The organism is Sivoneniella epilithica UHCC 1019 (assembly GCF_040830845.1).
Taxonomy (GTDB): Bacteria; Cyanobacteriota; Cyanobacteriia; order Leptolyngbyales; family Leptolyngbyaceae; genus ULC077BIN1.
The window spans coordinates 57672-173014 of record NZ_JBFPDP010000003.1; the positions used below are offsets into that span (position 1 = coordinate 57672).

Below are 115343 nucleotides of genomic sequence, written 5' to 3' on the forward strand. Positions count from 1 at the left end.
GGGCTGCCAAAAACCTGGGAGTTCCGACACGCCATAGAGCGAGAAAAATTCAGGAATCTGCCCATCTTGTAGCTGGAGATGCATGGCTAAGGCATACCCGCCTAAAGCAAAAAAGATGCCATGTCCTAAGCTGAGTAATCCGGTAAATCCCCAAATTAGGTCAATACCGAGAGCCGCGATCGCCAGTGCCAAAAACCGCCCCAGTTGGTTCACCCGAATCCCTTGACCTAGACCGGTCAGAATTGCGGGAATAATGAACATCAGCACAAGCGCAATTCCTAGGGCGATCGCCATCTCGCGGACTAATGCTTTTTTTCGATGTCGCGTATTCAGCCCAGGTAAAGCCTCTACAACGCCATTCACCGTTTCTACCGTCATGTCAGCCTCCTAAGCATCTACCGTACGTCCTTTCGGCGGGAACAATCCAGCAGGTTTGAACTGGAGGAAAATCACAATTAACGCAAATACAAATACTTTTGCCATGCTGGCAGTCGCAAAAAATTCAAATATTGCGGTTAATCCGGGGCTAAAGCTGACCAGCGGACCCAGCGCGTTGGAACCCACCATATAGCTAATGGTGCCGATCGCACTGGCTGCAATAATGGTGCCGGCAAGCTTACCAACCCCGCCAACGACGACCACCATAAACGCATCTACAATGTAGGACTGCCCGGTATTAGAACTGACCGAGCCTAGCAAGCTCACCGCAACTCCGGCAATTCCTGCCAAGCCAGAACCTAGGGCAAACGTCAGGGCATCCACAGTTTTGGTGGGAATCCCCAAACAGGCGCTCATATTACGGTTTTGGGTAACTGAGCGAATCCGCAAACCCCAAGGGGTTTTGTTCAAAAACCAATAAATGGCTAATACACACGCTGCTGTCAGAACAATGATAAATAGCCGGGTATAGGGCAACTGATAGGCACCCATGGCAAACCCGCCGCGTAACCATTTAGGAGCCGTCACATCCACACCTTGGGTGCCAAACCAGGGTTTAGTTACTGCCAGCTTAAACATGCCACCTAAAAGGTTGGCAAACAACAGCGCGATCGCCCCTGACAAAGGCAACATCAGCGCAATCACCCAGCCGCGCATTCGCTCAAAATCGGGGCGACGTGCGGCTGCCCAAAGCGCTCCCACAAACAGCGCCGTAAAAACAGTCAGTCCTGCAATAAATTGCCAACTAACGCTCCGGACAAACTGCTGCAAGATGAGACTTACGCCCCAAGTTGCCAGCAAAGTTTCCAGAGGTCTGCCATAGAGATATCGAACCACCGTCCGCTCTAACACCAACCCCAGTAACGCCGTCACAGCGAAAGCCGCAATCAGCGCGAAAAAGATATATGCCTCAGAGAGCGGAGTTTTTTTAAAGACATTTTGAACCACAAACGTTGTGTATGCGCCAATCATCATGAATTCCCCATGAGCCATATTGATTACGCCCATGAGACCGAACACGATCGCCAGTCCCAACGCCGCTAGCAGCAAAACTGAGCCAATACTCAGCCCACCAAAAATAGATTCAAGCAACTGTGTCAATTTTGTCTCCAACAGAGATTGCTAAGGTGGATTATCGGTTTGAATGTTGAGAAAGTCTGTAACCTACACGTTCAAAAAAGCGCAAGGTTAGGATACTTGAGATCTGAATAGGTTAGGTGCCCTCACCCTAAATCCCTCTCCCTAAGAAGAGGGACTTTGAGTTTAGTTGCATACCTTGTTTGTGTGCGATCGCTGCACTTGAGACTAGAAGGGATTAAGTAATCTTGAACTTGCCACCCTTCGCCGGATCAGACCAGTCGCAGGAATAGCCTTTGGTATCTTTAACAAACTGATTCCAGGGAACGGGTTTAACCACCGTTTTTGTGTCATACACGATGTCAAAAAGTCCATCTTCGCGAACTTCACCAATCCGAACGACTTTTGCCAAATGATGGTTGTTTTCCAAAGTGTACTTGCCGCCCGGTGCATCAAAGGTTTGCCCTAGTGCTGCTGCCCGAACTTTGTCTAGATCGTCGGCTGTCTTCGCCTGCTCAACGGCTTGTTTCCACAGATATACCATGGTGTAAGCTGCTTCCATGGGATCGTTGACGACGCGATCGTCCCCATATTTTTTCTTAAAGGCTTCCACAAATTTCTTGCTTTCTGGAGAGTCTACGGTTTGGAAGTAGTTCCAAGACGCATAGTGACCTTTAAGATACTCTACGCCGATCGCTTTCACTTCTTCTTCTGCGATCGATACCGACATAGAGGGATATTTATCGGGTCCCATTCCAGCACCTTGCATCTGCTTGAAGAACGCTACATTGCTATCTCCATTCAAACTGTTATAAATCACACCGCCATTGGGGAGCGCTGCTTTAATTTTGGAAATGATTGGAGTCACTTCTGTGCCGCCGAGGGGAATATAGTCTTCGCCCACCACCTTGCCACCCTTGGCTTCCAGTTGCGCTTTGATGATGGTGTTCGCTGTTCTTGGAAAAACGTAGTCGGAGCCCACTAGAAAGAACGGCTGCCCTTTATATTTGTCTAGAAGCCAAGTCACGGATGGCTCAATCTGCTGGTTTGGAGCCGCTCCCGTATAGAAAACGTTTTTGGAACATTCTTGCCCCTCATATTGCACGGGATACCACAACATGTGATTTTTAGACTCAAACGTCGGCAGAACCGCTTTACGGCTAGAAGAAGTCCAGCACCCAAAAACCGTGACCACTTTATCTTGATCGATCAGTTTCTTTGCTTTTTCGTTGAATGTTGGCCAATCAGAAGCACCGTCTTCCACGATCGCTTCAATCTTTCTGCCCAGTACGCCGCCAGCGTTGTTGATTTCTTCAATCGCTAATTGCTCAGCATCCACGACACTTTTTTCACTGATTGCCATTGTGCCGCTCAGCGAGTGGAGAATCCCCACTTTAATGGTGTCGCCCGACATGGCGGTTGATGCAGCCGGAGATGCCTCTGGAGACATTGACGTACTGGCTGTAGGCGTACCGCCGCTACCACAAGCCTTCAGCAAAACGCTACCCGCAACCGTAGACCCTAAAATAATAAACTCACGCCGACCAAATTGTCCCGTCATGAAGCCTAACCCCCCCAAGCGATATGAAACTGAGCTACGTTAACCCAGTAATAACCCTGAGATACTAAAGGCTAGACCTTGGGGAATATTGTATTCCAATATACGAAATTACTTTATAGCTATTTTCGTTAAACCTGGATAATAAAATTTCCTTGAAACTGCACAAATTCCAAGATCGCCGATAGTCCAGCCAGTGTTTTGAGATTTGTAAAAACAAACGGCTTATCCCCCCGCATTTTCTTTGCGTCCTGCTCCATTACCGCTAAATCTGCCCCAACATATGGGGCTAGATCGATTTTATTGATCACCAACAAATCTGATTTAGTGATGCCGGGTCCTCCTTTGCGCGGAATCTTGTCACCCCCCGCCACATCAATCACATAAAGAGTCAGGTCTACTAGCTCTGGGCTGAAAGTCGCCGCCAAGTTATCGCCCCCACTTTCCACAAACACTAGATCTAAATCTAGAAAGCGCTGTTCTAAGTCTTCGATCGCGGCAAGATTCATTGAGGCATCTTCTCGAATTGCCGTATGGGGACAGCCGCCTGTTTCCACCCCAATAATGCGATCGCGGCTCAATGCCTGACTTCGCACTAAATATTGAGCATCTTCTTGGGTATAAATATCATTGGTGACCACCGCAAGATTATAGCGATCGCGCAATGCCTTACATAAGGCATCCACTAACGCTGTCTTGCCTGACCCAACTGGACCCGCAACACCAACCCGAAAAGCACTCATATCGTTATTAAGCCATGAAGTTGCAAAAAAACTCTAGCGCTAAAAAGCATACCTGTTTGCAAAAGTGAAAGCAGTAGTCTCTGAAATCCGTTGAACTAAACTCAGTCCCATGGTAATAAACGATGGTCATCAACGATTAAACAAATAGGCAAATTCCCTGAAGAAGCCCCTTGAACCCTGTTGGCTGAGAGCGAAATAGCTGAAAATGATAAATAGACATAAAAATTAAACTGAATCTCATTTTTATTCATTAATGATCCCTAGCCCGCCCCCAAAACCGCCGATTTCTGATCCCCTGCCTTCCCCTGCCCTGCCCAATCGCTTGCAAGCCTCTCCTGAAACGGTTGTGCTATTGCTAGCATTGGCAATTGGCAGCAGCACAGGGATTGCAGTAGTCATTTTTCACTATTTAATTGGGCACATTCACTCTCTTCTGTTGGAAGATTTCATGGGAGTAGTGTTTGATTGGGGCGCTTGGACTTTGGCACTCGTGCCGATGGTGGGTGGATTAGTGGTTGGGGTGCTGCGGTGGCAATGGCAAGATTTTGGTCCAACGCTGTCTTCCCTGGTTTCATCGCCCCAAAGTGCTGCCAATGCTTCTGCTGCAAAGGGAACGATTAAGGCGATCGCAGCAGCAGTATCTTTAGGGACAGGAGCTTCTTTGGGACCAGAAGGACCAAGTGTCGAAATTGGCAGCAATGTCGGCGTGTTCCTTGGCAAAATTTTAAAGGTTTCGCAAGATCGCCAGCGGTTGTTACTAGGTGCCGGAGCCGCTGCTGGGTTTGCTGCTGGATTTAATGCCCCGATCGCCGGAGTCTTTTTTGCATTAGAGGTCGTTTTAGGCACCACCTTCGCCACCTCATCCGTTAGTGTCGTCCTACTTTCTGCCGTAGTCGCCGCCTTAATTTCACAAATTGGTTTAGGAGGGCAACCTGCCTTTACCCTACCCAGCTACGAAGTTCGTAGCCCTTTAGAACTGCCGCTTTATTTAGGATTAGGACTTCTTGCCAGTTTGGTTTCGATCGCCTACACCCAAGCAATCCAGCTTTCTCAGCGGTTTTTTCAGGGAAAAATCCCAGGATTCAGCACCATGGAAAAAATTCCGTTGGGGGTGCGCCCGGTGATTGGGGGTGCCTGCATTGGTGCTGTAGCACTCACGTTTCCCCAAGTTTTGGGCATTGGTTATGAAACCGTTGAAGCAATGCTGCGAGATGTTGAGTTTTCCTTGCCATTGCTGATGTCCTTACTCATCATCAAGTTGCTCATGACGGCACTGAGCTTGGGCAGCGGGTTTGTTGGCGGCTTGTTCGCGCCTGCCATGTTTCTAGGAGCTTCCTTAGGAGCGGCTTATGGTACAACATTAGGATTGTTTCCCCTGATGATTTCAGCCAACATCGCGGCTCCTCCTGCCTATGCAATGGTCGGCATGGCAGCCGTTTTAGCAGCAAGTGTGCGGGCACCTCTTACGGCAATTTTACTGCTGTTTGAACTCACTCGCGACTATCGGATTATTTTGCCGTTAATGGCAGCAGTGGGCTTAAGCGTTTGGTTGGTTGAGTGGCTCAGACCGCTAACTAGCCGACTGCCCACTGTTGAACCCGTTGAGCTAGAAAAAGAGTCAGATCAGCGCTTAGAAGTGATGCAGCATTTGCAAGTCGGACAAGCGATGCGGCAAGACTATTTGCGGCTTTCTAAGACGTTATCGATTGTGGAGGGGGGCTTGGCACTGGTGCAACATCAGGCTCACAGCGCGCTGATTGTGGATGAGCAGCAGCAATTAGTGGGAATTTTAACGCTTCAAGATATTGATCGGGCGATCGCCCAGTGGGAACCGATAAGCCCTGTCATTGCAGGAAATCAAAAGCAATTTATCACTCATGTCGATCCCCTGTGGAATATTTGCACAAAAGAAGTTTTGTGTGCCTATGAGGATGAACCGATCGCTGATGTGCTATCCCGCATGGCAACACGAGGATTACGACAATTGCCAGTCGTGAGCCGAGATAATCCGTGCCAAGTTATTGGCTTGTTGGAGCAGGATCGGATTCGCTTAGCTTACAGTCTAGAAATCACTCAAAATAAGTTGAAGCCTTACTTGATGGAAGAGAATTCAACTCAGGAAGGTTCAGCCATAACTCAATCTGAAACCAGTCCTTTACCTATTTTGAAGCAGTCTGTTTAATCTGATTTAGCGATTTTGGGCTTTAGCGATTTCGACCCGTCCAGATGCCTGTAAACATCATTGACATGCCGCCGATAAAAATTGCGATCGCCAACCCAGCAGGAAGAACTATCGTCCAGTCAATTGATTCCATCGTCATAACACCTTTAATCTTCTGACTCAGAGGGGTCAATTTGTTTTAACTGGATATGTTTACGCCCCAATGAAATTTCAAATTCATCTCCTGGCTTGAGATCCATTTGTTTAGTGTAAGCAGCACCAATCAACAGGTTGAGATTGGACTGTACTCTAATTCGATAGCTAGCGCTTCTGCCACCCTGTCCATTTGAACCCATTTTCCCATCTAACTCAATCCCTTCCGCATCAATTAAAGCATTGAGGAATTTCATCATATTGACTCGCTCTACACCATTTTTTGTGACGGTGTAATATCCACATTCCCTTGCTTTTGCTTCTTTGCTCAAGGTTTCTAGTTCCCTAACCTTTTTGAGCAGGGAGTCCCCTGTTAGTGGCTCAACTTTCTTCTTCTTAATCATTAAAATACTGCAAAAGAGTCTTAATTATTTAGACAACTATGATAGCAATAGTTACTCAAAACGTTTGCTTTGAATTTAATTGCATTTGCTTCAAGCAGCTTGCGCCATCATACTATATTGATACCATATTTTTTGCTGATAGAAACCTTGCCGATTCTTCAAATCTATCATTTAGAAACAAGATTTATGGGTTGAAATAGAACCCGGATGCCCAAGCGAGAATTATCAAAAAAGAGATTTCGACAATTGCATACTCAAAACTATTTAGTTTTTCTACAGGGTGAATCTAGTAGAGCGGCAAGGGCTTATAAGCATGGTAGAGTTTTTTCCTAGCGCGATCGCAACCCTAGTAAAGTATTAACAGATTGCATAAGACATAACTAGGTAAAATCAAATAGAAATCTCTCCTCTCTAATAATTAGACTAGTCTGTTGCCTTGATCATTCCTAGTTTTATTGGTAAATCATTGGGTTTAACAATGGTGCTATTTTTCCCTAAAGTTAAGATGAAAGGCTTTGATGAGTCCGTAAAGCCTTCAACCTTTTTCCTTTGCTGAGTCATCTAAATCCTTTTTGCAGAAGGCAAAAGAAGCCTCTGATCGAAATTTTTTCTTTTTTCAATCTTTGTAAGCGTTTGGTTCTGTTTCCTAAATAATTTATGGTGCCTCCTCCTGCTTTCAACTCCTTGCGTCAATTGTTGAAACCAAAGCGGCTAGCAATTTTTGAAGCGGTTTTCATTGGTTTAGTTGCAGCATCGGCAGCTGTGCTGCTTAAGCAAGGAGTCTACTGGTTTGGTAATTGGCGGGTACGAGAATCATTGTTATTGCCTGCCTGGTTGTTGCTGCCAACAGTGGGGTTGATTGGAGGAATGTTATCGGGTTTATTGATTGAGCGCTTAGCTCCAGAAGCGTCTGGCAGTGGCATTCCGCAGGTGAAAGCAGCACTGGCTTATGTGCCGATCGCGCTAAATTTGCGAGTGGCGATCGTGAAGCTACTCAGCACCATGCTGGCTTTAAGCTCTGGTTTGGTGCTGGGGCGGCAGGGTCCAACAGTGCAGATTGGAGCGGCATTGGCTGCTCAGTTAAGCCGTTGGGCACCGCGATCGCCCGATCATCAACGTCAATTGATTGCGGCAGGTGCAGCGGCTGGCTTAGCAGCGGGTTTTGATGCCCCGATCGCAGGAGTCCTGTTTGTGATCGAAGAACTGCTGCACGATGTGTCCAGTTTGACCTTGGGAACGGCAATTTTAGCTTCGTTTACAGGCGGCGTAGTTTCTAGAGTATTGTCAGGACCAAGCCTCAACTTAGTGGGTCAATCCACGCTCAATCAAACCAGTTTTTTGCCTCAAGATATTCCATTTTTCCTGCTACTAGGCGTATTGACAGGCGTTTTTGCAGCAGCATTTAACCGCAGTATTCTAGAAAGCTTAAAGTTTAGTCGCCGCTATTTGCGGTTCAGTTTGCACTGGAAGATTGGATTGGCAGGATTGATCTCTGGTGGCGCGATCGCCCTATTGCCTCCCGTTTTTCGCGATACTACTACCCTTCAGGGTTTTCTAACCATGGGCACTGCCGATTGGCGGATTACTGCCAGTGCGTTTGTGGTGCAGTTTGTCTTGTCGGTGTTGGCGTGCAGTGCCGAAACGCCCGGAGGCTTATTTATTCCCAGCTTAGTGTTAGGAGCAGCGTTGGGGCAGTTGGTGGGGTTAGCTGCCGGAACAGTGCTAGGCGGTGATCCGATTATTTACGCTTTAACGGGCATGGGCGGTTTTTTTGGAGCAGTGGCGAAAGTGCCAATTACGGCGATCGTCATTGTGTTTGAAACCACTCTCAACTACAACTTGATCTTGCCGCTGATGATTTGCTCAGTCACAGCTTATTTAGTAGCTGAATGGCTGGCTCCAGGGTCACTCTACACCCATTTATTAGAGCTAAAAGGGATTTATCTTGCGCCTCCAGAAACCATTAGTGATGGGTTATGGGCAACTCTGACGGCGGCTGAGGTGATGCAAACAAAAGTAGAAACTCTGCCTAGCCAAATGACCTTAGTGGAAGTGATTGAAGCTTTTGCCAAGTCTCACCATCGCGGGTTTCCGGTAGTTAATCAGGGGCGGCTAGTCGGCATTGTGACGCAAACCGATTTAGATAAAATCACAAAGTTGCAATTGCCCGATCGCGCAGTTCTCAAAGATATCATGACTCCGCAACCCATCACGGTCAACCCGGAGGATGCTCTCAGCCAAGTGCTGCATCTCCTGTCAAGCTACAAGTTGTCTCGGCTGCCTGTCATTTCGCACCGCAAACTGGTAGGCATTATTACCCGGAGCGATATTTTGCGAGTCGAATCGGAAAAGCTACGGGGAGGCTCAGAACGAGTCGGTCCGCAGCCAGAGCCGTCTTATGTGGTTTATCAAACCCAATCGCCAGCTTTGGGGCAAGGACGGTTACTCGTGCCGCTGAGCAATCCTCAAACCATGAACGGGCTGATGAAGTTGGCGCTGGTGATTGCCCGCGATCGCGACTACGAGATTGAGTGCCTACAAGTGATCCCTGTGCCGCGCCATAGTTCTCCCTCTGAAACAGCCGTCAACACCACCCTCAGCCGCCGCATCCTCAAACGGGCGATTCATCAAGGCAATGCTTGGAACATTCCAGTCCATACTCAGATTCGCGCCGCCCATAGCACTGCCGAAGCAGTTTTAGAAACCGTTAAGGAACGCCATATCGATCTGTTGCTGATGGGCTGGAAAGGAAGCACCTCCACGCCCGGGCGGATTTTTGGCGATACCGTGGATACTGCAATTCGACAGGCAAATTGTGATGTGGTGCTAGTCAAAATGGGAGAGGCATTAATTGGCGCTCATTTACACTCAATTGACTTGGAACAGGCTGCTGAATCGACTGAATCGGAGCAATCCTCAGTGCAAATGTTGCTGCGATTAACGCGGCTAAAACGCTGGCTAGTTCCCATTGGTGGAGGACCGAATGCAGACTATGCCGTGACCCTGCTCCCTGCCTTAGTCTCGCTCAGCCAAGATCCAGAAATTCGACTGTGCCATGTTTCTGCTCCCAACGACCAAAGCTACGACATTAGCCCACTAGAAAAAAGCGCGGAATTTCTCCAGCAGCAAGTTCAAGCATCGGTGATGATTACATCAGTTTGCGCCCGTTCGGTGGTAGAAGCGGTAGTTGATATGGCGCAAAATAACCAGTGCGATGTGATTGTTTTGGGCGCAAGTCGAGAAGGGTTATTACAGCAAGCCATTCAAGGAAATATTCCCGAAGCGATCGCCCGAAATTGTGATTGCACTGTGATCTTAGTTAGGAAGGCAACTGCATAAACTGATGGCGGGATGCAAAATCGAGCGATCGCCCAAGTTGCTGCCACTCTTCAAAGGTTAAATATTCTGCTTCATAAAACTCTCGCAATACCTGGCGCAACGATTGACAAGCAAAAAGTTGATCAATCAACTGAATTGCCGCAGTCATGGCAAGTTGATAGTTTTGATAGGCGATCGGATCAACTAATTTTTCTCTAAGCGGCGATCGACAACATAACCGTAAGCCATCCTCTATCACAGACACTTCAATCATCCATCCCCGATGAAATTCTATTAGTTCATTCATTAGTACACATCGTTTAGTTGATTTAATCTGCGCGGTTGCAAAGTATCAAACCCTCTCTGGATACAATGGGATGCTTAACAACGCTTGTTTTCAACTATAGAAAAATATATTCACTTCCTCATTGCGTCTTAGCGCAAACCTATCCGCCATTTGTCTGATTTTGGTTCACCCAGGTTCGTCGCCGATTCAGGACTGCTGTTCCAGTTGTCGCAATCTATCAAATTAAAGAGTAGTGGATAGGTTTGCCGACCCTAACAGCGAAAATCAAACCACTCGATTGAGCAAGGCTACTCCGCAATCATCCAACCCGTGCCCTATGAATTTCAGAAAAATGGCAATCAGCTTTTGAAAATTCAATCAAACTCTTAAAAGCAATTCTCTTTCCCCTTTCTAGTCAACTCATTTCAAATTGAGACAAGCGTTGAATGTTAACCTTAGTGTTTATGCCGCGATCGCGAATCGTTGACCGTTCGCATCTTTCTACCTTCCATTGTTCATTTCTCCGCCTGCTTTATGGAAAATTTTTTACCCATCGCCTACCTGAAAAACCGATTTTTGCCCTTTCAAGATGCGACCATTTCGATCGCCACCCATGCTTTGCACTATGGCACCGGAGCCTTTGGTGGGATGCGCGGCATTCCCGATCCTCAAAACCCCAATCAAATTTTGCTGTTTCGGCTCGATCGCCATTGCCAAAGATTAAGCGCCAGTGCCAAAATGCTGCACTTTGATCTGCCTGCCGACAAAATTCAGCAAACTATCATTGATTTTGTCCAGAAAAATAAGCCCACTGTCTCTTTTTATATTCGACCTTTTGTCTACACCTCTGGCTTAGGCATTGCGCCCCGGCTCCACAATATTGAAAAAGACTTCTTGATGTATGGGCTAGAACTCGCAGACTATCTCTCACCCGAAGGCGTGTCCTGTCGCATTAGCTCTTGGTGTCGGCAAGAAGACCGCAGCCTACCTCTCCGGGGCAAAATTAGCGCCGCCTATATCACCTCCTCGCTTGCCAAAACAGAGGCGATCGAATCGGGGTTTGATGAAGCGATTTTGATGAACACTCAGGGAAAAGTGTGTGAAGCCTCTGGCATGAATATTTTTTTGATGCGGAACGGCACTTTGATCACACCAGGTTTTGAGCAAGATATTTTGGAAGGCATCACCCGCGACAGCGTGTTGACGATTGCCAGAGATTTAGGGATTCCCATTCAAGAGCGCCCCGTAGATCGCTCTGAGTTGTTGATTGCTGATGAAGTATTTCTCTGCGGCACGGCGGCTAAGGTTGCCCCGGTTAAACGGATTGAAAATTATCAGTTGCCCAGCGATCGCCCCATCACCCTCCAACTACGGGAAATCCTCACCGCTGTCACCGAAAACCGCAGTGAAAAATATCGCGATTGGATCTTCCCGGTTCCGGTGTAGTTCTCTAGCGATCGTTTGAACTGAGCATTCATCAGCGAAAGATCCAGTAGTGAAAGATCCAGTCAATCAATTGGGGCGTAAATAATGACATAGGGTCTTGGAGATACTCCTTATGCAATCCAATCGCTTACTTCGACGTTTCTTTTTAGGATTTACAGCTTGTTTGTTTATGGTGTGCACCTCGTTACCCGCCCTCAGTCAAGCGGTTTTCAGTTCCCTCCATTCAACAAATGGAGTAGAACAGCGCATTGCCAATCATTTGCTGGAGGCGGAAATCGCGCTTGCGGCAGAATCGGGAGCCATGACCAAAGCTCCAGCCATGAAGTATTCAATCATGCTATCGGGGATGAAGGTTGCGCCCAAGATGGTCGTGACTGGGGCTTTGGGAACGGCGGGCGCGATGGCGATGGGCGATCGCTTAGTCGTTCGGGGTGACTTTCAACGGCTGACCAGTCCTCTACGCGACTATGCCACCGATCCACTCAATCCACCCAATCCCAAAATCACCTCTGGTGTTCATATCCATCAGGGCGAGTCTACTAAAAATGGACCGTTTCAATATGCACTGACGGTTGAGCCAATGGTAGACGGTTTATCGGGCAAGTTTGGCGGAAACTATACCCTCACTCCAGAACAGTTAAAAGCGTTGTCATCGGGCATGTTATATGTTGATTTGCATACTCAGAAGAATCGGGCAGGGGAACTGCGCGGCATTTTTAAGCCAGTCTAGCGATCGCGTCTCCTCCTAGTTCTGAATGTAAAGTCTAAGTTAAGCAATGGGCAAATTTGGCAACGCGATAGTTTACTTTGCTATGTCGCTCTGAAATGCAGCCACTGAACCCGCCCCCTCGCTGGCAAATTGGTTTAATTTTAATGATTGGCGTGATGGCGGTTTCCACCTCAGCCGTGTTGGTGCGCTTGACGATCGCGGCTGCCAATTTGCGCGGGTTTGGCTTCAGCTTGGTCATGGCAGCATCACGGTTGGCGATCGCGTCTGTGATGCTGCTTCCCACTTGGCGGAGCATCAGGGCAACGAAACCAACGAGAGCCGCAGTTTCCTATGCGATCGCGGCTGGAATCGCCCTCGCTCTTCACTTCGCCACTTGGATCACCTCGTTATCCTATACATCCATTGCGGCATCTACGGCGATCGTCACCACAAATCCAATTTGGGTCGCCCTCCTATCTTGGTTCTGGTTCAACGAAAAGCCCAGCCGCCAAATCCTTTTAGGCATTGGGGTTGCTCTAATCGGCGGATTGCTGATTTGCTTCGGTGATACAACGGGCAGTTTCGCGCCCCAGCCTTTGCTAGGAAATGGTTTAGCGCTAGTTGGAGCGTGGACAGTGAGCGGCTATATCTTGCTAGGGCGAGAGGCACAGCGCCACGGATTGGGAATTGGCGGCTATGTTGCGGTGGCTTACACAACTGCCGCGATCGCCCTTTTGCCCTTGCCGTTGATGCTGGGCTATGGATACACCCACTATTCGCCAGTTGTTTATGGGTATCTGATTTTAATGGCACTTTTGCCACAGGTAATCGGGCACACCAGCTTTAATTGGTCTGTGCGCTGGGTATCACCCACTTTACTTACGCTGATCATTCTGCTAGAGCCTGTTTTCGCTAGCATTTTAGGCTATTTGCTGTTTGCGGAAATCCCCAGTACTATCATGTTATTTGGGGCACTCGTATTACTAGCAGGAGTGGCGATCGCGGTAGCTGATTAGGGCTAAAGTCCAAGCTTGATTCAGTGGAACACTAGAAATTTGGCGTTGCTGAATAGAACTATGATTTTGTGCTTAAGCCTTTTGCAGCCCTCACCCTAGCCCTCTCCCACAGGAGAGGGAACAAGAGTTCTAGCACCCTTCTCCCTGGGGAGAAGGGTTGGGGATGAGGGCAATTCATATCTGCATTCAGCAACGCCAGAAATTTTGAATATCCATCAGCCCTTAGCTAGATTTAAGTTGTGATAATGATCACACAGGTAGATGATCGCGATCGCTTCTCCTACCTCAGTCCACAGACATACTAATGAGGACTCAACTTTTAAAGCCGAGTCATCAACAGGGAACACACGACTAGCCGGCAGGTTTTTTACAAAACTGTCGGTTTTTTGTTGGAATTTAGTCAGCCAACCCAGTCGCGATCCGAGTGGCATTGGGGCGATCGCATAGTCATACTGGCAATTTATACCACTTCAAATAAAGGATGCAACAGATCTGAGGTTGAGACCGTGACTGAGTAAAGCTTCTACAATTCAAAATATCTCCTGCGGAGACGCTTCGCGAACAAAACTCAAAACTCAAAACTCAAAACTCAAAACGGTATTAGTCCTGAGCAAAAGCTACTCCGATCCCAAGTAACTTCTGATAGATTGCTAGTAACTACGAAGGTATAGCGGCAATTCGGCAAGACTTTGAAGCCACATTGTTAGTCCCTCAAAAGGAACTGGAACGGGAATGGCAAGGAGACTAAATTGATAGATCACTCATTTGGGTTTTATGGCATCGCTTTTTTTGGAATTATTCTAGCGCGATATTTTCTAGTAGCAGGAGGATTGTATTGGTGCTTCTATGCCTCATCTAGCCAGTCACTTGTGAATCCGATTGTGAAACTTGCAGGACGACATCAGGTTCCCTCGTGGCGATCAATTCAATCAGATATTCAACTCTCAGTATTTTCGGCGGGTGTGTTTGCACTGGCGGCAGCATTCATTATGTCAGCCTATGGCGGAGGCATGACCCGATTGTATAGCCACGCTCAAGAGTATGAACTGTGGTATTTAGGAGTGAGCTATGGTGTAGTATTGATTCTTCAAGATGCCTACTTCTATTTCACCCATCGCTTATTCCACCATCCATCACTCTTTATCTGGTTGCATCAGGGACATCATCGATCGCGCCATCCGACCCCATGGACTTCGTTTGCCTTTGATCCCTTGGAGGCGATCGTTCAGTCGCTCTTTTTGGTCGGCATTGTGTTTGTCCTGCCACTGCATTTCATCACGTTGCTTGCAGTATTGACCACTATGACGGTTTGGGCAGTGTTAAATCATCTCGGCATCGATCGCCTGCCTCCTTGGTTTCCGCATCATTGGTTGGGGAGATGGTTCATTGGTCCTGCCCATCATTCCATTCATCACCTCAAATACACCGTTCATTACGGGCTGTATTTCACGTTTTGGGATAAGCTCCTCGGCACCCAAGATCCAAACTATGAAACGAAATTTGATGAACAGTAGGTCAGTTTTTCTCTTTTCTCTACAGCTTTAATTAGCGCGTCAAGCTGACAATCAAAGCGACTAAATAATCTGGCTCTACAGGTTTAGAAATGTGTAATTGAAATCCCGCAGCCAGCGCTTTATCCCGATCTTCGTCAAGCGAATTGGCGGTGAGCGCGATCGCTGGAATTGCGCCACCTTGATCCGCCGGGAGTAATCGAACTCGCCTTAACAAGGTATAGCCATCTTCGGCTGGCATGGAAATATCGCTCACTAGGATATCAACTTTATGAGTATTCAAAGCTTGGAGAGCGCGTTGGCTAGATGAAACCGCCGCGACATCGGCACCCGCTTGTTCGAGGGCAATCATGGCAAACTCACAGGCATCCGCTTGATCATCCACAATTAACACTGAGATTCCTGCTAAAGGCAGATTCGATGTTGATGGAGGATTTAAAGTAGGGAAGGCATAGTTTTTATTGGATTGTCCTTCGATATCGACATCATCATTTTCTAGCAATGGTAAGACTATAGTGAACGCGGCTCCTTGCCCTTCTCCATTGCTTGCAGCCGTAATCGAGCCGCCATGGAGTTCCAGCAAATGTTGAACAATCGCTAAGCCCAAACCCAAACCTTCATAGGATTTAGTAGTGCCCGTGTTTGCCTGACGAAAGCGATCGAAGACATAGGGGATAAATTCGGGATTGATTCCCTTGCCAGTATCCGTAACAGTAAGTTGAGCGTAAGCGGGACAAGAGATTGCGTGAGGCTCAGAAGAAGGATTTTTCCCGACTGCTTTGAGATTGACATTTACATGACCTGCATGAGGAGTAAATTTAATGGCGTTGGATAGCAAATTCAAAACAATCTGTTGCAGGCGATTAAAGTCTCCTAGAACCTGTAGCAGTGGATAATTTTTGCCTTCCCCGCTTTGATCAGTGGTTTGGGTGCAGGTAATCTGAATCGATTTTGCTTCTGCCATCGGGCGCACAACTTCAAGAGCAGCTTGGATCACAGAAGCTAATTGCACGGGTGCAACGGTTATCTGCAACTTTCCATACACAATTCGGGAAACATCGAGTAAATCTTCAATCAATTGAGATTGAGAACGGGCATTGCGTTCAATCACTTCTAGGGCACGGGGAAGAATAGTGGGATCTAAAGACCGAGTGCGGAGTAGGTTTGCCCAACCAAGAATCGAGTTGATTGGCGATCGCAATTCATGGGAGACGATCGCCAAAAATTCATCCTTAGCGCGGTTCGCATCTTCCGCCACAACCCGAGCCGTCTGTTCTAGTTCTAGCAAGTGTGCCCGTTCATCAGCGAGTTGCTTTTGATCATGAATATCGGTGCAAGTGCCAAACCATTTAATGACGTGACCCTGAGCATTTTTTAAGGGCAACCCTTGCGCTGTGTGCCAGCGATATATGCCATCCGCTTGCTGCTTGAGTCGATATTCATGGGTGTAAGGCTGACCTTGATCAACGGCTGCTGTCCACACTTCATAAGTGTATTGCATATCATCAGGATGCACCGCAGTTAACCAGCCTAAACCCAATGCCTGCTTTTGAGTTAACCCGGTATAATCACAAAATTGTTGATTGACGTAAGTCCATAATCCTGCCGGGTTACAAGTCCACACGAGATGAGGAATTACTTCTGCTAGATATCGATAATGTTCTTCACTTTGGCGCAGAGCTAGATCAGTTTGCTTGGATTGAGTAATGTCTAAAATAAATGCGATCGAGTCTTGGCGAGATTCACCCAGCAGACTATAGCCAACTAAGACTGAAATCCGACTACCATCTTTACGGATATATTCTTTTTCATAAGGTGTGCAAGCTCCCCTAGATTGAGCTTCAGCAATACCCAATTCATCTAATGGCAAGTACTCCGGTGGGGTAATATCACTCCAGCGTAATTTGCCCGTTACCAAGTCGTCTCGGCTATAGCCAACGATGCGAAGAAATTCATCATTGGCTTGTTGAATGCCTCCCTCAACATCACCAAACAGGATGCCGACCACGTTCGCATCCATGAAACTCTTCAATCGGGTTTCGCTGGCTAAAAGCGATTCTTCTGCACGTTTGCGATCGCTAATATCGGTAGTGCTGCCAACAGCTTTAATGGGCTGACCTGCTTCGTTTTTAACGATAATCCCTTGATCATGTACCCAGCAATAGTGACCTTGTTTATGTCGCACTCGATATTCGATACTGTAGCGATCAATGCTCGATAGATCAGAAGGCTGCTCTTGCATCCGAGCAACGTCATCAGGATGGGCTAATCTTCCCCACCATTCTTTGGTTGGCTCAGCGTCTTCTAAGTCATATCCCAGCAGTTCTGTCAGTCCTCTCGTGCGATCAACTGCATCGGTCAGAAAATCCCATTCATAGATCAAACAATTCACTGCATAGGCAGCCTGTTCAAATCGCGCGATCGCGCGGGTTAGCTCTAACTCAGTTTGTTTTCGGCTGGTAATGTCTTGAGTAATGCCCAGAATCTGATGAATTTGTCCATCTGGTAACCGATCAAATAATACTTCACGACCCAAAAACCAACGCCACTCGCCATTCGCGTGCTGCATCCGATATTCTAATTCCAACACTGTGCCGTCAGGAGCTTGTTGCAGGCGATCGAAATGAAGCGGAATGCTTGCCCAATCATCGGAATGAATTAGGGTTGACAGCAGATTAGAACCCATCGCCTGGATTTGCTCGGTGCTATAGCCCAACAGTTCACCCGTTTGGCGATTGGCATAGATGTTGCGCTGTTCACTCAAGTCGTAGAGATACAAAATTCCGGGAGTCGTTTCAGCAATCTGCTGAAGCAATCGCAGGCTGTCTTGGAGCGGATCACCTGTTTGGGCTGCAATATCTGAAGGCAAAGAGATTGGGCTGACCTTTTTTGACATCGCGCTTTGCAGGGATATCCGCAGTTGGTCGGCGCTTGTCTCTTGCTTAATTAGATAATCAGTAGCGCCCTGTTTCATTGCTTGCACCGCGATCGCCACCGAGCGATCGTCTGCCATGATTACAACAGGCGGCGGGTTATGTATCTCTGCTTTTATCTTTGTTAGAAACCCTAGCCCATTCAAGTCGGGCAATTGAAAGTTTAGGATAATTCCATCAACTGTATGAGTCCGCAGCACCTCTAATCCCTGCGAACCAGAAACTGCCTCTAAAAATTCGTATGAAGCGACTGTTCCTGCTAGTAATGCTAGACGATACTGTTCTCGCGTTTCAGAACAATCGTCAACAATTAGCACTCTATATGGTGCAGCATTGTGCTTCATCCTTACCCCGTAACCATCAAAATAATTATTACTCTAGCAGAAGCGTTTACTGGTGTTCACTGTGCCCAAGACAGTGAGTGGCTGAAACAGGTAGCAATAGCGCGATCGCGTCTTACCTTTCTTATCTTGGGGCTTCTTTAGAGCATAAATAATCTGTCTAGAGGGGGAAGTTATTGTTTAGAAAGTATTTACCTACCACCCAAAGATTATTGTCGTCCAATTTTTTCTCCTACCAACAGGGGGCTAGGGTAAAGGCATCTTTGCGTTGTTTCAGGAAAGTTGCACATCACGTTAAAACTATAAAAAACGATGGAGTTAGCTAAATAGTGCAGCAACTCTATCGTTTTGGGAAAAGGGGGTAGCAACAAACCAAATTCTAACCGCCAATTTTTACCATCCAAAAAGCGTCAGTAAAAAATAAGCAAAGACAGTACTTCCAACTCCACCTATTAAAAAGCCAGTGCTATACCGAGTCCATCCGGCTGATGTTTTAAATTCCTCGGGAGGCTGTGGAGCCGTCAATGTCAATGTAGGTGCAGGCGGATTGCTTGCTCCATATAAAAGGATGAGAATCGTTGAAATAATCAACAAGCCAATTCCAGAAGCCAGTCCAGCCAGATTGGCACTGGGGGTATCCCGTAGAGGTCCAAGCTTTGCAAAAGGCACGATAATCCATAGCCCGTGGGCAATCCCAGCCTCTACGCCGCACCGCGAAACACTAATACCTTTCCGATAAGCAGGCAAGCTGTTCAGAAATGTTTTGGTGAAGTTGGATGAATTAATCGGTGTTTCTAGATTTGCACTGGATATATCATTTACTGGATGAATAACAGTCCGGTTTCTAGGATCGGTCGGGTTACTATTCGAGCGGGTAACAGCATCACTAATCATCGGTTGCTTGCCTCAATCTTTAATATTTAGTCCACTAGCTATCTGATGTTTGATGTCCAGCAAGATATATGAATCAAGGTAAACAAGGTTTTTGGATAGAACATCATTCTTACGGTACAAGGTGAGTCGCAGGCGGCGTTTTGACCAGAAAATTACAAAAAAAATCTTCCCTATAGATCCATCCAGTGACGAATGACGTATATCCGTGCAGACTGTTCAGAAAAGCATATTTCAGCAGTCGATCGCTCATCTTTTGCCTATCCTGTGTTGATTTAGCACGGGATCTGCATAAACCACTTAGAGGCGAAGAGGTTGCTAGTTTGAATCAGCAATACTCCGGCTCACATGCATCTTTGTCTTTTTTTAAGTTGAGAGGAAAACCAGTTATGGAACGTGAAAATCTAAGTTTGCCGCCTGCCCCAACTCGGCGGACTCAACGAGTAGCAAAGTCTCGCCGCGATTTATTGGTGAATGGCGCGATCGCAAGTTTGGGGGTTGCTGGAGCCGTTGGACTACAAGCGCTGTTACCTGATCGCAGTGAGGCTGCCGCGCCTATGGACAAACAGAACGACGTTAAAGTGCTGAATGGGGCGCTGTTTTATGAACATCAGGCGATTTGGGCGTATAGTTTTGCGGCTGGAAAGTTAACGACTACTGATGTAGGTAAAGCGGTTTTGGCGATCGCCTTGGCGAATCAGGCAGATCATAAACAACATCGAGATGTATTGTCATCGGCAATCCGTAGTTTGGGCGGCACTCCGGTAATTGCCCAAACCAGCTATGACCTATCGGGCTACCTAAAAAAGGGAGAAGGTAATGTCGATTCGGATGTAAACATTGCAAAATTGGCACTAGCACTAGAAACCGATGCCGCGATCGCCTATACCCAAGAAATTTCGAGACTCAAAACCCCGGCTCTGATTACCGCCGGCGCTAGCATTGGCTCAACTGAAGCTTCTCATGCCACCGTGATTCGAGCCGCATTTAAATCATTGGGTATGAACCTGGAAGTGGTGCCTGCTGCATTCGTGAGCGCTCAAAACCGCGATCGCTGGATCTTAACCGTATAGTTCTACTCCAGTCGGGATAGGTCTACCCCAGTCGGGACGCAACCTGAAACTTACGGTTCGTCCCGATTCTCTCTTACGCCTAAATCAAGCTTTTAGACTATTTGAGCAACTATTCGCGTATGGTTAAATGACATCAATGCTGATTTCAAAGAAACGCACTGTTTAAAAGTAGCTGTTTTTTGATTCCCATTAATTTGTCAACCTGAGAGTTTGGAGAAGGACTTTTTCTCAATGGCAACCCAGCCAGTTTTTGATGAATCCTTCATCCTTGCCCGAATTGCTCAACAGGATGAAACGGCGCTTGCTCAATTGTACGATCGCTATGCTCGTGTGCTTTATTCGGTTGCCTTCAAAAGCCTAGGCTCCGTTGAAGAATCCGAAGAAGTCGTATTAGATGTGTTTTCCCAAGTGTGGCGAATCGCCAAGCGCTACGATACTCAAAAAGGTCGGGTAGATACGTGGCTATTTATGTTGACTCGCAGCCGTATTTTAGATCGCCTCCGGGCAATTCAGCGATCGGCAAAACTGCCTACCACTTCTGTAGATGCGGTAGAGATCCAAATTGCCGGATCGAGCGTAGATCCGATTGAAGATGCCCTAATCTCTGAACGCCAAACTCAAGTGTTAGCCGCCCTTAAAACCCTACCTCCAGAGCAACGTCTGGTTTTAGAGTTAGCCTATTACAAAGGCATGACTCAGAGTGAGATTGCGGCTCAAACTGGGTTTTCCTTGGGGACAGTCAAAACCCGCGTTCGTTTAGGATTAAATAAACTGCGAATCGCCCTTGGCAGTTGGGAACTCTAGCCCCGCAATGTATATACCTACTGTTTAGTAGTCATGTGTGATGGACGAACACCGCTGTTTTTGTGAATTGGCTCCGCTGTATGCCCTTGGCTTGCTGAATGAGGGCGATCGCGCTTGGGTGGAATCGCAAATTGTTGTAGAGCCAGATTTGGCAACCGAACTGGCAGAAATTGAAGCGATCGTGGCAGCGATGCCCTATGGCAATTCGCAGGTGCCAATGTCTGCCAATCTGAAAGATCGACTTTTTCAGCGAATCGGACGCACTGTGCCGATGACCCAACCCACACAAGAACCTGCGTCCGCGTTTCCGGCTCTCGTTGCTCGCCTGCTCGAACGTAGCGCAACCTCGCTGATTAACCGCAGTGAAGTTCGCCACCAAGCGATTAAATGGGAACGCTATAAAGTTCCTGGTGTTACCATTGCACGGCTGCATATTGATCTAGTCAAACGTGAGGCAGTTGGGCTGTTTCGGGCGGAACCCGGAGTGCGATATCCCTTGCATCATCACGCCGATGTGGAAGAAATCTTTATGCTGCAAGGTGATTTGATCATGGGAAACAAAGTCTATGGCAGTGGAGATTACATTCGCTCTGTTCCGAGCAGCACTCATGCTCCTGAAACTCACGGAGGCTGTATGTTCTTCTTCCGTACTTCGCTACACGACGAAATTTTAGAAGAAGTTCAAGCCTAAGAAGAATACGGCATTGCTGAATCTGGGGATGAAATTGATAGGGGCAATCCCTTGTGGTTGCCCTCGATCTGAGGCAGGGTAGGCACAAGACCTACCCCTACAGTTAAAAATCATACTTACATTCAGCAACGCCGAAAATACAGACTTGCGAATGCCGAGTGCAGAATGTTGAGGTAAAAGATTGACAGCTTAAAATCTTGTTCTCCTTCTTCGTTACTCGTCAAATATTTCCGTAGAAGATTCGTCATTCGTCATTTTTTCATCGTCCATGCTAAAAAACGTTCGGTGTAGTAGAGCGCGAGTTGGTTGCTGATGCCACTGGGCAAGGCATCAAAGGCATGTTCTGCCCAAGGAATTTCGAGGAAGGTGGCGGTGTTGCCGGATGCCTGCAATTGCTCGGATAGATAGCGCCCAAACTTCGCTTGGACAATGTGATCGCGTCCGCCATAAATCAGCAGGGTAGGCGGGAGGTTGGGGCGCACAAAGGTAATGGGGGAAGCCGCTTGGTATAAGGTAGGAAACTGGTCAGGAGTGCCGCCTAAAAAAGCATTCAACGTTTTTTTGGAATCGATCGGGTCAGGATTGGGGGGATCATAGTAGCCTTGAGTTAAATCCACAGGACCGTAGTAGTTAACCACAGCCCGAAATGAGGACGCATTGGTTGAATATGCTGCCAGCATTGCTAAATGTGCCCCTGCAGATCGCCCCATAATTGCCATCCGATTCAGATCAATCTCATAGGCGGCGGCATTTTGGCGAATAAATTCCAGCGCCGATCGCACATCTTCGATTTGGGCAGGAAACCGATAGCGAGGTGCCAACCGATAGGCGATCGCCACCACAGTGTAGCCTTGACCCGCTAAATAGCGATTCAAAACCGCATTGTCGCGGGGGCTGCCATGCTGCCATGCTCCTCCATGAATCATCACTACCGTGGGGTGTTGACCATTTTCAACAGGACGATAGAGATCGAGCTTTAAGGGCACCCCATCAGGTGCGGCAAATTGAATGTTGGCATCGTAACGTACTGGAGAAAGCGGAATTCCTGTAAAAAAGGTGTGCCACGAAAAAGGATGAGCTTGCCCGTTAGTCAGCTTAATAGCTTCAGGCTGCACGCCCAGCGATCGCTCCATTTCTGCGGCAAACCGCTGATGGGTAGCAGGTAATTGCCATAACGGTAGGATGCTAAGCGATAACGCCACCAAACTAATGATGAGACTGACTAAAACCAGCCGTTTTTGCTGAGATTGCCAAATGAGTATTGCCAACAGAGCGATCGCCCCATTGCCTAACAGCAGCCCTGGACTCAGTTCTGGCGCACCCACCGATAACGGATAGAACGTAAAGGTGGAGGCGGTAATGACAATCCAAGCGCTTAAAAACAGTCCAGTAATGCTACAAAAAAGGAGTAGAAACGGCGATATGGCTCGAAACACTATGATCAATTCTTTATAGAAACAATGGCTACGTTGTGAGAGCCGACGGCGAACTGTAAGTATTTCAAGGGAAAAAACTACTGCTTCTAGAACAAGGCACTTGGAACCATTAGGGTGCTTCTTTTGCCCGTTGCCGCAGGATGAATTCGGCGATCGCCAAATCCATAATGGTCGTCACTTTTAAGTTGGTTTCCTCACCGGGCACAATTTTGACCGGAAAACCGCATTGCTCAAACAGCATGGCATCATCCGTCACCTGCCAGCCTTTATCCTCGCCCTCTTGGTGACAACGAGTGAGCGCTTCAACTTGAAAGCCTTGAGGCGTTTGGGCTGCCCATAGGTTGCCGCGATCAGGCGTGCCCGTAATCATTTGGCTGGTCGGCTGCACAATTTTGATCGTGTCTTTGACGGGAACTGCTGCAATTAACCCCGGACAGGTGAGCAACTCCTCAGCACAGCGATCGAATAAAGCAGGCGTAACCAAACAGCGCGCCCCATCGTGAATTAGCACCCGTTCCGCCACCGCAGGCAACCCTTGCAATCCACAAAATACGGATGCTTGCCGAGTGTCGCCGCCCGGAATGAGATGCACCATTTTACTCATGCCGATCCCGTTGATGATGTCCTTAAAGTCTGGAAAATCGTCGGGTTGCCCCACGACCCCAATCCACCGAATCGAGCGAGACAATTTGGCGGCAAGCAGCGTCCAGGCAATTAACGGCTTGCCAAAAACGGGTAACAGGAGCTTATTGCGATCGCTCCCTATGCGGCGACCCGATCCTGCGGCTGGAATAAGTAGGTACATGTTGCACCTCCGCGAGACAAATTCTCTCCATTATCGCCAATCAGTCCACTTTGGCGCAGAGGGGTGACAAAGTAGATGAAAAAGTAAAAGGCAAATCTAGAGAACAAATGGTTTATTCTTTAAGCGGTTACCTTCTAAAATTAAGAGCGAATTTAGCGTAAAGAAATATTATGCGAATCCTAGCCTTGGTTCCTGGTGGAATTGGCGATCAAATCCTATTTTTTCCAACCCTGGATGACTTAAAGCAAACCTATCCTGAAGCGGAAATTGATGTCGTAGTTGAACCACGAGCCGCTGCGGCGTATCGGGTTAGCAAGTCTATCCATTCTGTGATCCCGTTTGATTTCAAAGGACGAAATAGTCTGGCAGACTATGGTAATTTGCTGGGCACTTTGCGCGATCGCGAATATAAAATTGCGTTAGCGTTGGGTCAAAAATGGACAGTCGGTTTCTTGCTGTGGTTGACGGGCACTCCTGTTCGCGTGGGATATTCTGGGGGGGGCGATCGGTTTTTGACCCATCCATCCCCGTTGAATAAAAACCAATATGCCGCTGTCATGTATCACGATCTCCTGAAGGGGTTGAACATCACCACTCCCTGCCCTGATTTGGCGGTGAGTGTGCCAGCGAGCGATTTAGATTGGGCGGATGCAGAACGGCAGCGTTTAGGCATTGGCAACGGGGGCTATGTTTTGATTCACGGCGGCTCTAGCCAACTTGCCAAAGAAAAAGGGATTGATAAGATCTATCCAGTGGAAAATTGGCAGGGCATTATTCAGGAGTTTGTCCGGCGATCGCCCGATTTACCGATGGTCGTGGTGCAGGGTCCAGATGACGAAGAGTTTGTCCAAACATTGGTACGGGCAAACCTCAACTTAAAAGTCACGACACCGGGCGATATTGGTAAACTGACCGCGATGATTGCGGGAGCTAGCTTGATGCTTTGTACCGACAGTGCCCCGATGCATTTAGCCGTTGCGGTGAAAACCTATATGCTGGCGCTGTTTGGACCGACGGAACCAAAATTGTTGCTGCCCCAAAGCGATCGCTTTATGGGAATTAAATCTCTCAATGGCAAAATGGCAGATATTGACCCTACAACTGTTGTAGAGAAAATCTGGGCAGGACAACCCGCCTAAGCAACGATCGCGTTGCAAAGGTTTACCGAAATCAACATGCGATCGCACGTATCCTATTTCTAGAATCATCTCTTCAGAGAATGAACTGAAATTGGAGGCTTTTCTCACATGCAAACAGACTATGTGCTATTTATTCATGGAGTGAATACCCGCAGCGAACCAAGCTTTCGCCAAGATGCCCAACGTCTATTCGAGCGTATTCAATCATCCGTTAACAATTCATCCAGAACATTGAAGCCAATCTATCTGTTCTGGGGAAATGTTAGCGAGGAGGCGACGAGTTTATTGCTAGAAGGGCTGCAAGCGTCGCCTAAATGGTCTGATTTTTGGTTTCAAAAACTGCGTACTGAACAGATTTTGCCCTTTGTTGGCGATGCAGCTCTCTACCTCAGCCGCCACATTAGCGCAAACCTAGTTCGGCAAATTAGCGATCAAGCACTGGATCAAATTGGGCTGACTTTAGACGAGCTAAAATCGCCTCCAAATAGGGGGCAACTGAAAGGCGATCGCCTGCATTTAGTCACCCATAGCTGGGGCACTGTGATCTTGTTTGATATTTTGTTTGCGCCTCGTTGGGAAGCGACTGAGGTAGAACCTGAAACTCGACAAAATATTGAGAATATTCGCACGGGCTTTTTTGGATTGGGCTTTCAAGAAAACCAAGACTTTGGCATTCCAGTTGCCAGCATCCACACCATGGGTTCGCCGATTTCCCTGTTTAGCTTAATTAACGCCGCTGGCGGTCGTAGTTTTAACCTTACGCCTAAATTAAAAGAACTGCTGGAATCAATTTATGCCCAAAGACGCAACAAACCCTTACCTTGGCGTAACTATGCTCATCCCGGTGATCCGATCGCCTATCCTTTAGCAGGACTCTTACCCATTTTGCTAGAAAGCGCACAAAACACGGTGCAAATTGAGGATATTGTGATTCCCACCAATTTTTTAATGAAACCTTTTAATCAAACCATGCTGCCGCTGATTAATGGCGGAGATGCCCATGGGAGCTATTGGAAGAGTAAAGAGGTGGCAACCGCGATCGCCCAAGCGATTCAAACTGCCTAGCTAAGCATCACAGGGCTGGCGCGTTATTTCAACCGTCACCTGACCGCTAAAGTGTGGGATGGGCGGAGTCAGCTTGGTTAGCGCAATGGTGACCTGGTGAATGGGAGTTTCCGCAGAATGAGTCTGCAATAGGGCATCTGCGATCGCGCTTGCCAGTTTTTCTAGCAAAGCGAATTTGGACGTTTGAATCAAGTGCTGCACTGTTTCAACCACCGAGCAATAGTTAAGCGTGTCTTCTAAGCGATCGCTCTGCCCTGCGGCTGCCAAATCGAGCATCAGCGTCACATTCACCGCAAACCACTGCCCTAGAACCTGTTCTTCTGGCAACGCGCCAACATAACCATAGCCCCGAATATCAGCAAGACGAATAATATCCATGAGAGAAATTAGAAGTTGTTAGAGTGGGGTTGACAAAGCGTAGTACAAAATGCGAATGTAATGATCGTCTGAATTATGCGGGTGTGGCTCAGTGGTAGAGCGCAACCTTGCCAAGGTTGATGTCGCGCGTTCGAATCGCGTCACCCGCTTTTAGCCGCATAAGCCGTTCACTAAGGATTTACCAGAGATCTTAGTCAGTTACTTATAAAAAGCCAAACGCGATCGCGGGTTTATCGAAGTCCTGCCGACTTCAAAGTTAGAGTGGTAAGATTCCAATAATTACTCACTATTGCGTTGACAAGTACTCTACAGCAAATTCTAATTTTTGCTAAGTAAACAGAAAGACTTGATCACGAAAGCTTGCCTAAATGGGTAAGTCGTTATTCTTAGTCAAAAAACTAGCAACTTCAGTCCTGGTGCTGCCTGTGCAACCGCAAAAATCCCAGAAGATTGATTTAAACCAAGAGTATCCCTGTCCTTGTCGTCGTAAAGGGCAACTGACTCCGATCGCGCTCACTGAGGCTTTTGGGTGTAATCGGTGTCAGCAGATTTTTGTGGTGGATGAAAGTGGGCAAGTGTTAGAGCATTTAGCCAGTAGTTATCCTTACAAAAAAGCATGGCGATGGAATGGGCATCAGTGGAATATTGCCAACCCCAATTTTAGAGATAATTACTTGCAGATCGCGTTGGGCATTGTCTTTATCATGCTGGTGATCTGGCTACCCTTGGCACTCAACGCCAAGCCAACCTCGCATAGTGCTGTTTTGGTGATTGGTATTATGCTGCTAGCACTGCTTCCAGCCTTAATGGTCTTACTGGCATATAGACGATAACCCAATGACGACGGATTTTCTTGGTCTCACTTCTGATCCCATTGCGGCTGTCCAAGCTGCCCATCGGGCTTCAATTCATTTATCTACTACAAGGGGAGTACTGCGGAGTCAGGCAGTTTATGCCATGGCAGAAGCCCTAAAACAGGCTCAAAATGACATTCTTGAAGCCAATACTTTAGACCTAGAAGCCAGCCGAGAAATGGCGGTGCCCGACCTAATTTTAGAATGGCTGAAACTTACTCCTGAACGCTTGCAAACGGCTGTTCAACTCCTTAAGCGTCTGAGTGAGCTACCCGACCCAATTGGGCGCGTTATGGATGCGGCATACCAAATTGATCACTGCCAAATCTATTCGCAATTGATGCCCTTAGGTGTAATTGCCATGATTTACGAAGCATTTCCAGAGTTGGCAGCAGTAGCGGCTGGGTTATGCATCAAAACGGGCAATAGTTTAGTGTTGAAAGGCAGTGGCGAAGCGAGTCATTCTAATGCTGCGATCGCCCAAGCGCTTTGGTCAGCGATTGAGAAAGTCGGCTTACCGGACGGATGCCTTCAAGCCATCGCATCCGACCACAGCACTCTAGTACGGGATCTGATTGTTCAAGATCAATATCTAAATCTAATTATTCCCTATGGTCGTCCTAGCTTAGTGCAGCAAATTGTCCGGCAAGCAACGGCTCCCGTTCTGAAATCTGCCATGGGCAACTGTTACCTATATTGGTCGCCTTCCGGCGGTTTAGAAGCAGTGCGCTGGATGATTTTGGACAGTCACCAAAGTGAACCTGACCCGGTGAATGCGATCGAAAAAGTCCTCATTCATCCCAGCCAAAATCCTTCTTCCCTCTTGATGTTATGGGATAGCCTGCGGGAAAAAGGGTTCGAGTTGCGGGGGGATGCCGTCTTATCAGCCGAATTCCCCGATTTGCGGTTGGCAGAAGAGGGAGAATGGCGACAGGCATATCTGGCAAAGATAATAGCTTTTAAGCTGGTTGCTAGTTTGGAAGACGCGATCGCCTGGATTAACTTAAACAGCAGCGGACACGCCGATTGTTTAGTCACCGAATCCTATCAAGAAAGCCGCCAATTCGCTCTAGGTATTAACAGCGCTTCTACCTACATCAATGCATCTCCCCGCTTTTCTCGTAATCCTAAACGAGGAGACTCGATCTTTCTGGGCATGTCTAATCAAAAAGGACACCGCCGCGGTCCTATTAGCTTAGAGACACTCACGACGGTGAAGCACATTATTCAAGGGACAGGACAGTTTTGAATTGGGGACTATTTAACGCCCCTCTTTTGAATTCAAAGTCCCTCTCCCTAGGGAGAGGGATTTAGGGTGAGGGCATTTCATCACCCAAGGTTAATCTTTGCTTGCCAATTTAACCTTACTCGCTAAACCTAGTGCCTGCAAAAATTGAATGGTCATCCAAGTCATATCAATTTCCCACCACTGCAACCCATGACGAGCCGAATGCTGATAAGCATGGTGGTTGTTGTGCCAGCCTTCACCGTAAGTTAAGAGGGCAACCCACCAGCAGTTGCGGGAGTTGTCATTAGATTCATGGCTTTGATACCCAAACATATGAGTCGCGCTGTTGACTAACCAAGTGCAATGAAACACCGCAATCAGACGCACAAAAACGCCCCACACCACGAAGGGCCACCCCCCGATCGCATAAAGCACTCCTGCCAACGCAATCTGAAGCGGAATAAAGTACTTATTAAAAAATTGATAAACCGGATCATCGTTGATATCTTTCGTAAACCGAGGCACTTGATCCCGCATTGGAATATCAAATAGCATCCAGCCCATATGACTCCACCAAAAGCCGCGCTTTGAGTCATGGGGATCTTGGTCTTGATCAGAATGCAAATGGTGAAAGCGGTGCATTCCTACCCATTCAGTTACACCGCCCTGGCAGGATAAAGTGCCACACAAAACCAGAAAATATTCAATCAATTTAGGCGTTTGGAAGCTACGGTGGGTAATGAGGCGATGAAAGCCCAAGGTAATTCCTAAGCCGCCTGTGACCCAATGGAGGAACACTGCGATTCCTACGGCTGCCCAGCTAAAATTGCTCGGTAATAAGGCAAAAAGCGCACCACCATGCACAATCACCATGAATAAAACTACCGGCAAATCTAATTTGAGTGGTTTGTTTGAAGTTGCAACAGTCATGCATTCGTCCCAATGAGAAGTACAATGCCAAATTGGCGCAGAACTAGACGCTCGTTCTAGAGATTTCGTCGTGGAGATGGGTAGATTAGCTACCACAACACAAGGCGTTGAGAATTATGTTGGAGAAGCAAGCGGAAAATGAACAGCCCAATTCTTTTGAAAGAGGCAGAACAAGCACTATCCCTGATTTTTTCTGGTATTGATACACAGGTCAAGGAAAACCTGAAACGCTTGCTAGCAGCCTTTCGCCAGCACCGAATTGGCACGCACCACTTTTCTGGGGTAACAGGGTATGGGCATAGCGATTTAGGCAGGGAAGCGTTAGATCGAGTGTTTGCTCAAGTTATGGGGGCAGAAGCGGCTGCGGTACGGGTTCAATTTGTGTCTGGGACGCACGCGATCGCCTGTGCGCTGTATGGCGTTCTTCGTCCAGGAGACGAAATGCTTGCCGTGGCGGGTGCCCCTTATGACACGTTGGAAGAAGTGATTGGTCTACGGGGGCATCAGCAGGGTTCCTTAGCAGAGTTTGGGATTCACTATCGCCAGTTAGATCTCACACAAACAGGCGAGATTGATTGGCAAACATTAGCTCATGCTATCAAATCAGAGACGCGCCTGGTATTGATTCAGCGATCCTGTGGATATTCTTGGCGATCGAGTTTGGCGATCGCGGATATTGAAAAAATTGTTCAAATCGTTAAGCAGCAGAACCCAAACACGATTTGCTTTGTAGATAACTGCTATGGCGAGTTTGTTGAGTCGTGCGAACCTACGACCGTCGGTGCAGATTTGATGGCAGGTTCATTGATTAAAAACCCAGGCGGCACGATTGTCACCGCAGGCGGTTATGTTGCCGGACGAACAGACTTAGTAGAAATGGCAACCTGCCGACTGACGGCTCCAGGGATTGGCAGTTTCGGCGGTGCCACTTTCGACCAAAATCGACTGTTGTTTCAAGGGCTTTTTCTTGCCCCGCAAATGGTGGGAGAAGCCATGAAGGGCAATCATTTAACTGCTTATGTGTTCGACCAATTGGGGTATCCAGTCAACCCGTTGCCAATAGCTCCCCGCCGGGATGTGATCCAAGCTGTCCAATTGGGTTCAAAAGATAAACTGGTTGCTTTTTGCCGTGCCGTCCAGCAACAGTCGCCGATCGGTTCCTATCTTGACCCAGTGCCCGCAGCCATGCCAGGTTACGAAAGTGAGTTAGTCATGGCAGGCGGCACTTTTATTGATGGCAGCACTTCTGAGCTTTCAGCCGATGGACCTTTGCGAGAACCCTACACAGTTTTTTGCCAGGGAGGAACTCACTGGACTCATGTTTCGATCGCGTTAGAAGCTGCCATAGACGCGATCTCTGCTATTTAATTAGCCCTAGCTTTCCGTTGGTGCAGATTCGGATGTCTTGATCTTTTTGATAGGTGCAGCAGGACGTTTCACCCCAGAATCGCCTCCTAGCTCTGGAACTTCTGCGATCGGTTCGGAGATAACTTCAGCAATGGGTTCAGCCGATGCTGCTTCAGCCGGGGCTTCTTCAACCGATATTTCTTCAGCCGGGGCGATCGCCTCACCAACCACAGGCTCAGCCGAAACAGCAGCGACTTCCGCCACAGGAGGCATAACGTCTGGGACTGATTCCATCGGTTCAGGAATAGCATCGGTCGCTTCAGCCGATTCTTCGGGTGTCGTTGTAGGCTCAGCCACTTCTAATTCAGCAGCAGCTTTTGCAGCTTCCTGCTCAGCTTCAGCAATTTCTAGGGCTTCTGCCTCAGCCTTTGCAGCGGCTTCCTCGGCGGCAGCTTTTGCCTCAGCTTCAGCAGCTTCTGCCTCTGCTCTTGCGACGGCTTCTGCTTCCGCTTTTGCGGCGGCTTCCGCAGCGGCGGCTTCTTCCGCTTCAATCTCTGCTTTAGATTTGACTCTCGGTGGTTTGGGTCCTCTCATCAAAGCCACATTCGCAGGAGGTTTAAACTCTTCCCGGCGATCGCCCCCTTTACCGCCCTTCCCTTTGCGATCGCGATCTTTATCGCGGCTCGAACGGTCTTCACCGGAACGATCTTTGTCGCGACTCGGACGGTCTATGCTTGGACGATCCTCACTCGGATGATCTCCAGCCGGACGATCTTGACTCCGAACTGGACGTGGACGATCTTCCCGCTGTCCAGACGGCTGGACAGGTAAACTCTCGCCTTCTGATGCCGCCTTTTCCAAGCGCTCAGATTTTTTGATCGGACGTTCTACCATTGTTAAATTCTGTTAATGCATCTGTATCCTACCGTGATAGTGAGCGAATAGCACACCGATCACCCCTGTTCCAAGCGGCGTTGCCATTCAGCATCAATCTTGTCGGTCTGCTCAACTTCTTGCTCAATCAAATCTTGTTCAGTGGTATACGCCAAGTTATCCGCATCAACAATGGTTTCCCCTGCAAACTGCTGAGCATAAAGCATCTTTTTCTGCAAATCTTGATCGGCTTCATTCAGAAAAACCGCCCGATCTTGCCGCGCTTGATTTCGACGTTCTACTTTTCGGTTGCGCCACTGAATCCAAAAATAGCGCAAAAGCGGAATTGCCAAAAACGCTGATCCATAGCCCAACAAAACCCAGAAAATCGTCTGCACAAAAGCAACTAAACCGCCCATTTGAGCCGCGACAACCCCGCCTGCCAAAAGGTTTCCTAAAGCAATGGCACCGATTAAATTTAGCGTCCCTAACCCGATCGCTAGTGTAATCTGCCCACCGCTTGCCTGACTAAATCGCCAGGGTAGCTCTCTTAAGTAAGCAGAGAGCGGCTGTAAACGTTGTTCGATCGCACTCGTTTGTAATTCAGGAAAATGGTAAACCAATCCTCCTTCTGGGCTAACTTCAGGTCGTCCATTAAAGCGCGTCAGCACCGGCAGCATATACTCTTCATACTCGCGCGCATAGCCTTGACCCACATCATCCAAGTAGGGTGCTAATTGTTCAGCAACCACTGCGCCCTTTTGGTTACGAATGGTCGTCGCGATCGCTCTCCAGCGGCGGTCTTCCAAATCTGCATTCGGGTTGCCATCTCCAAACAAAAACGAAAATATTGCTTCTAAAAAATTGAGGGAAGACCTCTCTCCACCCGAATCAGGGCGATAAGCCGCACGACGGCTAGAGTAGTCAGGATAAAAAATCCACCAAATATCAGGACCAAACCCAACTGATGGCATACTGATTCCGCTATCAGAATCGTTATCGCTGTTTGTTGCCGCACTCAACGATAGAGTAATCAGCAAAATGGTTAGAAAAACCAGCACGATAGAGGCAATCAGCAAAATGCCAAAGGAAATCCGAATCAGGTAGAAGAGAACGCGCCAAATCTTCTCCCACCATTCTTTAAGCTGAAGCCGAAAATATTTATTTCGCAAAATTGAGCGAAACTCTGGAGGAAAGAGATACACCACATCACCAGATTCAGCCACCTGAAGATGTCCGCTCACCTGGGATGCCAACGCCAACAAGCCCTGCTCTGCCACGGCGACTTCCAACCCGGCTTGAGCCGCCACATCACCCACAGTGACGCGGTAGTCCAATCGCTCTACGGCTTGCATAATATCTGGGTTAGGAGTCATGGACATCTTTCCACTGCTTTGCTTGAGACTGTGATCTACAGTATAGAAAGTCTGTATATCGCTTGGCAGGGGAAGAAAACCGTCTTAGCGCTTTGGGCGTTAAAAGCTGGATTATCAATTCTTGTGTGGGTTGATCGATCGCTTTCCGCGCAGCTATCCACATTTTTATCTATAACAGTGATCAGCAAATGATCAGCATCACTGGAACACTTCTTGCCTGTGAGCCGATCGCGAGCTTCGCCTTACAAGAACAGGCAAATATTTACGACCCAAACCAAGACGTTATGATTCTGTTAATCGCCAACGGTCGTATTAAGGCAACCTTGTTACATAATTTAGCGATCGCCCCGCTCGACTGCCACCAACAAGTGCGATCGCTGGGCAGAATTTCCACCCTGTTTGATGTCATCCCAGGAACCATGAGTATATTTTCATAATGTCACCACTACCCCTTCGCATTTCTAACCCAACACGGTATCAAAATGCCGCGCTCAACTATTATCTCAACATTACTGATTCACCCTACTTGCACTATGGCTACTGGGAGCCACAGCCACAGTCACCCGAAGATTTAACGATTGCCAAACTTCGCAGTGCCCAAGCCGCCTATACTCAAAAATTAATGGCATTTATTCCAGAAGGCACCCAAGCAATCTTGGACGTGGGCTGTGGAACTGGCGGAAATGCGACCTATTTGCTCGATCGCGGCTTTACGGTTGAAGGACTCGCACCCGATCCTTTTCAACAAGAGCGGTTTCTGGCTGCTACCTCAGGCAGGGCACTATTTCACCTGACTCGATTTGAAGATTTCAAAACGGTGCAGTCCTATGATCTGGTGTTGCTGAGCGAAAGTAGCCAATACATGAGCGCTCAAGATATTGCTCAAGGGGCAATCCGAGTCTTGAGACAGGGCGGCTACTTGTTACTTGCCGACATGCTCCGCTCCGATGCGACCTATACCGAAGGCATTTTCTCCAATTGCCATGTGGTGGAAGATTTGCACCAAGCGCTGATTCAGAATGGGTTTACTTTAGTAAAAATGGAAGATATTTCCACCCAAGCCGCTCCCACAATTGATATTGGTGTGGATGCGTTTCGCCGATTTGGGTTAAGCACACTGAAATATATTGCGGATGTGGTTCAAATCGCGGTTCCACCCATTTATCAACTGTTACGGTGGGTTTATAAGCGCTGGATGCAAAAACCTGTTGAGGAAGGATTGCAAGCAGGTGAAATTTTTAATCGACATTTGTGCTATCAAATTCAACTGTGGCAATTATCGGCAAAAGACAGCTAATATGTTGCACTCAATTGGCTGTAGTGCAGGTTGTCTTGCAGAAATAGCGATCGCGTCACCTCAAGCAGCATACAAACCAGTTTTCCTCAGCCGCATTCGTTGTCGATAAGTAGAGTGAGTCGATGAAGCTGAAATTTTTAGAGGGGGAAATTTAAGCGGTAAGGATTGGGCTGAATGCTGGCGAACATGGTGAAGCATTATGGGCAGATCCGCACGAACTTGCTGCCAGTAAACTTGAGAAAACTGAGTGTAATCAAACTGGCAATCGCGGAAGACGCGATCAATGCGCTGATAGCGATAGTTCGACCAGTGATAAAGAATCTGCCAAGAGGGATGCAGATTTTCAACAGTTAGCAGTTGATGCGCTCTGCGGCGGAGCGTGGGTAGATACTGTTCTAGCCAAAACTGCATCATTTTGGGATAGCCAGGATTGTTAATCGCTTGCTGTTGCAAGATTTCATCGCGGCTCACCCCAAACTGCTCTAAAAGTTCATTGGGCAAGTTGCAGACTCCTTGTTCGGCATCTTCACGCAGATCACGCAGATGATTATAAAACTGATCCACCCTGCCAAAATAGTGAGCGGCTTGATGCTGGGTTTCAGAGAGGAAAGGTAAAACCTGAAAAAATGACCCACCTAAGTTGGTCAGCATTTGCTCATATTCTGCCATCGTGTGGATGACTAAATCATGGGTATGATACTGGGCGATCGCTTGTACATAGCGTTTCCACGCAGCTAGAGACAATTCGATTGAGGCGCGATCAGTCGGTGAATTAAACCAGCACGATCGCATCTTGCTGAACAGTTCAGCATCGGCAGATTTTGGCTGAACTTCTCCAGTCAACTCTAAATGCTGCCAATCTGCTAAAAAACGCTGGAACGCTGGTTGTTCTGGATACAAAAGCTCATGTTCTGCTAAGCGATCGATCAACCGAATCCAGTGAATTCGTTCAATCCACTGGGCGCGAACTGGAAGATCCAATTCCATCACCCATCCCGCATTGTCCTCATCTTTTAACGTATCGTCCGAAATCGCATGATAGTTAGATGAGCCGACCAAATCAGCAATTATCCCTGCTTGTAGGCTAATCGAACTCGCCCAGGGAGTGTGTAACGCTGTAATATGTTTCATCGTCCAATCTCAGTGGTAGATGTGCCCAAAGATGCTTATTTTGCCTCAAGTACCCGCTAGAGTTCCCAATTTTTGAGCAAACTAACGATCTGCCTAGGCTCAGCGGTAGCCCTCCGCGCTGTCTAAAAACTGGGACTTTCTTGAATAAGCCCCAGATAGGGGGGAGTGAATTGGTATAATCAGTCCGCAACTAAACGATCGAGTGTGCCGTCTTAGGCATAGGGCTTAAGACATTAATCGTGAGTCGGCTTAGGCTGATCGCAATAGGGCACATCACCACAATTGCAGCCTAATCGCTCTTCGTGAGGAATACCCAAATTCATGTCTTTATTTGATTGGTTCGCAAATCGACAAAAATCTGGTCCCATCAGTAAGGATCGCCAAGAGCGAGAAATTGCAGATGGGCTTTGGTCAAAATGTGAAGCATGCAGCGTCCTAACCTACACCAAGGATTTGCAGGCAAATCAAATGGTATGTCCGGATTGTGGACACCATAATCGTGTTTTCAGTGATGAGCGCATTCGTCAACTGATTGATGCCAATACTTGGCTCCCGATCGATGCTGAGTTGGTCGCTACCGATCCGCTACAGTTTCGAGATCGCAAACCCTACAGCGATCGCCTGCGGGATATGCAAGAAAAAACCAAGCTAAATGATGCAGTTCAAACGGGCGTAGGACGGCTTGATGGCTTACCTGTTGCCCTAGGAGTCATGGATTTTCGCTTCATGGGCGGCAGCATGGGGTCAGTGGTGGGAGAAAAGTTGACACGTTTGATTGAACGGGCGACTCGTGAGCGACTGCCGACGATCATTGTGTGTGCATCTGGGGGAGCCAGAATGCAAGAAGGAATGCTCAGCCTGATGCAAATGGCGAAAATTTCGGGCGCTCTTCACCGCTTGCAGGCTGCACGATTGCTCTATGTTCCGGTGCTAACTCATCCCACTACCGGTGGAGTGACTGCTAGCTTTGCCATGTTAGGCGACATCATTTTGGCAGAACCTAAAGCCACTATTGGGTTTGCCGGACGGCGAGTGGTGGAACAAACGTTGCGTGAAAAACTTCCTGAAGATTTTCAAACAGCAGAGTATTTGCTCCAGCATGGGTTTGTCGATGCGATCGTGCTGCGGACTCAGCTTAAGCCAACCTTGGCTCGGTTGATTCGGTTACACCAGCCCAGCGCTTCTACTCATCTGCCAATTCATTTAACAGAGGCGAGATCGCTTAGCATGACAATTCCCGATTAGAAAACCCTATTTCTGAATATCTGTTTCAGTCTTTGGGAAAGGGATCACTCAGTGGGATGATAGGTATATCAAAACAACTTAGTCTGCTTGCATAAAAAACACACGGCAAGTTATGCAGACCATTTAATGACCTATCTAACAGAAAAAGTTTGCCTTTTGGCGATCGCTTTCTCTTGGGCATTTAGTAAGAAGCTTCCTATCCGAAATTCCCCAACCTTTTTGGTTTTTTTCGATAAGCCTGCCTAGCGTTGGGATTTGCCCGGAAGACTGTTGCAAAAGTCAGTTTTTGTAATTTCAAACACTTCTTATTAAGTTTCATAGATAGTCATAAAACTCGTACACCTCAGCCACTCTAAGGAGAACCATGCTTAAAAGATACATTTGGCTTACCGTAGCCACTGTACTCTTTGCCTTTCAGGTCTTTGTTGGTAATGCGACCGCTGCCGAACTGGATGCAGCCATTCGTACCATTCCACTGAATGGAAACGGCGATAGTGTTACCCTCACCCTGAAGCAAGTCAAAGAAGGAAAGCGTTTATTTCAATATGCGTGCGCTCAGTGCCATGCAGGTGGAGTCACGAAGACTGACCCCAACGTTGGGCTAGATCCAGAAGCCTTATCATTAGCGACCCCTCCCCGCAATAGCATTGATGCTCTGGTGGAGTACATGAAAGATCCGACTAGCTATGACGGAGAGCAATCTATCGCTGAAACTCATCCTAGTTTAAAGAGTAAAGATAACTTTCCAACGATGCGGAACCTCACGCAGGACGATTTAGTGGCGATCGCGGGTCACGTTTTGCTTCAGCCCAAAGTGGTTGGAGACAAATGGGGCGGCGGCAAAATCTACTACTAAATCACGATTAGCTTATTAGGGGGTCTCATGCCGCATAAAAAGTTTTGGCTTCATCTGTTGGTTTGCCTCTTATCCCTTTGCTTGCCAATAGTCACCATTAGCCTACCTGCCTATGCAGCAGTTGACCCCTACGTTACTCGCTTTTTGAAAGTCACTGAACCGATTCCGCTAACAGTAGACACCACAGAAAATACCCGCCTCTTCTCTGCGGAAGACTTATCTGCTGGAAAAGCTCTGTTTGGAAAAAATTGTTTGAATTGTCATGTGGGCGGAAATACCCTACCCGATCCAACCGTGCCGCTTTCCCTCGCTGCCCTACAAGGTGCCACCCCTAAACGTGATAACATCAACGCGCTGGTGACATATCTCCGGCAACCAATGACTTATGACGGCACAGAAGAAACATTCGTCTGTCGGCAGGTCTCTGAATCTTGGTTGCCAACGCCAATGGTTGAAAATATTGCAGGCTTTATTTTAAGGGCGGCTCAAAATGCGCCGGGTTGGGGTACGGAAACCTTTCAAGATTAGTCGGGATTCTCTTCTGCTCTAAATGCGCTTTAGCTTCCCAGTTGTTTTAGAATTTAGTGTGTACGTACGCTGTAGATTGTTGAATACGTTATGAAACCTATCACTTCATTTGTAAAAAGCCTTTGTTTAGTTTGTGCTGCTTTTCTACTGCTTGTAGGAAGCCTCTGTGTATCCGTGTCTCCTGCTGCGGCTGAAACTTTTACCGTTAAGATGGGTGCTGATAATGGCATGTTGGCATTTGAGCCAGCAAAAATTGCTGTGAAGCCTGGTGATACTGTGAAGTGGGTGATTAATAAGGTGCCCCCTCACAACGTTGTGTTTGATGGCGCTAGCATTCCTGGTGGTGATAAAGCGGTTGCCACTGCTCTATCTCACAAAAAGCTGGAAATGAGTCCTGGCACCAGCTTTGAAATCACTATTCCTACAGACGCTCAACCGGGTGAGTATAGCTACTATTGCGAACCGCATCGGGGGGCTGGAATGGCTGGTAAGGTCGTAGTGGGTGGTTAGTTCAGATTTTCTGTAACTTTAAGATCGCTATTTTGCTACGGTTGTTTATTGACCTCTTTAAACAGGGGTGTTTTTCTTCTCCTAGCCGCGATCGCGTTTCTATCAATTCTGCGATAGTTCGTTCATCGCTTGAATGTCGATCTTTTATCTAGTAGAGGAAACCCCCTGTGAAAGCCTTATTACTGAGTATCTATCTGACAGTTTGGTTTGTCATTGCTAACCCTTTTCCTGCATCAGCCGCAAATCTTGCAAATGGGGCTAAGTTATTTAACGCCAATTGCTCAGCTTGTCATATGGGCGGAAATAACGTCATCATCTCAAGCAAAACATTGAAAAAAGAAGCTTTAGATAAATATGGCATGGCTTCTTTGGAGGCGATCAGAACCCAAGTTACGAATGGCAAAAACGCAATGCCTTCTTTTAGAAGTCGGTTAAACGATAATCAGATCGAAGATATTGCCGATTACGTGATCACTCAATCACAAAAAGGCTGGTAGGTTGAGTTGACCGCACGCTCTGATCGAACCGCTTTGACAGAATAAACCCTTGAGAAAAAATTCTATTCTCAGGGGTTTTTAGTATGCTGCGCCAATTAATGGGACGATCGCTTTTTCAGATTTTTTAGTTGATCGCGTAGTTCTTGCAAGTTTTCAGGCAGTTGCCCTCCATAGCGCCAGCGCACATACGCTTGAGAAATTGCCTCAATGGTTGCTGCATGATGAGTCGATTGGGTTTGCACGGTAGCCTGCATAAATTCAAATGGAGTTTGTGCCGTGCGCTTCACCACATGCCGAACCTTCAGCCAATCCAGCATTTCTTGGTAAAGGCGTTCTATGGGAGTGAGTTTATGCAAAAAACGCTGATATCGCCAGCGTCTCCAGCTTTGCCATAGCAACCAACTGGCAAAACCAGCCCCAATAGTGAAGAGTAATAAGGTAAATAATCCTATCCACCCTTGATTCAATTGTGTAACTAGCCAAGCGATCGCGCCCACCAAACTCCCGACAATAGCGCTAAATATGCCGCCCAAAAAATTGGACACTGGAGACGGCAGCCATCCAGCAATCCATTTCCAAAACTGTTGCAGCACCGTAAAGGTTTGATCTTCCTCAATCGACGGTGGAATCAGTTCATGTCCTGGAATGGGGTCAAACGCAAACCAGCCATGCTTGGGAAAATATACCTCAGTCATAGCATAGGCATCCGTATTACGGACTTCATACAGTCCTGTAAATGAATTAAATTCACCCGCTCCGTAGCCTGCCACCAATCGGGATGGAATGCCAATCGATCGCAGCATAATCGTCAGCGCGGTGGAAAAATGGTCAGGATAGCCGCCCTGATATTTGAATAGAAAGGCTTCCACCAAATCTTCGTTAGGATTGAGGTAAGGTAATTCTGGCTGTACGGAGTAGCGCATTTTTAGAACCTGCGCCAAAAATAAAGCTTTTTCGTAGGGGTTCAGAAGCGGCTGAGGAGAGGTTGCTAAAAGCGCTTCTGTCTGTTTTCGTACTTTATCTTGGATACGACTGGGTACTGCAAGATAGTAGTCTTGAATTTCGGGTCGATATCTTGTAGGGGCTTTTCCTAAGCGAGTGCGATCGCGATAGGGCACCTCTGAAATTACGGTATAGGTTAAGCCCTCTGGCAAGATTAGCGGAGAACGTATCCCGCCTTCAGCATCGATCGCAATTTGCGTGGTTGGAAAGAAAAGCTCTTTGGGTTGAGTCAATGCCGGGATCAGGTTGGGGACTTCTGAAACGACTGTGTAAGTCTGAATGACCTCCTGCACCTTATTGATAGTAATCGGTCGTGGCAAAAAGAACTGATAAGACCAAGCAGGGCGTGTCAGAGTTTTGGTTTCGCTATTGCGGGAGACTTCCCACCCTTGTCCTAAATATTGATCAAACGCCAACACGCGCCAAAAACCTTCTGCTTGCGATCGCACCCGCATAACAATTTGCGGCTTCATCTCCCCCCGGAGATTTTGATTCATGCGCGTGTTGAATCCATAGTAAAAAGTGTCATCCACTTCGCCCGGACTCAATCCCTTACCCGATTGAAGATTGTTGCCCCCTGCCTTACCATTCCGCACGTATCCTGGATTAATCACCTGCTGGTTATCGTCAAACTGCTGATTTAGAGGCGCACTGACGGGAAAAGTACGAAGCTGATATCCGGGCAGCCGAGGCATAAACACAAAAATAGTTAGCCCTAACGCCAAAATCGCGCCTAAAAATAGCCCTAAACGGCGAACCGATAGCCCTGGTTGCTTAAAGGGCGATCGCCGTACTTTACTCCCCACTAAATCGAGCCGTGAGCGGTAGTCGAGGACTAGAACAGGCAGCGCGATCGCCAAAAAAACCAGCAAAATCGCGCCAAACAGCATCGTTTGACTGAGCGTACTTGCCACTCCAATCAAAATTAGCCCAATCACCATGGAATAGCCCAAATCTTGGCGACGGGGCATATGAAAGCTGTGAAGCACCTGAAGCTGAATCAGTAACTCAGCCAAAATCAGCCGCGTATCATTCAACTGCTGGCGCAATGCCATAAAAAACAATGCTAGTGCGCCCAACATGCCGATCGCAATACAAAACTTGATCGCCACATTTGCCTTACGTCGATGCAGCCAACTCCAATAAGCGCCCACAATGCTCAGCGGAATCGCCCATAGACTGGTTTGAGTATCTGCCGCAACATCGGTTGCAATGATCCCGGCAACCACCATTGCCTGACTTAAAATTCGCAGCGAAATTGACTCTTCCGTCGTCGGTAAAGGCTGTGTTTTAATGCGGTGCAAGAGCGCACCTACTATAGGGAGCGATCGCGATCGGCTAACCCAAAAACCAGTAGACATAGAAAACCTGCTCTAGAATATCGTTCCCGTCACCCGCTACAGATTCCTCAAATGCTCCAACACCTTTTGGCACTTTGTGTGTATTGAGGTTGTTATACGACAACTTACAGCGAGACTATAACTGATCTTCATCCAGTTCCTCCCTAGCTAGAGCCTCTATCAGCGGCTTCAAATCAAGATACATCGTGCGATAAGGATTGACGGGTGGTAAATGCTCAATCGGATTAGCGAACTCAAACCCTAGCTTTTCGTAGAAGCCAGATGCATCATAAGGTGGTTCAACGTCAGGATCATAGAGCGCATCGACAGTAATAAATCTTACTCCAATGATAGGAGTTACCTTAGTAATCACATAATCGATCGCCCACTCCGTCAACCGCACTCCAAGACCTTTAGTACGACGATCAACAGCAAGTAGTCCAATTTTAACGGCTGGAAAGGTACGGTATTTCACCCTTTCTTGAGCCAGTAGTGTATCTTCAACCTCTAACTTATCAGCTAGAAGCGTAATGTATCCAACCAGAGCATCCTCAACCCTGATAATCCAGCATTGGCAAAGGTAGGCATCGGCTTCTCGCTGAATTCGTCCCTGTTTCCAATAGGTTACAAATTCTCCCCTAACACAGCGAAACCCCTGACCAAGTTGCTGAATTTCAGGGGTTAGCGACTCAATATCAATTTGGGAAAAATCAACTCCGTCAAACTTACCAGAACTAGCCATGTTTCTGTGCTTGGCGACGACGGGCAGAAAGCCGCTTTGCTAAGGCAAGCATTTGATCGTTAACCATCGCCCCGCCAGTGTCGATCACTTCAAGCAGCTTTTTTGCCGCATCGCCTGAAACAGGATTGGATTGAGTGTGGAGAGGATACTTCATAGGAAAACTGGGATGAGATTTCACATCGGACATGGCACAAAATTGGGATTTGGCGATTGAATCTTAAACGGCTGCCAGTTTGGATTGGACGTGATCTTGGAAGGCAGAAAGCCCACCTTGAGAGTCCCAAGCCTCTTTGAACGTAGGCAATTCTTCTAGCTGCATGACACTGCCACCCATGTAATCAAGAACTGCTGAGTAACCAAAGATCACATCTGCTTTGGCTGAGATGGGTGGATTAGTGCCGTCAATCGACCATTCTACTTCAACAATACGGTAAAGATTGAAATCACCTTGCCGTTCTTCACGCTCAACCTGACGATTCAGAACTTTGACTAAATGCGTGACGTACCCGTGTTGCCGTAGCAGAATTAAGTCATTCCGTTTGGGTCTATTGGCATTGGCTTCATCATCTTTCCAAGCCAGTTTAAATAGCTCGGAGGATTTAAACTCACAATAAGCCCACCCGTCGGTAGGTTTCACATTTTTTGTCCACTGGAGATGTTGCAGATTCATCAATTCCTTACCGGGTTAACTGTTAATAGTTAGCAGGCGGCTTTGCACCCATAGCGGTCGAATTTATCTCTCAAACCCCTACCCTTCAACAACTCGCACCACAAAAACGAGCGGTGTTTCTTCATCATCTAAAGACGCTTCCAGCAGGTAGACTTGTCCCACTTCGGGATCACAAAGTTCTACACTTACTGAGCCAGACGATCGCCGCTCGGACACAGATTGCAGCCCTGCCCCATTGATTGTTAAACGTCCACCTGTAGGCAGTTCTGCCCGAACGACTATACTTGAATCTGTGGGATCGGGGTTGTAAGTTGCTTTTAGTTGCAACGTTCCCTGCTCAGTTTTCCACTGGCGCTCAGCGATCGCTTGGCTAGCAGACACCGCCAAGGTCAGCGTCACAATCATTTGCTGGGCTGCCAACAGCGACAACACCATTTGCTGGGCTGGAGCCGCTGCCTCATAGCTTTGAGGGAAATTAGCACCTGCGGTGGAAGTTGGAGCAGCAACACCTGAGCGGACGGGTGAGGCAACGACTAAACCTGCCAAATAATTAAGTGCCTGCCCTTCACCAGGAAATAGGTCTTCTACCGCCTGAACCAATTGCACTCCCTCACGGAGAGACGATTGCACCACTTGTTGGCACTGTTTGAGCAGGCGACCCAAAACTAAACCGGGAACTGATACAGGCAAGTTGAGAGTGCTTAACTGTCGATTCCAGATGCTAGCACTAGAATTTTTCTCAACAGGAGCAGATGTCTCTGAGCCAAAATTAGCTTCTACTGCATCATAAGCGGTATCAGTTTCGTAGTCTTGAACCACAGACTCCCAGGGAAAAAGGGGAGGTTTTTTTTGAATTTCGCTTTGCAGTCGATGTTTTAATAAGGCATGAAAACGGTCTTGCACAGCAGGTATATCTCCAAGTTCAAATAGTGACTCTCTTTGGGGAGAGCGTTTTGAATCGGTATAGCCAGAGACAGAAGAGGGATTATCTTGGGGCATAAGTAGACTAGATTGATCTAGCGGTGGTGTTCCTGTTGTCTCGCACCCTAGTGCCTGATTTGCTGCCTCAGCATCTACCAAAGTGGCTGTGGGGAGAAGATCCTGCAACAGCATTAGTATATGCCTCTGAATTTTTTCTGGGTCACGATTCATAGTACAAATTCCTATACAGGGGTTGAAAGGCGCTCTCCGGATATTCAGCGGTTTTGCATTTCCCAGAAATCATTCCGAATTTCCCAGGCTTGCTCCAACAGTTTGAACCATTGTTTCTGAATTTGAGTGGTCGTAAAGCCCATTGCTTGAGCGATCGCGGCATCGGTTAACTTTTGCTGCTTTAAAGCTAATAATACTTTTTGGGTTTCATCTAGCTGAGCTTGAAAAGCCTGCCATTGCTGAGGAGTTAATCCTAAATTGCGATCGAGGTCTGCTTCTAACCATTGGTGGACTAATTCCCATCGATGAGAAAGCGCAAAGCGAATTAGATGATATTTGAATCGCTGCTGCAAATAATCTCGTTGACGAGGCGTGAGCCTTAAAATATTTTCGATTTCACTTGTCGGCAAGTCTTGGAGCCGCAATACGAAATAATCAGCGCAATCGTTTTGCTTACGCTCATCCAAATAACTAATTAGTTCAGCAATAACGGTGTAACGTAAGGTATCCTCCACGGGTTCTGGTTCTTGAGCCACCATCTGCTCTCGCACCTGCTGCATAGATGCGGCATTCCAAGCGCCATCTGCTTCACCAGACATGCCCTCAGCGGCTTGCTCAATGTCCACAGGCGTTTCAGAAGGCTGCTGCTGCGAAAAAGTTTGCGCTCGAAGAATGATGAGTTGCTGACTACGATTACCAGGAAGCGGAATACGGCGTTTCGCATACCTTTCTGTAAAAGCCATATATTCGGCTAGATGGAGCGGTGCGTTCGGAGTGTAGCTTGGGAGCAGTTGGGCTTCTCGCCGGAACGCATTGAGCGCCTCCATATAAAAGCTCTGGAGAAAATCTTCAATCAGCGGCAGACGGGCTTGATAGCTAAACTGAGTTTGAAGCGGAGTGATATAGCGGTACACCACTGCACTCAAGGTACTATGAAGCTCAACTCTTCCTCGCCGAGATCCTAATTTAGAATAGTGCAAACATTGCTGAAGCCGATGCTTTGCCAAGGTTAGCGCCCAAGATTCAGGGTCCCCAGAAGCTTGTATGCGCTTACTTTCAGTGCAAATCCGGGTCACTTCCTTCAAAAGACGATCTGCCACATCCCGGCAATGCTGCTCAGAAGCGGTTGTTGATACTTTAAGTTCACTTAGTAGCAGTTGAAAGATTGACTCCACGCTTTGGCAAGTTTCTATCACTATGTGTTCCAACGCCTAACGATAACAAACATCGGGATATCTTGATCAATTTTGACAACAATCACCAGTCAGCGTCTAGAGTGAATTTTGATAAGCCTGTTAGAAACGAACAAGGGTGACGAATTGTTGAGAGAATTGGGCTAGATTTGCTTTCTCACAATTTTCTCTGACCCACAGAGTGTTCAGGATTTTTGCGAAATTTAGTTTATGCATGGTGGATTAATTCAAATGCCTTTAGATTTAGATGCACAACTTCAAGAACTTATCAATGATGCGCCACAGGATGGAGTTACGCCTGCTTTAATTGAGGCGATCGCGCCTGTTCTAAAGCAATTAGCGTTTCAACTGCGGCACCTAGAATATTACATTGCCCAAACTCTAGAACAAAATTGGGCAGTTACCATGCTCAATCATGAAACTCAAAGTGGCTTACAGAAGCAGATTATTTATGCCTTTCCAAATTTAAAGGATGTGTCTGCTGGACCCTATCCCATGAAAGATCCACAAATGATCGCGTTGCCTATTCCTGTTATCCATATCCTGTTTCAAATTGTGGCAATGGATACAGTGGATAGTGTCGTCTTCTTTGAGGTGCCCGGTAATACGATGGTGGGCACTGAAGTGAAGAGAGAGGATTTGCAAGCCTTGATTCAGACTCAGTTAATGCAACAAATACCTCCTTCAAACACTGTACCGTCGGATATTGCTTAGATGAAAACTCAAACCCAAGTAATTAGATTTAATACCTAAAAGCGATTGGGTAAAGTACTTTGGGGCGGCAAGTAAGTGAGTCTTATTAGTTTCATCAACAACAGATTTGTAAATAAAAGTAACAAAACTGCCGTCATGCCATCATGCCGTCTTGACAGCAGCCGATAGGATAGCTATGCTTTCTTTCATAACCCGGGTTACCAAGACTGAGAGTGATATGCAGGACAAGCTAAAAGAGGATAAGCAAAAAGTTACGTTGTATTTACCCCCAGAGCTACACAGGCAGCTAAAGGTAAAAGCAGCAGTTGATGTAGGAACAATGACTGATATTGCTCAACGAGCGATCGCGTTTTACTTATTAAACCCAGATATTGTTGAACATCACGAAAGTAGTCATGGTCAGTCCCATCGAGTTTACGGTTGTCCAGACTGTTCTAGTCATTTAGTTTTACGCAATGGCGAGATGGTTTCCCTAAATACTCAGGTTGCTCAACAAGTCGTACAGGTTGGTCTTTCTCCAGAAAGTTCGCAGGTTTTGACTTCATCGAGCGATGCTGAACTAGTTTCTTTACTTTCTAAGTAAGCCCTTGTTTCTAAAGACTCCGTAATTTTACGTCAAGTAGTTTGAACGGTTTTCCAGTCTGAGTTGTCTCTATTTGAGTTGATGATATGCAGGAAGAACTCAGCATCCTAATCCAAGCTCAGTATCCTTTGATTTACTTGGTTACTTCTGAGGAAGAACGAGCCGAGCAAGCAATCGCAGCGATCGCTCAAGCGGGCAAGCCTCAGCGCCGTTTATTCCTTTGGACTGTGACTCACGGAATCGTTGAATACGGTCAACCCAGAAACGTTACCCAGCACAATACGGTTTCTCCAGAAGCGGCAGTGGAGTGGGCAACTCGGCAACGAGATCCAGCAATCTTTGTCTTTAAGGATCTTCACCCTTTTGTAGATTCTCCAGCCGTAACTCGCTGGTTGAGAGATGCGATCGCTAGCTTCCGGGGATCACAGAGAACAATTCTTCTCATGTCTCCAGTTCAGCAGATTCCGATTGAGCTTGAGAAAGAAGTGGCAGTCTTAGATTTCGCAATGCCAGATATGGCTGAGCTAAACCAAGTTCTTTCCCAGCAGCTAGACCTAACTCGTAATCGCCGAATCACCACTGAAACGCGAGAAAAGCTGCTGAAAGCCGCTTTAGGTTTAACGCGAGATGAAGCAGAAAAAGTTTACCGAAAAGCTCAAGTCACTACTGGACGCTTAACCGAAGAAGAGGTGGGAATCGTTCTTTCTGAAAAGAAACAGCTTATTCGTCGCAATGGCATTCTTGAATACATTGAAGAAGATGAGACGATTCAGTCTGTGGGTGGGTTAGAAGAGCTAAAGCGTTGGTTAACTCAGCGTTCTAACGCTTTTACAGAACGGGCTAGAGAATATGGGCTACCTCAACCGAAGGGAATGTTAATTCTTGGAGTACCGGGATGTGGTAAGTCATTGATTGCCAAAACCACTTCTCGCCTATGGGGATTGCCCTTACTGCGGTTAGATATGGGTCGAGTGTATGATGGCTCAATGGTTGGGCGATCGGAAGCCAACTTGCGGAATGCCCTAAAAACTGCTGAGTCCATTTCACCCGCTATTTTATTCATAGATGAGTTAGACAAAGCTTTTGCTGGAACGGCTGGTTCTGCTGATTCAGACGGTGGCACCTCTAGCCGAATCTTTGGCTCATTCTTAACCTGGATGCAAGAAAAGGATTCTCCTGTCTTTGTGATGGCAACGGCAAACCGAGTGGAGCGATTACCTGGAGAGTTTCTGCGGAAAGGACGTTTTGATGAGTTGTTCTTTGTCGATTTACCCAATGCGGAAGAGCGCAAAGACATTTTTAGAATTCACCTTTCTAAACGTAAACGGGATATTACCCGATTTGATTTAGACCAGTTGGCAAATGTAAGCGATGGTTTCTCTGGCGCAGAAATTGAGCAGGCACTCGTAGCAGCAATGTACGATGCCTTTGCTCAAGAGAGAGAGTTTACTCAACTGGATATTATTGCAGCGGTCAAGGCAACTCAGCCTTTGTCTAAGACAATGAGCGAACAAGTGACGGCTCTGCGCGATTGGGCACGTCAAAGAGCTAGACCTGCTGCAGCCTCTGTCGCTGAATATCAGCGATTAGAGTTCTAAGCTTTCTTCCTGCTCCCAACAGGTAGAAAGGCTAGCGACTCCGCTAGCAAAGTCAGTTAACACACCTGCTATTACCCTAGGGCTAATAGTATCCACTAACCAAACGTTGTTCTTAACTCTCTATCAGGAGGAAATCCCAAATGTCTCACTTTAGCACTCTGCGTACCAAAATTACTGATGCTGAAATTTTGAAAGCTTCCCTACGCGATCTAGGCATCAGTGTCAAAACTGAAGCTGATGTTCGTGGCTACAACGGTCAGCGCGTGCGCTCTGATATTGTGGCAATCTTGGAAGGTGAATATGATCTAGGTTGGTCTCGCAATACCGATGGTTCTTTTGATCTAATTGCTGATCTTTGGGGTGTTGCTAAGCGCCACAATCAAACCGAGTTGATTAACTCGATCAACCAAAAGTACGCAGTTAACAAAACCTTGGCAGAGGTTAAGCGTCCTGGCTTGCAAAACGCAAACGTCAAGCTAGTACTGCAAAAGTAGTCTCTCCACGCGTTCCCAAACTAGCGGGCTAACCCTTATAGGTTAGTCCGTTTTTTGTGTGAATATACTATTTTTGATTAGTTAAATTTTAGTCAGTTAGATGTTGATACAAATACACAATTTTTTGAGTGCTTTTATCCATAAATTTATAGTTATACTCGCAACCGCTGATCCTATTGTGCGATCGCCGATCGCTGTAATGTTAGGAGCAATTCCAGGGGCGCTCTGCCGCTACTATATTTCACAATATTTTGGTCAATGGTTTGGCACTTATTTTCCTTTTGGCACCTTTTTTATCAATCTTTCGGGCGCATTTTTGATGGGAGCATTTGTTACCTACCCCTTAGAGCGATCGCTTGCTTCTCCTGATCTCCGTTTACTTATTGCAGTAGGTTTTTTAGGTTCTTACACCACTTTTTCTACCTATGCCTTAGACACAATCCTGCTTTTCCAAGGTGGAAATTTGGGATTAACCTTGTTTTATTGGTTAGGAAGCGCTTTGTTGGGTATTTTTGGAATTATTCTAGGACGATTCGCTACCCAAAAATTGCTCCATTAAACTTAGTGCGATCTCGTCCACTGTCCTTGCCAACGGCTTGATGTAGCCAAAGTTTCCCTGCCAGACGCTATCTTTTAGCGGCATGGGATTTCTCCTGTAATTCTTGGGCAGGCTCGACCAGTGGCAGTGGCGGAATCCTTGCTAGCACTCGCGTCTTTAAAAGCTCTGGGCGATCGCCATAGGCAAGGGCACCATCAGATTTTGCCTGATATTGGCTGGCGCACTCTAGGACGGCGATCGCAGTAGATGCGATTCGGGCTGCATCGGTGGGCAAATTGCCAAACAAATAAGTGCGTTTGCCTGGAGAGACTAGGGCGATCGCGCAATCTTGCTCACATACGCCCATACATTTCACGGGCTGAATTGAGAGTGATTGTTGTGATAGTAAGGTTTTGTAGAGGGTTTGCAGTTGGGCAAGTAAGCGATCGCCATCACTGCGATCGCTCTGCTGATTTTTGCCACAGGTGGTGCAAACGAAAATAGCGTGGGGTTGAGTCATGAGGCAATAAGAAGGGGTTGAATGGCAGACAGAATTTGGGTGTGATCGAGTGCCTGACCGATGACAATCAGTCGAGTTTCGCGGATTTCATCGGGCTGCCAAGGGCGATCATAAAAAGTTTCAATGCGATCGCCCACACCTTGTAACACCATTCGCATGGGCTTATTGGCAACATTGACGAAGCCTTTAATTCGATAGATTTCCTGGTCTGCGATCAACTGTTTTAGAGTTTGCAATAAGGCTTGTGGCTCAACCGGGGTCGCAAAAATCACGGGCACTGAGGTAATCGTGTCATCGTGTTCGTGATTTTCCTCCGTATCGTGATGGCTCGGACGGGCATCTAGGTCATCTTCCACGGCAGCATTGAACCCTAGCAGGAGATCAGCGCTAATCTGCCCGTTTTTACAAGAAATCATTTTCACGCCGGGGCGCAATTCTTGCTGAACGCGCTTTCTCACCTGAGTTTGGGTTGGCAGATCGACGCGATCGCTCTTGGTCAGAAGCACCAAATCGGCGCAGGCAAGCTGATCTTCAAACAGTTCTTCTAAAGGCGTTTCGTGATCGAGATTGGGATCGGCTTGGCGCTGCTCATTTAACGCACCCAGATCGGCGGCAAGGGTGCCGACTGCCACAGCCTCACAATCCACGACCGTGATCACCGCATCCACCGTTGCGCCTGTGCGAATCTCTTGCCAGCGAAACGCCTGGATCAGCGGTTTGGGCAACGCTAAACCAGAGGTTTCGATCAAAATACAGTCGATGCGATCGCGTCGCTTCAACAATTCTTGCATGGTTGGCAAAAACTCTTCTTGCACCGTGCAGCAGAGACAGCCATTGGTCAGTTCCACAATATTGGTTGCGCTCGGCTCGCCCTCTTCATCGCAGACTTGGCACGATCTCAGCAAGTCGCCATCAATGCCGATTTCGCCAAATTCATTCACCAGTACGGCGATGCGGCGACCTTGATTATTTTGCAATTGCTGACGGATCAGCGTCGTTTTGCCACTACCGAGGAATCCGGTAATGACGGTTACTGGAATTTTTGCAGCCATAAGACTTAAGATGCTCTATTTAAAATGATGGACATTGCTATGGAGTAGGGGGGTGAGATAAAGCTGTGATCCCCCTACTCAGATTAATTTCGTTGAATCAGGACATCTTTAGAATTAGGACAATCCTGTTTATAGGTTCGAGATCGCCCATTCTCTTCAAAAAATGCCCTATCCAGTAACAAACAAAAACCTAAGCCAGCCATGCTTTTCAGGCTGACCCTTCGACAATATGCCTTCACTCTGTACCTCGCAGATGAGACGGTGTGTGTAGGGTGACTAGCGGCAGGCGTTCTGACTTAGAGAGTTCTAAATTTTGAGTTCTTAGTTTTAAGTTGGATTGTCTCACTCAAAACTTAAAATTCAAAACTTCTTTACAGTTGCGGGACAGTGGCAGATTTTCACTGCGCTTTCCCTGTTTCCTCCAACGGCTGTTTTCCGTTGGAACCGATCGTCAATGTTTAGCTTACAGGATCACAACCCTTTCGGGGATGTTCGTCAAGAAAATCCTTTTCTGGAGTTTCCGCCATGAGACAATGCAGCCAGGGTAATTAATCTAATCGCCAACCGATCTAATCGCTAAACGATCGCCAATTTAAGGAAGTGGTGGGCGAGATCGTGTAGCAACCATTGAAAATAGTTCGTTCAAAGCGAGAACTCATCCATGAATACTCAGCAAACCGAACTCTATCAGCGAATTCAACAGTTTTCTTTAGATGCGATCGATGTGAATTTGTCCTTCAGCCAACGGTTAGCACGGGAGAATGGTTGGACGGTTGACTACGCTAAGCGTGCGATCGCTGAGTATAAGAAATTTGCGTTTTTGGCGATCGCGGCAGGACATTCAGTTACCCCTTCCGATCAAGTCGATCAAGTCTGGCATTTGCATCTGCTCTATACCCAATCCTATTGGCAAGAGTGGTGTCCAAAAATTCTTCAGACCCCTCTGCACCACACCCCCACCAAAGGCGGACAGCAAGAACACGGCAAGTTCAATGATTGGTATAGCGGCACCTTGGCAAGCTATGAGCGCTTTTTTCAGCAGCCACCCCCTGCCGATATTTGGTCGCCGCCTCACATTCGCTTTGGGCGCGAGCTTAATTTTATTCGGATTAATTCTCAGCACCATTGGATTCTGCCAAAACCAGATCTGAGTCGATTTTCATTTCACGTGCCCGACTTACTGAGTGGGCTGTCTGGATTGTTGATTATCGGCATTGCGCTTTGGGCTAACCCCGCTTGGGCAGCCTTCACCCCAGCCCTTCCCCATCCGCTGGATATGTCGCTCGCCACCTTTACACCGATTTATGGATTCATAGTGGGGATCAGTTTTCTGAGTATCAGCTTGCTCAGAATGCTGTTTTGGCGCTTTAATCGCCGCTTTCAGCTTGGAGTGCCGCTGTTTTCAGCGGTTTTGTTCTGGTTGTTTTTGCTCGGAAGCGTTCGACTGGTCGCTGGATTCACGACGTTGCCAGGGTTGGAATTTCTAGGATTTTTTGTGCTGTCTGCGATCGCGGGAATGCTGTCAGACTTCATCCTGTATGGCTGGACACGGACGCGATCACAGGCTCAGCAGAAAACCTTACAAACAGACTATTTTCAGTCCTATGAAGACTTTCAAAGAGCATCTTCTTTTTCATTTGAGCGATTTGCTCCACAATGTATTCTACTCTGCATCACAGGGCTATATTTCTTAGCCATTTCTAGGCTTGGACTGGGGCTATATCGGCAAAAACCAATCGGCTATCTTGCGCTCCTCTGCGTAGGCATGGCGATCTACTTATTGTGGCGGCTGTCTCGTTCAATCCTAAAACTGCCCCTAGTCGTACCCTTGCTATGGATATCACTCCTAGGATTGATACCACTCATCATCACCGTCCCTCAGTGGCTCTGGAGCTTCATCGGTGCTGCTGCTGCTTTTCTGGTGCTACTGTGGGTGCTACTGCCACACACCAGCACCCGCAGTAGAAGTGGGAGTTCGAGTGGAACCACTTGCGCCAACGGTGACTGTGGCGCAAGTGGAGGGGGCGGAGACAGTGGTGGGGATGGCGGGTGTGGTGGGTGTGGTGGGTGTGGTGGCTGTGGTGGCTGTGGCGGTGACTAAAAACTCTATCCCTCTCGTCCCTTACCCAACAAACGGTATGATTGATAACTTGGGAAATGTTTCCGTTCAGCCGCTCTAAACGCTTTATGACTCAGCATTACCGCATTACGCTTCTTCCCGGTGACGGCATTGGACCCGAAATTATGGCGATCGCCGTGGAGGTGATGCAGGTCGTGGGGCAACAGCTAGACCTCAGCTTTGAGTTTCAGGAAGCGCTGTTGGGTGGGGCGGCGATCGAAGCAACGGGTGAACCGCTGCCTGCTGCGACGGTAGAAACCTGCAAAAACAGTGATGCCGTTTTGCTAGCGGCGATCGGTGCCCCAAAATATGACACCTTGCCGCGACACCTGCGCCCTGAAACGGGATTGCTCGGCATTCGTGCAGCCTTGGGCTTGTTTGCCAACCTGCGTCCCGCCAAAATTCTGCCCCAGTTGATTGACGCCTCTAGCCTCAAGCGAGAAGTGGTGGAAGGCGTGGATATTATGGTGGTGCGGGAGTTGACGGGCGGCATTTATTTTGGGCAACCGAGGGGCGTGTTTGCCACGGAGTCGGGTGAACAACGCGGTGTCAATACGATGGCATATGCGGAGTCGGAAATTGACCGGATTGGGCGTGTGGCATTTGAGGCAGCCCGGAAGCGCAACAAGCGGCTCTGTTCTGTGGATAAGGCGAATGTGCTGGAAGTGTCACAACTTTGGCGCGATCGCATCACTGCCCTATCTGCCGACTACCCCGATGTAGAACTGTCTCACATGTATGTAGACAACGCTGCCATGCAACTCGTCCGCAATCCGCGCCAGTTCGACACCATTGTCACAGGCAACCTGTTTGGCGATATTTTGTCCGATGAAGCCGCCATGCTTACGGGCAGCATCGGCATGTTACCGTCTGCCAGTTTGGGTGCGACTAATCCAGGCTTATTTGAACCCGTGCATGGCTCTGCCCCAGATATTGCTGGACAAGATAAGGCAAATCCTTTGGCGCAAGTCTTGAGCGCGGCGATGATGTTGCGATACGGCTTAGATCAACTGATCGCAGCCGATCGCATTGAGCAAGCGGTGATGCAGGTGCTAGATCAGGGCGATCGCACGGGCGACATTATGTCCACAGGGATGACCCTACTGGGCTGCAAAGCAATGGGGGCAGCCTTAGTCAAGGCACTAGCAAACTTGGCGTAAGCAGCACATCTGCCAAAGTAAATAGTTATTAAAACAAATGATCGATCCCAATCAGTCAAGGGCAAGTATACTAAACTCGTTCAAAACTCAGAGGGGTACAAATCGGTGGCATACGTTTCGCAAAAGCAAGCACCCGTTCAAGCTGATGATGCAGACTTCGACGTTCTGCTTGATCCTGGCTTAATCCGCTCTGCCCGCAGCATTTATACAACCTATTACGAGGTTCATCCCGAACTGATTCAACGTCCCTTGGGAGTGGCGATCGATCGCTTCACCTATCGCGGCAAGCTGATTTTTTCCGGCAAACCCATTCTGCTGCCTCAAGAATGCTTCGTTCCTTTCAGCCAAATTGAATCTGATTTGTATTCTTAAAAATAGTTATTATTCTGCCTTTCTAAAACTTGTGCTGAGGCAGGCTATAGCTTCCCCATCAACGCTTCAATTTCCAAGAAGGTGAGCCGTTGTATTTTCCTAATTTCACAATTGCAAGTGTTTAAACAGTGCATAGTACTCGCTTCTAGGTTTGATGCTCATCGTTACTGTTGATCAGGTAACGAGAACCTCAATATCGCTATCAGGGCGAAAGTCATCACGCAAAACAGAGCCGAAAAGGGCAAACTCAATGATCTGCCAGCGATCGCTGAATTCAGCAAGATCGCAGAATTCAGCAATCTGTGCGGGGGAAACTGAGATGCGTTGGTTTACGGATGGTTGCAGTTCGGCAATCATCATGCACTTCCTCAAATCAATGGGTTGATAATTCTGAGCTTGCCTTCAATCAATTGATCATGCTGCATATCTTCCGAATAAAGAATGCTGCAATTGCTCTGGAGGGCAGTGGCAGTAATTAAGCTGTGCCAATAGGAGTATCCATATCAAGCATGGATTTCTAAAGCATTCAATACTGTTGATGTATCAATTGCTAAAACTGAAAATGTGTTAACTAAATCCAGAACAGCAGCTTGAGCTTCTGACTGGGAGAAGGTAGTTTTTCAGATGAGAACATTGCAGAGTTCTCCTAGAACTTGGATGCTGACGATTATTGATAATGCTTGAAACTCAACCAATTCTCTAATTTTTTCTTCTTTCTCGGGGGGATTTTTGACAAAGAAATAAACCCAGAGGTTGATATCCAGGAACACTCTATCGCTCATGAGCTTCTTCTCGATCGAACTTGTAGCCGAGGGGTAACTTGGCAGAATACTGCTTTGACTTTTCTAGAAATTCGAGAAATCGCCGTTTACGCTCTGCATCATCGACTACAGGCTAACCCGTTTGCTCTGAAGCCTCAGAACTCTCCACTAGAATTAGAGTCAATTTCTTCCCTTCTAGCGCCACATCCAGTTTTTCATCTAATACTAAATTGCCATCGTGGTAGGTGGTTTGTATAACTTTGCTCATGGTTTGTACCGCCCAGTTGTACTAAATCGTTGATTACTTCTCGCCAATTTCCTCTTCACCCAAAATCATCTGTTCCACTCGCGCTTTGCAGTGGCAACTATTGCTCGGCTTGCGATCGCAACCGTTGTTGCCTCAGTATGTTGCCGAATCACTTCAGGATAAAGTAATCCATTTGAGTCTCTATCATGCCTGAAAGCATTTGAGTTGTCTTGCTTTAGACTGATTGATAGGTCAATCCCACTTGTGGCTAATCCACAGGACAAAGCGATCTAACAATTCAAGTCCCATCCGAGCGATTCCCTTCCTATGGATTTTTTGGCTAGTCTGCTGATGTATAGTCTGGTGTTCTTTTGGGGAGCGGCGATCGGCAGTTTTTTAAGTGTTGTGATCCATCGGGTGCCTGCGGAGCAATCGCTCTGGTTGCCGCCCTCCCATTGTCCTCAGTGTGGGCATCGCCTCAAGCCTTGGGAAAATCTGCCGATCGCAGGCTGGCTCAGCTTAAAAGGACGCTGTTCTAACTGTAAAACGCCGATTCCGATTCGCTATCCTTTGCTAGAGGCGGTTTGCGGCACCGTTTTTTTGCTGATTTTTCTCGCATTTGGTGTGACGTGGCAAACCTTAGGCTACTGGCTGTTTTTTAGCTGGCTGCTGGCGTTGGCGCTGATTGACATCGACACCATGACCCTACCCAATCCCCTGACCCAATCTGGACTGATTGCAGGGCTGACGTTCCGTGCTGTGGTGGGTTTCTCTACCAACGGAACCTTTGCGGGAGCAGTGCAAGCCGTGATGGAAGGAGTCGTGGGCGCAGTGTTGGGACTGTGGCTGCTGGATGTGATTGCGATCGCGGGTTCCTATGCTTTGGGTCAAACGGCGATGGGCAGCGGCGATTCCAAATTGGCAGCCTTGATGGGCGCTTGGCTTGGCTGGCAAAATTTGCTGCTAGGTGGCTTTTTAGCATGTTTGGTAGGCGCGATCGCCGGTGGAGTCGGCATGGCGTTAGGATTACTGAACCGCCGACAGCCTTTTCCCTTCGGACCCTTTCTTGCGCTGGGCGGATTCATCGCCGCGATTTGGGGAAACGCGATCGCCTCCCTCTACCTGCAACTCTTCTTGTTAACGCCATAAAAACTTGAGAAGTGGGTGACCTGGGACTCGAACCCAGAACCAACGGATTAAGAGTCCGATGCGCTACCATTGCGCTAGTCACCCAGACTGATTAGTTAAATCGTAGCAGTATTTTGTGTTTCCTTGATTCTCTATCCATCAAAATCCTTAATCGCACCTATCGCACCCAAAGCCTGCAAAGTAACTTGTTGCGCCTCGGTCAAGCCAGTCGTATCCCCAATCATCATGCTTTCATAGGGACGGGGACAACGCAGCGTTTTGAGATGAGTTCCAGTTTCAAGGCTCCAAGCCTGAATGGTTTCATCCTGGCTGCCACTCAAAAACACTTCATGATTAGAAGTTTGAACCAGCGACCAAACCCAATGTTGATGTTGTTGGAGAATAGCGGTGCAGTCGCCTGTGGTGACAGTCCACATTCGGATCGTCTGGTCGGCGCTGCCGCTGATCACGCGGTTACCATCCACACTAAACAGCAGTGATACCACCGGACTGGTATGCCCTTCAAAGGTTCTGATACAGTTTCCGGTTGCCACATCCCAGAGTTTAATAGTGCAATCATCGCCGCCCGTTGTCAACCAGCGACTATCAGGACTAAACTCCGCTGCCCAAACGCGATTTAGGTGGGCTTGTAGAGCCTGGAGACATTTCCCAGTTTTCGGGTTCCAGAGTTTGATGGCTTGTTCATAGCCACCACTGGCTAGCCACTGTCCATCGGGGCTAAAGGCAACGGATAAGACACAACTGGTGTGACCTTTGAGGGTGTCTAAGCAATCCCCTGTATTCACGTCCCACAGTTTGACGGTGTGGTCATAACTACCACTGGCAAGCAGATTCTCAGTAGGGTGAAAGGCGATCGCCCAGACCCAACTGGTGTGACCATGCAATGTTCGCAAACACTGACCTGTATGGGGATTCCAGAGTTTGATGGTGCGATCGCTACTGCTACTGGCAAGCAATTGATTGGCGGAACGATTGGCATCGGGTTGGGGTGCAAAGGCGATTGAGAAAATCCGCCCGGTGTGCCCTCGCAGCACCCGAAACGGCTGAGAGTTCGACGTTGTGCTCAAAGTTTGAGCATTAAAATTCCAAAGTTTGATCGTTTGGTCTTCGTGCCCACTGGCAAGCAGTTGATGGTCAGAGTTGAGGGCATTCTCGCCAGGGTTTGCCAAGCAAATCGTGTAAATTGAGTTGCTGTGCCCTTGCAGAGTTTTGGTACATTGTCTAGTTTGGAGATCCCAAAGACGAGCCGTGTAGTCTTCGCCACCACTGGCAAGCAGCGGTTGGGTGGGATGAAAGGCAACCGACCAGACAAAATTCGTATGTTTCTGGAGGGTCTGCAAGCACTGGCGATCGCTCAGACTCCAAAGTTTGACGGTTTGATCATAGCTGCCACTTGCCAAGGTTTTACCATCAGCACTGAAGGCAACGGAGGTGACGGGTTTGTGGTGTCCGGTGAGGGTAGCTAAACAGGTGCCTGTCGCCACATCCCACAGTTTCACGGTTTGGTCAAAACTACCGCTGGCGAGGTATTGTCCATCTGAATGAGTGGCGTTCTCAGAGCGTGCGTGAAACGCAATCGCCCTGACCCAATGCTGATGACCCCTCAGCGTTTGCACACACTGCCCAGTTTCAATATCCCAACCCCGAATCACGTTATCTTCACCGGCACTGAAAAGGATTTTGCCATTGGGATGAAACACCGCGCTCCAAACACAAGCCGCATGACCCTGTAGCGTTTGCATACACTGCCCGGTGGCAACGTTCCATAGCCGAATGGTTTGATCGCCGCTGGTGCTGGCAAGCCATTGACCATCCGGGCTGAAAGCAACGGAGGTGGCAATTCCGATATGTCCTTCCAGCAATTTGAGACAGTGCCCCGTGTTACTATCCCACAGCCGCACCTGATGATCTTGACCGCAACTAGCCAAGACTGGTTGGGAGGGGCTATAAGTCACACTCCAGACCCAACTGTTGTGTCCGGTGCAAAGAGCTAGCTGTTTACCCTCTGGGATGCTCCAAATCTGGATGCTGCCGTTCGTATCGCTGGTTGCAAGTTGTCCAGTTGGGCTAAATGCCACAGACGTAACCCCGCCAAAGGTGGAAGCAAAGGCACAGTGAACAAATTCCGCTGCTGTAAAATTGACCTGATGCAGATTGACATCTTGTAGATAGGCTTGTCGAATGCTCAAGTTGGAGAAATCGTAGCCAGTCAAGTCGCTTTCCAGTTGACGGAATAGGTTCAGTAGGTTGCCTGCCCCGTAATTGGCTTGATGGACATTGTTCGTTTGCAAGTGTGCCAGCAGGCGATTCAGCTTGTGTTCCAGTTGTTTCGGTGAGCCGAGTTGAGTCATCAGGCGATCGCACAGGGGTTGCAAAATCACCCGAATTTGACTGTCCCGAACGTAGTCTTTGACCTGGGCTTTAATCAGTGCATGGCTGAGAAATACCTGGGGCTGTTCTGCCACAATCTCATGGGTCATCTGCTCAATCAGGGCTTCCGTCACCGATTCCATTACCACAGGTTGCTGAGTGAAGCCGATCGCGCTACTTTCAATCAAGCTTCGCCAGCGCAAGGACTCCAACACTGCCATCAGCTTGGGTTGAGGGAGTTTAGTCACTAAATCTGCATGAAGATCGGCGATCGTCACCGGTTCGCGGTTAATCGCCAGCCAATTCATAATCGCTTGCTCTAGGGGGGATAGGCGATCGCACTGCTGCTGAAGTAAAGTACCAATGCTATTAAAGGCAACCGTGCCTTGCTCTAGAAATTGGGTAATGTCGCCTGCAAACAAATCCTGAATCGAAGTCGCCGCCATCTTTAGCGCCAAGGGATTGCCTCGATAGTGAGTAATCAACGCTTTGAGATCATCCACTGCACCCTGTAAGCCTTTCGCATCAAGGATGTATTGCCCCGCTATCATATCTAGCCCAACGAGCGGTAAAGTCCGGACGGGGAAGTGATCGCCCTCCATCGCGCCCACTTCTTGGGGTTTTTCTCGACTCGTCAAAACGAGACAACTTTGATGGGCGATTTCACCCACTCGCTTCAGCAACTCGCCATACATCTCGTAGCCTTCGCGGTAAGTTCCCGCCTGTTTGCCGCCTTGCAGAACGGTTTCAAAATTATCGAGAATGATCAAACAGCGCGATCGCTTCAGCAGTTCAATCAAGCGAGACAATTTGCCGCCTATGCTATCCGGTAACTCAATCTCTTGATGTTCAGCGAAAAACTGAATCAGCGTGATCAATAGTTCATCAATCGGCGGCGCATCCCTCAGCGATCGCCAGATCAGGCAATCAAATTCGGCTTGAATGACCTCTGCTAGTTTGACTGATAGCGAAGTTTTGCCCATACCGCCCATTCCCAACACGGTTACGAGTCGGCAACGGTCTTGCGTGAGCCATTGTTTGAGCGTGTTGAGTTCCTGATCTCGTCCGTGGAAGATGGAAACATCGATCGCGTCTCCCCAATCTTGGCGAGGAGTTGGGCAACGTTGCGGTTGAACGTTGACGGTTGCCGCTGAGCGATCGCTGTTTACCACTCGTCGCAGCACCCCCTTAAAATTCTGCTTAGTAACTTTCTCGCCACAGGCTTCTGAAAGCCTCTGCCAGAGGCGATAGCCCGTGTCTTTGATGTAGCCCGGATCATAACCGCTGGTTTGAGCGATTTGCAGATAGGACAGCCCTTCCCAGCAGTGCCGGAACACGATCGCTTCGGTTTTACTCAGACAACCGCGATCGCTCATCTGCTCAACCGTCGCCAACGCCTCCTCAACCTGCATCTCCTTCTGCCCTTCTCTATTGCGTTCTATCAAGAATACCCTTCACCCATCCACCCCTCTCAGAAAAAACTGACTTTTTCCTGACCTTTTACCGACTGCCAAACTTGATCGTAGGAAGCTAAATTTTTTGGGAGATGAGTACTGATCATAACCTGCTCAAGTTAACTAAGAGGATCATAAATCATGACCAAAAGCTTTCCTCCATTGCTTCTAATCTCCCTCGTTGTTGGATCAGCATCTGCAATGTTTTTGGCGTTACAAAGTGATGTTTCAGCTAAGGAGGTGTGCCGAAACATTCCTGGTATCGGTCGCCGCTGTATCCTGGTTCCAACGGTTCCAACTCCAACTCCGCGTGAGGAAGAAGGCGCGACAGGTTGTTTCTTTCAGCGCCCAATCAAGAGAACATTTCATCTGATGAACAAAATGAGTTTCCCGATGAACCTCAAGGTGAACAACGATTCTTACACTATTCCCTCTGGACAGCGTTGGGTATTTACGTCTAACGTGACATCTGGCGGGGATTGTGGAGGGACAAAATACGGTAATCCCGTCGTCTCTTTTGATGATGATACTGCTCCAGGATTTCAGGCTGCAAAATACTCTATTCCTGAAAATAGAGATTACTACTTTGGTACTTTCAATGAAGGTAGAAGAATTGGACTGTATCCTCAGTAACCGTGTAATCGCACCTTGCCAATAGATTGAATCGAAAAACGAACCCCAACATTCGTAACAGTTACATTCACTTTGATGTTGGGGTTTCTAGTATCAATTCAACCTATAAAAACTCTAACAGCCCTTTTTTTGAACCAATGGCGATCGCTCTAGCCCATTCCAAAGGGCGATCGCGCCTCAAATATCCGCTATCACTAAAGCGCGATCGCTTCTTTTGGTCGATAGGAATGCGATAGTCAGTAGTTTTTTAATGTCAGAGAATGAACAATTTAGCAACAAAACAATAGCAGATCCTTGAAGCAATCAACAATTGTAGGTGTGCAGGTCTTCTCGTAAGTACGCTTCCAGATATTCCATGTCCTTTGGTTGCCAACGTTGTTGCGCTCCGGATCGGGGGGCATCCCACAGTCCACTTAGTCCCTTTGATTGCCAGCGCCCCAAGGTTTCTTGCACCATGCGCTCTTCGAGTTGAAGAAAGCGGCGATTTTCTCCACATACATCCCTTGATGACTCAGACGAACGACTTCAGCCCGGTCTTTCACCCGTTGAGGAACGGTCGTCGCCCGCCGAAGCTCGAACAAGGCGCGATCTTCGGCAGCATTTAGGAAAACACGTAAGCAAGCACCCATGTCTATCTCTCCAAACCGTTGACATCAATACCTTTATCTAACTTTATATACCTTAGCTTTTCAAGCCTGATCTACTTAGTCTTGGGTCTATTCAGATGACTGACCGAAAGAAACCCTTTCTGCAAACTGAAACGCAAGATAGAATTAATCCGACTCATTGATAATATTTTTCAAATGAAAGAGTTAGATCTTCAAGGAACCATTAGCATACTCAATTCCATCATGGAATTTGAATTGGCAGGAGTCGTTCGCTATACCCACTACTCCTTGATGGTGACAGGACCAAACCGAATTCCAATTGTGGGTTTCTTTAAAGCGCAAGCTACCGAATCATTACTACACGCACAGCAAGCCGGAGAAATCTTGACCGGACTAGAAGGACACCCGACCTTACGAGTTGCCCCCATGGAAGAAACCTTCAAGCATTCCGTTTTCGACATTTTGCAAGAAACTTTAAACCATGAAAAAACCGCGCTGAATTTATATAAATCTTTGTTAGAAACGGTTGAAGATGCCAGCGTTTATCTCGAAGAATATGCCCGGACTATGATTGGGCAGGAAGAACTACACGGAATGGAAGTCAGAAAAATGCTCCGCGATTTTAGCCCTGTAGAAGCTTAAAGTAGCAGCCTAAAAAGCAAAGTTGCAGGTTTTGGGTAAGCCTGCAACTTGAATTGAAATCTGCTTTACCTATTCGCCCGTGATCGACAGTTCCTCAACCCAAACATAAGGACACACGCCAGAAGGGGTGAGATGAGCTTCTTTGCCTAGGTGAGTGATGGATTTCAGTAGAGAGAGAAAGTTTCCGGCAACTGTAGCAGATTCTACGCTAATTCGCTTGCCGCCTTTGAGCAACCAGCCATCAAACGGTAATGAGAAAGAACCCTGGAGCGCTTTCACGCCAGCATGGAGCGCTTGCAAATCATCCACTAGCACTACGTTTTCAGCAGTATTGAGATCCAATTCTGGTTCTGCGATCGCCGTGGAAAACACATGGTAAAAGTGAGGACTAACCGTGACCTTTGCGCCCATATTTGCGTGTCCAGTGGGCGTGGCATTCAGTCGTTTGGCGGTGCCAGAGCTATGGAGAAAACCAGTTAACACGCCATCGGCAATCAGAGATGTGCGGCGGGTGGGGGTGCCTTCACCATCAAAGGTGGTGACTCCAACATTGGCGGGATGGAGGGCATCGTCAGCGAGAGACAGTAGCGGTGAGGCGATCGCGCTTCCCAATGATTCTGGCGTAGACAAACTTTGCTTATCCAAAATGTTTTGGGCATTGAATAGGTTAGAAAACGCTCTCAGCAAATCCAAAAAAGCTTCGGGCGAAAAAACAACGGTGTATTTGCCCGTGGTAATTTTTTCGTAGTTCAAATGGCTAATCGTTTTTTCAGCCGCTTCTTTCACACAGCCTGCGACATCCAGATGCTCCACGCCCCGGCTAATCCGAAAAGCTCCAGCACTGCGGGGCTTTTTCCCTTCCTCTTCCGTTTTCGTATACAAATACATGGAAGCCGTAGAAGCCGATTCCGTCCGCATTGCCCCCTCACTGTTGAGGTAAAAGCGATCGCTGTCCCGTTGAGCAATGCTGTTATAGGGCACCGACGCGATCGCGGCATGGGCTGACTTTAATTCCTTTTCTGCCCCTAGCAGCTTTTCGAGTAAATCTGAAACCCCAGCGGCTGGCAGTTTTTCATGAGATTCCTTTGCCAAAGGAGCCGCAAACTCTGGACTAAAATCCGGCACATTTTCCGTTGCCCCAAAAAAGCTAGCTTCCGAAGCCGTCTTCAGCGCCAGTTCCAGCCCCACTGGATCAACATTCGTAGTAGACGTGATTCCCACCGCCCCTTGTTCATTCCACACCCGCACCGCCACAGTGCAGCGATTCGAGGCTTTCACCTGATCTGGCTTACCTTGATCCACCTTGACACTCGACTCGTCAATAATTGAGCCTGCCATGTCAAATTTATGAATTCCTAAACGACTAGCCGCCGCCTTCGCATCCGTTGCAAGTTCTTGAATCGTTGGCATAAGTTTTTTGAGTTTTGAGTTGGGTAGGGGTTTGGCATTTGGGCAAAGATTTCCGCAATTCGTTAAGATTCACGTTCCAAATGCTAAACCCGTATAATTCGATGTTTGATATTTAGTCTGCGATCCTAGGTTCTAAGGCATTAGTATTTTCTAATCCCTCACCCCTGATACCTAAAACCTGCCTCCTACCGTCCGCCTACCGTGATCGACTCCACCTTGATATGGGGTTGCCCAACGGTGGTGTAAACGGTGCCGCTGACGGAACCGCAGAATCCGGCTGCCAGGTCAATATCATTGGCACACATGGAAATCTTGGTCATGATTTCGGTCGCATCGCCAATCAGGGTTGCGCCTTTTAATGGCTTCGTCAGCTTGCCGTTTTCGATTAGGTAGGCTTCATCCACCGCAAAGTTGAATTGACCGACGGCTCCCACACTGCCGCCGCCCATTTTTTTGCAATAAATACCGCGATCGATGGAAGTGAGCAGGTCATCCACAGAATATTCGCCGGGAGCAATGTAGGTGTTTCGCATCCGTGAAGCCGCAGAGAAGGCATAGTTTTGACGACGACCGCTGCCCGTGCGGGGGTGTCCGGTTCGCATAGAGCCAGCGCGATCGCTAATGAAATTCTTCAAAATCCCATTTTCAATCAGCAACGTGCGCTGAGCCGGCATTCCTTCATCATCCATGGCGATCGTGCCAAACGCATTATCAGTTAACCCTTCATCCCAAGCCGTAACACTTTCGTGGGCGATTTTCTCATCTTTTTTATCGAGAAACGGCGTAGTGCGTTTTTCAATTTGAGTCGTTTCCAGCAAATGTCCACAGGCTTCGTGGAAAATCACGCCGCCAAACTTATTCGCCATCACAATCGGATAAGACCCCGATTCCACATAGTCGGCATAGAGCATTTTGCCAGCAGACTCCGCCACGTTTTCCGCCGTAGTTTCATAATCCCAAGTGCGGAGAAAGCTGGGATTGCTAGTATCGCCCATCCGTTCCCCAATTGAAGACCGATGTTCGCCATCAGCACAGAGCAAGCTAAAACCCACCGATTGAGTCAGGCGAACATCTCGCGCAAAGGTGCCATCACTGGCAACTACCAGCACTTCTTGCCAATTGCGAAAATAGTCGGCGCGGCGCGATTGAATATGGGTGGCTTTTTGTTGTAAGCGAGAGTTTGCAGCGAGCAATACATCCCCCATTTCGCGCATTGAGCTAGATTCACCCATCCATTTATCTTTATCGCGCAGGGTGCCATAGTCGCGCAGAGGTTCCAGGTTCGTTTCAGGAATGAAGGCTCCCGGTGCAGGGAGTTGTAAGCCCAAAATATCGAGCGCTTTTTCTAGGGCAGATTTTAAGCCAGTAAAGGTGACATCGTTGGTGCTGACATAGCAATCGGTCAGTCCTCGAAAGACGCGCACGCCTGCCCCGGTGGTGAGTGCGGGGGCAATATTTGTAATCGCGTCATTTTCAGCAGTGCAGCTAATATAATTAACCCGCTCTAAAAAAAACTCAATGAAGTCTGCACCAGCGGCTCTCCCTAGCCCTAAAAGCGTCGAAAGAGGAGATGCCCAGCTTTCGTCAAAGCGATCGAGAGCCGAAGCATATTTGAGGGTGGGAATTTCCCTGGAGCGAAGTAAGGAAGTGGCAAGCATGAGAATCCTCGTCTGCGGAGCGTCGATGGGCGATCGGTGAATGGTGTCACTTTTCATTTATCTAGTTTCTTCACTATAATTCGCCTTAACAATAATTTGCCTTAACAAAACTCTGCACTCTAGCAGTCTTTTTCTGAGTTAGATCTATCAGACAGAGGGAATATTAAGTCAAGATTGGATAAAGCAATCCTGCTTGACCTTGATTGCTGCATCCAAAACTTTTGATAAAGACAGTGCTGTGGTTCTATCGCCAAATTTGATCGAATCCGTAATTAGCCATTTCCTAAGCTATTGAGAACATTATGGTGACTGCAACTTCCTACCAAAATTCTGCTCGGTTAAAAAATCCCAAAAAACATAACCATTACGGCTTCCGCGATTTTTTCCAGTTTGATGCAAACACAGGCACCATTACCGATTGGAATGGCAGTTTGAATGTGTTGACAACGGAAGATTTCATTATTGGTTTAGTGCAAGGTCTGGAAGAAGAGGTGGGAGACGCTTCAGCAGCCATTATGTATACGATTGGCTGCGAATGGGGTCAAAAAGATGCATTCTTCTTTGAGAAATGGTTTGAAAAGGAATTCGATCGCAACATTCGGCAAACCAATCTGCTGTTTTTATTAGAAACCTGGTGGTGGCCATTCACCTCTCAAGGATGGGGCAGATGGGAAGTAGATATGGGCGATCGCAAACAGGGCTTCATGTTTATCAACGTGTTTGATTCTGCTGTAGCTCGAACGTTAGGCGATGTCGGCAAGCCCGTCTGCTATCTTTACGCCGGATTGTTTGCAGGTTTTTTTACTGAAATGGTGCGAAAGCAACTAAGCTGCATTGAGATCCAGTGTTACTCCATGGGTGAAACCTACTGTAAGTTTTTGCTCGGTAGCCAAGATCGGATTGATGCCGCCTCCTTTTGGATGAATGAAGGGGCAACCGCAAAAGATATTGAAAAACGCTTGAAAGAGGGAGCAATATTGCGATGAGTACCCAGGTAGCGATCGCAAATGGTTCTGCTCCAATCAAGACCAGTAATTGGCTGCAATCCTCAGTTCAAGAGTTTTTCAGTACCCTAAATTGGGAAGACTTGCCACCCAATATTCAGCCAATAGGCGAGGTTACGTCGCAGTATTCCGATGCGCCCCTTAGCCTAGACCTCAGCGTTAGCCGATTTTTTGCCGCCATTAACTGGGAAGGAGCAGCGATCGCGGCTTTAGTTTCCGCCCCATCCCCATCCCCTTCAGCCGACAGTTTCACCCTAGATGATTTTTCAGACTTGTTTGGATAGATCGAAGTGCGAGTTACGAAGTCCGAAGTCCGAAAGAAGCAGAATTCAAAATCTAGACCTCGCCATTCGCCATTCGCCATTCGCCATTCCCTATTCCCTATTCCCTATTCCCTATTCCCTAATTCTCATGCATTCACAACTTGAAGCCATTTTTGACGATGCGGAAAGTCGCTATCTAAAATCAGACGAACTCCACTTACTCAGTCAATATGTAGAGTCGCTCCCGATTCGGCTGAACGCTTATCGCAACTTACGCGATCGCGAACTAGAAATAATGCAACCAGTTGCCGACCAACTTCAAACTCAGTTGCCGAACGAAAAAATTGAGAATTTAGAGCGTGCCCTCAAAACTGCAATGCTGACCTTACGCTATTGCGCCATGGGGTTGCTGCTCAACGATCAATCTTTTGCTCAAGATCGATTAATCAGTTGGCTAGGCGGCACTATGCGCCTGTATAACATCCAATCCATCAACACCGTGCTTCACCCTTTGGTGCAGCAACATCTTTCGCAGGTATTAAGCCCACAAGAAATGGATTTGCTGGCTCCCTACTTAACTTTGGCAGAAACCTTAATCCGTGAACAATCGCTTGAAATGATTGGTACACAGTGACTTATGCTGCCCTCACCCTAGTCCTCTCCCATCGGGAGAAAACTGGAAATGTCAAAAGTCCTTCTCTACTCGCTATTCCCTAAAAACTTATGATTTCTGTTGCTGATTTACTGACAAATAATCGAATTCCTGGCAACTACTTCACTACAGATGCTTATGTACGGAGTGATTTAGAGCTAGGTTTGCTAGAAAATCGTCGGGGCGATCGCCTACTGGCGCTACCCGAAACGTTAATTCAAGCGATCTATTCTGGGCTTGATCGAGAAACCGGGCAGGCGACTCGACTAGTGCTGTTCAACTGCGGTCGTTGGTGGGGCAAGAATTTCTATACGCGCTTTCGCGAAGAGCTAACCGATTACTATGGGCAAGCGCTCGCAGATATGACAATGGCAGAATTTTTGCAGTGTTTTGAGCAATGCTGGATCACTCACGGCTGGGGCAAACTTAAATTGGATTCAAGCCACCACAATCGCGGATTCTTGGTGATTGAAACCGCCAATTCTCCCTTTGCTAGCCAAGCCCCCAAAAGCGATCGCCCAATTTGCTTTTTTGAAGCCGGAATTCTAAGTTCCTTTTTTAGCCAACTCACTGGCAAAGAACTTCACTGCATCCAAACCGCCTGTGAGTCATTAGGGACTGAATCTAATTATTTCGTCATAGGGCTAGCAAAACGGCTTCAACCTGCCGAATTGTTAGTCGAGCAGCAAATGCCTCATGCTGCAATTATGGAAACACTCTGTGCTTAGGGATGCATCTAACCCGCTATGTCTAACTTGCTGTGTCTAACCTGCTGACCAATGTGCTTTATCATTCCAACTATCGTCTGCTGGGGCTAGTTGGACAAGGGCAATTTGGGCGCGTCTATTGTGCCAGTCACCGCAAGACAGGGCGATTAGTGGCGCTTAAAGAACTGAACCGCGATCGCTTTTCTACCCGTAACTTTCTGCGCGAACTGCGGTTTTTACTCAGTTTGCAACATCCTAATATCGTCACCTGTCAGGCGTTAGAGCATACCGCGACAGGGCGCTGTTTAGTGATGGATTACTGCGAAGGCGGCACACTGCGTGATTTGCTAAGCGACGAGATACAGCTTCATCCATTACAAGGGCTAAATTTGATTGTCCAAATTCTGGCAGGGCTTGATCACGCCCACCAGCGAGAAATTGTGCATTGTGACATTAAGCCAGAAAACATTTTGCTAGTGGCAACTGCCACAGGCTGGACAGCAAGAATTACTGACTTTGGGATTGCCCGATTAAGCCAAGAGCTTTCAACTGACGGATTTGGCAATACGGGATCACCTGCTTATATGGCTCCCGAACGCTTTTATGGACAACATTCGCCTGCTTCCGATCTCTATGCAGTCGGAATTTTGCTGTTTGAAGTGCTAACGGGATATCGTCCTTTTTCTGGACTTCCTGGAGATTTAATGGCAGCGCACCTCAATCAAGCGTTACTGCTGCCAGAAAGCATTCCAGAGTCAATTCGTCCCATTATTCGCACAGCACTGCAAAAATTACCCGCTCGTCGATTTCGATCAGCGGCAGAAATGCGAAGCGCTTTACAGGACGCGATCGCCAATTCTAAAAACCTCGATCAAGGATGGCAGCCCAATCGGTTGCAGCGTTCATCCGCAAAACGGGCGATCGTTCCCTTAAAGCATGATTATCAAGAAAGCTTGCAGACTCTTGTGAAGCAATTGGCTACCGTCCAAAACACCGTGCAAAACGGCGTAAAGATCGATGCCCAGCCGCTTTATCGAGTATTTAGTAATCAGATTGCCTGTCAGTGGTTTAGCGAGGCTAAACTTTCTAGAAAAACCGCTATTGATAACTCTGCGCCCAAAAGTTGTTTTGAATCTTCAAGATTCCTTACAACCATCCGGTTGCCGGAGCCTGCCTTACAGATGCAAATCTGCGCTCAAACCTGTTTTGTGACGACCCAGCAGGCAGTCTATCGAGTGGCAGTCCCACAACCGGGCGCTGTGCAGCAAAAGCTAAATGCTTCAAGCACTCAGCAGTCCAAGCCTCAACTAATTGCCACCCTGAAACAAGATACCGTGTTGACCATTGAAGCAGGCGGACGCTGGATGGCAACAGCAACGCCATCATTGGATAAAACCCGCAGTCAATTGAATATTTGGAATCTCCAGAATTCACAGCCTTTCAAACCCACGATCGCCCTAGCGATCGCCCCATGCTTCCAACTCTTAGCCCTCGATTCTTGCCATGGAGCAGCGCTTTCACCCATTACCGACTCCAGCGCTAATGCCTGTATTGTCGGCATCCAAATTGAACTATTTACTCGGCGCGGTTCTAGGGTGGGCTGCATCAGTTTACCCATTCCGCTTCGGTATCTCTCCCTCACCCAAACTCCCTACCGTCTGCTGGCATTAGAACCAGGTTACCCAAACTCACTGGTGCTGCTTGATTTGAAACCATTGCGAATCGAACGCATATGTTTGAGTTTAGCGCCCAAATTTTTAGTTTCTACAAGCTGGGGATACCTGGTGATGGATGAAACCGGGCAAATTGTATTGATCAACCGGATGGGGCAAGAGATTGGGCAGATTGATGGACTGAAGAACCCAACAGCAATGGGATTAATCAATGCTTATCAAGTCGCGATCGCCACCTGGAACGGCACTGAAGGCACCCTTGCGATCGTTGATTTGCGCCATCTCAACCTAGATATTGTATTTTAGAGTTTTTCTTCCTCAACGCTGACGCATGATATAGCAGTACGAGAAAAGGTCAAGACAGCAACTGTCCGTTATTCCTTATTTTCCAAGAATATTGGTGTTCTAACCTATTCATCGGTTGCCATAAATCTATCCGAAGACTAAGTAATCTTGCATATTGTTAGAGTCGGTTTAACCGTATTGTGAATTTGAAGACTTTAGTGAAAGTTATTTCAACCTTGCCAGGTAATTTGGCGCTTGACAGGTTCCATAGGTCGTTTGAAGAGGCTAATTATGCAGACCGAGTTTTTCCCGTCCGGGATGCAAGAGACTTTTCCCGATTTGCAGCAGCGATTGCGCGATTTATGGCGATCGGTGGAAGCTCTTGAGCTTGGGGATACCGATATTATTGTGGTGCCATCTCTTAGCCTCGATCAACGAGAACTGCAAAAAATTGATGGCTTCCACCACTACGAAGAGCGCCTATTGTTTTCTCTAATTCGGCTGCAAAATCCTCGTACCCGTTTGGTATATGTCACCTCACAACCGTTACACCCCAGCGTGATTGACTATTACCTGCAACTGCTACCCGGCATTCCTTTTTCTCATGCCCGCGATCGCTTATTGCTGCTATCCGCCTATGATTCCTCCTTGAACCCATTAAGCCAAAAAATTCTCGATCGCCCCCGGTTAATTGCCCGGATTCAGCAAGCAGTCCGTCCCAATCGTTGTTTTATGATCTGCTATAACTCCACATCCGCCGAGCAAAACTTAGCAGTTCAGCTTGGAGTTCCCCTCTACGCACTTGATCCCGGCTTATTAAAATGGGGCACCAAAGGCGGCAGTCGCCAAATTTTCGCCGAAACGAACGTTCCTCATCCCGATGGCAGCGACTCGGTGTGGAGTGTGCATGAACTCGCAACTGCCGCCGCCCAATTGTGGGAACGCCAACCCAATCTCAAGCGTATGGTGGTCAAGCTGAATGAAGGGTTTTCGGGTGAAGGTAATGCGCTGCTGGATCTTCAGACTATTCAAGACGCTGCCCCCGATCGCACCAGTCACCTAGCACGAATAGAGGCATTAACAGAGCAGTTTTCCACTCTACATTTTGAAGGAAAAGGCGAAACCTGGGATAACTTCAGTCAGCGTATTCCTGAAATGGGCGCAATTGTCGAAGCATTTTTGGAAGGAGAAAAGCGATCGCCCAGTGTGCAGGGGCACATTACACCCTTGGGCGAAGTAGAAATCCTATCTACCCATGACCAAATTTTGGGCGGACCCACTGGGCAAATTTATTTAGGCTGTCGGTTTCCAGCTGATGAAGCCTATCGCTTGACCCTGCAAGAGTTGGGAATGCGAATTGGGCGCAATCTAGCCAAAAAAGGCGCGATCGAACGGTTTGCCGTTGATTTTGTCGTAGTGCATCAGCCCCACCAATCCCAAAAACCAGAATGGGACGTGCAAGCGATCGAAATTAACCTCCGCAAAGGCGGCACTACCCATCCATTTATGACACTCAAATTTTTGACCAATGGGCGATATGACCTTTCCAGCGGCTTATTTTATAGCCAACAAGGACGACCCAAATACTACATCGCCACCGATAATCTGCAAAAAGATCAATATCGCGGTCTACTACCAAACGATCTGATGGATATTATTGCTCATCACCAGCTTCACTTTGACACCAGTACCGAAACAGGCACCGTATTTCACCTAATGGGTTGCCTGTCGGAGTTTGGCAAGCTGGGGCTGACCAGCATTGGCAATTCACCTCAACAAGCAGAGGATGTTTACAAAAAACTGACTCAGGCAATGGATGAAGAAACACGACTACTGCCTAAACCTCAGATTAATCACCATCTCCGCCTGCCCATGAGTTGGCGCGAGCAGTGTTAAGCCAAAAATAAGCCAGAAAAATGGTATCCACTTACCGAGATAGCGGCGTGTTTTGCGATGGAGATTGAATAGTTTGGAAGGGTAGAAAATCTTGATAGAGTTGTTGCTCTAAAGTTGGGGTTGCAGTGGTTGGAGAAGTTGGAGTTGCAGTGGTTGGAGATGATGTAGTCGTTGGAGAAGTTGTAGCAGAGGTACTGTTCGTCCCATTTACAGGTTGGGGTGGCGCGATCGTACCTGGCGTTCCCGGCGTTAAAACCCCAGGTGTGGGCGAGACAGTAGTTCCACCTGGAACCGGAACTACCTGCACCGACTGACTTGGAACCACAGGCACCAAAATCACAGGTTGACCTGGAATAAACGGCTGAGTAGTTCCAGGTTGTTGAGTAGTTCCAGGTTGAGCAATGCCCGTCGTCGTTGACGCTGGAGCAGGAGCAGCAAGCCCTAGTAAAGATTGAGCCGTGGGATAAAAAGTTGCCCAACGACCTGCATTAGGATTGCTCCGCCACTGATTACGACTAGCACGGAGGGTTAATACTTGAACCATCGCTCCCTGGTTCTGTCCCGTAACCACGACCGAAAGGTCTGAAATTGAACTATTCCGATTAAATGCGCCCTGAGTTGTGGCTCTAGCGGCGGCGGTTGCTCGTTGCATGAAAGCATCATAGGTTTCCCCAATTTGCACATCCAGCATGACATTCGCCCGTAAAGGCACTGCTTGAACCACAGTAGGCGCGATCGCATTTTCTAGTAACCAGCCTGCTGTTAAACAAAAAGTACTGGTGATACCAATCCAAGCCGCACTCTGCCGTCGATGATAGGTCGTTTGGGCGTTGGATCGCGATCGGTTGAACAGCGATCGATTCAGTAGCAGCATAGTATGAGTCCCTAATCTTGTAAAAAGAACGAGTTGTCAGTTTTTCACCAGTAGTCTAAAAAGGAAAGATTATGTCAATTGAGGTTAGCCCTTATAGTAGGGATACGACCATTCAAACCCTTATAGTAGGGATACGACCATTCAAACAAGGGTGGTTACAAAATGCTGACAAGTCGATAAATTCGTTTAGTATTCATTTAACAATGACTCACATAACATCGATTTGAAACTATCTTAGGAAAGACTGAGAAGCAGCATATAGCCTCCTTTAGGCAGATAAATTATGCCCTACCTTTAATCAAACGCAGCTTAAGCTGTTCGCCTGCACCTAATTTATTTCAGTAAGTTATATCAAGAAATTCAAGATTTTTGTTGTGTAAAAACCTAGTTTGGGCATGTTAGTAAAGAAAGACATGGGGCATCTGTGATGAAACAATGGGCAATCTTAATTGGGATTGATAAATATCAATCTTTTCAACCGTTGAACTGCGCTCAGCAAGATGTTCAAGCATTGCATCATTTTTTGGTATCTGAAGCAGGTTTCCCGCTGAATCAATGTCTTTCATTCACTGAACTCTCTCCTTTTTTAGCAGGACGCTCAACCTATCCCAACCGAGAAAATCTGTGTAATTGGATCGAGTTTCTGGCTCAAAACTATTTTCAACCGGATGACCAAGTTTGGATTTTTTTCAATGGTTATGGGGTTTGTCATCGTGGGCAGGATTACTTCGTGCCGATCGATGGCAATCCGGGCGAGATCGAGGCAACCTGCATCGCGATCGCGCCATTGCTGAAGCGGCTCAAAACCACTTTACCCACCGGACAGCCGCTCGTGTTGCTTGACATCAATCGTAGCCAAGCCACAATTTCTCATGAAACCGTTGGCATTCAAACTGCACAGATTGCTCATCAAATCGGGATTCCTACGATTCTCTCCTGTCAACCAGGACAATTCTCTCGCGAAATTTCTAGCCTAGGACATGGACTGTTCACCGCAGCACTATTAGAAGGTCTGCGCTATCAACAAGGGGCAACCTTGGCAACCCTGAGTCATTATCTTAGCGATCGCCTACCCGAACTCAGCGAACACTATTGGCAACCCAGCCAACATCCCGTCACTATTTGCCCACCTCCTTTCGTTCACCAACCCCTGTTGTCCATTGCCGCGTCTACATCTGCTGCATCTACATGGAATAGGGCATCAACCAATGGGCATACTTCTCAAAGCGCGACTGAAACTCACTCCCCTGAAATCTACTCAACCATAAACACACTGAATTCAAACACACTGAATTCAACCGCAGCATTCACGCTACCCACAGCAAACGTTCCCTCCCAGACTCACTCTGCCAGTCAAAATAAGCTTACTAGCAACCCGTTCCGACCTCTTGATCAACCCCTGCCACTCCCTAATTATTCTACGGAGCGCGAGTCCTTAGAAAATTCCTATCGTCAGGCGACTCCTTCAACCGCTGCAACCGCCAGTGTTCCCACTCCTACACTTGATGCGATCGAGCCTGAGCCGATTGAAGAAATTCCCTTGTGGCGACCTTTTGTGCTATGGGGCAGCTTAGTTTCTGGGATTCTACTTAGTGCAGTTTTATGGCGCAACTGGTCTGCTGTCCTAGCCGCACCACCCTCTCAACAAGTTCCAGTAGCACAGCTAGCAGAACAGCCCCCTGAACAACGAGTAGCAAGCTTCAATTCATCCGTGTCTCAGTCTGTCCCCCAGCAAAATGATTTTCGCGGAAAAGCCATTTTGCAATCTGCGCGGCTATTGGTGCGAAGCAATCAGGCAACCCCTTACCGCGATGCCATTCAGCAAGCGAGACAAATTCAGGTCAATGACTGGGCTTATCAAGAGGCACAGCAAGATATCGCTGATTGGAACCAAATAATTTATACCATTGCTCAAGAGCGGGCATCCCGAAATCAGTTTGATATTGCAGTAATGGCAGCCGATCTGGTGTCTTTAGAAGATAAAAAGCTGCGTCCTCAAGCCGATGCCGCGATCGCTCAGTGGTGCAGTTTCTTATCCGAGCAAAACGGCAAATCTTTTCAGCAGCCCGTAAAAAGCAGTTGTGAAAAATTTATGCCACGTTTATGATTCTGCTGCACCCGTATCTTTCCTAAAATAAAAGCCACAGCCGTTTCCTAAAATAAAAGCCACAGCCGTATTTCCATACTGCCCTGTCTCATAGAAGACTTAGCCCTGTTAGATCCGCCAGAAGACTTAGAATAAGAGCAGTCTTCCTTGGTTAGGTCATCATGGTTACGCTGTCGCCTGCTTTACAAAAACGCCTTGCTGCACCGCTAAAAATTGGTCACTTTGAAGTGCAGAGCCGTGTATTGCAATCGCCCTTGTCAGGCATAACAGATATGGTGTTTCGGCGGCTCGTGCGGCAATATGCGCCTACCTCAATGATGTATACCGAAATGGTCAATGCAACTGGGCTGCATTACGTGAAAGAGCTACCTAAAATCATGGAAGTTGACCCAAACGAGCGCCCCATCAGCATTCAGCTATTTGATTGTCGTCCTGATTTCCTAGCAGAAGCAGCACAGATGGCAGTCAAAGAAGGGGCAGACACGGTAGATATCAACATGGGCTGCCCTGTGAATAAGATCACCAAAAATGGCGGAGGGTCATCTTTGCTACGGCAGCCCGAACTAGCGGAAGCAATTGTGCGATCGGTGGTGAATGCAGTTGATATTCCTGTCACCGTTAAGACCCGCATTGGCTGGACTGATCAGGAAATCAATATCCTCGATTTTGCTAGCCGGATGGAAGCAGCCGGGGCAAAAATGATCACGGTGCATGGACGTACCCGCGCTCAAGGCTATAACGGCAATGCCAAGTGGGAATGGATCAAAAAAGTGAAGGATATCCTCTCAATTCCGGTGATTGCCAATGGCGATATATTTTCGGTGGAATCGGCAGTGAAGTGCTTAGAAGAAACGGGAGCCGATGGCGTGATGTGTTCTCGCGGCACAATGGGCTATCCGTTTTTGGTCGGCGAAGTGGATCATTTCCTCAAAACGGGAAAACTGAAACCCACGCCCTCCGCGATCGCCCGTTTGCAATGTGCCCGATCGCATCTGCAAATGTTGTATGACTACAAGGGCGATCGCGGGGTGCGCGAAGCTCGCAAACACATGACCTGGTATGCCAAAAGCTTTGTGGGTGCTGCCGATCTGCGTGGACAGCTTAGCCTAATTGAAAACGTGCAGCAGGGATTAGATTTGATTGATCAGGCGATCGCGCGATTAATAACGACTTCTGAACCCGACTCTCAACCCATATTAGATTCTGGAATCGCTCAACTAGTAGCAATATAAAACAGTTTTAGTGTTCATGGTGATTGCTGCACTCAATCCAACCTCTAAGGCACACATTTTGCAAAACGTGCTATCTTAAGTTCAGGTGTTCTGAGAAACACCAAAATTGCAAACCCTTGAAACTTAACCGTTCAGGAATAAGGAGGTGATGCCCATGACAGATAGCAGTAAAACCATGGGTCGTCAGACTGAAAAAAGCCAACTGTGCGCCGGAGCCGTTCTCTAGCCCATGATTTAATGTTTTGGAAGGCTCTAAAGTCAACTTAAATATAAGTTACGCAAAAGTTTCTTCCGGCAGTTAGGTTCAGTCCGATGACCCGCTACACCGCTCCTATCTTTACCTAGATAGGAGCGGATAGTTTTTTAAAGAGTTTTCATTGTGTCAGACACAAACTTTTTTAGAAGAACTAGAATCATATCTGAACGTTCGAGAGATCAAAGTAGAGTACTTTGCATGCATAGTTCGTGGACTCGAAGCTTTAAATCAAGATATCGTCGGGAACCTGTGCTTAGCTTTGCGGCAACAGTTGGGGCAGTGAACATCGCCATGGGTGGAGTTAGTGCCCATTGGGGATTAATGTCGCTAGGTTTAGGCATCGTTGGTATGGCGATCGCGGTGCGGTGGTTGCAGCTTCGCACCCGTAAACCCACTGTAGTTGTAAATCGTGCCCCGGCGTATGCATTGCCGTCTACTGATGCTCGTCCAACCTTGCCTTTGTTAAGCATTCCCAAAAAGAACCCGCCTAGATACTAGGGTGCCACTAGAACTGAGATTTTAGAGTCCTTCTCCCGCTCTGGGAAAGAGATTTAGGGTAAGGGCGCAAAAGTGGGACGCGCCCATTTCAATCACTAGTAGGTCATGAAGAAACAACATCTTGAGCATGTCCACAGTGCTTACAGTGTGGCAAGTGTTTGTAAGTAAACTCGTGGCAGTTTGGACATTCAATATATTGATAATAGCCACAGTGCGGACAGTAAGGATCTTGAGGTCGAATTTTCTTAGCACACCTCACACATCGCGACTTTTGAACTCGATTAGCTGCTTGAAGTTTTGCATTGAAAACAAATTTTTGAAAAAACTTGATAATTCCAAACCCAAACAGTGGAATTAGCAAAATATACAGATAGCTAACTAGGAACAGTAAACCGCCAAAAAGAGCGCGAACAATGTCAGCAATGAATTGAAATAAAATTCCAACTTGCAAAAACTCAAACAGTTTAAACAGGAGTGGAATACAAAAAATAACTAATAGATGCCAACTCATCAAAGCAGCGAGTCCATAACCCTTGCGTTGAGCTAGCCTATGAATAAATAAAGCGCCCAAAATCAACGGTAACAAGAACAGAGCTTGGAATATAAACTGAATAGTAGGATACCAAAAAGAGGCTTGCTTGTAGCCATTTTCAACGTTTTTAAAGCCTTGTTTATCTTGAAGTAGATTTAAAAAATTAGCGCTTTCTGGCTTTTCAAGTAGTTGATTTTTGAGGGTAGAAATTTCTTTTTTAAGGGTAGAAATTTTGAGATTATTGTTGTCTATCTCTTGCTTGGCTTTTTCAGCACCTACCAAATTAATCGACTGATCGCGAGGCTGACCTGCAATTTTTTCGAGTAAGGTTGAGTCGTATTGAGCTTGAATAGCACGATTATTTTGCTCAAGCTTATCAATGCTAGCGTTTTTCTGATCAATAGATTTGAACAGTGCTTGATTAGCTGAGTTATTGACTTTGTCTTTGTAGCTGGCATATTTCAAACAGGTTTCAGAAACTTTCCCCAAACGCCCTACTTCAGCAGATCGATAATTTGATTGAAAACCAAACTCACCGCCTGCCGAATAGCTTAAAGACGATCGCAGAGCGTTATAGTCCCGATTTCCTTCCGTTTGGGTTTGGTAAGCTTTCCAGTCAGAATAACAGGGATACGCTTCTGAGGGGCTGATGTGCCATCGACTAATATCATCTAATCCAGCGAAAACATTCACTAAGATAAAAATATCGATCAAGATAATGACGATCAAACTAACCTTGTTTAACGGTTCGTTATTGACCGTTCTAGACTTGCTGAAAAATTGGCTTAAAAGACGACGAATTCTGGCAAACATAATGATGGGTGAAAAGGCAGAAATTTAGTGAGCAGACTCTATTAATTCACACGCTTGGTTTCACTATCCTGACTTTCTTCACGTTTCTCAACTTCATGAGTTTTAACTGAATGAGGCTCGGTCTGCGCCAACTAACTTGTCTTGCTCAGTTTGACGCTTAACTTGTCCGCCTGTTAAAGCTTGCTGCAACTGTTCCAAGGCGTTGATATCTTCTAAATCACAAGTTTGGTCAAATAGCCGCTGAATGCGCTGTTCAGCTTTTTCTGTGAGGTAGCCACTGGCCAGGCTTTCTTTTACCACACAAGCAATTAGGGTCATAGTCATAGATGCACGGTTCTTAAAGTTCTAAACGTACTATGAAGCTTTCAAGCCGCGATCTCAGTGATGCTAAAGCTTGGAGTTGTGTGATAGTCCTGAGTTCGGTTAGTGATGGATGGTCTTGGTTCTGGGTGATGGAATGATGAATTCTGAGTGATCGAGATCACCTGACTGAATAGTTGGCAATCGTAGATCAGTAGGCTAGGTTAGCGGTAAAGTCTACAAAGGGGAGTAGGGCGGCTCTAGACTGGTTCTTTGTTTTTTATGGTTATGTTTGAAGCGATCGCCATTTTTTTGGTTGGGTTTATCCCTGGTTCTTTGTCTTGTGTAATTATGCGAAAAGTGCAAATTCGCATGAGGCAACGGACTTATACTGCGATGGTGTCCCCAGGAAGGCGATATCGTCCTCACCCTTACCTGGAAGCAATGGATTATTGCTATGTGGAAGGGCTTGGCTATATGTTGGGTGATATTACTTGCCAGTTCAACGCGCGATCGCCTTATCTGCGCTGCACCGTCAATCCATCCGGTCCTTGCAAAGAATGCCCCCACTACGAATCCATTCAATTGGACTAAACAATGACGAATGACGAATGGCGAGTGGCGAGTAGCAAACCCCAAACTCTGAACTCAAAACTCAAAACTCTGAACTCAAAATTCAAAACTTCCCCTGTCCCCTAATCATCGCCCCCGTTATGCTGTCTCCCAACTTTTCTGAATTTATTGAACTGGCTAAACAAGGTAACTTTGTGCCCGTCTATCAGGAGTGGGTTGCTGATCTAGATACGCCCGTTTCGGCATGGTATCGAGTTTGTTCAGGGCAACCCTATAGTTTTCTGCTGGAATCGGTGGAGGGAGGTGAGCGAATTGGGCGCTACAGTTTTTTAGGATGCGATCCGCTGTGGGTGTTGGAATCACGGGGAACACATACCACCCAAACTTATCGAGACGGCGCTATTCAGACGTTTGAAGGAGATCCCTTTGCCGCGTTAGCAACTTGTTTAGAACCCTACCATCCAGTAAAGTTGCCAGCACTGCCGCCAGGAATTGGTGGACTCTTTGGGTTTTGGGGGTATGAACTGATTCATTGGATTGAATCTCGCGTCCCCATTTATCCAGCGGCAGCCGATGATTTGCCAGATGGGTTATGGATGCAGGTCGATAATTTGCTGATTTTTGACCAGGTGAAACGAAAAATTTGGGCGATCGCCTATGCCGATTTACGCGACCCCAACACCGATTTAGCCGTCGCTTATGAGCAAGCCTGCGATCGCGCCACTCAACTCATTCACAAACTTCAGTCTCCCCTTGCAGAACAAGCTCATTTGCTGGAATGGACTCCATCATCCCAGTCTGCCGCCCCGCTTGCATTCACCAGCAATACCACGCAAGCCCAATTCTGCGCCAATGTGGAAACCGCAAAAGATCACATTCGAGCCGGTGATATTTTCCAGGTCGTGATTTCTCAACGACTTGCCACAGACTATGTCGGCGATCCGTTTGCCCTCTATCGATCGCTGCGACAAGTGAATCCTTCCCCCTACATGGCGTTTTTTAACTTTCGCGACTGGCAGATCATTGGCTCCAGCCCAGAGGTGCTCGTGAAAGTTGATCGGGGAATTGCAGACGATGATCCCATGATTGCCACAGTGCGCCCGATCGCGGGCACCCGCCCACGAGGAAAAACCACACAAGAAGATGCAGCCTTTGCCCAAGATTTGCTAGCTGACCCGAAAGAAATTGCCGAGCATGTAATGCTAGTGGATCTAGGACGGAATGATTTAGGGCGAGTCTGCATTCATGGATCGGTCAAGGTCGATGAATTAATGATGATTGAGCGCTATTCCCATGTGATGCATATTGTCAGCAATGTCGTGGGTAAACTGGCACCCAACAAAACCGCCTGGGATTTGCTGAAAGCGGGTTTTCCAGCAGGAACCGTCAGCGGTGCGCCCAAAATTCGCGCCATGGAAATCATTCACGATCTAGAACCCTGCCGCCGGGGACCTTACTCTGGTGCCTATGGCTACTATGACTTCGATGGACAGCTAAATACCGCGATCGCCATTCGCACCATGGTCGTTCGCAATCAAGGAAATGGTAAACATAGCGTTAGTGTGCAAGCCGGAGCCGGATTAGTTGCCGATTCTGTTCCTGAAAAGGAATACGAAGAAACGCTAAATAAGGCAAAAGGCATGTTGGAAGCCATTCGTTGTTTAGGTTGAAAGCTATTACAGTTTTGAGTTTTGATTGCTTGTCTATACCGAACCGCTGATAGTAGGGAAATCCGTTGCCGCGATCGCGGGTTTTGCTCTTCACAATGAATGAGTCAGGAACGAAAGAAGGGTACACGACCATGATGGAATTTGATCCTCCTCAAAACAGCCCAGAATTCTGGGAAGGTCAGGGTCGCGCCCACTGTGAAGGAGATCGCTATGCTCAGGCGATCGCAGCATTTGACCAAGCGATCGCCCTAAATGCTGCCTATTGCAAAGCCTGGAATAATCGCGGAAATGCACTTTGTGGTCAGCAGAAATATGCCGCAGCGCTAGGATCTTACGACCAAGCGATCTCCTTGCAGCCGGATTACCATCAAGCGTGGTTTAACCGAGGCTTATTGCTGATTGCAATGAATGCCTATGGAAATGCAGTGGAATCATTTGATCGGGCGATCGCCATTTACCCCGATCCCAGATACCTCCATGCAAAAGCAGGAATTTGGTTGAATAAAAAGTTAGTAACAGTTTGATATAGCAGTACGAAGAAAAGTCAAGACAACAACCATCCGTTTTCTTATTGCTCAAAGATCTTTGTGTCCTAACCTATTCATCCGTTGCTATAGCCATTGAAAAAGTTCCAGGAACATTAGTCTTGTGTTCCTGGAACTTGTAATGAACCTACTGGTTAATCAACCTCATGCAATCTAAAACTAGACTGGTGTCCAACGACCAATTTCATTGCCGTAAAGGCTGGCATAATATAAGCTACCGTCGGGTCCAGTTTCCATATCAACGATGTATTGCAAGTTATCAAAATTCTGGGTAGCACCCGCCGTGCCATCAGGATTCAAGAACGTTACATAGACATTTCCGTAGCCCACATCGTTATAGAATAACGCACCGTTGTAAACCGCAGGGAACGTATTTCCAGTATAGAAATCGCCCACAACCCACGCAGTTGCCCCAATGTGATTGCCAGCCAAAAGTGCATTCACTACAGGTTGTCCACTGTTATAGAACGCCTGAGCTTGCGGCAAAGTGCTGTATCCTTGATTTTGTGGATCGCCTTCAAAATAGGGCCACCCAAAGTTCCCGCCCCTAGTTGCCACATTCACTTCTTCCCAAATATTCCAGCCAACATCCCCAATATAGGGAGTGCCGGTGCCCGGTTCAATTGCGAATCGGAAGGGATTACGGAAGCCATAGCTCCAAACTTTAGAACGGTTGCTGTCAACATCCCCATTGTAGAAAGGATTATCCGCGAAGCCTTGACCAGTGATCGGATCAATCCGCAGCAATTTACCAGACAAATTATCAATGTCTTGCACACGGGTTGCACGGGGATCAACTGCATTGTAAGACGTGCCATCACCGATAGTGACATACAGCGAACCGTCTAGACCAAACTGAACCTGTCCAACACTGTGCGTGTTGCTGTCGGTCGCCAAATAATCGCGAATGTTGTTGTTGTTGTCGAAGTTTGTATCGGTTGCTTGGTAGTCTCTGCCTATGTTCGCGGGGTCTGCATCTTCAATCAGTGCGGCTGGCGCGTTGATCGTCGTCCCATTCACAATGCCAGACGGTAGGATAGTGAAATCACTGGTACTATCCGCATCGGGGCGGCTGGTGTATTGCCAAAGGCTATTTTTTCCTAGCAGTACTACTTCGCTATTGGGTAGAACGGTCGTGTAGTTTGTGGCTGGGTCAGCCGTCACTCGGATTAAGCGAGAGGGGCGATTGCCACCGCCATCGGGACCTGCTAACCCATTTTGCCCTTGAGTTTCTGGAGGATCGTAGGTGAACAACAGATAAACGTAATCACGACCTTGGTTTTGACCAAAGAATGGATCAACGGTTAGCCCTAATAAACCGCGATCGGCATCGTTATTCACTTGAGCCGAAATATCAATAAACGATTGCGCTTGTAGGTTCCCATTCACAGCCACTCGAACCACTCCGTCCTGCTGAGCAATATACATGCGCTGACCATCTGGCGACCAATCAAAGGTGGTCGGTCTATTCAAGCCGCCAAAGACCTGCTCTCGGGCAAAGTCAACTGGTGGTGGTGGTCCTGGAGGTAGGGGCGGGGTAATATTTCCTACTACGAGTTGAGCATTTCCCCAGTTAGCGTGATCACTGCTATCGTTATCGCCGCCATTGGTAACAATCAGTTTCAAGTTCTGTCTGCCTGTGACATCAATATTCACTAGCTTTGTTTCGGTGACACCCGTCATCAATCCACTGTCATAAAGTAGTACACCATCTGCCCAGACTTGAAAGACTACAGAACCGCTATTACCGACCTCATCGTCTACGCCAATGTAAGAAACGAACTTGTTGTAGACTCCACCGAGAGCATAGTCGATTTCGGATCCCGCATGGACTCCTAACCCTTTGGCATAGGTTGCACCATTCAGGGTTAAGGGTCCGCCATCGTTTGCGGCTTCTTCTCCATTGCTTCGATCTCTTTCCATAGGTCCCCAGCCATTAATGACGGCAGTGGGTATCAAATCGCTTAAATAAGTGATAGCGGGTGGAGCATTTGGATCGATGATTGTAACTTGAGAGGTACGAGATGGACCTAAATCTGCTCCCTGGGTGCCATCAATCAATAAGCTAAACACTTCGTTGGCTTCAGCGATCGCATCATTGAGCGTTTGAATGGTGATCTGTTTCTCAACTTCTCCGGGTGCAAACACTAGCGTTGTGGGAAGAATCGCCGTATAGTCCACATTCGCGATCGCTGTTGCATTACCCCCCGTGTAGTACTGCACTGAAGCGGTGCCTGACGTATCTCCTAATCGCTGAATAGGAATCGTCACCACTCCACCTTCATTCACTTGGGAGCTATTTCTTCCAATTACAATTGTGGATTGAATCGCTACCTGAAATGTTCCCAGTTGAGTATTTGTAGCAGATGCATTGCCTAAGGTGTCTCGAACTTCTCCAGCTAGTAAAGTTGCTGTATAGGTGCCATTGTCGTTCCAGTTCCAAATGCCATCGGGTGCAGCAATTTGGTAGGTAGCAGTTAGAGCTTGACCATTTGCATTGGGGGTAACATTCACTCGCTGGGCTAGTTGAGTGAAGCCATTGGGACCAGTTACCCGAATGTCAGTGTTGTTAATTGTGCTGACATCGACTGCCGTTGCATCCGTATAAGCAACGGTAAAGGTGTAGGGAGTAGCTCTACTGGCAACTAGGGTGGTAGCAGTTAGGGCTGCGGTGGGAGCAATCGTTTCAGGGGGTGGCGGTGCGGGTGGGAGTATTGTACCTGCCGTAAGTTTTGCGTCTGCCCAGTTGGCATGATCATTAGAGTTGTTGTCGCCTGCATTGGTGACTACCAGCCTTAAGGTTTGCTTCCCTGTGACATTCAGATTGACCAGTTGTGTAGCACTCGCCCCTGTCATGGTGCCGCTGGTGAAGAGTTGAACACCATCAACGAAGACCTGGAACACTACAGAACCAGCATTACCAACCTCGTCATCTAAGCCAATGTTGGAGGAGAAGTTGGTGTAGGCACCGCCAAGGTTATAAATGATTTCAGAGCCAGCGTGAACTCCTAAACCCTTAGCATAGGTGACTCCATTCAGGGTAAGGGGATTGCCATCAGCCGCTCCTTGTTCACCATTACTTCTATCTCTCTCAAATGCTCCCCAGGCGTTAGTTGCTGAGGTTTCATTCAGATCACTTAAGTAAATGGGAATGCCAAGAGCAGGTGGCGCTGGAGGGGGTGTATCGCCTGATGTCAGTTTTGCGTCTGCCCAATTAGCGTGGTCAAAGTTGTTATTATCACCGCTATTAGTCACAATCAACTTCAAATTTTGTTTGCCTGTGACGTTCAGATTGACTAGTTGCGTGGCACTCGCTCCTGTCATTCTGGTGCTATTAAAAAGTCTGATGCCATCTACCCACACCTGGAAAACGACGGAGCCATTATTACCCACTTCGTCATCTACACCAATATTGGAAGAAAAATTAGTGTAGGCACCGCCTAAGACATAGTTGATTTCGGAGCCAGCATGAACCCCTAAGCCTTTGGCATAGGTAACCCCGTTCAGAGTAAGGGCTTTGCCATCGCCTGTTGCGGCTTCTCCATTACTTTTGTCTCTTTCGATTGCGCCCCAACCATTGGTCGCCAACGTCCAGTTTAAGTCGCTTAGATAGGTCGTGGGCAGAACACCGCTGTATTGCTGGAGAGTTTGTGGGTCAAAAATCAAGCCTGTTTCAATGGAACCCACGCTCACTTCTAAGTCCCAATTGCCACCTTTGTTGCTGTTGCCGGTTAAGTCAGTGGATGCGGCAATGTCTGCTCCGGTCCACTGCTGGAGCGATCGCAAAAACGCTAAGCCACTTTCACCTGCGCCGACATCGCAGCCATACAGCAGAATATCGGCATTAGGGGCTAAACTTTGAGCGCTTTGCTGTAGCTTCAGCCCGTAATAGGGCAGTGTTTGCGTACTTAAATAAGTATTGCCTAGCTGGAGGCTGCCAGCATTGCCATGGGAAACAATGTGAACACTTCCAATATTTTGATAGTTTGCCAAAGTGTCCAGAATTTGCTCGACCCCATCGCGATTGGAATCTAGAACAAAAACACTGCTAGATTTAGCCCCCCGAATCAGGGAATCAATATCAGCAACAGCGGAATCAATAAATAGTAAATTTTGGGAAGCCGAAGTTCCATACTGAGATGAACCCGATTGCTCATGAAAAGACTGTGACAGATGAGAACCTGTCCCTAGTAGGGGTATTAAATCCGACATAGTGAATGCCTTACTTAGATAGATTGAATGAAGTGAGTTAAAAAACCAAGTAGAAACCGCTGAACTTTTATGGGAACAACCAAATAGAAATCGCTAGCCTTGTGGGAGCCAGCAATCTCACCTGAAAAGCTGTTTCTAACTACATTAAGAAAACTTTTGAAGATTTGTTTGGGTGTTGGCGCGGTTGAAGGGAGTAGATTTTGATCATGAAGTAGATTAATTAGGCTGCTTAATTCTGTTTTAGAGCAGGAATAACGCGTAAGCAATACCACGGATAGGAATTCACCTTTTCCTCATAAAGCTACGTGGTTTCATTACAAAAACTTTTTGTAATGAAATAAAAATAAGCTGCCTGCATCGCGATTTATCCCTTCAAACCTACAGTGCAAATTTTAGATATTAAGCACAATAAGAGATGGCTCTAAAATTCCTATAGGAGAAGCTTTCTATCAACTTTTAGCGAAGGGTGCTTAGCCAAACGGTATCAAAACGGCTTGACTTTGGAGTGAGCGATCGCCCAATCTAACGCTATTCTGACTCCTGCAAATAGCACTAAACTTTCCAACAGCAGGACGATTAATGTGAAAGGAGCAATGCCCCTTTGCCACCCTAGATCAAGCTGTGCCAGTCCACGCACTAAGCCAAAAGCGGCAACGGCTCCCGATTTAAGGTGAACGTTTTGGTCGTGACGAATCACATAGCGATAGGTGACGGCAAACAAAAAGCCCGACAAGATAGCAATGGCTCCACTGATTGCAATGGTGATTTCGCTGCTTGCAGGTGAGGTTGTCAATGAATTAGCGGAATCCAAGAGCCACTGGTGATTGATCACAGTGAAAAGTGCGAAGAGTATTCCGGCAGCGATCGCGCCGATCCCACCTGCCTTGAGTGACTCCCATCGCTCTGCCCAACTGAGATGCGACCCTGCACCCTGTTTGATGTCGCGGACTGCTTCATTCCCCTCAATCATTTCGCTTCTCCAGTCCCACTGTTCTGTTCTACCTGAGATTTTTGGCGTTGCTGAATGCAGACATGATTTCCACTTGTAGGGATAGCGCCTTGTGCCTACCCTCATTAGAATGAAGGGCAACCACAAGGGATTGCCCCTACGAATTTCATATCTTGATTCAGCAACGCCTGATTTTTGCCCTGCAATTAATCTACAGTTGTGTGGGATGTTTTGCTGCTCTGAGATTCCCACTTTGAACTATGATCAGTTGTGAAGATGTTTTATCACAGTGTTTCACAGGTTCCTATGGATATTTTGAGCTTGGGTTGGGTTGGTCTTTTGGTGGTCTTCACGTTTTCGATTTCGTTGGTTGTTTGGGCGCGCAATGGATTTTGAAGTGACTTGTGCAAGGTAATTGCGTGTTACATAGGCGAGATGCCTAATGCATAGTTTTATCTAAGGACGACTCTTCAATATAACCGTGGAATATCCTGTTTTTAGTGTTCTGATTTTAGCGGCGTTTGGCTTGCTGCTGGTGGTCAGCGGCGGTGTAGCTTATCTGACTTTGGCAGAGTGGCGCGATCGCCGTCGGCGTGATGCAGAAGAACGTGCCAATCGCCCCGCCCGTCGCAAAGGTTAGTTGAATTTCTAACCCCTCATTCTTAACCCCTCATTCCTAGCCCCCCATCATGATTCAACACGAGAGTATTGCCGCCCACGGTGGACAATTGGTCAATCGCATTGCCACTACCGACCAACGGCAAGAGTTTTTAGACAAGGCAGATCATTTGCCCATTGTGCAGGTTGATGATCGCACCGTGTCAGATTTGGAAATGATCGCGATCGGGGGGTTTAGTCCACTCACAGGCTTTATGGAAGAAGCCGACTATCAGTCTGTCGTCAACACTATGCGGCTAGCCAATGGCTTACCCTGGTCAATTCCCATCACGCTTTCTGTGGTTGAAGAGACGGCGGCACCGTTGAAGGAAGGCAGCTTAGTGCGGTTGGATGATGCGAAAGGGCGCTTTGTGGGGGTGTTGCAACTGACGCAAAAATATCACTATGACAAAAAGCAAGAAGCGCTGCATGTCTATCGCACCAATGAAGAAAAACACCCTGGGGTGAACGTGGTGTATAACCAAGGCGCAGTAAATTTGGCAGGTTCTATTTGGCTGTTGCAGCGCGATCCGCATTCCAAGTTTCCCCTCTACCAAATTGATCCGGCTGAGTCGCGATCGCTGTTTCGGGAAAAAGGCTGGAAAACCGTAGTAGGTTTTCAAACTCGTAACCCGATTCATCGCGCCCATGAATACATTATTAAATGTGCGCTGGAAATAGTAGATGGGTTATTTTTGCATCCGCTAGTAGGGGCAACCAAAGAAGATGACATTCCCGCCGATGTGCGAATGCGCTGCTATGAAATCATGTTGGAACACTACTTTCCTAAAGACCGCGTGATTTTGGCAATTAACCCGGCTGCCATGCGCTACGCCGGACCGCGTGAAGCAATTTTCCATGCCCTCGTGCGAAAAAATTATGGCTGTACTCACTTTATTGTGGGTCGTGACCATGCTGGTGTGGGCGACTACTACGGCACCTATGATGCTCAATATATTTTTGATGAGTTTAAGCCTGAAGAATTAGGCATTTTGCCGCTGAAGTTTGAACACGCTTTTTATTGCACTCGCACCGAAGGGATGGCAACAACGAAAACTAGCCCTAGTCTGCCAGAAGAGCGAATTCATTTATCAGGAACGAAAGTCCGCGAGATGCTGCGTCGGGGAGAACTACCACCGCCCCAATTTTCCCGTCCACAAGTTGCAAAAGAACTCGCTCGAACGATGAAAGTGTTTACTGAAAATCAGTACGAGATTTAGCTTGCCCACTGCGATCGCGGTCACCCACAAAATCTAAATGCTAACCACAGGGAGTATGCAATGCTTTTTCGCATATGTTTTGATGAGTGAGAAACCCTGGAGATAGTTACTATGTCTTACGAAGTTGCTCAACAGGTTTTGAATCAACTTGCCCTTGGAACTGAGCTTTTTATCGCTGGCTATATAGCGACTGCTTTCACCCTTTATGCGTGGAAGCGCAGCGCTGAACCGGTTAAGGTGCCCCTCGCAACGCCCTTATTTTTGCCGCCAGCCACTACACCAGAAGCCATTGAGCGATCGCAATCCTCAAAGCCTGCCAACGTAAACGCGATCGCCCTTTCTCTTCCAAAAACCGAATTGATTGAATAGTAAGGGACTAAAGAAGTTCTAGTTTGAACAGACGATGAACAGTTTGACGGGCAGCACTATACCCCCCATCCACATAAATGCCCGCGATCGCCGCTTCCACTGTTTCCGCCAGCACATCCGGCTGCTCATCAATATTCTGCTGTTTTTCCGCAGTACTCCGCTTGATCCGGTAGCTGATTTCCAACTCCTGACCAATCCGCGCCAAATTTTCAACTTGCCTTAGTTCAATTTTACGCAACACGATCTCTGGTTGACTGTCACAACCAGCCCGAACTAGCCATTCCGTCAGAACCGTATCAATCAACGCACTTCCGAGTAAACTATAGGCTGCTTGATCCGTACAGGGTTCGGATTGTTCCATTGCATAAGCTTTGCGAGTCAGCGATCGCGCCAGAATGCGCTTATCAAAGAAAAAATAACCCAGTTTCTCTTCCAAACTCATCTCTATCCCACTCTCCATTCGCCACTCGTAATTAATTCGCCATTCGTAATTCGTCACTTCCTATGATGCACGGCTTCATTCCTCCTGAACGGTTCTTTGCCTATTTATCCTGGACTGATATTGAGGCAATGTCCCACAAAGATCGCGTGGTGATTATTCAACCGATTGGGGCGATCGAGCAGCACGGACCCCATTTACCGCTGATAGTTGATAGCGCGATCGCCCAATCTGTTTTAGGTAAAGCCTTGGAACAACTCGATCCAGCGATTCCTGCGTATGCCTTACCCTCGTTGTACTACGGTAAATCGAACGAACACTGGCATTTTCCCGGCACCGTGACATTAACCGCCCAAACCCTCATTGCCCTCCTCATGGAAGTAGGCGAAAGTATTTATCGGGCTGGATTTCGGAAGTTTGTTTTGCTCAATGCTCATGGAGGACAGCCGCAAATTATGGAGATTGTGGCGCGAGATTTGCACCAAATTCATGATGATTTTGAGGTGTTCCCATTTTTTGTCTGGCGATCGCCCAATATTACCAAGCAGCTATTGACTCCAAAGGAAGCAGAATTGGGCATTCATGCCGGGGATGCCGAAACTAGCTTGCTGTTGTCGATTTTGCCCAATCAGGTCAAGATGGATCGCGCTCAGGCAGAATATCCCCATGGGCTACCGCAAGACAGCTTACTCACCCTAGAACGCAATCTACCCATTCCCTGGATGACGCGAGACATTAGCCGTAGTGGTGTAATTGGTGATCCCACGACTGCCACGGTGGAAAAAGGCGATCGCATCCTCAAATCTCTTGCAGAAGGCTGGGCACAGGTGATTGCTGATGTCTATCGGTTTCAGCAACCGCAAATTTGGAAAGAGTAGAAAGGAAAGAGTAGAAATTTAAGTTTTTATAGATCAATTTTTTCCGTAAAACGCCTCAAACAGACTGTAGTTCGGACTAAGAGGTCTACTTTCAAATAGGAAATCCTAATGGCACGACAACTTAAACGGTGGGAGTCGCCCCGAAAAGAAGGACGAAACGATAAAGGACGGGGTGGCTCTGCTCGCCAACGTCAGCGAAAAAAACAGTTTCAAGCCTTGCGAAAAAAGCTGAAGGAACAAACGGACAGTCAAGACAACAAAAATCAGAAGAACAAAAATCAGAAAAACAAGAACGGGGAGGCAAATCGCTTCCCTTTTCTTTTGGCAACTATCAACCAAACCAGATCGGCGCGATCGCTAAGGGCGCTTGAGTGCCAGTGTTAACCCATCGGCGATCGGGATTAGGCTCAGAGAGATGCGATCGTCTTGGTGAAGCTTTTGGTTGAGCGCGCGGATTTTTTCGGTGCTATTGTTCGTGATCAATGGATCGGCAACAGCACCCGACCACAGGACATTATCGATCGCGATCAATCCGCCCACCCGCACCAGTTGTAGGGCGCGTTCATAGTAGTCATCGTAGCTGCTTTTGTCTGCGTCAATAAATGCAAAATCGAAGGTATTGGCTTGCCCGTCTGCCAGTAAGCGATCGAGGGTTTCCAAGGCAGGCGCAATCCGCAGATCAATTTTGTCGGCAACTCCAGCTTTTTGCCAATAGCGACGAGCGATCGCGGTATAGTCTTCGCTGACATCACAGGCGATTATTTTGCCATGGGGCGGCAGCGCCAGCGCCACCACAAGAGAGCTATAGCCCGTAAATACGCCCACTTCCAGGGTTTTAGTTGCGCCCATCAATTGCACCAATAGCGCCATCAATTGTCCCTGTTCCGGCGAAATCTGCATTCCTGCCATGGGTTGCTTTGCCGTTTCATCGCGCAGTTCAGTTAAAATCTCCGGTTCACGCACTGAAACGGATTGCAGGTAGGCATATAGGCGATCGCCCATCGCCAAAGATTTGTTTGACATAATCGGTTTAGCCTACGTGAAATGGGATTGTCGCTAGAGGCAGACAGGCAAGCAGCAGCCAGCTAAATGACCACCAGTTTACAGTCCGGTTTGGCTCCGGTTCAGCCAGCAACAAATCAATCCGCTCCATTAAGCGATCGCGGGAGATTGCCCAACTAAACGCAGCACAGATTTCAGACTGGGCAAACTGCATCACCGGAGCGCTGACGATCATCAACAAGGATTCTGCTAGCACCAAGGGATCAACCTGTTGGGCAGCAATGCGATCGGCGCGCAATTCTCGCAGGATCAGCAGTTCTTGCCAGAGCGTTTCGGTTTGGGGCAGCCAGAGGGTAGCGCGACGAATCCAACCCAGCCAAAAGAACCAAAAAGTGTCGTGGTAGGTCGCATGAGCCTGTTCGTGAACCAGCACCGCTTCTAGATGATCCGCATCCAGCGTATCGATTAAGCCTTGGCTAACAACCAATTCGGGATGCCAAAAGCCAACCCGCGCACTATAGGGCGTAGCTAGATTGAGCAACCGAGCCGGATTGCCATGCACGTCAATCACGGGGTTTTGGCGAATTGTTTGGAGAGTACAAATGGCTTCCCATGCTAACTTTAAGCCGAGGAAACTGCTGCTGATTAGAAAAGCGATCGCCAGTCCATAACTGAGCCACCCTTCCCAGCGCAACACCATTTGTCCAGCGGGTCCCATCCACAAGATGGCGATCGCAGTCATCACCAACAGCAACGGGGGCAACAGAAAGGCAATCAGCGATCGCTGCCATCGTTCCGCCCAAATTCCTGAAGCCTCAACCCAGCGTAATCGAATCATCCACGCCAAGCTTAAACCCGTCATCATCATTAGGAAATGCATTCGTCTGACTCCCTGGCTTTGCGAACGGCACGTAGTTTTTCAGCGATCGCCTCTAGCTGCTCAACGCTAGTTTGATCCAAACTATCAGCAAAAGCGGCTACCACATCGGGGTTACTTACTGCTAAAAACTGATTCAACTGCTCATAAGAGTGCAGCGCTTTTGCCTGCTGCCGAGACACCAGCGCCCTCCAAGTAAAGCTGCGTTCTTGTTTATCGCAGGTTAACCAGCCTTTTTTGACCAAACGATTGAGAACTGTTGTCACAGAGGTATATGCCAACTCTCGATTCGGATCGCTGAGAATGCGATCGTGTATATCTTTTACGGTAGCGATTTCCAAATCCCAAATGATGCCTAAAATCTCAGCTTCCAGAGAACCAAGAGACAATTGTTTGGGTCGGTAGTTGGGTAAGGCAGCCATCAATAATAAATAGGGCAAACGAACAAAAGCTGTCTTTAGGATAAAGCAAATAGTCGCTGTTATGGCTGTTTGCGGATACTTGCCATCTTTTGAGATCAAATTGCAATGTTTGACAGGCTGTCTTTTGACAGCGATCGCCAATCTTCGCACAATAAAATAGAAATCTACAGCATTGCTGTTTATCTGCGTACTTATTTGACCCTGGTAGAGGTGAGTTTTTCCACTGCTACCAGGATCTTTGTTTAAGAGAATTAGCTAGACCCCCAATGGTGGAATCTCCATTGACAATCCGCAGTTGGGAAGCAGAAATGAATGGTTTTAGGCAGCCTCACTTTTTGCAGCGATCGCTCTTTGTTTCCGGCGCTCAAGGTGACGGTCATATCGATTCATTAAAGGGGTTGAAGTAATGCCGTGCAGAATGACTGAAACGACGACGGTGATAAAGGTAATCCAAGCAATTTGTTCGCCGATATCACCTTTCAAACCAGAACCCAACGCATAGGCAAGATAGTAAAGCGAACCCACGCCACGAATACCAAACCAGCCAAATAATAAACGTCGAAGCGGACTGTAGTTTTCGCCAATGGTGCTAATCCAGGCTCCGATAGGACGGATTAAAAAAATCAATACCCCTGCCACTAAAAGACTTTGGGGCAAAAACCGGAGAATGGGGTCAATTCGCAGCAAAGACCCTAATAGTAAAATAGTGCCGACTTCTAGTAGTTTTTCAAGAGTTTCAGCAAACTCAAGTTGAGAGAATCGTTTTTCTGGATCGCGATAGGTTTTTTGGGCAACCACACCCGCAACAAATACTGCCAAAAACCCGTAGCCATTGACTAATTCTGTTAGCGAGTAAGTAATCAGAATCATACTCAGCACGACAAAATCTTCCATTAAGCTATCCACAGTGACACGCTGCTGAGCTTGTTTATCGAGCCAAACTACCGCTCTAGCAACGATAATACCCATGATAAAACCAGCCGCGATCGCCCAAACTACATCTATCGCCACCCATTGAACAAACCAGTTTTGCCAGTTGTCATCCTTCAGCCAATACAGCCCAAAATAAACAAATGGAAACGCCAGAGCATCGTTCAAACCGCCTTCTGAGGTTAAACCAAACCGCAACTCATCTTTATCATTAGGATCAGAAATTTGCACTTCGGATGCTAAAACAGGGTCAGTTGGAGCCAAAATAGCACCCAGTAAAATTGCTGCGCCCCAACCAAAACCAAGGGAAAAATGAGCGATCGCGGCAACCGCAAAAATCGTGATCGGCATCAATAAACCAATCAGTCGAATCGTCGAATTCCATGCCCAAGTTTTAAGCGGGCGATTCATCTTTAAGCCACAGCTAAAGAGTGAAATCAAAATGACAAATTCAGTCAGACGCTCCAAAAATTCTGCTTCAGGTCGTAGCTGAATTAAATTCAAACCGTAGGGGCTTAGAAAAATCCCAACCAACAAATAAATAAGCGCATAGGAAAGCGGTAAACGAGTAATTAAACCAGATCCTAACGTAACGAATAAAAGTAATATGCCGATTGCCAGGAGATCAAGAATATAAACATCCATTCGTTCTAAACTAATATGCCTAAAGTTAAACTAACATCCTGATTATCAGGGATGAGCAAGCTAATTTGAATCACAAAAAGTAGTCCTAAAGAAAGATTTAGGAGATAAAGAATGTATAACTTTAGAGTTACCGATGACTTTAAGACAACTTCAATTAAAAACTCAAATAAACTGATATACAAATCACCACATCAATATAAGTCACCTAATTAAGCTGGCGATCGCGCCGACTAAAGTTTCTGGTTCCACAGGTTTGGTCACATGTTGCTGAAATCCGGCTTCCAGCGCCCGCTGCTGATTTCCATCTCCAGCATAGGCAGTCAGCGCGATCGCAGGAACCTGTCCCCCTTGCGCTTGGGGCAACTCTCTAATTTTCCGAATCAGCATATAGCCATCCATATCCGGCATTCCCACATCGCTCACCAGCACCGCTGGATTACAGTCAGCCAATGCTGTAAGCGCCTCACCCGCCGAGGTTGCAATGTGAATGGTTGCACCCGCTTGTTCTAATACAAAAACAACAAACTCCCGTGAATCAGCTTCGTCGTCTACGACCAAAATTTGCAAACCAGCGAGGGGTAAATGGGGGGTATAGGGTGCGGCGGACGGCATACCGAGCGGCTGGCTACCATTCTCTCGCGGTATCAGCGGCAACCTGACTGTAAACGTAGCTCCTAGTCCCTCACCTTGGCTTTCTGCCCAAACGGAGCCGCCGTGCAGTTCCACAATTTGACGTGCGATCGCTAATCCTAACCCTAACCCGCCAAATTGCCGCGTGGTAGTGCTATCGGCTTGACGAAAATAGTCAAAAACATGAGGAAGAAAATCAGGATGAATCCCTTTGCCCGTGTCGCTAATCTTGATTTGGGCGAAGTGCGAAGGGTCTTTATTCGACATATCTCCTGCGGAGGCGCTACGCGAACGACATTTGACATTCGCAATTTCTACCTGCTCTAGCCGCACTTCTACCCGACCGCTTTGTGGGGTAAATTTGACTGCATTAGAAAGCAAATTCCACAAAACTTGCTGCAAACGAGTCGAATCACCCAGCATTTGCAGATTGGGATTGGTTTCAAATATCAACTCAATCTCCTTGGCTTCTGCGGCAAGGCGCACGGTTTCGATCGCCGATTGAACCGTGGTAGTTAAATGAACCGGGCTGATATTGAGCTTGAATTTGCCCTGAAGAATTCGGGAAATATCCAGCAAGTCTTCAATGAGGTCTGATTGCAATCTGGCGTTTCGTTCAATAGTGGCTAAGGCGTGGGCTGTCTTCGTTTCGTCTAGCTTGCCACTCCGGAGCAGCTTCGACCAACCCAGAATCGGGTTAAGCGGCGATCGCAATTCATGAGACAACACAGCTAAAAACTCATCCTTAATCCGGTTGGCTTGCTGCAACTGTTCGGCTTGCTGCTGCATAGAGTCAATGAGGGCTGCTCGATCGAGGGCGATTGCCATCTGTTCACAGGTAGATTGCAGCAGGTCAATTTCTTCTGAGGTAAAGCAAGTCCGGGTGCTACTGGCAAACGAGAGCGTCCCTAGTAGCCGTCCCTGCACAATCAATGGTTGTCCCGCATAGGCAGTGATGCCGATTGAGCAGATTAGCTGGGCGCTGGGATGGGTGGAGATTTGCTCCTGATTGAAGACAATTTGACGATGTTCTTGTGCCACCAATCCACAAAGATGTTGACCCAATTCAAGCCAGGAGATCGACTGAGCCGCTTCCTCAGAGATTCCCCCATAGTTTCTCAGGTGCAACATCAAGCGGTTGTCTTTCTCCTCAATCATGTAGTTGTAGTAATACTGCAACTCTAGCTGGGTTGAGAGCTTGCTGAACAAGTTGTTCAGCAATTCCAGGGGGTGTTGGGTGGCGAGTAAATCGCGGGTCGTCTCATACAGCAGATGTAGCCGTTTGTCTGCTTGGTGGCGATCGCTGATATCGTGAACTAGTGCCACAAAGCCCTCAACGACTCCCTGACAATTCAAGCGAGGCACATAGGTAGCACTCACATGTCGGGTGCCACCCTCTTTGTAAGGCACCTGTCTCTCAAACGTCACCTGCTGTCCTGCCAAGACTTGCTCAACATGGGGACGAATCTCTGCATAGGCAGCCTCACCCAACACCTCTTGCATATGCTTGCCATAGATTTCCGTCGCTGGATGTCCAAACCATTCTTCGTATTCTTGACTGTTAAAGCGGTAACGTTGATCGGAGTCAATAAACGATATCAAAGCGGGGACGGCATTGGTGACTAGCCGCAGTTCTGTTTCTCGTTGCCGTAGGGTTTCTTCGATTTGCTTGCGATCGCTAATATCTGTGTTGGTTCCAAACCAGCACAATATCCTGCCTTGTTCATCTCGGATTGGCAGCGCCCGCGAGAGAAACCAGCGGTACTCTCCATCTTTGCCGCGTAAAGGAAACGTGTCTTCCCAAATTTCGCCCGTTTCAAGGCAATGGCGAAAATGCTCAACCACGCGATCGACGTGTTCTGGATGATGCACTGTTTGCCAACCCCAGCCTTGCATCTCCTCCAGAGTGGTGCCCGTATAGTCAAACCAGCGCTGGTTGTACCAGAAAATCCACCCGTTCTCATCTGTCATCCAGGCAAATTGGGCAATGTTGTCAGCTAAGGCGCGGAATCGTTCCTCACTCTCTTGCAAAGCAGCTTCGGCTTGTTTGCGATCGGTTGTGTTGAAGAAAAGACACGCCACTTTGTGGCTCGTTTCGTCGCCCACGCAAAACGCATACACTTCAAACCAGCGATTCAATTCAACAATCTGATTTTCAATCCGAATTGGCTCACCCGTCAGCGCCACCCGCCCGTAATTTTCCAGCCACAGCGGGTCAAGATTCGGCACCAGTTCTTTGATGCGTTTGCCCGTTGCGGCTTCGATTCCAGTCAGAAGTGCGAACGCCGGATTGACTTCCAGGTAACGAAAATCAACTGCTGCGCCGTTTTCATCGAATATCATTTCGATCAGTGCGAATCCTTCGCTCATCGACTCAAACAACGTGCGGTATTTTGCTTCAGATTGGCGCAGAGTCAGGCTGGAGCGATCGCGCTCAAACACAATGCTGACAATTTGAGTCCCAAATTCAGCCAGTTGACGTTCCCAATCCGTGGGCGATCGCGCTTCGCTAAAACATAGCATTAGAGAACCCAAGGGCGAATTATAGCTGTCAAACACGGGCGCAGAATGACAGGCTAAAATGTCATGCACCAGACACAAATCACGCCACTCTTGCGACCAGCGATCGTCCTTGGCAATATCCGTACAGGTAACCGATTCGCTGCAATAGACCGCTGTGCCACAGGTGCCGATCGCAAGCTGATTAATTGGGGCATCTTTTAGCCCTTGACCCAGAGATGGAGCGAACTCTGGAGTGATGGAGCGATCAAATACCATCCTTACCGCATCAGTCAGCAAAAAACAGGCGCGGCTACCCGGACTCAGGCGAGAGATTGCGGTACACACGGCTGAGAGACATTCATCTAAAGAGTAGCCAGAAGCGGTTAGTTCTAGCAGTCTTTTTTGCTCAAGGAGCAAAAAAGACTGGCGCTTGCGATCGGTAATTTCGACTGTAAACAGCGTCAGCTTATCGGGCGATGGGTACACTCGATTTTCATACCACTGGTTGCTAGTGTGATAGAAATATTCAAATTGAGTAGGCGTTTGCTCAGTCATGGATTGGTGCAGTTGGTGATAGAACTCAGTGCCTACCACATCAGGAAAGATGTCCCAAATGCTTTCACCCAAAAACCTTGATCGCGGTATTTTTACCATCTCGCAATATTGATCATTGACGTAGGTAAAACCCCAATCGCGATCAATTACCGCCAGTCCATCATTAATGCTCGACATAATACTTTCAGCCTGCTGCTTGGCGGTTTCTGCCTCTCGCCGCAGCACTTGCTCTCGATCCATCGTTTCCTTGAGCGCCTCTAAGCTCCTGCGGGTATTCTGTAATGCACTGCGCCGCGACTGATTCAGCGCACTAATCAGCCCCGCCACCAATAAAAACACCCCCACCTGGACGACAGTTCCAGCCCCAATCCAATGGAACGAATAGAGTGGCTCGATAAAGAAGTAGTTGATTGCTAGCGTAGATAAAGCCGTTGCCAATAGTCCTGCCCGCCAGCCACCATACCAAGCACTCACCATTACCGCCACAAAAAATAGAGGCGTTGTGGTTGGCTGAAGCCAGTGCTTTAGGAGTAGCATGATCCCCAATGCCAGCCCCACAGAGACAAGCGCTACGCCATAGAAAAGCAGCGGATTTTCTTGCTTATTGCCATCTCGTCTCCGATCGCTCATCTCTCTGCCTTACTCAAAATTCGACTGGAATTAGCGTTGATTGCGACAAGCAGTATTGCCTATGACCTCTCAAATTTTTGACATTTGATGAGCCAAATTTTCAGTACTTTAAAGTGACTATCACGTTTACACCATCACTTACAGAACCTTTAGACTGAGATCGGATACTGCGATCGCTGCTCACAGAATTCTTTGGCGGCACAAATCACGCTATAGCCGAGCAATCTCTGGGGTATGACAACGGAACCCAAAAATTTTAGCCTATCTAGTTTGACAGGTCGTCTTTTGACGGAACAGAACACTTAATTGAGAATGAAAACGCCTATTCAGCCTTTGACGAATAGCGACTACAAAGCAGAAGTCGAGGCAATTTGGTGTGAGCCTTTCGCAATTAGGGTCTATGAAATTATTATTGTTGGTGACGAATGCGGTCTTCTTAGGCGAGGGGATGATGCTAAACGCGATCGCCGAACCTCTTCAAACTGAACTGGAGCGATCACCTACCGCTATTCCACTCAACCAATATCGCCAGAGTTTGCCTTCAACCCGCGCTCAACTATTGCAGACTCCATCATCGTTAGAAGGTTCACTAACTCAGGCACAACCAGCAATCCCAACTCCTTCAGAAGACGACACGGAAGAGGAAGTCGTGGTTGAAGGACAAAAAAAGCCTGTCGGCTCGTCTCCGGTTTATACAATCACTGGGGAAGAAATCGACAAGCAAGGGGCGTTTAGCGTCAACGAAGTTCTAAAAAACCTGCCCGGATTTGCCATCAACGATACGGGTTTTGGTGCCGACATTCACACCGGCTTTTACTATCGAGGCACCACACTCAACCAAAATATTTTTCTGCTAAATGGGCGATCGATTAACAGCAACATCAACACTTATCACGGCGCAACTGACCTGAATACGCTGCTCACGGGCGGAATCGATCGCGTTGAATTATCCAGCGGCACAGCAGCTACACTCTACGGCTCCGAGGCATTTGGGGGCGTAGTCAACATCATCACCAAAGACCCCACCAGCGGATCGCCAAAATTCAATGTGCTGGCGCAAGCGGGTTCCTATGGACGGCAAAATTATCGAGGTGGGGTATCCGGTGGCGTTGGCAATCTCGGCTATGCCTTTGCCTACGAGCGCTTTCAGGCAGAAAATGACTATCCAGTTCCCAAAGGGGCGGCAAACCGGGGCGATGATGGACGCTTATTCAACGGCGATACTCGGTTTGATAACTACTATGGCAGGCTGTCTTACAAAATTGATCCCAGAAATACCATCAGCTTAGACACTTACAAAATTACCAGCCGTAAAGGGTTGATGTATTTTGGCTTTCCCCTCCAGCGCGATCGCCTGAATCACGACGCGCTCAACATGGGTTTATCGTGGAGAGCCTTGGTGGGCGGTGGCGATGATTCGATCGTGACGGCAACCCTCGGCTTTAATCGCGACTATTTCGATACTTTCGGTCCCACGCAAAATATCTTCTTTCGCCAAGGCACACTAGATGCGCGGGGCTTAACTGCCAGAGTGGAACATAACTGGCAAGTTGCGCCGATCTATAATCTGCGCTATGGCATTGATTTGAAAAACGAACAGTTTGAAGGTGAAACGCTGAGCAATTTATCGCAACGGATTCGGTTTAACGAGGTGGAGAATCGCGATCGCACCAATACGGCTCTATTTATCCTCAACACGTTTAAGATTCTCGACAACGTTCAATTTGAGTTAGGACTCCGCCAAAATTTTAACAGCGAATACGGCAGTTCACTCGACCCCAGCGCCGGGATTCGGTGGGAGTTATCCCCAGAGATCGCAATTCGCAGTAGCTTTGTTTCAGTTCGCCGTATTCCCGGACTCGATCAGCTTTACCTCTATGACACGGTTCACGGCTGGCAGCCAAACCCGAATTTAAAACCAGAAATTGGTTCTGCCTGGACAGTGGGGATGGATGTCAATCTGTCTCGTGCAGTCAGCGCCCAGTTTACCTATTTTGGCAATAGCCTCAGCGATCGCCTGGGTATTGTTGCGGGTCAGTGGCAAAACATCAATCTTGTGAATACGAATGGGTTTGAAGCTGCTGTCCGCTGGCAAATTACGCCCCAATTTTCAGCCCTGGCAAACTATACCTACACCGATGCGCGGATTGAATCAGGAGCCGAAAAAGGGCTACAACTCAGCACCGTTCCCTTCTCGGTGGGGCAATTGGGTTTTGGCTATGATCACAGCGGTTGGCAAGTGAATCTCTACGCCAGCTACAACAGTGGTTCTCGCCGCGCCCTATTCACCGACGCGGGTGTGAGTTCTACAGATTTTTCTCCCTCGTGGCTCAACCTGGATTTAAATGCCCGGATTCCCATTGTTAAAAATGTTGCATTTCTGCTCTATCTCGAAAATCTAGCAAACGTGAGCTATGAAAAAGTCAACCGGATCTATCAGCCGGGTTTGACCTTTAGGGTTGGGGTATCGGCAAGTTTTTGATCCAGGTTTTTAACCCAGGTTTTTAACCCAGGTTTTTAACCCAGGTTTTTAACCCTAAACGCCAATAATTCTGCCATCGGTTTTGAGTAGCTCCGCGATCGCTTGTCCTTCCATCGGTGGCTGAGAGGGCAACTCTTGACGGCGATCGGTAATCAGCCAGTCTAAGGATGCTGCTTGCACATCGATCGTGGCTCCCGTCTTATCCACGCAATAGCGCCCGTAAACCAGTTTATCCACCAGCCGCACGCCTGCACCCAAACGAGAATAATCAAAAATTACGCTATTTTCTACGATCGCCCCGCTACAAATCCAGCAATTTGAACCAATCATGGTCGGACCAATAATCGTTGCGCCATCTTCAATTTGGGTCATGCCGCCAATATAAACCGGACCTTGAATGTTAACTTTATCCAAATTAACTGCAACGTTTAGTCCTGCATATACACCCGGTGCAATTTCACGTCCAGGGATTTGCACATTTTTCACCTCACCCGACAGCACAGCGCGAATGGCGTGCCAGTAGTCAGGCACTTTCCCAATATCGACCCATTCAAAATCCATGGGAATCGCGTAGAACGGAGCGTCTGTCTCTACTAGTTTTGGGAATAACTGACCGCCAATGTCAAACTCTACGTCAGAGGGAATGTAATCTAACACTTCGGGTTCAAAAATATAAATCCCCGTGTTGATGTTGGTGCTGAGCGCGTCTTCAATCTTTGGCTTTTCCTGAAACGCTTTGATTTTGCCATTTTCGTCCGTCACCACTACGCCATAGCTAGACACTTCTTCGAGCGGAACGGTTTTGGTGATAATAGTGGCGATCGAGCCTTTTTCTTTATGCCATTTCACAGCAGCAGTCAGGTCTAGATCAATCAGTGCATCTCCACACAGCACTACAAACGTGTCATCAAAAAAAGGAGAAAAATCCTGAATCCGACGCATCCCTCCAGCCGACCCAATGGCTTTTCCCTGTAACTCACCATTTTGGTCAATATAGCCTTCAAATGAGTAAGCAATTTGTACGCCAAATCGCTGCCCATCCCGAAAATATCCTTCGATTTCATGGGCTAAATGGCTAACGTTTACCATAATTTGGTCAAACCCATGCTGCCGCAGTAGTTCCAACAAAAACTCCATCACTGGTTTTTGCAAGATCGGAATCATCGGCTTGGGAATCGTGTAAGTAATGGGACGAACACGTGTGCCTTTACCCGCCGCCAAAATCATGGCTTTCATAGTACTCCTCTCAATCCTCAGCCCTTAAATTTTAACCGTCTATTTACCTAAACGCTTCATCCATGAAGCATGTAGACCGTGAGATGCCCTAGTTTTCACTTAAGCTAACCCATCTATAGGGAGGATGTCAGCATTAAAGGTCAGGGGTCGAACTTTTAAGTCTTGGTAAAACTCTTCCTGGGAAAGTTCTACTTTGGATTGGGCAGAAAGCAGGAGCAATGCCCAAAAGATACCCACGCGATCGCGCTTGGGTGGATGCTGTGCGTCAGATTGATAATTGTCAGCGGGTTGCGCCTGTGCCCACAGGTCTAACAGCAGTTCAAAATCGAGCCAGCCTTGGGAGGCGAGGGTGGTCGCGTGTTCATCAAAAAACTTTTCTAGCGTTGCCGCCATTTCAGAGAGATTTTCTTGGTGGGCAAGCTGGGCGATCGCACGCACTGCTTGCGATCGCGACTGAGCGGCTGGACGTTGAAAGCGCTTCCGAGGCGATGGATCGTCTAAGGCTTGGGCGATCGTGCGTAATTGCTCAATCAAATCGGTTAACGTGACCCGGCGACGCTGGGGAGGTTGGGCAACGGCACGGCGACGGATTTGGCGCTCCAGATGAGGCGGCAGTCCACTACTGGTATCTTCCGGCATCTCCTCATCGTCTGGATGATGCTCTTCAGTGATCGCGGGGTCGGCTTGAATCAGATTATCGGCTTTGAGCAATACCAGCATGGACGCATACAAAAAAGCCTGCCCTGAAGAAGACAGATTCTTTTCGTAAGGCTCTTGCCCACTGACCACAGTAGGCAGTTGATTCAAAAAGCGATCGATGACCTCAATCACGTTTACATCCCAAGGGTCAATTTCCCCTTGTTCTGCCATATCGATCAACAGGGCGATCGCGTCTTCTGCTAAAGAAACGGTCATGAATTACAACGACCTATCGCAAAGAGATTCGGACAAACCAAAGGGCGGCAAGCAAGATGAAGCTCAACAGCACCAGAGGCACCCACAAGCTCCATAAGTTTAATGGAGTAATCAAATCAACAGCCGACATGGTTGAATCCTAACGTATGGAAGCGCGATCGCAACAGTTCGTTGATCCGTCCAACTTGATAGTCCAAAGCCTCTTCACCGGACTCCATCAATCAAGATACGCAAAATGAAGTGGCTAACTCACGAACTCCGCTTCAGTAGTTTGAGAATCAGACTGAGCCGCTGGTAGTAGACGCTGCTGTTCAATTTCGGCTTTATAATGCTCCACATCTTTTTCGAGGGCTTGAATCCGGTCTTCCCGAATGCGGATATCTTGACCCACTTCCACCATCCGTTGCAGCCGAGTCCACACGCTAAACACCCATGCCAGCACTGCCCCAATTCCCATTGCCAAAATCAACTCGATTGATAGAGGTGCCTGAAACTGAATATCTTTAACGATGTGAATCGGCACAAGCTCCGTATTTTCGATGCCGAATAGAACCAACGCCAAACAAATCACAAAAATGACGACAAAATTAACCTGTTTCATATCTCTTGCTGTTCAAATCTACTCAATCCTGCTGATAAAAGTTTTACCAGAGACAGGCAACAAATAGCTGAGAGTGATCAATTCTTTAAAGGAGTGGCGAGGGGGTGGGTGAGTTTTGAGTTTCGTCCTCCTATTCCCTATTCTCTTGCCACGGCAGTGCTGACTGTTCATGAATTGCATCTAGCGTGCCTTTGATGGTGCCAGCGATCGGGACGGCGACGACAATTCCGAGAAAACCTGCAATTTGCAGCCCAATCAGTAGCGCGATGAAAATCCAAATGGGATTTAGTCCGGTAAAGTCGCCCATTAGTTTTGGGGCAAGGATATTATCCCGAACTTGTTGAAAAATGGTGGCTGCGATCGCCACTTGAACCATCATCCAAGGATTTTGTAGCAATAACAACACTAACACCAGCCCAATTCCTAACGCTGGACCCACCAAAGGAATAATTTCAGAAATTCCAATTAGCACCACGAACAGCAACGCAAACGGCACTTGGAGGGCAAGAAAAATGGGTAGCAGTGCCACCATCATGAACACCGCCAGCAAAATTTGGCTAATAAAAAAGTTATGAAAGTTGTTCTGTAGCGAGTTGCCGATCGCCACTCCATACTGTTGAGGCAACCGATTAAGTGCGCCGCGCCAAAGACGATTGCCATCCAAAAGCATATAGAACGCCAAAACCAGCAGAAAAGTACTGCTCAGCATCCAATTTAAGGTTCCTAATGCCAACCCCACCGCCTGTTGTGCTAAGGGGTTTAACTGACTTTGAATTTGGTCGTTAATCCGCTGGCTAAATCCCTGCAAATCCAATGGTAGACTGCGTTCTTTTGCCATCAAATCTAGCGCCTGCAAATTTTTGGCACTGGCTTCTAGCCAATCTGGAATCCGACTGAGAAGCTGGGTTGTTTGCTCCACAATCACGGGCAACAAGGTCACGCCTGCGATAACTAAAATTGTGACCGTGAGAAACAAAACAATCGTGACTGCTTGACTCCGAGCCAGGTGAATTTTTTGAAACAATCGCACGGGATAATTGAGCAAAAATGCCAGGATGGCTGAAGCAACCAGGAGCGTAATCAGCCCTTCAAAGTAGCGAAATACTTGGCTAATTAGCCAGATGTTCAAGGCTACAATAGGACCGCTCAAACCCAGAATTAGAAGGCGTTGCAGGTCGGGAAAACGTCGCATTGGAGCGCTGAGTAAAAGGGCAGGAGCAGGCTAAAGAGAGGGCTGCTGAGGCGGGGGGTGAAGAATTTCGGAGGTTTGGGGATATTTGAAAAATCTACCGAGCAACACGAAAAGTAGGATAGCAACACTGCCTAAACCAAGAGGGTTGGGCATCCAGAAGGTGGTATCTATCCAGTTTTCCGCACCGGGAATTAAGGTCCAAATAAGTGTCTTGCCACCCTTGAGCGATCGCGGCTTGAGGGTTTCCAGATTGGCATTGCTGCGAGATCCCCAGGGGGTATCGAGCTTGAATTCGAGGGTAATTAACGATGTGGGACTGACTAACACATCACCCGTTGTAGACCGGACACCCAGCGATCGCAAATCAATCTCATACCGGAGTCGATTGCGCTCTATCAAAAGAAAATTGCTGTGTTGAATGGCTAAATGCCCCGCCACAGACGGAATACTGCTATCGGCAGCTACCCGCATAGATTGCCCCAGACCGTTATAGAACTGATTAAATTTCTTCTCAAGATCGGCGCTACTGATAAAAGGAATCGCCACTGAAAGCCCATCAGCGTTGCGCTGGAGTTTGCCGCCCAACTTGCGTGTAGTTTGCTCAATGGCTTCAATCCAGCGCTGCTGTACTTCACTGTTGAGGGGTTGCAGCCGTTCGCTGAGTTGAATATGCTGCACAAACTCTCCTTGGTTAGGACTGCGATAGTGAATGGTTGTGTCGTAGTCAATGCAGCCAGATAGGGAGATAGACAGGAGCAATAAGCAGCAGCTAGTCCGAATGAAGTTTAACCATTTTTTGAGTTGCACGAGCATGTCTCCTGTTGCTGATTGATGCGGTGCGATCGCCTGCTTCGGCGTATCTTAACCCTAAACCTAAAAGTCTTGAACGTAAAAACCTGAACCTAAAAAGTTGAATGCTAAAGTCCGATGCTTAGGCACTCCATCCCGTCCACACTACACTGCCTAATACGATTAAAACGGCTATTAGCGCAACCCAAACAAATTGGTTATCTTTTGTATTGACTTGGCTGCGGTCTACAGGTTCAACAATCGGGGTAGGTTTGGGCTTAGAGGCAAGCGGTTTTGCTAAAATTTTTGCTGTGCCTTTGGTCTGACGATCGCCCATTTCGCTTTCCGACAATCCCGTTAAATCTGGAATTTGAGTTAGCCATTCTGGGCGAGATTTCAGCTTAGGTGCTTCCAAAATGTAAAGAACCCGTTTGGCTTCCTTGCGCGTTTTCAAATCGGGGTGATGGGTTAATTTTTTGCAGAGGGCGATCGCATCACTCATTTGCCCCTTCGCCTGATATGCCGTCACCAGCCACATCTGCACCTCACCACCCAAAATGGAATTAGGAGCTACCAAGGCTAGTGTCTGCTCAAAACCCGCTGTCGCCTCGCGATAATTTCCCCGGTCAAAGGCACTCTGCGCCGCTTGAAAGGTTTGCTCTACCTCAGAATTGTCTGAATCTGCTGTCATATAGATTGTTTTTCACAAAGAATCCCTCTATTTTAAGATCTCTACCTGATGTGCAACTAAAGTCAACGGGAGTGGTTTTCTAAAGGGTGATTGGTCTAATGGTTATGATGTGTGCTTCCTAACTTATGAAATGTCTTCATTGCCAGAGTCAGAAAACCGTGAGCAACGGGAAAGTCAAAATGCAAGACCAAAGCGTTCAGCAGCGATACTTATGGCAGGTGTAGAAACGCTTTAACGAGCCAACGCACACCCCAATGGCAAGGATGAGAACTCCTGTGAGCCTAATTTCAGCCGCTATCGGTGTGCGAACAGAAGGATTGGGGGTGCGGGCAACCGGACGCTCGTTTGACAAATCCCATTCAACGATTCTGCGATGGGAACGTTCCTAACAGTACCAGCAGCATACTACTAGCGGCAGCCTAAGCTTTCTCTGGTTGAAATGCCGGTGAGTGGATGAATACCCTCGGCGCGTTTGCAGAGTTGGGCGACGGTATAGCGATCGACAATGGCATCCGTAAAGTCGGCTCCCGTAATATCGGCTTCTTCAAAAATGCTGTTGGAAAGTGTCGCTCCCGTAAAGTTAACATTGGTTAGGTTGGTTTTATACAGCGTGACGCGATCGACCAGTGCCCAGGATAAATTAGCGCCGGAGAGATTCGCTCCTAGCAGATTACCTTTTGTAAACATGGCGTTGGTCAAGTTGGCTCCACTGAGATTCGCGCCGCGCATTTCGGAAGAGACAAAATTTCCGCCCGATAGATCTTGATTGGAAAAATCTTGGTTTGCGAGTTGGGCGTTGGTAAATCCAGTAAATTTACCTCCCTCGGCAAAGGCAGGCTGGGCGCTGAGCAAAATCCAGACTAATGCCAGAGCGATCGCTCCTAAAACCACCATCATTTTTCGCAATCCCTGAATCATTTCACGTTCCCCCAATCATCACCCACGCGAATCGTAATATCTGCTTCTAAATCGCCTGTAGAATCTGCATCAACCGTACCCAGCCCTAATTGTTGTTGTAGCATTTGGGCAGCCTGAAGATCTCCGCGCTGGGCAATAACCTGAGTTTTGGCTTGTTTATCTGCCCAATCGGACGTGATAAATACATTTGAAAAGCCTAGTGCTATCAAACGCTGGCTTAACTGAGAGGCGGCATTCGGGTTACGAGAGGCATTTTGAATTGAAATTCGTAGAGCGGCAGAGGTATCACCTTCCAAGGAGGGGGATAGCGGATCGATGTTGAAGTACTGCTGCATGACGCGATCGCGCCCAGTCGGGTCTAGAATCCAGTAGCTAGCTCTAAACTCATCCGGCGCGCTAAACCGCCCTGGTAACATCACCATTTTAAAGTTGCCTTCGCCCAACTTCCGCCCCGCACTCACCAATGCCAGCATTTCTTCCACGGTCAAGTTCGTATCAATATACTTCTGCATTACCTGCACCAGACCAGGAATACGCGGAATCACCGTAGGACTCGTCAATTGCTTTCGCAACGCCTTTAAAAGCGCTTGTTGACGCTGTACTCGCCCAATATCTCCTAGATCATCAGTGCGAAACCGAGCAAACTGTTCCGCTTGGGCACCACTCAAAACCTGCTTTCCAGGCGATAGATTGATTTTGAGCTTTTGAGTCTTGTCTTCATAAACCATGGGTTTAGGCACATACACTTCAACGCCACCCATAAGATCTACTAATTCTTTAAATGCGTCGGTACTAACGCGCAGGTAGCGATCGATTTGAACCCCATTCAACACACTGCTGGCAGTCCGAGCCGCTAGAGTAGCCCCTCCTTGGACATTCGCATCATTAATTTTTGTAGTGCCAACTCCGGCAATTTCAACCTGAGTATCACGCGGGATCGACAACAGGCTAATGGAATCAGTATCGGGATCAACCCGCAGCAGCAGCATTGTATCGCTCCGACCACTAAATATTTCACGAGATCCCGGTGTTGCAGTGGGGACGAGATCGATGCCCATGACCAAAATATTCACTGGACGAGAAACCTGGTAGCCCATGCCAAACTGCCACAAATCGAGCGATTTAGCAGCTTTATCTTCCGCAACTAAACCCATAGGTAAAGGCAGCAAAAGCGCAGCCGTTAACCCAATAGTTGTAGAGGCAATAGTCACAATGCCTAAGGCAAAAGCTTTTTGAAGCCAGCTAGCGGTAGAAGGGCGTTGGGATGACTGGGAAGATACAAGGGGCACTTGCTGAGGGGTTTTTTGATTCTGATTAGCCAATTGCAGCGATGATAAATTTGATTTGACTTCAGTTTGCCCACTATTAGTATCAATTTGTTTCACAGCTACTCCTATCCCACTTAATGCTTGCAATCCCGTCTCATTCAATGCCAATACTGAACTGCCAATACTGAACTTTGCGATATGTAAACTTTTCGAGATTATACCCTGCTGTTGACTCTGACTGCTCTATAAAACGACAGAAAACGACAGCCTTGAAAATTGAAAGCCCCAGCAGCGATACATCAGATATTTAGATATTTCCGTAAATTCTAGAAAAGATTGAACTATTTGCTTAGCTTTGTTTGCTGGATTCTGCCTATCCGATTCCTGTTAGCGATCGCCATTCTAATCAATCTCTTTCCTGATTAGACGCTGAATCTCTGAAAAAGGGTTGAAAGGGGATATAAATTCCAGCTTAAAACTTTAATTCAGCCGTCTTACTTCAGGCAAGCAACCGCTGTGAAAAATCGTCATTGGCTTAATCTTGCAGAGTCCGTTATGCTGGTTGGCTCCGGAGTCGGCTCCGTGGCAACGGCTGTTTCCCAGCAACTGTTATACACGGCGGCTCCAGTTTCAGCCTTACTCCTGCTCAATACTCTGAATCATCGTCGGTTGGAGCAAGAGTCTCAATCTGAAATTGATAGCGCGATCGCCCAGCTAGATGAAAAACTATCAGGCACCCTGAACCTTATGCAGCAGCAGATTCAAGGATTACCGAGTGCGCTTAATCTTGCCAATTTACGGAAAGATTTGCAAGGGAAAAATCAAGCTCTCTATAGCGATCTATCGACTAGCATTTCGCGGCTGCAACAAGAAATTACCAAACCCGAATGGCGATCGCTCAGGCAAGAAATGGATCAGTTACAACGGCAGCACGCCGCTTTGGATAATTCTTTGGCAGGAGTTCGGGAGTCCTTAGTGCGGCTCACTCCAGCCAAACAGCCAACTAATTGGCAACCTGATATTGAGCAACTCAAAGCTGAGCTTACTCAACTGCGGAGCATTCTTCAGCAAATGGAGCCTCAGCAAAAGTTGGGACACTATCGCACCCTGCAAGATCAGATTAGCCATATCAATCGTCGGCTGAATCATTTGCCTGCGCCTTTTGATGCCAATGCCCTTAAACAAGACGTGGAGGCATTAATCAAAATGGTGGGCGAAATGGCAACCAGACGCGATCTTTCTCGCCTAGAGATGCAAATTGATAAAGTGGCTCAGCAAGGTAGCTATATGGAGCAGGCGATCGCGCCCTTGAAGCTGGCAACCACAATTTTGAAGAAGCAACTAGACGTAACAACTGCTAAGGTCGTGAATGTGGAAGTTGCCCAGCAAGTAAACTCTGATGTTTCTGATGTTTCAGCCACACTGACGACCTTGCAAACCACCATCCACACCTTAGAACAACGGCTGAATCAACTTGCCACCGAGGATTTCACCCAGTTAAAAGCAGAATTACAAGGAGAACTGGCTACCCAACTCGATCAAGTGCAGCAGCAATTAGTCGGCTTACACCAGCGATCGCACGATCTTGATCAGCAACATCAGCAATTACGCGATTCGGTACAACGACTGCCCCATTTATTAGACACCAGCGCTCTTCAAAACGAGGTCAAATATTTAGCCACTCGCGTGGAATGGGCAGAAACTACTGTCACTCATTTGCAGCAAAAAGAAGATACTAGCAATCTCGCTCCTGGCTATGAGTTTGTGTTTGATGTTCAAGAGCAGCAAACCGATGAAAGCAACTCGCCTCATTTAACCAGCCGCGCCATGCTAGAAGCAGCGCTCAAACAAGCTCAGGCTCGGCTGGTGATGGTCTATCCTTTTCCAGAAGTGGCGATTTTTGATGATGCTATGATGCAGCAGCTACAGCAGTTTTTGGCACAGAAGGGCTGTTTAGATATTGGCTGGGGACATTTGGGTAATACCCACGATCTCCATTTGTCTCGCCCCATCGATCGCCGTCGGGTCGTCAACTCAACAGACAAAGGCTTTTTATACACGACGCTGAATCAATTAATGGCGTTAAAAAAGCAATATCCTGACCAGTTTCGCTTTAAGGTGCTGGGAACTCATGAACACTTTTTGGTCTGCGATCGCGCTTATGCTATTTTAGGAACCCCCGCGATCGCCATCGCCAGTGCCGTTTTTCCGGCGGCGGCAGTGGGGTTACGCACGACCGATTCCAGCGTAGTTCAAGGCTTAATTGACCGCTTCGATAATCCAACACTGGACGCAGACGATACGGAAGCTTACTTCAATCGTGCCTCTACGCGCTACGATTTGGGCGACTATCCCGGCGCGATCGCCGACTACACCGAAGTATTACGCCTCGATCCCAACGATGATATCACGTATAACAACCGCGCCCTAGTCCGCTATGACCACGGCGACAAAGCAGGCGCGATCGCCGATTTAGATGCAGCCATTCAGCAAAATTCTGAAAACTTTGTTGCTTACTGTAACCGGGGCTTTATCCGGGCAGAGTTGGGCGATAAATTAGATGCGATCGAAGATTATGCCTACGCGATTCACCTGAACTCTGACTATGCACCTGCTTACTTCTATCGAGGCTTGGCACGGACTCGGTTACAAAATAAATTAGGAGCCATTCAAGACTACACCGAAGTAATTCGCCTTAACCCCGAAGACGCGATCGCCTACTTTTATCGTGGGCTTGCCTGCGCCAAAATTGGACAGAGATCGGAGGCAATCCACGACTTACGCCAAGCCATCCAGCTATTTTCAAACCAAGGCAATACTGCCCATCATCGCCAAGCCCTTGCTGCCCTCGAAAAACTGCACAAAACCCTTACTTTTGGGAACAACGATAAATTATTGGTCAGGGAAACCTCGCATTAATTTCAAAGCCACTTTATCTATTCAGCAACTTTTTCGAGAATAACTTGATAGCTTTGGTGGACTAATTTAATCTTCTTTTGAAAAAGCTTGAGAAACACATCGATCGCTACTTTGGGTGGATCTTCGGTAATTTCTGGCGCAAACACAAATCCATAATCATCAAAGATAATGAACCCGCCAATTTTTACTAATCGCCAAGTGAGTAAGGCATCTTCCAAAACATCGCTAGCAATGTGAGACCCATTGATATAAGCTAAATGATAAGTATTGGGAATCAGCGATCGCAGTACGGTTTGAGATTTGCCTATCACCTTCCTCACTTTTTCAGAAGCTTCTGTTTTTTCAAGATTCCAATCAAACCGCTGTTCAATCGTTTTCAAGACTGTTTGATCCACCATCACTGCATGTTCAATACTGCCTTCAAAAGTATCAATGCAGGTAATTCGAGCAGCAGAATCGGTAGCAATGTTTTCTAACAACCAACAGGTTGAGCGTCCTTCCCAACTGCCAATTTCTAAAATTCGGAGGTTTGCAAGTCCTTTCAATGGGTATAAAAACTGCTCCCAAATCAGTAAGTTATGACTAAACCAATCTTGAGAAAACTGATAGCCTTGCTGCTGATTATGTAGCGTGTATTGAGTGTAAGCAAGCTCAGAAACTGCTGGGCTTAAATTTGCATCTAATTCAACTGATTTTTGCAAATAAGTTAGCGCCTCATCTAGATTGTTTTGAGCCTTTAAAACACTTGCGACATTAAAATGAATTCGGGCTAAATCGGATGGAGCTAAATTGGGATTAACTTGAATCGCTTTCTTGAAAAAGGTAGAGGCTTCTTCAAGATTTCCTTGCTGCTGTTGGGCAGAGCCTAAATTGTTATAAGACACAGCTAGAAACTGACTAACTTGGGTCGCCGCAGCGGGATTTTCTTTTACGCCTTTTTCACATAAAAAGAGGACTTGTGAATATTTTTGCTGCATTAAAAACTCTTGAGCTAGTGCTTGCCAGTTCATCCACTGCATTGGAATGCGATCGCTTTGCAACACACCAACTTTTTCAAACAAATACTTTAGCCGTTCTTCTTCCAGCTTATTCGCTAATAAATAGAACTCTCGATCTTCAGGTTTCACAGGTTCAGGCTGACAGAGTTCTGGAGAAGTTTGGAATTTTTTGATTTGGCGATCGAGATTGTTATTAGGATAGCGAATATATTCTGTAGTATCTAAATTGATTCGATAGATTTTAAAGAACTTCAGCAACCAAGAGTAGTAAGGAATATCTTCTCGCCCAATCCGTTTATATATCGCCGATTCAGGATACCCTTCCACAAATTCATGGCACACTTTCCAAAGACAAAAGTTGATGGGTGCCCCATTTTCGATCGCCGCTTTCCAATAGGGATGTAGCTTATCTTGAGTCGCAATTCCGGTTTTTACAATCCCAACGGGTTCAGGCGGCAACTCAATTTTGATAGGGGGATTACTACCAGGAATTGTAAAAGCGTTGGGTGTTCCCAGATCGGACTGATGCCCTAAGACCTTTAAGCAAACAAACACATGCTCTGGGTAAAAAAGATCATCACCATCCATAAAAAAGATGACTTCTCCCTTCGCAATTTTGGCACCAATATTTCTAGCAGGTCCAGCCCCTAAACTTTTAGCATGTTCAATAAATTGATAGTTATTTTTCTCACGAATATAGTCTTGAATTACGGCTGAAGATTCATCTTCAGAAGCATCATTAATTAAAACAATTTCCGAGGTGATTTGTCGTTCTGGATCAGCATATTCATAGAAAAAATTAACGCTGGTTTCAATGCTTTCTAGGGTTCTGACAATCACCTTTTCGCAATTGTAGACCGGAACAATGATGGAAAAAGAGTTCATCATAATGGAAGTTTGGAATGGGAGATTTTAGAATTATCACCTGATGGGCAACACTTGCACGCGATCGCCAGTTGCAATTTGAGTTTCTCCTAACGGGATAACTGCCAATCCACTGGTTCCTGCTAAATTAATCAAATTTCCCGAACTGTGGCTACCACTCGCTACCTCAAATTCATACTCCCCCTTCACCAGCCGCAACTTACCCCACAGATACGATTCGCGCTTCCCGTCTGATTTGAGAGTATTCAGCGATCGCGCCCAGATAAATTCTGGCTGCCAAGGTGCAGGCAAACCCGATAATTTTCGCAGAGCAGGCAACACAAATCGCCAGCAGGTGACCAACGCTGAAACCGGATTGCCAGGAAGCCCAAAATAAATAGTCAAAGGGCTAGAGGCTAGAGGCTGGAGGCTGAGAGAAAGAGCTTCTTTTCCTGCGTTCTGCTCCCTATTCCCTATCCTGTCAAACGTTGCTACAGTCAGGGGTTTTCCAGGTTTCACAGCAACCGCCCGAATATGAATAGTGGCTTCCAATGCTGCCAATATTTCATCGACATAATCATAATCCCCCACGGAAACGCCACCGGAAGACAGCACCATATCAGCCGCCGCGATCGCCTGTTGCATGGCGGCTTTCAACGCTTCTGGTTGATCGGGAACCCTGCCTAGCAACACTGGTTCCGCGCCAGCTTGGGCAACCAACGCTGCGAGTGCATACTGATTGGAATCTACAATTTGCCCCGGTTGTAACGGCTGATCGATCGCAACGAGTTCGCTACCCGTGGAAAGAATGGCAACCTTGGGGCGACGATAAACCGCAACCTGGGCACATTGAGCAGCCGCTAACACCGCAATTTCAGCCGCCTGCAATCGCAACCCTGGGGTAAGCAAAGGTTCGCCTGCCCGATAATAGGCACCGCGATCGCGGACAAATGCCTGGGGTTGAGGTGTGGTAAAAATCATCACGCGATCGCCCTCTCGCTGCGTCTCTTCCTGGATCACAATCGTATCTGCCCCGGCTGGCATCACCGAACCCGTTAGAATTCGCGCTGCTTGCCCCGGTTGAATTATTTTCTGCGGCTGATACCCTGCCGGAATCTCTTCCACAATTGCCAACGTTACCGGAGTTGCCGCCGTACATGCTTTCACATCGGCATACCGCACCGCGTATCCATCCATTGCCGAATTATCCCAATGGGGAAAATCGAGTGAACTGGCGATCGATTCCGCCAAAATTCGCCCTACTGCATCCATCAAGCTCAGCGTTTCCCCATCTTGCACCGGATCAAGCGACTGGACAAGATCTAAGATGATTTGTTCAGCTTGGTTGACTGGCAGCATAAAAAAAATGGGAGACAGAACTTAAAAAGGCATTAGAAACGGGCTATCTGCTTTATGGTCTGCGGACGATCTTATCAGCTATCCAGTGCGAGAAACGGTCAAATCAACCATCCGTTGTTCCTGATTTATCAAGGATCTTTGTGTCTACCCTATTCATCCGTTGCCACTGCGATCGCCTTGTCAGAACCAGCCCCTTTCGATAGGCTAAAGGCGAACTATGCAACGAGATAATTTTCCATGCCGAAAGCGATTTGGAACGGTGCCATCCTTGCCGAAAGCGACCACTGCGAAGTGGTTGAAAACAATCAATACTTTCCAGCCGACTCGATTAACCCAGACTATTTTGAGCCAAGTAACACCCACACGGGTTGCCCCTGGAAGGGCACTGCTAGCTATTACAACGTGGTGGTAGATGGGCAGACCAACAAAGATGCTGCCTGGTATTACCCAGAGCCAAAGGATGCAGCGAAAAATATCAAAGGCTATATTGCCTTCTGGAAAGGCGTAAAGGTGGAAGTGTAAACCAACGAGCGATCGCTGAGATTATGCCTAATCCATCATTAAACAGATGTGGCAATAGTCTTCAGCGATCGCCTAATCAGCGCCTAGGGCAAAATCCACCCCGTGCGGTAAGACCCCTTGTTGCCTCCAACGGGATTATCAATGCGGTAAACAATCATGTGAGGATGTGTATTGCCATTCAGATAAGCCGTTGTAATGCCAGCCCCCTGATTTTCAGACCCAAAGAATCCAGGCAAAGCCTTAATTTCATTCCAGCCGCCCGTCACATTACCCCAAGCATCCAAATCGCGCCCGATACGGTAGTAACCCGTGTTGCCGCCAGCAGGATTGTCTAGATGGAAGACAATCAGATCGGGGCGACCATTGCCCACCACGTCCGTAATTGCAATTCCCGCGCCCTGATTGTGAGCGCCAAACCAGCCCGGAACCCTGAGAAACTCGCTCCAGCCTCCCGTAACCTTACCATTCGCATCCAAATCTCGACCAATTCGGTAATAGCCTTTGTTCTCGCCTTCAGGATTGTCAATGAAAAAAGCAATTAGGTCAGGTTTGCCATTGCCTGA

The 115343-nt window shown here is 47.6% G+C and carries 105 protein-coding genes, 2 tRNA genes, 1 pseudogene and 1 riboswitch (2 of these 109 cut by a window edge); of the genes and pseudogenes, 56 read left to right on the forward strand and 52 right to left on the reverse strand.

Annotated elements, in window-relative coordinates; translation table 11 throughout:
* The 4 genes from urtC to ureG form a co-directional block, all read right to left on the reverse strand.
* Positions 1-378: the start of an urea ABC transporter permease subunit UrtC gene (gene urtC / locus AB3R30_RS02910; RefSeq protein WP_458647641.1), read on the reverse strand. 825 nt of this gene lie to the left of the window's left edge; only the first 378 of its 1203 coding nucleotides appear in the window; the start codon lies at positions 376-378; its stop codon lies off the left edge, out of view.
* 9 nt (positions 379-387) lie between these two features.
* On the reverse strand, positions 388-1539 hold the full coding sequence (locus tag AB3R30_RS02915) for an ABC transporter permease subunit (RefSeq protein WP_458647642.1): 1152 nt from the start codon (positions 1537-1539) through the stop codon (positions 388-390).
* Positions 1540-1753: 214 nt separating this feature from the next.
* Positions 1754-3076: an urea ABC transporter substrate-binding protein gene (gene urtA, locus AB3R30_RS02920; RefSeq protein ID WP_458647643.1), complete on the reverse strand. Its 1323-nt coding sequence runs from the start codon at positions 3074-3076 to the stop codon at positions 1754-1756.
* Between the two features lie 128 nt (positions 3077-3204).
* Positions 3205-3816, reverse strand: coding sequence for an urease accessory protein UreG (ureG, locus tag AB3R30_RS02925; RefSeq protein ID WP_458647644.1), 612 nt, complete (start codon positions 3814-3816; stop codon positions 3205-3207).
* 253 nt (positions 3817-4069) lie between these two features.
* Here ureG and AB3R30_RS02930 point away from each other — a divergent pair, with 253 nt between their 5' ends.
* Entirely contained in the window at positions 4070-5998 is a 1929-nt protein-coding gene (locus AB3R30_RS02930) for a chloride channel protein (RefSeq protein ID WP_458647645.1), read from the forward strand.
* Between the two features lie 146 nt (positions 5999-6144).
* Here the strand turns inward: AB3R30_RS02930 and AB3R30_RS02935 are convergent, their stop codons facing one another.
* Complete coding sequence (locus AB3R30_RS02935; protein ID WP_458647646.1) at positions 6145-6534, reverse strand: AbrB family transcriptional regulator; 390 nt, start codon at positions 6532-6534, stop codon at positions 6145-6147.
* 657 nt (positions 6535-7191) lie between these two features.
* Between AB3R30_RS02935 and AB3R30_RS02940 the strand changes: the two genes are divergently transcribed.
* Positions 7192-9873, forward strand: a complete 2682-nt coding sequence (locus AB3R30_RS02940; protein WP_458647647.1) for a chloride channel protein — start codon at positions 7192-7194, stop codon at positions 9871-9873.
* On the opposite strand, the gene AB3R30_RS02945 is transcribed toward AB3R30_RS02940, so the two are convergent.
* The gene (locus tag AB3R30_RS02945) at positions 9854-10159 is read right to left on the reverse strand and encodes a hypothetical protein (protein ID WP_458647648.1); all 306 of its coding nucleotides are present in this window, start codon (positions 10157-10159) and stop codon (positions 9854-9856) included. The genes AB3R30_RS02940 and AB3R30_RS02945 overlap by 20 nt on opposite strands.
* A 513-nt stretch (positions 10160-10672) precedes the next feature.
* On the opposite strand from AB3R30_RS02945, the gene AB3R30_RS02950 reads away from it, so the two are divergent.
* The 4 genes from AB3R30_RS02950 (at position 10673) to AB3R30_RS02965 (ending at position 14823) form a co-directional block, all read left to right on the forward strand.
* On the forward strand, positions 10673-11584 hold the full coding sequence (locus AB3R30_RS02950) for a branched-chain amino acid transaminase (RefSeq protein WP_458647649.1): 912 nt from the start codon (positions 10673-10675) through the stop codon (positions 11582-11584).
* 169 nt (positions 11585-11753) lie between these two features.
* Positions 11754-12314 carry a CHRD domain-containing protein gene (locus tag AB3R30_RS02955; protein WP_458647650.1) on the forward strand — a complete coding sequence of 187 codons (561 nt, stop codon included), beginning with the start codon at positions 11754-11756 and terminating at the stop codon, positions 12312-12314.
* Positions 12315-12409: 95 nt separating this feature from the next.
* Positions 12410-13309 carry a DMT family transporter gene (locus AB3R30_RS02960; RefSeq protein ID WP_458647651.1) on the forward strand — a complete coding sequence of 300 codons (900 nt, stop codon included), beginning with the start codon at positions 12410-12412 and terminating at the stop codon, positions 13307-13309.
* 749 nt (positions 13310-14058) lie between these two features.
* The gene (locus tag AB3R30_RS02965; protein WP_458647652.1) at positions 14059-14823 is read left to right on the forward strand and encodes a sterol desaturase family protein; all 765 of its coding nucleotides are present in this window, start codon (positions 14059-14061) and stop codon (positions 14821-14823) included.
* Positions 14824-14854: 31 nt separating this feature from the next.
* Here the strand turns inward: AB3R30_RS02965 and AB3R30_RS02970 are convergent, their stop codons facing one another.
* On the reverse strand, positions 14855-18070 hold the full coding sequence (locus tag AB3R30_RS02970; protein WP_458647653.1) for a PAS domain-containing hybrid sensor histidine kinase/response regulator: 3216 nt from the start codon (positions 18068-18070) through the stop codon (positions 14855-14857).
* An 18-nt stretch (positions 18071-18088) separates the two neighbouring features.
* On the opposite strand from AB3R30_RS02970, the gene AB3R30_RS02975 reads away from it, so the two are divergent.
* Complete coding sequence (locus AB3R30_RS02975) at positions 18089-18238, forward strand: hypothetical protein (protein WP_458647654.1); 150 nt, start codon at positions 18089-18091, stop codon at positions 18236-18238.
* A gap of 249 nt (positions 18239-18487) precedes the next feature.
* On the opposite strand, the gene AB3R30_RS02980 is transcribed toward AB3R30_RS02975, so the two are convergent.
* Positions 18488-18988 (reverse strand): photosystem I reaction center subunit XI, encoded by a 501-nt coding sequence (locus AB3R30_RS02980; RefSeq protein ID WP_458647655.1) that lies wholly within the window; start codon positions 18986-18988, stop codon positions 18488-18490.
* A 386-nt stretch (positions 18989-19374) separates the two neighbouring features.
* On the opposite strand from AB3R30_RS02980, the gene AB3R30_RS02985 reads away from it, so the two are divergent.
* The 3 genes from AB3R30_RS02985 to AB3R30_RS02995 all read left to right on the forward strand — a co-directional run bounded on the left by AB3R30_RS02985 (position 19375) and on the right by AB3R30_RS02995 (position 21553).
* A complete protein-coding gene (locus AB3R30_RS02985) occupies positions 19375-20058 on the forward strand; it encodes a ferritin-like domain-containing protein (RefSeq protein ID WP_458647656.1) in 684 nt (227 codons plus the stop codon).
* Between the two features lie 231 nt (positions 20059-20289).
* Complete coding sequence (locus AB3R30_RS02990; RefSeq protein WP_458647657.1) at positions 20290-20862, forward strand: sigma-70 family RNA polymerase sigma factor; 573 nt, start codon at positions 20290-20292, stop codon at positions 20860-20862.
* Positions 20863-20902: 40 nt separating this feature from the next.
* Entirely contained in the window at positions 20903-21553 is a 651-nt protein-coding gene (locus AB3R30_RS02995) for a cupin domain-containing protein (RefSeq protein WP_458647658.1), read from the forward strand.
* Positions 21554-21804: 251 nt separating this feature from the next.
* On the opposite strand, the gene AB3R30_RS03000 is transcribed toward AB3R30_RS02995, so the two are convergent.
* Complete coding sequence (locus AB3R30_RS03000; RefSeq protein ID WP_458647659.1) at positions 21805-22989, reverse strand: alpha/beta hydrolase fold domain-containing protein; 1185 nt, start codon at positions 22987-22989, stop codon at positions 21805-21807.
* A 109-nt stretch (positions 22990-23098) separates the two neighbouring features.
* Positions 23099-23794, reverse strand: coding sequence for a 2-C-methyl-D-erythritol 4-phosphate cytidylyltransferase (gene ispD / locus AB3R30_RS03005; protein ID WP_458647660.1), 696 nt, complete (start codon positions 23792-23794; stop codon positions 23099-23101).
* A gap of 170 nt (positions 23795-23964) precedes the next feature.
* On the opposite strand from ispD, the gene AB3R30_RS03010 reads away from it, so the two are divergent.
* Both AB3R30_RS03010 and AB3R30_RS03015 read left to right on the forward strand, forming a co-directional pair.
* Positions 23965-24933, forward strand: coding sequence for a glycosyltransferase family 9 protein (locus AB3R30_RS03010; protein ID WP_458647661.1), 969 nt, complete (start codon positions 23965-23967; stop codon positions 24931-24933).
* 108 nt (positions 24934-25041) lie between these two features.
* Positions 25042-25998 (forward strand): hypothetical protein, encoded by a 957-nt coding sequence (locus tag AB3R30_RS03015; protein ID WP_458647662.1) that lies wholly within the window; start codon positions 25042-25044, stop codon positions 25996-25998.
* On the opposite strand, the gene folB is transcribed toward AB3R30_RS03015, so the two are convergent.
* Positions 25999-26376, reverse strand: a complete 378-nt coding sequence (folB, locus tag AB3R30_RS03020) for a dihydroneopterin aldolase (RefSeq protein ID WP_458647663.1) — start codon at positions 26374-26376, stop codon at positions 25999-26001.
* A 77-nt stretch (positions 26377-26453) separates the two neighbouring features.
* Here folB and AB3R30_RS03025 point away from each other — a divergent pair.
* The 3 genes from AB3R30_RS03025 (at position 26454) to AB3R30_RS03035 (ending at position 28479) form a co-directional block, all read left to right on the forward strand.
* A tRNA-Gly gene (locus AB3R30_RS03025) sits at positions 26454-26525 on the forward strand.
* Positions 26526-26744: 219 nt separating this feature from the next.
* Entirely contained in the window at positions 26745-27209 is a 465-nt protein-coding gene (locus tag AB3R30_RS03030) for a hypothetical protein (protein WP_458647664.1), read from the forward strand.
* Positions 27210-27213: 4 nt separating this feature from the next.
* Positions 27214-28479, forward strand: coding sequence for a glutamate-5-semialdehyde dehydrogenase (locus AB3R30_RS03035; RefSeq protein WP_458647665.1), 1266 nt, complete (start codon positions 27214-27216; stop codon positions 28477-28479).
* Positions 28480-28569: 90 nt separating this feature from the next.
* Here AB3R30_RS03035 and AB3R30_RS03040 read toward each other — a convergent pair whose 3' ends face one another.
* Positions 28570-29388, reverse strand: coding sequence for an acyl-CoA desaturase (locus tag AB3R30_RS03040; protein WP_458647666.1), 819 nt, complete (start codon positions 29386-29388; stop codon positions 28570-28572).
* A gap of 138 nt (positions 29389-29526) precedes the next feature.
* On the opposite strand from AB3R30_RS03040, the gene AB3R30_RS03045 reads away from it, so the two are divergent.
* Positions 29527-30756 (forward strand): methionine gamma-lyase family protein, encoded by a 1230-nt coding sequence (locus AB3R30_RS03045; RefSeq protein ID WP_458647667.1) that lies wholly within the window; start codon positions 29527-29529, stop codon positions 30754-30756.
* A gap of 6 nt (positions 30757-30762) precedes the next feature.
* Here the strand turns inward: AB3R30_RS03045 and AB3R30_RS03050 are convergent, their stop codons facing one another.
* On the reverse strand, positions 30763-31629 hold the full coding sequence (locus AB3R30_RS03050) for a hypothetical protein (protein ID WP_458647668.1): 867 nt from the start codon (positions 31627-31629) through the stop codon (positions 30763-30765).
* Positions 31630-31688: 59 nt separating this feature from the next.
* The gene (locus tag AB3R30_RS03055; protein WP_458647669.1) at positions 31689-32990 is read right to left on the reverse strand and encodes an ATP synthase subunit B family protein; all 1302 of its coding nucleotides are present in this window, start codon (positions 32988-32990) and stop codon (positions 31689-31691) included.
* 182 nt (positions 32991-33172) lie between these two features.
* On the opposite strand from AB3R30_RS03055, the gene AB3R30_RS03060 reads away from it, so the two are divergent.
* Together AB3R30_RS03060 and AB3R30_RS03065 are read left to right on the forward strand one after the other, a co-directional pair.
* A complete protein-coding gene (locus AB3R30_RS03060) occupies positions 33173-33421 on the forward strand; it encodes a hypothetical protein (RefSeq protein WP_458647670.1) in 249 nt (82 codons plus the stop codon).
* Positions 33421-34281, forward strand: coding sequence for a class I SAM-dependent methyltransferase (locus AB3R30_RS03065; RefSeq protein WP_458647671.1), 861 nt, complete (start codon positions 33421-33423; stop codon positions 34279-34281). Before AB3R30_RS03060 ends, AB3R30_RS03065 begins: the two co-directional genes overlap by 1 nt.
* A 60-nt stretch (positions 34282-34341) precedes the next feature.
* Here the strand turns inward: AB3R30_RS03065 and AB3R30_RS03070 are convergent, their stop codons facing one another.
* The gene (locus AB3R30_RS03070; RefSeq protein ID WP_458647672.1) at positions 34342-35412 is read right to left on the reverse strand and encodes a squalene/phytoene synthase family protein; all 1071 of its coding nucleotides are present in this window, start codon (positions 35410-35412) and stop codon (positions 34342-34344) included.
* A gap of 321 nt (positions 35413-35733) precedes the next feature.
* Here AB3R30_RS03070 and accD point away from each other — a divergent pair, with 321 nt between their 5' ends.
* The 5 genes from accD to petJ all read left to right on the forward strand — a co-directional run bounded on the left by accD (position 35734) and on the right by petJ (position 39048).
* The gene (accD, locus tag AB3R30_RS03075) at positions 35734-36657 is read left to right on the forward strand and encodes an acetyl-CoA carboxylase, carboxyltransferase subunit beta (protein WP_458647673.1); all 924 of its coding nucleotides are present in this window, start codon (positions 35734-35736) and stop codon (positions 36655-36657) included.
* 364 nt (positions 36658-37021) lie between these two features.
* A complete protein-coding gene (gene psbV / locus AB3R30_RS03080; protein ID WP_458647674.1) occupies positions 37022-37513 on the forward strand; it encodes a photosystem II cytochrome c-550 in 492 nt (163 codons plus the stop codon).
* Positions 37514-37540: 27 nt separating this feature from the next.
* Positions 37541-38041: a photosystem II cytochrome PsbV2 gene (gene psbV2, locus AB3R30_RS03085; RefSeq protein ID WP_458647675.1), complete on the forward strand. Its 501-nt coding sequence runs from the start codon at positions 37541-37543 to the stop codon at positions 38039-38041.
* Positions 38042-38131: 90 nt separating this feature from the next.
* A complete protein-coding gene (gene petE / locus AB3R30_RS03090; protein WP_458647676.1) occupies positions 38132-38551 on the forward strand; it encodes a plastocyanin in 420 nt (139 codons plus the stop codon).
* A 167-nt stretch (positions 38552-38718) separates the two neighbouring features.
* On the forward strand, positions 38719-39048 hold the full coding sequence (gene petJ, locus AB3R30_RS03095) for a cytochrome c6 PetJ (RefSeq protein ID WP_458647677.1): 330 nt from the start codon (positions 38719-38721) through the stop codon (positions 39046-39048).
* Positions 39049-39143: 95 nt separating this feature from the next.
* Here petJ and AB3R30_RS03100 read toward each other — a convergent pair whose 3' ends face one another.
* The 6 genes from AB3R30_RS03100 to hetZ form a co-directional block, all read right to left on the reverse strand.
* The gene (locus tag AB3R30_RS03100; protein WP_458647678.1) at positions 39144-41411 is read right to left on the reverse strand and encodes a transglutaminase TgpA family protein; all 2268 of its coding nucleotides are present in this window, start codon (positions 41409-41411) and stop codon (positions 39144-39146) included.
* 115 nt (positions 41412-41526) lie between these two features.
* Entirely contained in the window at positions 41527-42132 is a 606-nt protein-coding gene (locus AB3R30_RS03105; protein WP_458647679.1) for a hypothetical protein, read from the reverse strand.
* On the reverse strand, positions 42125-42286 hold the full coding sequence (locus AB3R30_RS03110) for a hypothetical protein (protein WP_458647680.1): 162 nt from the start codon (positions 42284-42286) through the stop codon (positions 42125-42127). Before AB3R30_RS03110 ends, AB3R30_RS03105 begins: the two co-directional genes overlap by 8 nt.
* 63 nt (positions 42287-42349) lie before the next feature.
* Positions 42350-42802, reverse strand: coding sequence for a hypothetical protein (locus tag AB3R30_RS03115; RefSeq protein ID WP_458647681.1), 453 nt, complete (start codon positions 42800-42802; stop codon positions 42350-42352).
* 78 nt (positions 42803-42880) lie between these two features.
* Positions 42881-43915, reverse strand: coding sequence for a PatU (locus AB3R30_RS03120; protein ID WP_458647682.1), 1035 nt, complete (start codon positions 43913-43915; stop codon positions 42881-42883).
* A gap of 83 nt (positions 43916-43998) precedes the next feature.
* Positions 43999-45150 carry a heterocyst differentiation protein HetZ gene (gene hetZ, locus AB3R30_RS03125; protein ID WP_458647683.1) on the reverse strand — a complete coding sequence of 384 codons (1152 nt, stop codon included), beginning with the start codon at positions 45148-45150 and terminating at the stop codon, positions 43999-44001.
* 228 nt (positions 45151-45378) lie between these two features.
* On the opposite strand from hetZ, the gene AB3R30_RS03130 reads away from it, so the two are divergent.
* The 5 genes from AB3R30_RS03130 (at position 45379) to crcB (ending at position 49095) form a co-directional block, all read left to right on the forward strand.
* On the forward strand, positions 45379-45861 hold the full coding sequence (locus AB3R30_RS03130) for a hypothetical protein (protein ID WP_458647684.1): 483 nt from the start codon (positions 45379-45381) through the stop codon (positions 45859-45861).
* 217 nt (positions 45862-46078) lie between these two features.
* Positions 46079-46444: a hypothetical protein gene (locus AB3R30_RS03135; RefSeq protein WP_458647685.1), complete on the forward strand. Its 366-nt coding sequence runs from the start codon at positions 46079-46081 to the stop codon at positions 46442-46444.
* Between the two features lie 86 nt (positions 46445-46530).
* Positions 46531-48042 carry a stress-responsive protein Ycf46 gene (gene ycf46 / locus AB3R30_RS03140; protein WP_458647686.1) on the forward strand — a complete coding sequence of 504 codons (1512 nt, stop codon included), beginning with the start codon at positions 46531-46533 and terminating at the stop codon, positions 48040-48042.
* A gap of 140 nt (positions 48043-48182) precedes the next feature.
* Positions 48183-48536 carry a DUF1257 domain-containing protein gene (locus AB3R30_RS03145; RefSeq protein ID WP_458647687.1) on the forward strand — a complete coding sequence of 118 codons (354 nt, stop codon included), beginning with the start codon at positions 48183-48185 and terminating at the stop codon, positions 48534-48536.
* 100 nt (positions 48537-48636) lie between these two features.
* Complete coding sequence (gene crcB / locus AB3R30_RS03150; RefSeq protein WP_458647688.1) at positions 48637-49095, forward strand: fluoride efflux transporter CrcB; 459 nt, start codon at positions 48637-48639, stop codon at positions 49093-49095.
* A 67-nt stretch (positions 49096-49162) separates the two neighbouring features.
* Here crcB and AB3R30_RS03155 read toward each other — a convergent pair whose 3' ends face one another.
* A complete protein-coding gene (locus AB3R30_RS03155; protein ID WP_458647689.1) occupies positions 49163-49594 on the reverse strand; it encodes a DUF1636 family protein in 432 nt (143 codons plus the stop codon).
* A complete protein-coding gene (cobW, locus tag AB3R30_RS03160) occupies positions 49591-50646 on the reverse strand; it encodes a cobalamin biosynthesis protein CobW (RefSeq protein WP_458647690.1) in 1056 nt (351 codons plus the stop codon). The genes AB3R30_RS03155 and cobW overlap by 4 nt, the downstream gene beginning before the upstream one ends.
* A gap of 264 nt (positions 50647-50910) precedes the next feature.
* A riboswitch (cobalamin riboswitch) is annotated at positions 50911-51110 on the reverse strand.
* Positions 51111-51307: 197 nt separating this feature from the next.
* Between cobW and AB3R30_RS03165 the strand changes: the two genes are divergently transcribed.
* The 3 genes from AB3R30_RS03165 to AB3R30_RS03175 all read left to right on the forward strand — a co-directional run bounded on the left by AB3R30_RS03165 (position 51308) and on the right by AB3R30_RS03175 (position 54297).
* Positions 51308-52747, forward strand: a complete 1440-nt coding sequence (locus AB3R30_RS03165) for a glycine-rich domain-containing protein (protein WP_458647691.1) — start codon at positions 51308-51310, stop codon at positions 52745-52747.
* Positions 52748-52833: 86 nt separating this feature from the next.
* The gene (leuB, locus tag AB3R30_RS03170; protein ID WP_458647692.1) at positions 52834-53925 is read left to right on the forward strand and encodes a 3-isopropylmalate dehydrogenase; all 1092 of its coding nucleotides are present in this window, start codon (positions 52834-52836) and stop codon (positions 53923-53925) included.
* Positions 53926-54030: 105 nt separating this feature from the next.
* A complete protein-coding gene (locus AB3R30_RS03175) occupies positions 54031-54297 on the forward strand; it encodes a hypothetical protein (RefSeq protein ID WP_458647693.1) in 267 nt (88 codons plus the stop codon).
* Positions 54298-54471: 174 nt separating this feature from the next.
* Here AB3R30_RS03175 and AB3R30_RS03180 read toward each other — a convergent pair whose 3' ends face one another.
* Both AB3R30_RS03180 and AB3R30_RS03185 read right to left on the reverse strand, forming a co-directional pair.
* Positions 54472-54657 (reverse strand): nucleotidyltransferase domain-containing protein, encoded by a 186-nt coding sequence (locus AB3R30_RS03180; protein ID WP_458647694.1) that lies wholly within the window; start codon positions 54655-54657, stop codon positions 54472-54474.
* A 534-nt stretch (positions 54658-55191) separates the two neighbouring features.
* Positions 55192-55326 carry a hypothetical protein gene (locus AB3R30_RS03185; protein ID WP_458647695.1) on the reverse strand — a complete coding sequence of 45 codons (135 nt, stop codon included), beginning with the start codon at positions 55324-55326 and terminating at the stop codon, positions 55192-55194.
* Between the two features lie 306 nt (positions 55327-55632).
* Here AB3R30_RS03185 and AB3R30_RS03190 point away from each other — a divergent pair, with 306 nt between their 5' ends.
* Positions 55633-56454 (forward strand): prepilin peptidase, encoded by an 822-nt coding sequence (locus AB3R30_RS03190; RefSeq protein ID WP_458647696.1) that lies wholly within the window; start codon positions 55633-55635, stop codon positions 56452-56454.
* A 12-nt stretch (positions 56455-56466) separates the two neighbouring features.
* On the opposite strand, the gene AB3R30_RS03195 is transcribed toward AB3R30_RS03190, so the two are convergent.
* Positions 56467-56538, reverse strand: a tRNA-Lys gene (locus AB3R30_RS03195).
* Between the two features lie 47 nt (positions 56539-56585).
* Positions 56586-60236, reverse strand: coding sequence for a WD40 repeat domain-containing protein (locus AB3R30_RS03200; RefSeq protein WP_458647697.1), 3651 nt, complete (start codon positions 60234-60236; stop codon positions 56586-56588).
* A gap of 183 nt (positions 60237-60419) precedes the next feature.
* Here AB3R30_RS03200 and AB3R30_RS03205 point away from each other — a divergent pair, with 183 nt between their 5' ends.
* Together AB3R30_RS03205 and AB3R30_RS03210 are read left to right on the forward strand one after the other, a co-directional pair.
* A complete protein-coding gene (locus AB3R30_RS03205) occupies positions 60420-60911 on the forward strand; it encodes a hypothetical protein (protein WP_458647698.1) in 492 nt (163 codons plus the stop codon).
* A gap of 26 nt (positions 60912-60937) precedes the next feature.
* On the forward strand, positions 60938-61147 hold the full coding sequence (locus tag AB3R30_RS03210) for a hypothetical protein (RefSeq protein ID WP_458647699.1): 210 nt from the start codon (positions 60938-60940) through the stop codon (positions 61145-61147).
* A gap of 73 nt (positions 61148-61220) precedes the next feature.
* On the opposite strand, the pseudogene AB3R30_RS03215 reads toward AB3R30_RS03210, so the two are convergent.
* Positions 61221-61540: pseudogene (locus tag AB3R30_RS03215) on the reverse strand (helix-turn-helix domain-containing protein); the annotation flags it as partial.
* A 174-nt stretch (positions 61541-61714) separates the two neighbouring features.
* Between AB3R30_RS03215 and AB3R30_RS03220 the strand changes: the two are divergent.
* Positions 61715-62161, forward strand: a complete 447-nt coding sequence (locus AB3R30_RS03220) for a ferritin-like domain-containing protein (protein ID WP_458647700.1) — start codon at positions 61715-61717, stop codon at positions 62159-62161.
* Between the two features lie 69 nt (positions 62162-62230).
* On the opposite strand, the gene AB3R30_RS03225 is transcribed toward AB3R30_RS03220, so the two are convergent.
* Together AB3R30_RS03225 and AB3R30_RS03230 are read right to left on the reverse strand one after the other, a co-directional pair.
* Positions 62231-63571 carry a TldD/PmbA family protein gene (locus tag AB3R30_RS03225; protein WP_458647701.1) on the reverse strand — a complete coding sequence of 447 codons (1341 nt, stop codon included), beginning with the start codon at positions 63569-63571 and terminating at the stop codon, positions 62231-62233.
* Positions 63572-63756: 185 nt separating this feature from the next.
* The gene (locus AB3R30_RS03230; RefSeq protein ID WP_458647702.1) at positions 63757-65286 is read right to left on the reverse strand and encodes a TldD/PmbA family protein; all 1530 of its coding nucleotides are present in this window, start codon (positions 65284-65286) and stop codon (positions 63757-63759) included.
* A gap of 245 nt (positions 65287-65531) precedes the next feature.
* On the opposite strand from AB3R30_RS03230, the gene AB3R30_RS03235 reads away from it, so the two are divergent.
* The 6 genes from AB3R30_RS03235 (at position 65532) to AB3R30_RS03260 (ending at position 71709) form a co-directional block, all read left to right on the forward strand.
* On the forward strand, positions 65532-66215 hold the full coding sequence (locus AB3R30_RS03235) for a V4R domain-containing protein (RefSeq protein ID WP_458647703.1): 684 nt from the start codon (positions 65532-65534) through the stop codon (positions 66213-66215).
* Entirely contained in the window at positions 66212-66517 is a 306-nt protein-coding gene (locus AB3R30_RS03240; RefSeq protein ID WP_458647704.1) for a hypothetical protein, read from the forward strand. Before AB3R30_RS03235 ends, AB3R30_RS03240 begins: the two co-directional genes overlap by 4 nt.
* Positions 66518-66644: 127 nt before the next feature.
* Positions 66645-67130, forward strand: a complete 486-nt coding sequence (locus tag AB3R30_RS03245; RefSeq protein ID WP_458647705.1) for a globin family protein — start codon at positions 66645-66647, stop codon at positions 67128-67130.
* An 89-nt stretch (positions 67131-67219) separates the two neighbouring features.
* On the forward strand, positions 67220-67876 hold the full coding sequence (locus tag AB3R30_RS03250) for a V4R domain-containing protein (protein ID WP_458647706.1): 657 nt from the start codon (positions 67220-67222) through the stop codon (positions 67874-67876).
* Between the two features lie 32 nt (positions 67877-67908).
* Positions 67909-69834 carry a serine/threonine-protein kinase gene (locus AB3R30_RS03255; protein ID WP_458647707.1) on the forward strand — a complete coding sequence of 642 codons (1926 nt, stop codon included), beginning with the start codon at positions 67909-67911 and terminating at the stop codon, positions 69832-69834.
* Positions 69835-70104: 270 nt separating this feature from the next.
* Positions 70105-71709 carry a peptide ligase PGM1-related protein gene (locus AB3R30_RS03260; RefSeq protein WP_458647708.1) on the forward strand — a complete coding sequence of 535 codons (1605 nt, stop codon included), beginning with the start codon at positions 70105-70107 and terminating at the stop codon, positions 71707-71709.
* A gap of 31 nt (positions 71710-71740) precedes the next feature.
* Here the strand turns inward: AB3R30_RS03260 and AB3R30_RS03265 are convergent, their stop codons facing one another.
* Positions 71741-72583, reverse strand: a complete 843-nt coding sequence (locus AB3R30_RS03265) for a hypothetical protein (RefSeq protein ID WP_458647709.1) — start codon at positions 72581-72583, stop codon at positions 71741-71743.
* 427 nt (positions 72584-73010) lie between these two features.
* Between AB3R30_RS03265 and AB3R30_RS03270 the strand changes: the two genes are divergently transcribed.
* From AB3R30_RS03270 to AB3R30_RS03280, 3 genes are all read left to right on the forward strand, one after another.
* Positions 73011-74690 carry a caspase family protein gene (locus AB3R30_RS03270; protein ID WP_458647710.1) on the forward strand — a complete coding sequence of 560 codons (1680 nt, stop codon included), beginning with the start codon at positions 73011-73013 and terminating at the stop codon, positions 74688-74690.
* A 161-nt stretch (positions 74691-74851) separates the two neighbouring features.
* A complete protein-coding gene (gene dusB, locus AB3R30_RS03275; protein ID WP_458647711.1) occupies positions 74852-75922 on the forward strand; it encodes a tRNA dihydrouridine synthase DusB in 1071 nt (356 codons plus the stop codon).
* Positions 75923-76376: 454 nt separating this feature from the next.
* On the forward strand, positions 76377-76676 hold the full coding sequence (locus AB3R30_RS03280) for a hypothetical protein (protein WP_458647712.1): 300 nt from the start codon (positions 76377-76379) through the stop codon (positions 76674-76676).
* 103 nt (positions 76677-76779) lie between these two features.
* Here the strand turns inward: AB3R30_RS03280 and AB3R30_RS03285 are convergent, their stop codons facing one another.
* Both AB3R30_RS03285 and AB3R30_RS03290 read right to left on the reverse strand, forming a co-directional pair.
* Positions 76780-77673: a hypothetical protein gene (locus AB3R30_RS03285; protein WP_458647713.1), complete on the reverse strand. Its 894-nt coding sequence runs from the start codon at positions 77671-77673 to the stop codon at positions 76780-76782.
* Between the two features lie 450 nt (positions 77674-78123).
* The gene (locus tag AB3R30_RS03290; protein ID WP_458647714.1) at positions 78124-78345 is read right to left on the reverse strand and encodes a hypothetical protein; all 222 of its coding nucleotides are present in this window, start codon (positions 78343-78345) and stop codon (positions 78124-78126) included.
* 258 nt (positions 78346-78603) lie between these two features.
* On the opposite strand from AB3R30_RS03290, the gene AB3R30_RS03295 reads away from it, so the two are divergent.
* The 3 genes from AB3R30_RS03295 (at position 78604) to AB3R30_RS03305 (ending at position 81088) form a co-directional block, all read left to right on the forward strand.
* On the forward strand, positions 78604-78915 hold the full coding sequence (locus tag AB3R30_RS03295) for a DUF6464 family protein (protein WP_458647715.1): 312 nt from the start codon (positions 78604-78606) through the stop codon (positions 78913-78915).
* Between the two features lie 119 nt (positions 78916-79034).
* Positions 79035-80564: an anthranilate synthase component I gene (gene trpE / locus AB3R30_RS03300; protein ID WP_458647716.1), complete on the forward strand. Its 1530-nt coding sequence runs from the start codon at positions 79035-79037 to the stop codon at positions 80562-80564.
* Positions 80565-80629: 65 nt separating this feature from the next.
* On the forward strand, positions 80630-81088 hold the full coding sequence (locus AB3R30_RS03305) for a tetratricopeptide repeat protein (protein ID WP_458647717.1): 459 nt from the start codon (positions 80630-80632) through the stop codon (positions 81086-81088).
* Positions 81089-81268: 180 nt separating this feature from the next.
* Here AB3R30_RS03305 and AB3R30_RS03310 read toward each other — a convergent pair whose 3' ends face one another.
* Positions 81269-85321: an NPCBM/NEW2 domain-containing protein gene (locus AB3R30_RS03310; RefSeq protein ID WP_458647718.1), complete on the reverse strand. Its 4053-nt coding sequence runs from the start codon at positions 85319-85321 to the stop codon at positions 81269-81271.
* A gap of 484 nt (positions 85322-85805) precedes the next feature.
* Positions 85806-86291 carry a hypothetical protein gene (locus tag AB3R30_RS03315; protein ID WP_458647719.1) on the reverse strand — a complete coding sequence of 162 codons (486 nt, stop codon included), beginning with the start codon at positions 86289-86291 and terminating at the stop codon, positions 85806-85808.
* 285 nt (positions 86292-86576) lie between these two features.
* On the opposite strand from AB3R30_RS03315, the gene petN reads away from it, so the two are divergent.
* The 4 genes from petN to AB3R30_RS03335 all read left to right on the forward strand — a co-directional run bounded on the left by petN (position 86577) and on the right by AB3R30_RS03335 (position 88516).
* Entirely contained in the window at positions 86577-86666 is a 90-nt protein-coding gene (gene petN, locus AB3R30_RS03320) for a cytochrome b6-f complex subunit PetN (protein ID WP_009555764.1), read from the forward strand.
* Positions 86667-86751: 85 nt separating this feature from the next.
* Entirely contained in the window at positions 86752-86910 is a 159-nt protein-coding gene (locus AB3R30_RS03325; protein WP_458647720.1) for a hypothetical protein, read from the forward strand.
* A 49-nt stretch (positions 86911-86959) separates the two neighbouring features.
* Positions 86960-88147: a sulfate adenylyltransferase gene (gene sat / locus AB3R30_RS03330; RefSeq protein ID WP_458647721.1), complete on the forward strand. Its 1188-nt coding sequence runs from the start codon at positions 86960-86962 to the stop codon at positions 88145-88147.
* Between the two features lie 111 nt (positions 88148-88258).
* Positions 88259-88516, forward strand: a complete 258-nt coding sequence (locus tag AB3R30_RS03335; RefSeq protein WP_458647722.1) for a hypothetical protein — start codon at positions 88259-88261, stop codon at positions 88514-88516.
* 7 nt (positions 88517-88523) lie between these two features.
* On the opposite strand, the gene AB3R30_RS03340 is transcribed toward AB3R30_RS03335, so the two are convergent.
* Positions 88524-89015 carry a ribonuclease III domain-containing protein gene (locus AB3R30_RS03340; protein WP_458647723.1) on the reverse strand — a complete coding sequence of 164 codons (492 nt, stop codon included), beginning with the start codon at positions 89013-89015 and terminating at the stop codon, positions 88524-88526.
* A gap of 5 nt (positions 89016-89020) precedes the next feature.
* On the opposite strand from AB3R30_RS03340, the gene AB3R30_RS03345 reads away from it, so the two are divergent.
* Both AB3R30_RS03345 and AB3R30_RS03350 read left to right on the forward strand, forming a co-directional pair.
* Positions 89021-89833: a creatininase family protein gene (locus tag AB3R30_RS03345; protein ID WP_458647724.1), complete on the forward strand. Its 813-nt coding sequence runs from the start codon at positions 89021-89023 to the stop codon at positions 89831-89833.
* A gap of 108 nt (positions 89834-89941) precedes the next feature.
* The gene (locus AB3R30_RS03350) at positions 89942-90217 is read left to right on the forward strand and encodes a hypothetical protein (protein WP_458647725.1); all 276 of its coding nucleotides are present in this window, start codon (positions 89942-89944) and stop codon (positions 90215-90217) included.
* Here the strand turns inward: AB3R30_RS03350 and AB3R30_RS03355 are convergent.
* The 5 genes from AB3R30_RS03355 to AB3R30_RS03375 all read right to left on the reverse strand — a co-directional run bounded on the left by AB3R30_RS03355 (position 90191) and on the right by AB3R30_RS03375 (position 98026).
* Positions 90191-90856, reverse strand: a complete 666-nt coding sequence (locus tag AB3R30_RS03355) for a class I SAM-dependent methyltransferase (RefSeq protein ID WP_458647726.1) — start codon at positions 90854-90856, stop codon at positions 90191-90193. The two genes, AB3R30_RS03350 and AB3R30_RS03355, sit on opposite strands and share 27 nt — an antisense overlap.
* A 7-nt stretch (positions 90857-90863) precedes the next feature.
* Positions 90864-91715: a M56 family metallopeptidase gene (locus tag AB3R30_RS03360; protein WP_458647727.1), complete on the reverse strand. Its 852-nt coding sequence runs from the start codon at positions 91713-91715 to the stop codon at positions 90864-90866.
* Positions 91703-92134: a BlaI/MecI/CopY family transcriptional regulator gene (locus AB3R30_RS03365; protein WP_458647728.1), complete on the reverse strand. Its 432-nt coding sequence runs from the start codon at positions 92132-92134 to the stop codon at positions 91703-91705. Before AB3R30_RS03365 ends, AB3R30_RS03360 begins: the two co-directional genes overlap by 13 nt.
* 318 nt (positions 92135-92452) lie before the next feature.
* Complete coding sequence (locus AB3R30_RS03370) at positions 92453-93709, reverse strand: cation:proton antiporter (protein WP_458647729.1); 1257 nt, start codon at positions 93707-93709, stop codon at positions 92453-92455.
* A gap of 201 nt (positions 93710-93910) precedes the next feature.
* Positions 93911-98026 (reverse strand): PAS domain-containing protein, encoded by a 4116-nt coding sequence (locus AB3R30_RS03375; protein WP_458647730.1) that lies wholly within the window; start codon positions 98024-98026, stop codon positions 93911-93913.
* Between the two features lie 400 nt (positions 98027-98426).
* Between AB3R30_RS03375 and AB3R30_RS03380 the strand changes: the two genes are divergently transcribed.
* Positions 98427-100508, forward strand: coding sequence for a TonB-dependent receptor plug domain-containing protein (locus AB3R30_RS03380; RefSeq protein ID WP_458647731.1), 2082 nt, complete (start codon positions 98427-98429; stop codon positions 100506-100508).
* Between the two features lie 54 nt (positions 100509-100562).
* On the opposite strand, the gene AB3R30_RS03385 is transcribed toward AB3R30_RS03380, so the two are convergent.
* The 8 genes from AB3R30_RS03385 to AB3R30_RS03420 all read right to left on the reverse strand — a co-directional run bounded on the left by AB3R30_RS03385 (position 100563) and on the right by AB3R30_RS03420 (position 108235).
* Positions 100563-101744 (reverse strand): sugar phosphate nucleotidyltransferase, encoded by a 1182-nt coding sequence (locus AB3R30_RS03385; protein ID WP_458647732.1) that lies wholly within the window; start codon positions 101742-101744, stop codon positions 100563-100565.
* A gap of 99 nt (positions 101745-101843) precedes the next feature.
* On the reverse strand, positions 101844-102659 hold the full coding sequence (locus tag AB3R30_RS03390; protein WP_458647733.1) for a segregation/condensation protein A: 816 nt from the start codon (positions 102657-102659) through the stop codon (positions 101844-101846).
* 244 nt (positions 102660-102903) lie between these two features.
* On the reverse strand, positions 102904-103260 hold the full coding sequence (locus tag AB3R30_RS03395) for a LapA family protein (RefSeq protein WP_458647734.1): 357 nt from the start codon (positions 103258-103260) through the stop codon (positions 102904-102906).
* Between the two features lie 130 nt (positions 103261-103390).
* Positions 103391-104452 (reverse strand): AI-2E family transporter, encoded by a 1062-nt coding sequence (locus AB3R30_RS03400; protein ID WP_458647735.1) that lies wholly within the window; start codon positions 104450-104452, stop codon positions 103391-103393.
* Between the two features lie 30 nt (positions 104453-104482).
* Positions 104483-105259, reverse strand: coding sequence for a DUF3153 domain-containing protein (locus tag AB3R30_RS03405; protein WP_458647736.1), 777 nt, complete (start codon positions 105257-105259; stop codon positions 104483-104485).
* Positions 105260-105383: 124 nt separating this feature from the next.
* Positions 105384-105932 (reverse strand): hypothetical protein, encoded by a 549-nt coding sequence (locus AB3R30_RS03410; RefSeq protein ID WP_458647737.1) that lies wholly within the window; start codon positions 105930-105932, stop codon positions 105384-105386.
* Between the two features lie 408 nt (positions 105933-106340).
* Positions 106341-106850, reverse strand: coding sequence for a pentapeptide repeat-containing protein (locus AB3R30_RS03415; protein WP_458647738.1), 510 nt, complete (start codon positions 106848-106850; stop codon positions 106341-106343).
* Positions 106847-108235 (reverse strand): LCP family protein, encoded by a 1389-nt coding sequence (locus AB3R30_RS03420; RefSeq protein ID WP_458647739.1) that lies wholly within the window; start codon positions 108233-108235, stop codon positions 106847-106849. The genes AB3R30_RS03415 and AB3R30_RS03420 overlap by 4 nt, the downstream gene beginning before the upstream one ends.
* Before the next feature lie 399 nt (positions 108236-108634).
* Here AB3R30_RS03420 and AB3R30_RS03425 point away from each other — a divergent pair, with 399 nt between their 5' ends.
* Entirely contained in the window at positions 108635-111037 is a 2403-nt protein-coding gene (locus AB3R30_RS03425) for a tetratricopeptide repeat protein (protein ID WP_458647740.1), read from the forward strand.
* Positions 111038-111054: 17 nt separating this feature from the next.
* Here the strand turns inward: AB3R30_RS03425 and AB3R30_RS03430 are convergent, their stop codons facing one another.
* Both AB3R30_RS03430 and AB3R30_RS03435 read right to left on the reverse strand, forming a co-directional pair.
* The gene (locus AB3R30_RS03430; protein WP_458647741.1) at positions 111055-112923 is read right to left on the reverse strand and encodes a glycosyltransferase; all 1869 of its coding nucleotides are present in this window, start codon (positions 112921-112923) and stop codon (positions 111055-111057) included.
* Positions 112924-112956: 33 nt separating this feature from the next.
* Entirely contained in the window at positions 112957-114258 is a 1302-nt protein-coding gene (locus tag AB3R30_RS03435) for a molybdopterin molybdotransferase MoeA (RefSeq protein ID WP_458647742.1), read from the reverse strand.
* A 237-nt stretch (positions 114259-114495) separates the two neighbouring features.
* On the opposite strand from AB3R30_RS03435, the gene AB3R30_RS03440 reads away from it, so the two are divergent.
* A complete protein-coding gene (locus tag AB3R30_RS03440; RefSeq protein WP_458647743.1) occupies positions 114496-114780 on the forward strand; it encodes a DUF427 domain-containing protein in 285 nt (94 codons plus the stop codon).
* Between the two features lie 83 nt (positions 114781-114863).
* Here AB3R30_RS03440 and AB3R30_RS03445 read toward each other — a convergent pair whose 3' ends face one another.
* Positions 114864-115343, reverse strand: partial view of a trypsin-like serine peptidase gene (locus AB3R30_RS03445; protein ID WP_458647744.1) — the 3' end only. It continues 1302 nt past the right edge of the window; the window shows 480 of its 1782 coding nt (coding positions 1303-1782); its start codon lies off the right edge, out of view; it ends in the stop codon at positions 114864-114866.

Coding starts and splice junctions, on each gene's coding strand:
- AB3R30_RS03100 (WP_458647678.1), bottom strand. CDS start 41,411: ATGTCTACTGGTTTTTGGGTTAGCCGATCGCGATCGCTCCCTATAGTA.
- AB3R30_RS03290 (WP_458647714.1), bottom strand. CDS start 78,345: ATGACTATGACCCTAATTGCTTGTGTGGTAAAAGAAAGCCTGGCCAGT.
- AB3R30_RS03035 (WP_458647665.1), top strand. CDS start 27,214: ATGACGACGGATTTTCTTGGTCTCACTTCTGATCCCATTGCGGCTGTC.
- AB3R30_RS03120 (WP_458647682.1), bottom strand. CDS start 43,915: ATGCTGTTGCAGGATCTTCTCCCCACAGCCACTTTGGTAGATGCTGAG.
- AB3R30_RS03135 (WP_458647685.1), top strand. CDS start 46,079: ATGCAGGACAAGCTAAAAGAGGATAAGCAAAAAGTTACGTTGTATTTA.
- AB3R30_RS02960 (WP_458647651.1), top strand. CDS start 12,410: ATGCAGCCACTGAACCCGCCCCCTCGCTGGCAAATTGGTTTAATTTTA.
- AB3R30_RS03055 (WP_458647669.1), bottom strand. CDS start 32,990: ATGTCCATGACTCCTAACCCAGATATTATGCAAGCCGTAGAGCGATTG.
- urtA (WP_458647643.1), bottom strand. CDS start 3,076: ATGACGGGACAATTTGGTCGGCGTGAGTTTATTATTTTAGGGTCTACG.
- AB3R30_RS02955 (WP_458647650.1), top strand. CDS start 11,754: ATGGTGTGCACCTCGTTACCCGCCCTCAGTCAAGCGGTTTTCAGTTCC.
- AB3R30_RS03115 (WP_458647681.1), bottom strand. CDS start 42,802: ATGAATCTGCAACATCTCCAGTGGACAAAAAATGTGAAACCTACCGAC.
- AB3R30_RS03415 (WP_458647738.1), bottom strand. CDS start 106,850: ATGATTCAGGGATTGCGAAAAATGATGGTGGTTTTAGGAGCGATCGCT.
- AB3R30_RS03430 (WP_458647741.1), bottom strand. CDS start 112,923: ATGATGAACTCTTTTTCCATCATTGTTCCGGTCTACAATTGCGAAAAG.
- accD (WP_458647673.1), top strand. CDS start 35,734: ATGTCTTTATTTGATTGGTTCGCAAATCGACAAAAATCTGGTCCCATC.
- AB3R30_RS02985 (WP_458647656.1), top strand. CDS start 19,375: ATGGAACGTGAAAATCTAAGTTTGCCGCCTGCCCCAACTCGGCGGACT.
- AB3R30_RS03400 (WP_458647735.1), bottom strand. CDS start 104,452: ATGCGACGTTTTCCCGACCTGCAACGCCTTCTAATTCTGGGTTTGAGC.
- AB3R30_RS03410 (WP_458647737.1), bottom strand. CDS start 105,932: ATGACAGCAGATTCAGACAATTCTGAGGTAGAGCAAACCTTTCAAGCG.
- AB3R30_RS02980 (WP_458647655.1), bottom strand. CDS start 18,988: ATGATTAGTGATGCTGTTACCCGCTCGAATAGTAACCCGACCGATCCT.
- AB3R30_RS03345 (WP_458647724.1), top strand. CDS start 89,021: ATGATGCACGGCTTCATTCCTCCTGAACGGTTCTTTGCCTATTTATCC.
- AB3R30_RS03180 (WP_458647694.1), bottom strand. CDS start 54,657: ATGATGATTGCCGAACTGCAACCATCCGTAAACCAACGCATCTCAGTT.
- AB3R30_RS03205 (WP_458647698.1), top strand. CDS start 60,420: ATGACCAAAAGCTTTCCTCCATTGCTTCTAATCTCCCTCGTTGTTGGA.
- AB3R30_RS03030 (WP_458647664.1), top strand. CDS start 26,745: ATGGGTAAGTCGTTATTCTTAGTCAAAAAACTAGCAACTTCAGTCCTG.
- AB3R30_RS03265 (WP_458647709.1), bottom strand. CDS start 72,583: ATGCTGCTACTGAATCGATCGCTGTTCAACCGATCGCGATCCAACGCC.
- AB3R30_RS03070 (WP_458647672.1), bottom strand. CDS start 35,412: ATGAAACATATTACAGCGTTACACACTCCCTGGGCGAGTTCGATTAGC.
- AB3R30_RS03110 (WP_458647680.1), bottom strand. CDS start 42,286: ATGAAGTATCCTCTCCACACTCAATCCAATCCTGTTTCAGGCGATGCG.
- sat (WP_458647721.1), top strand. CDS start 86,960: ATGATTCAACACGAGAGTATTGCCGCCCACGGTGGACAATTGGTCAAT.
- AB3R30_RS02935 (WP_458647646.1), bottom strand. CDS start 6,534: ATGATTAAGAAGAAGAAAGTTGAGCCACTAACAGGGGACTCCCTGCTC.
- AB3R30_RS03315 (WP_458647719.1), bottom strand. CDS start 86,291: ATGATTGAGGGGAATGAAGCAGTCCGCGACATCAAACAGGGTGCAGGG.
- AB3R30_RS03200 (WP_458647697.1), bottom strand. CDS start 60,236: ATGCAGGTTGAGGAGGCGTTGGCGACGGTTGAGCAGATGAGCGATCGC.
- crcB (WP_458647688.1), top strand. CDS start 48,637: ATGTTGATACAAATACACAATTTTTTGAGTGCTTTTATCCATAAATTT.
- AB3R30_RS03310 (WP_458647718.1), bottom strand. CDS start 85,321: ATGTCGGATTTAATACCCCTACTAGGGACAGGTTCTCATCTGTCACAG.
- dusB (WP_458647711.1), top strand. CDS start 74,852: ATGGTTACGCTGTCGCCTGCTTTACAAAAACGCCTTGCTGCACCGCTA.
- AB3R30_RS03050 (WP_458647668.1), bottom strand. CDS start 31,629: ATGGTAGAACGTCCGATCAAAAAATCTGAGCGCTTGGAAAAGGCGGCA.
- AB3R30_RS02950 (WP_458647649.1), top strand. CDS start 10,673: ATGGAAAATTTTTTACCCATCGCCTACCTGAAAAACCGATTTTTGCCC.
- AB3R30_RS03250 (WP_458647706.1), top strand. CDS start 67,220: ATGATTTCTGTTGCTGATTTACTGACAAATAATCGAATTCCTGGCAAC.
- AB3R30_RS02995 (WP_458647658.1), top strand. CDS start 20,903: ATGGACGAACACCGCTGTTTTTGTGAATTGGCTCCGCTGTATGCCCTT.
- AB3R30_RS03225 (WP_458647701.1), bottom strand. CDS start 63,571: ATGCCAACGATTCAAGAACTTGCAACGGATGCGAAGGCGGCGGCTAGT.
- AB3R30_RS03295 (WP_458647715.1), top strand. CDS start 78,604: ATGGTTATGTTTGAAGCGATCGCCATTTTTTTGGTTGGGTTTATCCCT.
- AB3R30_RS02930 (WP_458647645.1), top strand. CDS start 4,070: ATGATCCCTAGCCCGCCCCCAAAACCGCCGATTTCTGATCCCCTGCCT.
- ureG (WP_458647644.1), bottom strand. CDS start 3,816: ATGAGTGCTTTTCGGGTTGGTGTTGCGGGTCCAGTTGGGTCAGGCAAG.
- leuB (WP_458647692.1), top strand. CDS start 52,834: ATGACTCAGCATTACCGCATTACGCTTCTTCCCGGTGACGGCATTGGA.
- AB3R30_RS02945 (WP_458647648.1), bottom strand. CDS start 10,159: ATGAATGAACTAATAGAATTTCATCGGGGATGGATGATTGAAGTGTCT.
- AB3R30_RS03060 (WP_458647670.1), top strand. CDS start 33,173: ATGATCAGCATCACTGGAACACTTCTTGCCTGTGAGCCGATCGCGAGC.
- AB3R30_RS03155 (WP_458647689.1), bottom strand. CDS start 49,594: ATGACTCAACCCCACGCTATTTTCGTTTGCACCACCTGTGGCAAAAAT.
- AB3R30_RS03355 (WP_458647726.1), bottom strand. CDS start 90,856: ATGTCAAACAAATCTTTGGCGATGGGCGATCGCCTATATGCCTACCTG.
- AB3R30_RS02940 (WP_458647647.1), top strand. CDS start 7,192: ATGGTGCCTCCTCCTGCTTTCAACTCCTTGCGTCAATTGTTGAAACCA.
- psbV (WP_458647674.1), top strand. CDS start 37,022: ATGCTTAAAAGATACATTTGGCTTACCGTAGCCACTGTACTCTTTGCC.
- petE (WP_458647676.1), top strand. CDS start 38,132: ATGAAACCTATCACTTCATTTGTAAAAAGCCTTTGTTTAGTTTGTGCT.
- AB3R30_RS03390 (WP_458647733.1), bottom strand. CDS start 102,659: ATGACCGTTTCTTTAGCAGAAGACGCGATCGCCCTGTTGATCGATATG.
- AB3R30_RS03375 (WP_458647730.1), bottom strand. CDS start 98,026: ATGAGCGATCGGAGACGAGATGGCAATAAGCAAGAAAATCCGCTGCTT.
- AB3R30_RS03435 (WP_458647742.1), bottom strand. CDS start 114,258: ATGCTGCCAGTCAACCAAGCTGAACAAATCATCTTAGATCTTGTCCAG.
- AB3R30_RS03380 (WP_458647731.1), top strand. CDS start 98,427: ATGAAATTATTATTGTTGGTGACGAATGCGGTCTTCTTAGGCGAGGGG.
- AB3R30_RS03440 (WP_458647743.1), top strand. CDS start 114,496: ATGCCGAAAGCGATTTGGAACGGTGCCATCCTTGCCGAAAGCGACCAC.
- AB3R30_RS03165 (WP_458647691.1), top strand. CDS start 51,308: ATGAATACTCAGCAAACCGAACTCTATCAGCGAATTCAACAGTTTTCT.
- AB3R30_RS03045 (WP_458647667.1), top strand. CDS start 29,527: ATGAACAGCCCAATTCTTTTGAAAGAGGCAGAACAAGCACTATCCCTG.
- AB3R30_RS03245 (WP_458647705.1), top strand. CDS start 66,645: ATGCATTCACAACTTGAAGCCATTTTTGACGATGCGGAAAGTCGCTAT.
- AB3R30_RS03395 (WP_458647734.1), bottom strand. CDS start 103,260: ATGAAACAGGTTAATTTTGTCGTCATTTTTGTGATTTGTTTGGCGTTG.
- AB3R30_RS03015 (WP_458647662.1), top strand. CDS start 25,042: ATGCAAACAGACTATGTGCTATTTATTCATGGAGTGAATACCCGCAGC.
- AB3R30_RS03185 (WP_458647695.1), bottom strand. CDS start 55,326: ATGAGCAAAGTTATACAAACCACCTACCACGATGGCAATTTAGTATTA.
- AB3R30_RS03370 (WP_458647729.1), bottom strand. CDS start 93,709: ATGGATGTTTATATTCTTGATCTCCTGGCAATCGGCATATTACTTTTA.
- AB3R30_RS03350 (WP_458647725.1), top strand. CDS start 89,942: ATGGCACGACAACTTAAACGGTGGGAGTCGCCCCGAAAAGAAGGACGA.
- AB3R30_RS03365 (WP_458647728.1), bottom strand. CDS start 92,134: ATGGCTGCCTTACCCAACTACCGACCCAAACAATTGTCTCTTGGTTCT.
- AB3R30_RS03105 (WP_458647679.1), bottom strand. CDS start 42,132: ATGGCTAGTTCTGGTAAGTTTGACGGAGTTGATTTTTCCCAAATTGAT.
- AB3R30_RS03145 (WP_458647687.1), top strand. CDS start 48,183: ATGTCTCACTTTAGCACTCTGCGTACCAAAATTACTGATGCTGAAATT.
- AB3R30_RS03235 (WP_458647703.1), top strand. CDS start 65,532: ATGGTGACTGCAACTTCCTACCAAAATTCTGCTCGGTTAAAAAATCCC.
- psbV2 (WP_458647675.1), top strand. CDS start 37,541: ATGCCGCATAAAAAGTTTTGGCTTCATCTGTTGGTTTGCCTCTTATCC.
- AB3R30_RS03230 (WP_458647702.1), bottom strand. CDS start 65,286: ATGAAAAGTGACACCATTCACCGATCGCCCATCGACGCTCCGCAGACG.
- ycf46 (WP_458647686.1), top strand. CDS start 46,531: ATGCAGGAAGAACTCAGCATCCTAATCCAAGCTCAGTATCCTTTGATT.
- AB3R30_RS03260 (WP_458647708.1), top strand. CDS start 70,105: ATGCAGACCGAGTTTTTCCCGTCCGGGATGCAAGAGACTTTTCCCGAT.
- AB3R30_RS03040 (WP_458647666.1), bottom strand. CDS start 29,388: ATGACTGTTGCAACTTCAAACAAACCACTCAAATTAGATTTGCCGGTA.
- cobW (WP_458647690.1), bottom strand. CDS start 50,646: ATGGCTGCAAAAATTCCAGTAACCGTCATTACCGGATTCCTCGGTAGT.
- AB3R30_RS03190 (WP_458647696.1), top strand. CDS start 55,633: ATGGATTTTTTGGCTAGTCTGCTGATGTATAGTCTGGTGTTCTTTTGG.
- AB3R30_RS03270 (WP_458647710.1), top strand. CDS start 73,011: ATGAAACAATGGGCAATCTTAATTGGGATTGATAAATATCAATCTTTT.
- AB3R30_RS03130 (WP_458647684.1), top strand. CDS start 45,379: ATGCCTTTAGATTTAGATGCACAACTTCAAGAACTTATCAATGATGCG.
- AB3R30_RS03335 (WP_458647722.1), top strand. CDS start 88,259: ATGTCTTACGAAGTTGCTCAACAGGTTTTGAATCAACTTGCCCTTGGA.
- AB3R30_RS03010 (WP_458647661.1), top strand. CDS start 23,965: ATGCGAATCCTAGCCTTGGTTCCTGGTGGAATTGGCGATCAAATCCTA.
- AB3R30_RS03240 (WP_458647704.1), top strand. CDS start 66,212: ATGAGTACCCAGGTAGCGATCGCAAATGGTTCTGCTCCAATCAAGACC.
- AB3R30_RS03360 (WP_458647727.1), bottom strand. CDS start 91,715: ATGCATTTCCTAATGATGATGACGGGTTTAAGCTTGGCGTGGATGATT.
- AB3R30_RS03280 (WP_458647712.1), top strand. CDS start 76,377: ATGCATAGTTCGTGGACTCGAAGCTTTAAATCAAGATATCGTCGGGAA.
- AB3R30_RS03385 (WP_458647732.1), bottom strand. CDS start 101,744: ATGAAAGCCATGATTTTGGCGGCGGGTAAAGGCACACGTGTTCGTCCC.
- AB3R30_RS03065 (WP_458647671.1), top strand. CDS start 33,421: ATGTCACCACTACCCCTTCGCATTTCTAACCCAACACGGTATCAAAAT.
- folB (WP_458647663.1), bottom strand. CDS start 26,376: ATGGATATTATTCGTCTTGCTGATATTCGGGGCTATGGTTATGTTGGC.
- trpE (WP_458647716.1), top strand. CDS start 79,035: ATGCTGTCTCCCAACTTTTCTGAATTTATTGAACTGGCTAAACAAGGT.
- ispD (WP_458647660.1), bottom strand. CDS start 23,794: ATGTACCTACTTATTCCAGCCGCAGGATCGGGTCGCCGCATAGGGAGC.
- petN (WP_009555764.1), top strand. CDS start 86,577: ATGGATATTTTGAGCTTGGGTTGGGTTGGTCTTTTGGTGGTCTTCACG.
- AB3R30_RS02990 (WP_458647657.1), top strand. CDS start 20,290: ATGGCAACCCAGCCAGTTTTTGATGAATCCTTCATCCTTGCCCGAATT.
- AB3R30_RS03220 (WP_458647700.1), top strand. CDS start 61,715: ATGAAAGAGTTAGATCTTCAAGGAACCATTAGCATACTCAATTCCATC.